The following is a 90,708-nucleotide window of genomic DNA, read 5'->3' as shown; positions in this document are numbered from 1 at the left end:
CGCCCCCCCCGAAGAAGGCGCCCCGCCCAGTGCCCCCGCCCGGGACGCGCCGCACCCCGTCGGCCCTGTTCACCGTCGCCCTCGCGCTCGTGCTGCTGGCCGGGCCCGCCTGCGTACCCGGTGTCGAATCCCCGCCCCCGCCCGTCCAAGCCGCCCCGGCGCAGGCGTCCGGCCCGCCCACGGCCTACGGCGCCTACGTCGGTTACGGCGCCGACGCCGTCCGCCGGGTGGCCGGGTTCGGGGCCTGGCTCGGTCGGCCCGAGCCCCGGGTGGGGCACGCGTATCTGCCCGGGGACAACTGGAGCGACATCGAGGGCGCCTCCAACGACCTTGCGCTGTGGGCCGACTGGCGTCGGGAGGAGCAGGACCGGCTGCTCGTCCTCAACGTGCCGATGCTGGACCGCAACGAGGCCCACCTCCCCGACAGCGTGGTCCGCACCGAGTTGCGGGACGGAGCGGACGGACGCTACGACGACCACTTCCGCGCCCTCGCCGACCGTCTCGTCCAACTCGGCGTCCCCGACACCGAGATCGTCCTCGGCTGGGAGATGAACGGCACCACCTACAGCCACCGCTGTTCGCCCGACCCCGACTCCTGGAAGCGCTACTGGACGCGCATCGTCACCGCGATGCGATCCGTCCCCGGGCAGCGCTTCCGGTTCGACTTCACCCCCAACCGCGGCCGCGACGCGATCCCCTGGACCGACTGCTACCCGGGCGACGACTACGTCGACGTCATCGGCATGGACGCGTACGACGCCCCCCGCGGGCTGGCCTTCTCCCAGCAACTGACCGAGCCCTACGGGCTGTTGGCGCAGGTCGACTTCGCCCGCGCGCATCACAAGCCCATCGCCTACCCCGAGTGGGGCTTGTACGAGAACGGCGACAACCCCACCTACATGCGCGGCATGCTCACCTGGATGGCCGGGCAGCGTCCGCTCTACCAGACCATCAGCGACTACTGCCCCCACGGCGTTTGGCGCTGCCGCGACAACCCCAAGTCCTCAGCCGTATACAGAACCCTGACAGATCATCAGCCCTGAGAACGACGAGAGCGGCACCGCCCGCAGAAGAGGGCGGTGCCGCTCATGGACGGCCAACTACCTTGCTACGGCGTCCACTTCACGTTCGGGTTCACCTGGCCGGTCCAGTTGAAGATCGCCATGTTGTCCCAACCGTCCCCGCTCCCCGAGATGTCGGCCGGGTCCCAGCCGTTGCCCGTGACCGCGTACCAGGTCGGCTCCCAGTAGAAGACGCCGATCGCACCAGCGCTCCGGGCCGTGTTCTGCACCGCCGTGAACTCAGCACCCTGGCCCGCCCAGGTGAGCGGATACCCCGAGCACCCCGAAGTCACCGAGTTCGCCGTACTGTCCGCGTCGGACGAGGTGAACGGGTAGGCCGTCTCGGCGATGATGACGTCCTTGCCGTAGCGCGACTTCATGTCCGAGACGACGCTGCCCATGTTCGCCAGCGTGCCGTGCCACATGCAGTAGTAACTCAGCCCGGTGATGTCCCAGTTGACGCCCTGCGCCTTGATGCCGTCGTAGAACCAGCGGGCGTTGGAGTCGCTGTCCGCGTCGGCCGTGTGGATGATCACCTGGGTGGAACTGTTGCACGCCTTGGTCGCGTTGTAGCCCGACTTCAGCAGCAGGCCGAGGTTGGTGAAGTTGTTGTTGACGACCTTGCCGTCGTCCCACAGCATGCCGACGTTGATCTCGTTGCCGATCTGCACGCTGTCCGGGGTGGTGCCCTGGGACTTGAGGCTGTTGCAGACGTCGTAGGTGTAGTTGTAGACGTCGGTCTGCAGCGCGCTGATGCCGTGGCTCGACCAGGCCGCCGGCTTGTACTGCTTGCCCGGGTCGGCCCAGGTGTCGGAGTAGTGGAAGTCGATCAGCAGCTTGAGGCCCTTGGCCTTGACCTGCTTCGCGTACGCCAGCACCTTCGCCTTGTTGTTGTAGCCGCTGGCCGGGTTGTTCCAGATCCGCAGGCGGACGTAGTTGACGCCGGCGCCCTTGAGGATGTCGAGCGGGTCCTTCGCGGTCCCGCTGGAGTCGTAGTACTTGGCGCCGAGGTCGATCGCGCGCTGCGCGGACGAGACATCGGCGCCGAGCATGGTGAGCGAGTTCGCCGCGGCGGCGTCCGTGGGGGTGATCATCGCTGCCGGCAGGGCGACTGCGGCCAGGAGCAAGGCGACTTTGACTATGCGGCCCGGGCTTCTCACGTGGATCCCGACCTCCTTGGGTCGACTGACATGCGCATGCGGGTTGGTTCTGAGAACGTTCACAGTAGGAGAGGTAACAGGCGCTGTAAATATGTGTGTCGGTTGTATTTCCCGCTGTTCGTGGGCGTGATGTGTGTGCGTAGAAGATGGGAACGTACACAACTCGACGCACGCAGTGGTACCGAGGTACTACGCCAGCGCCCTCAATGACCCCCCGGTACGACGGTTTCGGGACCCCCGCCCTCCTAGCGTTGCCGGTGGGAAGGCCCAGTGGGGGCGGCGGCACGTGAGCGTGAGGGAAACCGATGATCGAGGCACACCAACTGACCAAGCGGTACGGAGAGAAGACGGCCGTCGACCGGCTGGACTTCGTCGTCCGGCCCGGCACGGTCACCGGCTTCCTGGGCCCGAACGGCGCCGGGAAATCCACCACGATGCGCATGATCGTCGGCCTGGACGCGCCCACCAGCGGCACCGTCACGGTCAACGGCAAGCCCTACGCCGAGCACACCGCACCGCTCCAGGAGGTCGGCGCGCTCCTCGAGGCCAAGTCGATCCACCCGGGCCGTTCCGCGTTCGACCACCTGATGGCGCAGGCCCACACGCACGGCATCCCGCGCCGCCGGGTCGACGAGGTCATCGAGATGACCGGGCTGCAGTCCGTGGCGAAGAAGCGGGCCGGGGCCTTCTCCCTCGGAATGGGCCAACGGCTCGGCATCGCCGCCGCGTTGCTCGGCGACCCGGCGACCGTCATGCTCGACGAACCCGTCAACGGCCTTGATCCCGAAGGTGTGTTGTGGATCCGCAACCTGCTGACCGGGCTCGCGGCAGACGGTCGTACCGTCTTCGTCTCCTCGCACCTGATGAGTGAAATGGCCCTGGTCGCCGACCACTTGATCGTCGTAGGGCGCGGGCGGCTGCTGGCCGACACCACCGTGCAGGATCTGGTCCGGCACGCGGGAGGCGACACCGTCACCGTCGCCTCCGAACAGCCCGCCAAGCTCCGCGAGGTCCTCGCCGGACCCGGCGTCGAGATCAGCGGCGAGGTCGGCTCCGAGGAACTGCACGTCACCGGGCTGACCGCGCGGGCCATCGGCCTCAAGGCCGCCGAGCACGGCATCCCGCTCTTCGAACTCAGCGCGCGCACCGTCTCGTTGGAGCAGGCGTTCATGGACCTGACCCGGGACGCCGTCGAGTACCACGGCTCCACCACCGTCGAGACCCCCGGGAGGGCCGCGTGAGCACCATCACCGCGACCGACAGCGCCGCACCCGCACCGGTGAAGGCGGCCCGTCCGCCGTACAAGGTCACCGGGCGTCGCGTGCTGCGCTCCGAGTGGGCCAAGTTGTGGTCCCTGCGCTCCACTTGGATCACCCTGGGCCTCGGCCTGCTGTTCCTGATCGCGTTCGGCCTGATCGCCGCCGCGCACTACAAGTCTTCCTACGACGGCGGGCATCTGCGGCCCGACGACGCCAACTCCACCGCGCTCGACCTCTCCCTCTTCGGTACGAACTTCGCGCAGCTCGCGCTCGGTGTGCTGGGCGTCCTGGTCACCGCCGGCGAGTACTCGACCGGCATGATCCGCTCCACGCTCGCCGCCGTGCCGCGCCGCCTGCCCGTGCTGTGGTCGAAGGCGCTCGTGTTCGGCGTGGTCGCGCTCGGCGTCTCACTCGTCGGGGTGTTCGTCGCGTTCCCGATCGTGAGCGGCATTGTCTCCGGCACGCCCGCGGCCCTCTCGTTCTCCCACTCCGGAGTCGTACGGAGCCTGCTCGGCGCCGGTCTCTACCTCGGCCTGGTCGGCGTGATCGGCACCGCGCTGGGCGCGCTGCTGCGTTCGGTCGCCGGGGGCATCTCGGTGCTGGTGGCCTCGCTGATGCTGGTACCCGGACTGATCTCGCTGCTGCCCACCTCCTGGCAGGACAACATCAGCCCCTACCTGCCGAGCAACGCGGGTGAGGCGATGTTCGCCCTGACCCACGACTCGACCACCCTCTCGCCCGGCGCCGGACTGCTGGTCTTCCTCGGCTGGACGGCGCTCGCGCTGGCCGGAGCGGCATACCGGTTGGTACGTACTGACGCCTGAGGTCGATGTCTCTGGCGAGCCGCGCGGCATCCGGCCTGGTCACCGGCCGGATGCCGCGCCGCCGTTTGACCGCTGCGACCGCACAATGGAGAGGTGACACCGATGAGCCTCGACGACCCCGCCCCCGCGCCGTTCGCGGAGGCGGACCTCCCGTGGAGTCACCCCCTGGCCGGCGGGCTGTCCCGGTTCGGCCGGAGGGTGAAGCAGGGCGACCGGCAACACCCGTGGGTGCTGGACACGGCCCTGATCGTCGTTGTCGCGGTCATGTTCTGCCTGCCGGACCTGGTGCACGACGACGACGGCCGGCGGCGGGGCTTCGACAACAGCTTCATCCATCTGCCCTGGCCCGCGACCATCGCCCTGCAGGCCGGACTGGTGCTGCCGCTGCTGTGGCGGCGCAGGAGGCCGACACTGGCCTTCGCCGTGATCACCGCGGTGTTCTTCGTCCAGGCGGGGCTGGGCGTCTGGCTGCGCGCCGACGTCGCCCTGCTCATCTCCCTCTACAGCCTGGTCCTGCACGGACAGCTGCGGCGGCTGCCCGCCGCCTGCGCCGTGACCGTCGTCGCCCTGGGCGTGTTCGCCCTGCGGCTGCCGTCCCCGGTGCCGGTCCTCGACGCGCTGTTCGTCCTGTCCAGCACGATCACCGCGGCCGTCGCCCTCGGCTTCGTCGTCCGCATCCGGCGCGCCCAACTCGCCGTGCTGCGCGACCGCGCGGCCCGCCTGGAGATCGAACGCGACCAGCGCAGCAAGCTCGCCGCCGCCGCCGAACGCACCCGCGTGGCACGGGAGATGCACGACATCATCGGCCACAACCTCTCCGTCATCATCACCCTCGCCGACGGCGGCGCCTACGCCACCGACCTCGCCCCCGAGCGCGGAAAACAGGCGCTGCTCCTCATCGGCGACACCGGCCGCCAGGCGCTCGGTGAACTCCGGCGCATGCTGGGCGTGTTGCGCGTGCAGACCGCCACACCGGACGCCCCCGAACTGAGCCCGCAGCCGGGTGTCGCCGACCTCGACGCCCTGTGCGCCCGTATCCGCGCGGCCGGTCCGCAGGTCGTGTACCGCACCGGCGGCGAACCGGCCGCCCTGGATCGCGGGGTCCAGCTGACCGTGTACCGCATCGTGCAGGAAGCCCTCACCAACGCCCTCAAGCACGCGGGCCACGACACCCGCGTCGAACTCGCGGTCAACGTCGAGGAGTTGAGGGTGCACATCGACTGCCACGACACCGGCCCGGGCGGGACCGTCAGCGGACCCGAACCGAGCCATGACGAAGGACACGGACTCGCCGGCATGAGAGAACGCGCCGCCCTCTACCACGGCACCGTCACCGCGGGCCCCGCCCCCGGCGGCGGCTGGACGGTACGGGTCACCCTCGACCTCACCCCGCCCGACGCGATCGGGGGAGCGGCATGACGACCGTGCTCATCGTGGATGACCAGCCCCTCCAACGCCTGGGATTCCGCATGCTGTTGGAGGCCAACCCCGACACCGAGGTGGTCGGCGAGGCGGGCCACGGCGGCGAGGCGGTGCGGATGGCCGCCGAACTGCGCCCCGACGTGATCCTGATGGACGTACGGATGCCGGGTATGGACGGCATCGAGGCCACCCGCCGGGTCGTCGCGGCCGGCGACCGCTCCCGTGTCCTCATCCTGACCACCTTCGACCTCGACGAGTACGCCCACGAGGCACTGCGCGCGGGAGCCAGCGGCTTCCTCCTCAAGGACGCCCACCCCGAGGAACTCCTCGCCGGTATCCGGGCGGTGGCCTCCGGCGACGCCGTCATCGCGCCCGCGCTCACCCGCCGCCTGCTGGACGCCTACGCCCAGCACCTGCCGAAGAGTTCACCGGAAGGACCCGCTGTCGTGCCCGCGACGGACGACCCCCGCATCCGCTCCCTCACCGAACGCGAGCGCGAGATCCTCGTCGCCATCGGCCAGGGCTGGACCAACGGCGAGATCGCCGAACGCCTCTTCCTGTCCGAGTCCACGGTGAAGACCCACGTCGGCCGCGTCCTCGCGAAGGTCGGCGCCCGCGACCGCATCCAGGCGGTGATCCTGGCCTACGACTTGGGCCTGGCCCGCCCCAACTTCTCCGACCAGTAGGGCGAGTTGCCCCCGGCCATCACGCAACCTTAGGTTGCACCGCCCGCACGCACAGCTTCGTACACGATGTGGACGCTGCGGCACATCGGGACGACTGTTGCTTCCCATGGTCGAGATCAAAGGGGCTGTGTCCCGCAGAACGATGTTGGGCGCCATGGCGGCGACGGCGACCGCGGCAAGCATGCCGCTGACCGTCGCGGCACCGAGCGCCGAAGCCGCACCGCAGGTGAGACCCGATCTTCTCTACGTCGGCACCTGGAACGGCGGCCAGGTCTACGGGGTCCGCTTCGACCCCGTCCGAGGGACCCTGACCTCCAACGGGCCGGTGGCCCAGGTCAGTTCGGGCTGGGTGACGGCGCACCCCGACCGTCCGATCCTCTACGTCGGCAGCCAACTGGACGGCGGAATCGTCACCGTCTTCGACATCGACCGCACGACCGGCGCGCTGACGGAGACCGGCCAGGTGAGCACAGACGCCGGTGGAACGGCCGGCGGCGGCCTGTCGTACCTCGGCGTGGACCGCCCCTCCGGCACCCTGCTCGTCGCCAACTTCGAGGCAGGGCTTGCCATTTCGCTCCCGATCCGCAGAGACGGCGGCCTCGGCTCACCGGTCTCGGTCGTCGCCGACACCGGATCGGGGCCCGGCCCAAGGCAGTTGGGCCCGCACCCGCACGAGGTCGTCGTGGCCCCGGGCCGCCGCCACGCCCTGGTCCCGGACCTCGGCGCCGACCGCGTCTTCGTCTACGGCTTCGACGGTACGACGGGTGCGCTGTCGTCCGGCGAGAACGGACCCGGCGCCTACGCCACCGACGCCGGTGCGGGCCCGAGACGGATCGTCTTCCACCCCGACGGACGCAAGGCGTATCTGCTGACCGAGCTGACGGCGGAGCTCCAACTCCTCGGCTGGGACGGCAGATCGGGGGAGATGACCAAGCGTCAGAGTCTCGCCATCGACTCACCGGACTTCGCCGGCACCAAGAGCGCCGCCGAGTTGGCCATCAGCCGGGACGGCCGCTTCGTCTACGCATCAAGTCGCGGCGAGAACACGCTCGTTGTGTACGCGGTCGAGCGGCGGACGGGACTGCTCTCCCTCCTCCAGCGCATTCCCTGCGGGGGGTTGAAGCCCTGGAGCTTCACCGTGCACCCGAGCGGGCGCTGGCTGTTCGTCGCCAACGAGGCGAGCAGCACCCTCGACGTGTTCGCCGTCGACCGCCGTTCCGGTCTGCTGACCGGCACCGGGAACTCCCTCGCGATACCGAACCCCGACTGCGTCGCCGTCTGCGCACGCTGACGTCCAGTCGTACCCGGAGATCCAGCCGCACGTGATTGTCCAACAATCATGTGCGGCAAGGATCTTGAGCCTGAAGAGCTGTCACGTTCTTGCTGCACACTTCTTGCCGCCATGGGTCGTCGCTGTTACGTTCGCTGCATCGCTTGTCGGACAATCCGAAGCGAGCGCAGGTTCACCCTCCCCCCAACCCCTACGTGTAGGCCGGGCAAGGAGACCACGTTGTCGAACAATCAGCGCCCACCCCATTCCGAAGCCCTCCGCTTCGACCACGTCACCCTCCAGTTCCCGGGAAGCCGGCGGCCGGCCATCGAGGACGTGTCGTTCCAGGTCGAGCGAGGCAAGTTCGTCGCCGTCATCGGACCCAGCGGCTGCGGCAAGAGCACCATCCTCAACCTGGCCGCCGGACTGCTCGCCCCGACCCTGGGCCGCGTCCACTTCGACGGCGAGCCGGTGAACGCCGTCAACTCCGAGGCGGCGTACGTCACTCAGCAAGCCAACCTCCTGCCCTGGCTGAGTGTCCGGGCCAACATCGGACTCGCCCTGAAGTTCCGCAAGGTCCCCAAGGACGAGCGGGAGGAACGCATCGCCCACTGGGTGAAGGTCGTCGGCCTCACCGGCTTCGAGGATCACTACCCCCGCGAGCTGTCCGGCGGCATGCAGAAGCGCTGCGCGATCGCCCGCGCCCTGATCTACAACCCGTCCATCGTGCTGATGGACGAACCCTTCGGACCGCTGGACGCCATCACCCGGCTCAAGCTCCAGCAGGATCTGCTCAACCTCTGGGAGGGGGAGCGCGGCGGCACGCTCGTCTTCGTGACGCACGACCTCAACGAGGCGATCTACCTCGCCGACGAGGTGATCGTGATGTCCGACGGGCCCGGCACCATCCGCCGGGTGCTGCCTGTCCCCTTCGAACGGCCGCGCAGCATCGGCTCCCTCGTCGAGTCCCGTGAGTTCTCCGAGCTCTACAACGACCTGTGGAGCCTGTTCAAGTCCCAGTTGCAGACGTCGGACGCCGGCGCGTAGGTCCAACCGCGTTCGCTCTGCCGCGCTTTCGGAAGCGCGCCATCACCTGACGGTTAGTCAACCCGCCCTGCGAGGTGCCCAGCGTTGATATCGATCGCTGAAGAGATCGCCGTACCGAGCCCACCGCACCGCGTCTGGGAGATCGTCTCGAACCCCTCCGAGGTCGTCGCCTGCATCAACGGCGCCGAACTCGGCGAGGCCCACGACGACGGCTCCTTCGACGGCACCCTCGTCGTCAAGTTCGGGGCGATGAAGGTGAGTTTCGCCGCGAGAGTCGCTCTGGACCTCACCGAATCCGACCGGGAGGGCCGCCTCTCGGCCCGCGGCAAGGACGGCCAGGGCGGCACCCGCTTCATCGCCCGCGCCAAGTTCCGGGTGACCGAGGGGGAAGGGCCGGGGGACGCGCGTGTGAGCGTGCTGGGCGAGGTCCAACTCAACGGCAGGCTGGCCCCGTTGGTCGAGTCCGGCGCCGGTGCGATGGTCTCGCGGATGACCCGGGAGTTCTCGGCGGAGCTGATCCAGCGGTGCGCCGGAACTGAGGCGCAGGCACCGGCACACCCCGCCGGGCTGCTCGGCCGCCTGCGCGCCTGGTGGGCCCGGTTCCTGAGCCGACGTCAGAAAGCTTCAGCGGCAAGCGAATCGGCGGCAACGACAGCGACGGCTTCGGCGACCAAGGAGGCAGGCAATGACCCCGCCCAGGCTCAATAACGTGATCGGCGCACTGGAGTCGGGACGCCACGCCTTCGCCTCCTTCGCCGCCCCCGACCCCGCGTCCGCCGTCGAGTTCAGCACCACCGACTACGACGGCCTGGTCTTCGAGACCGAGCACAAACCCTGGGACGTCACCGCCCTGCGGGACAGCCTCCAGTACCTCCTGAACCGTCGTCAGATCCATGCCGCCGACAGCCTCGCGCCCGCCGTCACCCCGCTCGTGCGGATCCCGGCCAACGGCGGCGAGAAGGCGCAGTGGCACGCCAAACAGGTCCTCGATCTGGGCGCGTACGGGGTGGTCTGGCCGCACATCACCACCGTGGACGAGGCCCGCAACGCGGTCGCGGCCTGCCGCTACCCGAGCCTGCCCGGCGGCCCCCGTCACGAGCCCGCCGGCCTGCGCGGCGACAGTCCGGGCGCGGCGGCCCGCTACTGGGGCATCACGAACGCCGAGTACTACAGGAGAAGCGACGTCTGGCCGCTCGACCCGGACGGCGAGATCCTCGTCGCCCTCATGATCGAGGACCAACGCGGCATCGAGAACCTCCCCGACATCCTCGACCAGGTCCCCGGCATCGGCCTGATCCTGATCGGAGAGGGCGACCTGAGCCAGGAGTTGGGCGTACCACGCGAGTACGAACATCCGCGCGTCCTGGAGTGCAAGCGCCGCGTCCTCGACGTCTGCGGGGAGCGCGGAGTCGCCGTCGGCCATCCGCATGTCACCGCCGACAACGTCAAGCAAGTCCTCGACGACGGCTACCGGTTCCTGATGTCGGCGCCCGTGCGCTCGTACCCGGGCCTCGACCTGGGCCGCACCCTGACCGGCCGTACCCCCGGCTCCGGAAGGGAGGGCCTTCGGTGATCATCGACAGCCACGGCCACTTCACCACCGCCCCACCGGCGCTGGGCAGTTGGCGCGAACGGCAGATCCGCGCCTTCGAGGAATCCGGCGCCCGCGTGTCACGCGACGACCTCCACATCACCGACGACGAGATCAAGAACGCGGTGGAGCAAGGCCAGTTGAAGCTCCAGCTGGAACGCGGCACGGATCTCGGCCTGTTCTCCCCGGGCGCCGGCAAGATGGCTCACCACTACGGCGACGAACGCACCAGCCTCGACTGGTCCCGGGTCAGCAACGACGTGATCGCCCGGGTCTGCGGACTGTTCCCGGGCCGGTTCGTCGGCGTGTGCCAGCTGCCCCAGTCACCGGGCGACGCGCTGCCCGCCTCGGTGTGCAACTCCGTCACCGAACTGGAGCGCTGCGTCGAGGAGTTGGGCTTCGTCGGCTGCCTCCTCAACCCCGACCCCTCGGACGGCTACTGGCAGGCACCGCCCCTCACCGACCCGGTGTACTACCCGCTCTACGAGAAGCTCGTCGAACTCGACGTCCCCGCGATGGTCCATGTGGCGATGTCCAGGAACCCTGCCCTGCAAGGGACTTGTGCGCACTACCTCAACGGCGACACCGCGGTGTTCATGCAGCTGTGCATGTCCGACCTGTTCACCGACTTCCCGTCCCTGAAACTGATCCTGCCGCACGGCGGCGGCGCCGTCCCCTACCACTGGGGCCGCTACCGGGGCGTCATGCAGGACCAGGGTCGGCCCCCGCTGGAGGAAGCGGTCCTGCGCAACGTCTACTTCGACACCTGCGTGTACCACCGGCGCGGCATGCAGCTCCTCGTCGACGTGATCCCCGCCGAGAACATCCTCTTCGCCTCGGAGATGATCGGCGCCGTCCGCAGCGTGGACCCCGAGACCGGCCACCGCTTCGACGACACGAAATACCTCCTCGACTCCCTCGACACGCTGAGCGACACCGACCGGCGCGCGATCTACGGCGGCAACGCCCTGCGCGTGTTCGGCCGCCTGGAGGGCGTGCTCAAGAACCTCCCGTCAAGCACCCTGTCTGCCCCGCCAAGCACCCCGTCCGTCCCGTCCAACACCCTTAAGGAGGCCGGGAATTGAAGGCCTACGAAGCCCTCGCCGAGGCGTTCGTCAAGGAGGGCACCAGCGACGTCTTCGGCATGATGGGCGACGCCAACATGCACTGGATGAACGCGCTGGACCGGCGCGGCGTCCGCCTCTACGAGGTACGCCACGAAGGCTCCGGCCTCGGCATGGCCGACGGCTGGGCCCGAACCACCGGCCGCCCAGGGGTCGTTACGACGACCAGCGGTCCCGGCACCTCGCAGCTGGCCACGTCGATGATCGTCGCTAACCGCGCCCGCACCCCGCTGGTCGCCTTTTGCGGCGAGACGAGTTGGGGCGACCAGGGCGCCGTGCAGTACCTCGACCAGCGCCGTTTCGCCGCCGCGATCGAGTGCGGCTTCGTCCACCTCTCGCGCCCCGCCCAGGCACAGGAGGCCGTACAGCGCGCCTTCTACCAGGCCCGCACCGAGTCACGTCCGGTGATGCTGAGCGCCCCGATCGACGTCCAGCAGGGGGAGTTGGAGGACGCCGACGAGTACGTCCCCTCCCTCGCCCTCCTCGACAGTCCCCGTCTGCTGCCCGACCCGGCCCGGATCGCCGCGGCCTGCGACATCGTCCGGGCGAGCAAGCGCGTGGTGATCGTCGCCGGACGCGGGGCGCGCCGCGCGGGCGCCGGCGGTGAGGTGCTCGCCCTCCAGCAGCGGACCGGAGCCCTCCTCGCCACCACCCTCCAGGCGAAGAACTGGCTGTGCGACAGCACCCGTTACCACGTCGGCCTCGCCGGGCTGTTCGGCAGCAGGACGGCCACCGAACTCCTCCAGGAGGCCGACTGCGTGATCGCGGTGGGCGCCAGCCTCAACAGCTACACCATCGAACACGGCTACCTCTTCCCCGACGCCAAGTACATCCAGATCGACGTCTCCCCGCACATCGTGATGGGCAACGGCAGGGCCGCCGACTGCTACATCCAGGCCGACGCGGTCACCGCCGTGGGCGAGTTGAGCCGCGCCCTGGAAGAACGCTCGGTCCACCTCGACGGCTTCCACACCGACGACGTCCTGCGCCGCCTCGCCGAACCGCTCCAACCTCCGGCGTCGTACGTCACCGAACCGGGCCGCATCGACCCACGCCAGGCGATCCGCATCCTGGACGACGAACTCCCCGGCGAAATGGGCCTGGTGCTCGGCAGCGGGCACCAAGTCGACTTCGGCACCATGCTGTTCCAACGCTCCCGCGAAGTCCTCTCCAACTACGGCATGTTCGGCGCCATCGGCCAGGCCCCGCTCCTCGCGATCGGCCGACTGGTTGCCGAGGGACGGCGCCCCGGATTCGTGGTGGAGGGCGACGCCAGCTTCCTGATGCACCTCTCCGAGTTCGAGACAGCCTGCCGGTACGGTATCCCGCTCCTCGTCGTCGTCATGAACGACGAGGGACTCGGCGCCGAGTACCACAAGTCCCGCTCCAAGGGCCTCGATCCGAACCTCGCCCTCATCCCGACCCCTGAACTTGGACCGGTCGCGGTGGCCCTCGGCGGGGGAGGCGCCACAGTCCGCACCCCGGCCGAACTGACCGCCGCCGTCGCGGAGTTCGTGCGCGCGCCCCGCCCCACCGTGATCGACGTCCGCATCACCCGCGAGGTGCTGAGCGTTCCCTACCGCCGCCTCATGTACGGCGAGGACGTATGAGGCGGGCACCGATGACACCGCTGACCGTCCTGCTGGGCGACTACCCGCACACCCGGTGCCTGAGGGAGACCCCCGTCCTGGGCGGCGACTGCCGCTTCGTCGAGGCCGCCCCGCTGTATCCGGCCTTCGCCCGCATGGTCCGCCAACTGGAGTACGACGTCTGCGAGTTGGCCCTCGCCACTTACCTCCAGGCCCGCGAGGCCGGCGTCCCGATCACGCTGCTCCCGGTCGTGATGATCGGCGGCACCCACCACCGCTCCCTGACCCGCCTCCCGGACGGCCCCGACCTCACCCCCGGCCAACTCGTCGGCCGCCGGGTGGGCGTGCGCTCCTACAGCCAGACCACCGGCCTGTGGGTGCGGGGCCTGCTCCGCGAGGAGTACGGCGTCGAGGCCTCCGACGTCACCTGGGTCACGACCGAGGAACCCCACGTCGCCCAGTACCGCGAACCGGCCTACGTGGAACGGTCCAAGGCCGGGCGCGTAGCCGATCTGCTCCGCGCCGGGGAGGTCGAGGCGGCCGTGCTCGGCCCGCGCGCGATCGGCGGACAGGGCGAGGGCCTGGTCCCGCTGATCCCCGACGCGGAGGCGGCGGGCCTCGCCTGGATCGACCGGCACGGCACCGTCCCCGCCAACCACGTGGTGGTCGTCCGCGACGACGTCCTGCGGTCCCAGCCGGAGGCGGTACTCGCCCTGTACCGCTCCCTCCGGGACGCCATCGCCGCCACCGCGCGGGAGCGCGACGACTCAACGGCCGGCCGCGCGGTGGCCGCCGGTTGGACCGTTCCACTCGCCAACTGCCTTGAGATCGCCGGGCGCTACGCCCTGGAACAGGAACTCGTGCGCACCCTCGTGGACGTGGGCGCGATCGAGAAGGAAACCGCTTTCGTCCGAGGAAGCTGAGAGGAGGCACCGATGGCAGGACTACGGCACCGACCGAGCGCCCCCACCCGGCGTCCCGACCAGTGGACACCGGACCTCCTCGCGAAGGTCGACTGGCGCCGCCGCGCGGCGGCCGAACCCTTCCGCGGAGTGACCACACCGGAGGGTATACGCCCGGGCCTCTTCCCTCTGCGCGACACCGGTGTGGACGTCGGCCCGGTACGGCAGGCGGCGGAGGACTACCTCGCCGCACTCTCGCCGACGCAACTGGCCGCGGGCAGATTCCCCATCGACGATGTGACATGGCGTCACTGGGCCAACGGGGCACGGTACTTCCTCCGCCACGGCCTCTGCCTGGAGGACTTCGACGACGAGAAACGGCACCGCGTCCTGGACGTCGTCCGCGCCAGTCTCAGCGCCTACGGCTACACCCAGGTCGTCGAACTGATGCACCTCAACCTCACCATCGGCGAACTCCGCGGTGAGGAAGACCTGTTGAACGAGTGGCTGTACTGGTTCAGCGTCTACGGCGAGCCCGAGAACGGCCACCCCTGGGGCTGGCAGCTCGACGGCCACCACGTCAACGTCAACTGCGTCTTCGTCGGCGACCAGATGGTGCTGACGCCCACCTTCCTGGGCGCCGAACCGGTGACCGCCACTTCCGGGAAGTACGCCGGGACGACCGTCTTCCGGCGCGAAGAGGCCGTAGGGCAAGAGCTGTTCACCACTCTGACGCGCCGTCAGCGGGAGCGGGCGGTGATCGCGGACGAGCTGCCGCCCGACCTGTTCGTCGGAGCCTTCCGCGACAACTTCCAACTCGCCCACCAGGGACTGCCGTTGAGCGAACTGACCTTGGGCCAGCGTGCGATCGCGGCGGAACTCATGGGCCTCTACGTCAACCGGGCCGCCGACGGCCACGCCCGGGTCCGGATGGACGAGGTCACCGCCCACCTCGCGGACACCCGTTTCGCCTGGATCGGCGACGGCGTACCGGACAGCGCCTTCTACTACCGCCTCCACAGCCCGGTGATCCTCGTCGAGTTCGAGCACCAGGCCGGGGTCATGTTCGACAACGACGTGCCCTCGCGCAAACACATCCACACCGTGGTCCGCACCCCGAACGGCAACGACTACGGGACCGACCTGCTGCGCCGGCACCACGAGCGGTTCCATCGGAAGAGGAGCACGGGATGAAGATGGTTCTGGGCCGCGACGACCTCGCGGCCGCCGCGGAGACCGCCGTCCGCGCCACCGGGACGCACCTCGAACGAATCGACGTACGGCCCGTGCACAAGGCCTCGCGCGGCTTCGTCAACGACACGGACGTGGACCTCTGCGAGCTGGCGGTCGTCACGCTGCTCCAGGCCGTCGCCCACGGGAAGCCCGTCGTGCTGCTCCCGGTCACCACCCTCGGCCGCCACCAGCACCAAACCCTGGTCACCTGCGGCGACTTGACGCTCGCCGACATCGAGGGCAGCACGGTCGGCGTCCGCTCCTGGAGCCAGACCACCGGCGTATGGGTGCGCGGTTTCCTGAGCGAGCAGTACGGCGTCGACCTGCGCAACGTCGACTGGGTCGGCTACGAGGACGGCCACATCGACGAGCACGAGGACCCGGCCTGGGTGAAGCGCGCCCCCGAAGGCGCCCGGCTCCAGGCGGACTTCCTCGAAGGGCGCCTCGACTTCGGGATCATGGGCAACGAACTCCCGGCCGACGACCGCATCCGCACCGCGATTCCGGACGCGTCCGACGTCGCTCAACTGTGGGCGCTCACCAAGGGGTTCGCCCCCGTCAATCACATCATCGGGGTCACTGCGTCAGCCGCCCGCGCGCACTCCGCAGCCCTCTGCGCCGCCTACGACGCGATGCGCGCGGCGCTCCCGCCGACCAGCCCCGTGGACTTCCACCCCGTCGGCTTCGAGGCGCTGCGCGGACCGGTCGCGCAGGCCGCCCAATACGCCCTGGAGCAGGGCGTGTTGCCTCGTCCAGTCCCCTTCGACGAGCTGGTGGTGGGGAGTTGCGCGGCCCTCGGCGTGGAACCCGGGCGACTCGGCGGATAGGCCGGCGCGGACGGCCGTAGCCGGTACACCCAACGATCGGAAGGCAGGGAATGCAAAAGCTCTCGGTGGCCCTCGGGGAGTACCCGCACGGGAAGGCGCTCCTCGACGGCGAGGTCGAGCTGGACGGGTACAGGATCGAGCCGGTCGAGGTCCGGCCGGTCATCGGCGCCTACCGGCGGATGATCCGCGACCTGGAGTTCGACGTGTGCGAACTCGCCCCCGTCTCCTACCTGATGGCCAGACAGGAGGGCGTACCGCTCACCGCGATCCCGGTGTTCCTCAACCGCCGTTTCCACCACGGAGACGTGCAGTGCGCCGAGGACTCGGCCATCCGCGCGCCCCGCGACTTGGAGGGCCGCCGAGTCGGGGTCCGCGCGTACACGGTGACCACCGGGGTGTGGGTGCGCGGCATCCTCGCCGAGCAGTACGGCGTGGACATCGAGAAGATCACCTGGGTGGTGGACGACGACGACCACATCGAGGGTCGTACCCCGACGAACGTCGAACGGGTCGCGGACGGACGGTCGTTGGGCGAGCTGCTGCACGCCGGTGACCTCGACGCCGCGTTCACCGGCAACGCGGGCACCGGCCGGGCGGGCGCACCCCGGGCGGGCTGGGCGGCGGCGGACGAGGGGGTCGGCGACGGGCCGTACCCGCTCTTCCCGGACGCCGAAGTCCTCGCCGTGGACTGGTACTTGCGCACCGGCATCTACCCGCTGCACTCCCTCATCGCGCTCCGCTCCGACCTGGTCGAACGCGACCCAGCCCTCCCCGCCAAGCTCTACACGGCCTTCGTCGACAGCAAGCGCAGGCAACTCGCCGCCGATCCCGACTGGTTGACGCAACCCCGCTTCGCCCGTCAGGCGCGGCAGATCGGCGGCGACCCCGTCCCCTACGGCATCGACGCCAACGAGCCGAGCCTCGCCGCGCTCGTGCGGTTCTCCCGGGACCAGGGCCTCCTCGACCCCGGTTTCCCGACCGACCCGCACGCTCTGTTCGCCACCGGCGACCACCCCGATGCCTGACCGAAATGACGTACCGCACAAGGGAGTTGGACCATGGACGTGGTCGACGCGCACTGCCACATCATCTCGGAGGACCAGGCCCGGTATCCGCGGGCGCCGATCGGCGGCAAGCAGTCGGCGTGGGCCGAGTCCCGGCCGGTGACCGCCGCCGGGATGGTGACCCGGATGGAAGAGGCGGGCATCGGCCAGGCCGTCCTCGTCCAGGCGACCACGGCCTACGGCTACGACAACTCCTATGTCCTCGACAGTTGCCGCAGCCGCCCGGGACGTTTCGTCGCCGTCGGTACTTTCGATCCGCTGCGCCCGGCCGCCGCCGACATCCTGACGAACGAGGTCGGCGACGGAGGCCTCGCCGGGGTGCGGCTGTTCACGAGCGGCAGCACGGTGCCGACGCAGGGGGAGTGGTTCGCGGCTCCCGAGACGTATGAATTCTGGCGCCGGGCGGGGGAGTTGGGCATCACCGTCTGTCTGCAGATGCGGCTCGGGGCGGCTACCAAGCAACTCCGGCAGGTGCTGGAGCGGTTCCCGGACGTCAGGGTCCTCCTCGACCACATCGGCTACCCGGACATCGCCGCCTCGCCCGCCCGCGCCGGTGCCGATGTCGCCGAACTCGCCCAGCACCCGGGCCTGTTCCTGAAACTCACCCACCGCAATCTGGAGCGGCTGTACGACGCCGGGAAAGCCGCGGCCGACTTCCTCGAACCCGTCGTAGCCGCGTTCGGCGCCGACCGGATCGCGTGGGGCTCCAACTGCCCTGCCGCGGAACAGTCGTTGCCCGAACTGCTGCGCTTGGCCGAGGACGTCCTCGCCGTACTCCCGGACGACGCCCGGCAGGCGATCTTCGCCGGCACGGCACGACGGCTGTACCCCGGGCTGACCGAAGAAGGCGCCTGAACGGGACATACTCCCGGAACGGCCGACATCAGCGGCCGGCAACCCTTCCGAGAACACACAGGTGATCAAGGTGGACATCAGCGGTTACGACGACGTCGTGGATCCGGGCCGGACGTCGCCCACCCGGCACAGCCAGGCCTACGACGGGCTGCGCTCGCTGCTCCTGTCGGGCAGCGTCGAGCCGGGCACCCGGCTCACCGAGGCCGACCTGACCAGGATGTTCAACGTCTCGCGCAGCACCATGCGGGCGGTGCTGGTCCGGCTGACCCAGGAGGGCTACGTCACCAGCGAGGTCAACCGCGGTGTCCGCACCCGGAGTTTCTCCGTCGAGGAGGCCGCGGACATCCTGGAGGCCCGCGAGACGCTGGAGTCCGCCCTCGCCGGGAAGGCCGCCGAACGCGCCACCGACGAGGAGATCGCCCAACTCCGCTCCACCCTCCGGGAGATGGAGGACTGCAAGGCGCGCGGCGACCAGGCCGCCTACTCGCGCGGCAACCGCCACTTCCACCAGCAGGTCAAACAGGCCGCCCACCAGCAGACCCTCGCCAAGGCCTACGACACGCTGCTCTACCCGCTCGTCATGCGCCAGTACCGCAACCTCTCCGCCCCGCACCCGCGCGCCGGTTCGCTGGAGGAGCACCAGGCGATCCTCCTCGCCATCGTCACCCGCAACCCCGAGGCGGCCGTCGCCGCGATGCGCCACCACGTGGCCTCAGCCCGCCAGGCACTCCTGCTGCGCTCCGCCCGCGACAGCCCCGCCCACGCCACCGACTGACCGACCACTCGCCGCACACGAGAAAGGGTCTTCATGCGCCACCCAGTGGAAACCGAAGCAGGGCTGGTGGAGGGCATACCGGGCCGCGACCGCGCAGTCACGGTCTTCCGGGGCATCCCCTACGCGGCGCCCCCGGTGGGGGAGTTGCGCTGGCGCCCGCCCCAGCCCCCGCCGACCTGGCCCGGTGTACGCGCGGCCCGCACCTTCGGCCCGATGTGCCCGCAGGCCCCCAACAGCGAGATCGCCGGGATCGACCTCCCGATGAGCGAGGACTGCCTGAACCTCAACGTTTGGACCGGTGCAACCTCCACCGAGGAGCGCCGCCCGGTCCTGGTCTGGATCTACGGCGGCGGCTTCCGCGTCGGCACCGGCGCGAGCCCCCGCTACGACGGCGAGGCCCTCGCCCGCAAAGGGCTCGTCGTCGTCACCTTCAACTACCGCCTGGGCGCCTTCGGTTTCCTCGCCACCCCCGAACTCAGTGCCGAGTCCGGCCACCACGCCTCCGGCAACTACGGCCTCCTCGACTGCGTCGCCGTCCTGCGCTGGGTCCGCGACAACATCACCAACTTCGGCGGCGACCCCGGCCGCGTCACCATCGCCGGACAGTCCGCAGGGGCCGGAGCCGTCAACTTCCTGGCCATGTCCCCGCTCGCCCAGGGCCTCTTCCACCGCGCCGTCGCCCAGAGCCACGCCCGCCACGCGCGCGACCCAGAACTCCGTTACCTGGCAACGTCGTACCGCACCCTGCCCGACGCCGAGAGCGCGGGCGCACGGTACGCCGAGGAGCGCGGCGGCCCCTCGCTCGCGAGGCTGCGGTCGCTGCCCTGGCAGAAACTCGTCGACGGGGACGCGGCCGTCGACTCCCGTGTGGAGACCGGGAGTTCGGCGAAGCCGCCGCTGTTCCGGCCCGTCGTCGACGGCTGGGTACTCCCCGCCGGCTATGACGAGACGTACGCCAAAGGGCTCCAGAACAACGTCGGTTACCTCGCCGGCAACAACCGTGACGAGAGCGGAGCCGTCCCCGAGAGCACCTTCGCCGCCTACCGCACGGCCGGCAAGAAGGCCTGGCGCCCGGGCATGCCACCCGTCCACGTCACCCTCGACGACTACGAGGCCGCGGCCCGACGGAAGTTCGGCGAGATGGCCGACGAGTTCCTGCGGCTGTACCCGGCGGCCGACGACGACGCGGCGGGCCGGGCCCACAGCGCGTCCGTGCGCGACAACGCCCGTGTCTCCACGTTCCTTTGGGGCACGGACTGGGCCAGACACGCGGGCCGGCCGGTCTACACGTACTTCTGGACCCACCGCTCCCCGGCACGCGGGCAGAACCCGCGGCGCGCCTCGCACAGTTCCGAGATCGACTTCGTCCTCGACAACCTCGACCAGGACGACGCCGAGTGGACCGCCGAGGACCGGGCCGTCGCGGCGACCATGTCCGGCTACTGGGCCAACTTCGTCGCCACCGGCGACCCGAACGGACCCGGACTGCCCAACTGGCCGCCGTACAACCCCAGTTCGGCGACGGTCATGCAGGTCGGCGAGGGCTTTGGACCGGTCCCGGTCGCGGAGCCCGCCCGGCTCGACTTCTGGAAGCGCTTCTTCCGTACGCAGCAGGCATGGTGACAGGAGACCTCATGAGACTACGCACCGCGGACACCCGTACCGCCGTCGCGCTGGCGGCGACCATGGCGCTCGGCACGGCGCTGCTCACCGCGTGCGGCGGCGACTCCTCGGCGAGCGCCGACGGACTCACCACCGTGACGGTCGGCACCGGCGGCAACATCTTCGACCTGCCCCTCAAAGTGGCCGACGCCAACGGCTACTTCCGCAAGCAGGGGCTCAAGATCAAGTACGTGACGCTGACCGCCGCGACCGGACCCTCGGCCCTCCAGGCGGGCTCCGTGCAGTTCCTCCACGACAGCCCGACCGGGTTCGTGACCGCGCTGTCCAAGGGGCTCCCGGAGACCGCGCTCGCCGCCGACGGGCTGGGCAACCCGCTCGGGCTCGTCGTCAGCAAGAAGTTCGCCCAGGACCACGACCTGACCGCCTCCACCCCGGCCGCCGAGGTCGCGAAGGCGCTGGCCGACTCGACCGCGGGGGCCAGCTCGGCCAACACCAAGGCCGAGGCCGGGATCTTCCTCAAATCCCACGGCGTCGACCCCACCAAGCTGAAGTGGGTGTCGCTGCCCAGCCCGGTCGCGGACAAGGCCGCGCTCAACAACCACGAGATCGACTGGTTCGTCACCTCGGAACCGCTGCCCCTGCAGATCGCCGATTCCGGGGACGGCATCGTCGTAGCGACGCCTCTGACCGTGCCCGAATGGGACGCCACGCACTCGGGATACAGCCAGTTCGTGGTCGCCCAGAAGAGCTACGCCACCGGGCACGCCGACATCGCGAAGAAGTTCGTCACGGCCGTCCAGCAGGGCACCGCCTACATGCGGACGCACCTCGCCGACAAGCAGGACAAGACCGTGCTGGCCGTAGCGCAGAAGGCGCTGCCCGGCGTACCGGCCAAGGTCCTCGAAGGCAGCCTCGAACAGGTCGACTGGCCGGCCAAGTCCTCGATGGACGCCGCCACTTGGAACACCACGACGGCCTTCATCGACGCGATAGGCGCGCTCCCCGACGGAGCCAAGGTCACCACGAGCGACTGGACCAACACCTACCTGCCATGACACGGCCGGCGAGAAAGCGGAAGGAGCAGACGATGGCGACTGCCACCGACACGCCCGGGAGCACGACCGAGGTCGCGGTCGCGACCGAACGACGCCGCAGGAACAACGACCGCTGGCGGGACACGGCCATCGTGGTGGCCCTGCGTCTCGCGGTGATCGCGCTCTGCCTGGTCCTCTGGCAGGTGATGAGTGGACCGGTCCTACCGGAGTACGCGGTCAGCAAGCCGACCGACGTGTCGCACGCCCTGTGGAAGCTGCTCGGCTCCTCCTCCGGGTGGATCGACATCAGGGTGACGTCGATCGAGGTGGCCGCCGGATTCGCCATCGGCGTGGTCCTCGGCACGGTGATGGGCCTCCTCCTGGGCTCCTTCTCGCTCGCGGGCCGGGTCCTGGAACCCCTGGTCGCCGCCGTCAACGGCATCCCCAAGATCGCCCTCGCGCCGCTCTTCCTGCTGTTCTTCGGCATCGGCCCCTGGTCGAAGATCAACATCGCCGTCACGGGCGTGTCCTTCGTCGTCTTCTACAACGTCTACCTCGGCCTGCGTCTTCGCGAGCGCGAACTCGTCGAGATCGTCCAGGTGATGGGCGGCCGCCGCCACCACGTCCTCGGCTACGTCACGATCCCCACCCTCGCCGCCCCCTTCTTCGCCGCGCTCAAGACCGGCGGCCCGCTCGCGATCCTCGGCGTCATCGGCGGCGAGTTCATCGCCTCCTCCGAAGGCGTCGGCCACGAACTGTTCACCTCTGCCATGAACCTCGACGCCGCCACCGAGTTCGCCGGCCTGATCGTCCTGGTGGTGATGACCCTGATCCTCAACGGCGTGCTGAGTTGGCTGGACACATACGCGCTGAAGCGACTGGGGCTCGGTCCGCGGAGGCCGTCCGAGCGACGCGCCGGTTGACCGCCGGACCGTAAAACCCCTGATCAAACGGGGTTGCCCGGCCGCACCCCGGACGGGCAACGGGAAACCCGTCGACCCCCGGACTCCGCCGGGACAGGCTGATCCCCGTCAGCACGGAGCACGGCCTGCGACGACGCAGGAGACCCACTAGGGGGAAACATGCGCAAGATGTTGAGCACCGCCGCCGCGTTCGCGACCGCGACCATCGCCGTGGTGGCGATGAGCGGGGCGGCCCAGGCGAAGCCCGCGGGCAGTGTCCCCTGGGACGGATGCCCGTCCGGGGCGGTCTGCATCTACGGCGAGGGAGTGGTCCCGAAGGACAACCCGCACCCGACCGACGTGTACTACAGCTACGGCGCCCACAACCTCAGCAACCAGTTCGGCCAGCACTGGATCCTCAACAACCAGACCGGCGGCGCGTCCGTGACCCTGTGCAACGGGTCCAACGGCACGAACTGCACCGACACGATCGCCCAGGACAACGGCCTCCTCCGCAACTTCACGCCCATCAACTCCATCGTCCTCAACAGGCCGTAGCGGGATCTCCCCCCACGGGGCAGCACGGCCGGGACCGGTCCACACGGGTCCCGGCCGTTCCGTTTTCGCCACTCCGGGTGAAAGCCCTCTCTCGCTGTCCGGCCCCCGCAGTAACCTGGGCATCCGCCGTCCCACGATCCGGACAGGCCAGTGCCAGGGGGATGCCTTGGGGGATCAGCAGTACGAACAGGCGGGCGTGGACCGGTCCGACCAGCCGGGAAGCACCGCACAGGCCGCACCGTCCTTTCCCGCACAGCTGAGACGGCTGCGCCGGGAGCGCGGACTGTCGCTGGCCGATCTCGCACGTCAGACGCACTACAGCAAGGGCTATCTCAGCAAGATCGAGACCGGCGTCAAGCGGGCGACCGTCGACGTGGCCCGCCAGTGCGACCACATCCTGCGCGCCGACGGCGAGCTGCTCCGGCTGGTGCGCGAGACCGGCCCGGCGGAGCGCGGCGGTGGGGCGGCCGCCGACACCGGTACCCCCACTTGTCCGTATCGCGGACTGTCGGCGTTCACCCCGCAGGACGCGGCCTGGTTCTTCGGCCGGGAGCGGGCCACGGCCGCGCTCGTCGAGCGGGTCTTCCAACGCGTGGGCGGCGGACCGCTGTTGCTCGTCGCCCCGTCCGGCGCCGGCAAGTCCTCGCTCCTGAACGCCGGTCTCGTCCCCGCGTTACGCCGCCCCGGCGGCTTCCCGATGCCCGGCGCCGAGCGCTGGCCGGTGGTCGCGCTCACGCCCACCGCCCATCCGCTGGACGAACTCGTCGAACGGACGACGAAGGTCCTCGGCAGTGAACTCGACCTCACCGCACAGGAGTTGACCGACCGCCCCGAGGCGTTACTGGAGGCGGTCCGCGCCCGCTCGGAGAGTGCCCCGCCCGGCGCGGACGGCCGCCGCCCGCCACCGGTCCTGCCGGTGCTGCTGGTCGACCAGTTCGAGGAACTCTTCACCCTCTGCTCCGACGAGAGCGAGCGACGGGCCTTCGTACGGGTCCTGTGGGCGCTGTCCACCGGCCCGGACCCCGCCGTCGTCGTGCTCGGCGTCCGCGCCGACTTCACCGGCCGCTGCCTCGAACTCCCGGAACTGGCACCGGTGTTCACCGACGGCCTGTTCGTCCTGCTGCCCATGTCGGTTGCGGAACTGCGCGCGTCCATCACCCGCCCCGCCGAACTCGCCGGTATCACCCTCGAACCCGGCCTGGTCCCGCTCCTCCTGCGCGACGCGGGTCTGCGCGACGAACCGGGCACCGTGGACCGTTCCAACACCCCCGACGACACCCCGTCCGGCGCCCTGCCCCTCGTCTCGCACGCCCTCCTGGCCACCTGGCAGCAGCGCGAGGACACCACCCTCACCGTCGCCGGGTACGAGCGGACCGGCGGCATCCAGGGCGCCATCGCCCGCACCGCCGAGACCGTGTTCGCCCAGCTGTACCCGGCCGAGCAGAAGACCATCCGGCGCGTCCTGTCCCGGCTCGTCCACGTGTCCGACGAGGGCATCGTCGCGACCCGGCGCCGCGCGGGCCGCAGCGCCCTGATGGAGCAACTCGCCGACGCGGACGCCGCGTCGGCAGCCCTCGACGTCTTCGTCCGGGCCCGGCTGATCACCGTGGACCGTGACACCGTCGAGATCACCCACGAGGCCCTGCTGCACGCCTGGCCCCGGCTGCGCGACTGGATCGACGCCGATCGCGCCGGACTCCTCATCCACCAGCAACTCGCCCACGCCGCCGCCGAATGGGAGCGCGAGAACCGCGACCCGTCCGCCCTCTACCGCGGCACCCGCCTCGACACGGTCCGCGCCTGGGCCGACGAACTCGACGGCCGCGGCCGCCTAGGCCCCCGCGAAGAGGCCTTCCTCCAGGCCAGCCAGGCGGAGGAGGACGCCCGTCAGCATCTGGCGAGACGTCAGATCCGGTTCCGCCAGGCCCTGTTCGCGACCCTGGCCGTCCTGCTCGGCCTCGCGTTGACCGCCGGAGGTCTCGCCTACGAGCAGCGCGCGAGCGCCCTCGACCAGGAACGTGTGGCCCGTTCCCAGGCCCTCGCCGTGCAGTCCACCTCCCTGGCCGGCAGCCAGCCCGAGGCCTCGATGCTCCTCGCCGAGGAGGCCTACCGCGCCGACCACACCCCCGAGGCCCGCGGCGCCCTGCTCAGCACCCAGGCCCAGGCCTTCTCCTCCCGCCTCGTCGGCCGGCACGGCCCGGTCAACGCCGTCGCCTTCGCACCGAACGGCAGACTCCTCGCGACGGCCGGCGCGTACGGCACCGTACAACTGCGCCGCACCAGCGATCACCGTACGACCGCCACGCTCACCCTCCCCGGACGGGTCCGCTCGGTCGGCTTCAGCCCCGACGGGGCCACCCTCGCGGCGACGTCGAGCGATGGACCGGTCCGTATCTGGGGCACCGCCGACCACCGGGTGCGGGCCCTGCTGCCCGCGAGCACCACCGGCGCCCGCGCCCTCGCCTTCGACCCCCGAGGCCGTACCCTCGCGGTCGCCGGTGACGATGGAACGGTCCAACTCTGGGACATCGCCGGCGACAGGCCGACCGAGGTACGGCTCGTCGGGCACACCGGCCGGGTCAACTCGCTGGCCTACGCCCCGGACGGCAAGATGCTGGCCTCGGGCGGCTCCGACCGCACCGTACGGCTGTGGGACACGGACCGGGGACGGTCCCTCGCCGTACTCAGGGGGCACACCGACGAGGTGCTCGGCGTGGCGTTCGCGCCGGACGGGCGGAGCGTGGCCTCGGGGGGCGTCGACCGGACCGTACGCCTGTGGGACGTGGCCTTGCACCGGTCCACGGCGACGCTCACCGGACACAGTGACGACGTCAACGCCGTCGCCTACACGCCCGACGGCGGCACGGTCGTCAGCGCGGGCGGCGACGGTACGACGCGCTTGTGGGACGTGCGCACAGGCCGGCCGGCCGCGGTCCTCGCCGGGCACACCGATTACGTGATGTCCGTCGCCGTGAACTCCACCGGAACGACCCTCGCCACCGGCGGCTTCGACCAGTCGGTGGTGCTGTGGGACCTGCGTGGACCGGTCCTGACGGCCCGCCCGTTCACCGAGGTTTCGCAGGCCGCGTACAGCCCGGACGGGACACTCCTCGCGACGGCCGACGCGGACCACACCGTCCGGCTGTGGGACGTGGCCCGGCACCGGGTCGTGACGACGTTCACGGGCCACCGCGAGAGCGTGTTCTCGGTGGCCTTCTCCCCGGACGGGCGGACCCTCGCGTCGGCGGGCTCGGACGGCACGATCCGGCTGTGGGACGTCCGCTCGCACCGCGCGCTCGCGACCCTCACCGGCCACACCGGGGACGTCTTCTCGGTCGCGTTCGCGCCCGACGGCCGCACTCTCGCCTCAGCCGGCGCCGACCGCACGGTCCGCATCTGGGACGTCCGGAGCCACCGCCAACTCGCCGTTCTCAACGGCCACTTGGACTCTGCCAACGATGTCACGTTCAGCCCCGACGGCCGCACCCTCGCCAGCGCCGGCGACGACCTGACCGTCCGCCTCTGGGACACGGCGACCCACCGCCCGCTCGCCACCCTCACCGGCCACACCGGCGCCGTCCGGGGCGTCGCCTTCAGCCCCGACGGCCGGACCCTCGCGAGCAGCAGCAACGACGGCACCGTCCGCCTGTGGGACGTCCGCCACCGCCGCTTCGAGGCCTCCCTCACCGGCCACACCGGATCCGTACGCGGCCTCGCCTTCTCGCCGGACGGCCACCTCCTCGCGAGCAGCGGCAGCGACCGTACGGTGCGGCTCTGGGACGTGGCCGCGCGGCGGCCGTGGGCCACGCTCACCGGGCACACGAACGCGGTCTGGGGCGTCGCGTTCGCGCCCGACGGACAGACCCTGGCGAGCAGCAGCAACGACGGGACCGTACGCCTGTGGGACCTGGACCTCGGCGACCGGCTCAGCCGAATCTGCCGTCTGCGCAAGGCGATCGGCCCCGAGGAACGCAAGACACTGATGCCGGGACTGCCCGTGTCCTTCACCCCCGCGTGTGCCAAGCCCTGACCGTGGATGGCCAACTGCCCCTGGTGGGAGGGGGTTTCCCAAGGGTTTCCCGTTGCCCTTCGGGGTGGGGTGTCGCCGGGTCCTCGACCGGCCGGGCCGGGGTCGGCAGGCTGGTGCCCGACCACTTACGGACCACAGAAAACGGGGGTCCCGGCATGCTCCGGCGGACCGGAATCATCGGCACACTCATCGGACTGTTCGCCTTCCTCCTCTGGGCGCCCGCGGCCGTCGCCGCACCGGCGGCCGGCAGCTGCGGCGTCCTCGCACCCGGCGCCTCGGCCGCCGCGCAGAGCGCGATCGCCGCGGCCTGCGCCGAGGTCGACGCGGGCACCTGGTACACGTGGAGCGGCGGCCACGGCGACCAACCGGGCGCCACCTTGGGCCAGCCCGACGGCCACGACCCGGCCAGCGAACAGGACGGCGAGCGGGTCGGCTTCGACTGCTCGGGTCTCGTGCGCTACGCCTACGCGCAGGCCACCGGCTCCGACATCCTCAACGGCGACGCGAGCCAGCAGTACTACACGACCCGCGCCGCCGCCCGCTTCACGGCGGCCCAGGGCCTCGCCCCGCTGCTCCCCGGCGACCTGCTCGCCTACGGCACCTCGGACGACCTGCACCACATCGCGATCTACATCGGCGCGGGCAAGATGGTCGAGGCCAGGCAGTCCGGCACGCATCTGATGGTCAGTGATGTCCGCCTGGGCGGCGACTACTTCGGGGCCGTCCGCGTCAACACCGGTGCGGTGACCGGGCATGTCTTCCAGACCTGGGGCACCGGCGTCTGGACGAAGACCGCACCCTCCGTCAGCGCGACGCGCGTCTACGCCTTCCCCGACGCGACCAGCATCCGCGTCGAGTGCCAGAAGCACGCGGAGACCGTCACCTCGGACGGCTACACCAACGACGCCTGGGCCTATCTGCCCGACTACAAGGCCTGGATGACCAACATCTACATCCAGGGACCGGCCTGGCTGGACGGCGTTCCCACCTGCACCTGACCCGCACCATAAATCCCGTGCTCCGCGCCCCGGGCTTCCCTACACTCGCCACATCCGTTGACGAGTGAGGGGAGCCCGGCCGTGCGCTACAGCACCGCTGTCGTCGTTCCCCCCTCCCGGTACGAGGTGATCCTGGTGTCTCCGGCCGTCCGGTGCCCGCTGCGCGGCCGGCACCGGATGCCCGTGACGTGACAGCTTTTTGACGTTCCGTCAAGTCGACTCTCCCGCACGGGAATTGCGCTGCCCTGCATGGAATTCACTTTCGAAAGGCAACGGGCCGTGCGCACCGAACGCCCTCTCACCACTCCGCTCTCCGCCGTCCGCAACCTGGGCATCCTCGCCCACGTCGATGCCGGCAAGACCACCGTCACCGAGCGGTTCCTCTACCTCACCGGCACCACCCACAAGCGCGGTGAGGTCCACGACGGTACGACCGTCACCGACTTCGACCCCCAGGAGCGCGACCGTGGCATCACCATCTTCGCCGCGGCCGTCACCTGCGCCTGGGACGGTCACCGGATCAACCTGATCGACACCCCGGGCCACGTCGACTTCGCCGACGAGGTGGAACGGTCCCTGCGCGTCCTCGACGGCGCGATCGCCGTGTTCGACGCCGTCGCGGGCGTCGAGCCGCAGAGCGAGTCGGTGTGGCGCCAGGCCGACCGGTACGGCGTCCCGCGCATCGCCTTCGTCAACAAGCTGGACCGCGCGGGCGCCGACCTCGACACGGCCGTCGCCTCGATCCGGGAACGGCTCCATCCGGCGCCGTTGGTGGTGCAGTTGCCGATCGGCACGGAGGACGGCTTCACCGGCGTCGTCGATCTGCTCCGGATGCGTGCCCTGGTGTGGACCGACGGCAGCGACACGGCGGCGGAACTCCCGGTGCCGGAAGGCTTGTTGGAGGAAGCGCGACGACGCAGACGGCTGCTGGAGGAGGCGGTGGCCGAACTGCACGCGGGCGCGCTGGAGGAGTTCTACGACGGATCGGCCCTGTCCGCCGAGACGTTGAGCTCCGCCCTGCGCGACCTGACCCGCACCGGCGACGGCGTGGTCGTGCTGTGCGGCTCGGCCTACCGCAACCGCGGCATCGAGCCGCTGCTGGACGCCGTAGTGGCGTATCTGCCGTCGCCGTCGGACGTTCCGCCGGTACGGGGAACGGACGGCGACGGCGGCGAGCAGGAGCGGGCGGCGGATCCTCAAGTGCCGTTCTCCGCACTGGCGTTCAAGGTGAGCGCGACCGGGACCGGACGGCTGACCTACCTGCGCATCTATTCGGGCACGATCGAGAAGGGAGACACGGTGTGGGACCCGGGCGCGCGGCGCACCGAGCGGATCGGGCGCATCCTGCGGGTGCAGGCCGACCGGCACGAACGGTTGGACCGGGCCATCGCCGGGGACATCGTCGCCGTGGTCGGACTGAAGTCGGCCCGCGCCGGTTCGACGCTGTGCGCACCGGACGCCCCGCTCGTCCTCGAACCGCCCGCGGTCGCCGACCCGGTGGTCTCGGTGGCGGTCGAGGCGCGCAGGAGCACCGACACCGACCGTCTGGCGTCGGCGCTCGCCCGACTGGCCGAGGAGGACCCGTCGTTGGTCGTACGGACGGATGCCGAGACCGGCCAGACGGTCCTGTCCGGCATGGGCGAACTGCACCTGGAGGTCGCGGTGGAGAAGATCCGCCAGGCCACCGGTGTGGACGTCAACGTCGGCCGCCCGAGGGTCGCTTACCGCGAGACGGTCGTGCGCGGGGTGTCCGGACTGGTCTTCCGGCACGTCAAACAGGACGGCGGATCAGGGCAGTTCGCGCATGTCGTGCTCGACGTCGAACCGCTCGACGGCCTCGGCTTCGAGTTCCGCTCGGCGGTCGTCGGCGGGCGGGTGCCGCAGGAGTACGTCCGCTCGGTGGAGGCCGGGTGCCGTGACGCCCTCACCGAGGGGCCGATCGGCGGGTTCCCGGTGACCGGGCTGCGCGTGACGCTGACCGACGGGGCGACCCACGTGAAGGACTCCTCGGAGCAGGCGTTCCGCACGGCCGGCCGCCTCGGCCTGCGCGAAGCCCTGCGCGCCTGTACGACGGTCCTCCTCGAACCGGTCGTCGAGGTCACCGTCACCGTGCCCGAGGACGCGGTCGGCGGCGTGCTCGGCGACCTGGCCGCCCGGCGCGGCCGTGTCACCGGCTCGACGACCCGCACGGGTTCGGCGATCGTCACGGCGACCGTGCCGCTGGCCGAACTCTTCGGCTACGCAACGCGGTTGCGCAGCCGGACCCAGGGCCGGGGGACGTTCACCGCCCAGCCGACGGGGTACGCCCCGGCGCCGAACGCGGTGACCGTCCGGTGACGGTGGCGGGTGCGGACCGAAGGGGGAGCTTCGGCCCGCACCCGCCACGTACTCAGGGACTCCGGGGTCTCAAGGACTCCGACGTCTCAGGGACTCCGGGGTCTCAGGGATGCCCCGGAGTCTCAGGGGTACGAGACCACCGTGGACGGCACGGTCGACGTGCCCGAAGTCGGCGCGCCCGTCTCGTTGATGACGTGCTCGTACTGGCCCTGGCCGCCGAGCGAGACGACCAGCAGGTCGTGGAACTTCACGCCCGAACGGTTCGGCGCCGCGAAGCCGTTGTGCTGCACGATCGTCGGGGCGACGTTGTAGTAGCAGTAACTGCCCAGGCCCCAACCCTCGTGCACGGTCACGTTGTCGGCGACCTTGTACGCGGCGTAGCCCTTGATCGACCCGTTCTGGATCGCGGCCTGGTTCGGGGCGTCGTACGCCTTCTCGTTCTGGAAGAAGATCGTGCGGCCCCGCTCGCCGTTCCACTGCACGTCGTACTTATTGAAGTGCTCCACGAACAGGCCGGTGGCCAGCACGTCGGCGCCGTTGACGACGAGGCCGTAGTCGGCCCGGTTGATGTCCCAGCCGATGCCCGAGCCGTGGTCGGCGCGCCAGAGCCAGGTGTGGTCGACGATGGTGTGCCGGTTGTTGATGACCATGCTGGTGGTGGCCTTGCCCGCGCCCGCGCCGCCGATCCGGACGAACACGTCCTGCACGGTGGTCGGGTTGGCGGAGTGGTCCGTCGTCGTACCGGACGGGCCAACTTCCAGCAGGGTGCTCGAGTTGACCGTGCCCGCGTCGATCAGGAACCCGGCCAGCCGTACGCCGTCGACGTCGGCGGTCTTGAGGGCCGTAACTCCGTTGTCCGGGACGAGAGTTGCGTAACCCAGGCCCAGGACCACGGTGTTGGCCCGGTTCACCTGGATCGGCTGGTCCAGGTGGTAGATGCCCGGCGTCAGCAGGAGGTGAAGTCCCTGTGTGAGTGCCTGGTTGAGGGTGGCGGCCGTGACGCCCGGCTTCGCGACGTAGAACTGGGACAGGGACAGCGAGGTGCCGCGCGGGGTGCCGTTGCCCCAGGTCACGCCGCTCGCGTTGGTGCGCTTCTCGGGGAGGAAGACGCGGTACTCGGTGCCGTTCAGGTAGAGGAAGGGCTTCTCGCGGGAGACCGGGGTGGTGGCCAGCGTGGTGTACACCGGGTTCGGGAAACCCTGCGCCGGAGCGCCCTGCACGCCTGAAAAGACCATGTTCCAGACGCCGTTGAGCCAGCTGCCGATCGCGCTGTCCCGGGTGTACCACTGCTGCTGCGAGTACGGCTGGACCTGGCCGTCGATCCGGCTGTCGGCGATGTAGCCGCCGGAGGCCCAACCGTAGCCGTTCGGGGAGAGGTTGAGGCTGCCGCGTACGTGCATACGACGGAAGGGGGCCGCCTGAGCCACGGCCCACCTGTTCGTACCGCTGACGGGGACCAGCGCGAGGTTCTCCGCCGAACGCCAGAAGTTCTGGGTGGCGTTGCCGTTGAACCAGCCGGCGTCGACCGTGATGTCACCGTTGATCGTGGTGTCGTCGGGGGACAGGCCGAGCCCGGAGATCGAGGTGTAGAAGCCGAGTTGGGCGTTGAGCCCGCTGTACGTGCCCGGCTTGAACAGCAGTTGATAGCGGCCGGTGCCGAACTGGGCCGTCTCCTGCTGGGCGAAGATCTGGTCCAGCCTGGCCTGGATGCCGGCGGTGGACGGGTCGAAGACGATCACGTTGGGACCGAGATCGCCGCCGCCCGGCAGGGTGGCAAGTGGCTTGTTCGCGGCGGGAGTCGTGGGGGCGGCGGAGGCGGGGGCGGGCAGTGCTGCCAGCGCGGACACGGCTGCGGCCGCACCGAGAACGGTTCTGCGGGGAACTGAGGACATTTCGCGGCTCTCCTTGTTCATGAAATGAACGCCGGTGGGGTTGGGAGCGCTCTCTCGCGGGGGAATGCTTCAGGTCCGTGAACACGGTCGTCAAGAGGTACGACCGAGTTCGACGAGTGGCGTCCAAACTCTTGACGCCTCTGGCTTCCGAGGTTTAACTCACGTCCTAAATTAAGTCGTGAGTGCATTCCCTGAAGGGACACCCGGAGTATGCGCAGCATCCGAGCCGCGGCCGTAGGCGCCGTCACCATGTCACTCGCCCTTGCGGCCACGGCCTGCGGAGGCGGTTCGTCCACGGGTGGGGGATCCAACGACTCGCCCAAGACGCTCACCTACTGGGCCTCCAACCAGGGCGCCAGCATCGCGATCGACAAGAAGGTCCTCCAGCCCGAACTCGACAAGTTCAAGAAGCAGACCGGCATCACGGTGAAGCTGGAGGTCGTGCCCTGGTCCGACCTGCTCAACCGGATCCTCACGGCGACGACTTCAGGCCAGGGCCCCGACGTCCTGAACATCGGCAACACCTGGAGCGCCTCCCTCCAGGCCACCGGCGCCTTCCTGCCGTGGAACACGGCCAACTTCGCGAAGATCGGCGGCAAGGACCGCTTCGTCGACTCCGCGCTCGGCTCCACCGGCGCCACCGGCAAGGACCCGGCCGCCGTCCCGCTGTACTCGATGGCGTACGCGCTCTACTACAACAAGCAGATATTCGCCGACGCCGGCATCTCCCAACCGCCCGCCACCTGGACCGAGTTGGTGGCCGACGGCAAGAAGATCCAGGCGAAGGGCAAGCAGGTGCTCGGCGCCGAGGGCGCCAACGTCTCCGAGAACATCCACCACGCCTTCGTCTTCGCCAAGCAGCACGGCGCGGACTTCTTCACCGCCGACGGCAAGGCCGACTTCACCAACGCCGGTGTCGTGGCGGCCGTCAAGCAGTACGTCGACCTGATGGCCACGGACAAGGTCATCCCGGTCGGCAACGCCGAGTACGCGCAGAACCAGTCCGTCAGCGACTTCGCCAAGGGCAAGACGGCGATGCTGATGTGGCAGTCGGCGTCCGCCAACCTCAAGTCGCAGGGCATGAGCGACAGTTCGTACGGCATCGCCCCGATCCCCGTGCAGTCCGGCACCCCGGGCACCGGAGCGCAGACCAACTCGATGGTGGCCGGCATCAACCTCGCCGTCTTCAAGAACACGGACAACTTGGACGGTTCCACCAAGTTCGTGAAGTTCATGACGAGCGACGCCGAGCAGAAGATCCTCAACACGGCGTACAGCTCCATCCCGCCGGTGAAGACCGCGCAGGAGGACACCGCGTTCAACACCCCCGCGAACGCCGTCCTCAAGGACACCCTCGCGAAGAGCGCCGCCGCGCTCCCGCAGGTCGCCGACGAGTCCCAGTTCGAGACGGCGGTCGGCACGGCCGTCAAGGACCTGTTCGCCGACGCCGCCGCGGGTCGCGCGGTGACGACCGCGTCGGTCAAGGCGGAGCTCGAAAAGGCTCAGCAGCAGATGCCGGCGAAGTGAGTGCGACTGTGACGAGCACTGTCACCCCGGAGGCCGCCGAGCGGAAGGACTCTTCCGCCACGGCGGCCCCCGGGCCGCGCCGCCGCCGTACCGACCGGATCCGCCGGATCGGACTGCCGTATCTGCTGCTTCTGCCCGCCCTGATCCTCGAACTCCTGGTCCACCTGGTGCCGATGGTCATCGGCATCGTCATGAGCTTCAAGGAGCTCACCCAGTTCTACATCCGCGACTGGGGCACCGCTCCTTGGACCGGTTTCGGCAACTACAAGGTCTCGGTGGACTTCAGCGCCCCCGTCGGCAAGGCGCTGCTCCACTCCTTCTTCGTCACCGTCGTGTTCACCCTGCTGTCGGTCGCGTTCTGCTGGCTGCTCGGCACGGTCACCGCGATCTACATGCAGGACAACTTCCGCGGCCGGGGGCTTCTGAGAGCGCTCTTTCTCATCCCGTACGCGCTGCCGGTCTACGCGGCCGTCATCACCTGGGTCTTCATGTTCCAGCACGACAACGGCCTGGTGAACCACGTCCTGCACGACCAACTCCACATCACCAGCAAGCCGTCGTTCTGGCTGATCGGCGACAACAGCTTCTACGCGCTGCTGATCGTGCACGTGTGGAAGGGCTGGCCGTTCGCCTTCCTCATCGTCATGGCCGGCCTGCAGAACATCCCCAAGGAGCTGTACGAGGCCGCGTCGATCGACGGCGCCGGCCTGTTGCAGCAGATCCGCCGCATCACCCTGCCGTCGCTGCGCCCCGTCAACCAGGTGCTGGTCCTCGTCCTGTTCCTGTGGACGTTCAACGACTTCAACACGCCGTACGTCCTCTTCGGCAGGTCCGCCCCCGAGGCCGCGGACCTCATCTCGGTGCACATCTACCAAGCCTCGTTCGTCACTTGGAACTTCGGCACCGGCTCGGCGATGTCGGTCCTGCTGCTCCTGTTCCTGCTCGTCGTCACCGGCGTGTACCTGGTGATCACCTCACGCGGACGGAGGTCGGCCGATGTCTAGTTCCTCTCTCACCAGGTCGCCGATGGCACCGCCCCGCTCCTTCATCTGGTCGCGGCGGATCTTCCTCACCCTGCTCGCCGGCTTCGTCCTGGTGCCGGTGTACGTCATGCTCTCCAGCTCCCTGAAACCGCTCTCGGACGTCACGGGCAAGTTCCGCTGGCTGCCGAGCGGTCTCACGATCCGCCCGTACATCGACATCTGGTCGACGGTCCCGCTCGCGAAGTACTTCATGAACTCGCTGATCGTGTCCGTCGCCGCGACGATGTGCTCGGTGGTGATCGCGGTCTTCGCCGCGTACGCCGTCAGCCGCTACGAGTTCCGCGGCAAGCGCGTCTTCACGGTCACCGTCCTGTCGACGCAGATGTTCCCGGGCATCCTGTTCCTCCTCCCGCTGTTCCTCCTCTACGTCAACATCGGCAACGCCACGGGCATCGCCCTGTTCGGCTCGCGCGGCGGCCTGATCCTGACGTATCTCACCTTCTCGCTCCCGTTCTCCATCTGGATGCTGATCGGCTACTTCGACTCCGTGCCAAGGGACTTGGACGAAGCCGCGCTGGTCGACGGCTGCGGACCGCTCGGCGCACTGCTGCGCGTCGTCGTCCCCGCAGCGATCCCCGGCATCGTCGCGGTCGCCGTCTACGCCTTCATGACCGCGTGGGGAGAAGTCCTCTTCGCCTCCGTCATGACCAACGACTCGACCCGCACGCTCGCCGTCGGACTCCAGGGCTACTCCACGCTCAACGACGTGTACTGGAACCAGATCATGGCCGCCTCGCTGGTCGTCAGCGTGCCCGTGGTCGCCGGCTTCCTGCTGCTGCAGCGCTATCTCGTCGCCGGGCTGACGGCGGGCGCCGTCAAGTGACCGACCCGACCAACTCCGCTGACCGTAAAGGGACTTCAGTGACCATCGACTTCGCCGCACTCCCGCACGACTTCCTGTGGGGCACGGCCACCGCGGCGTACCAGATCGAGGGAGCCGTCGCCGAGGACGGGCGTTCGCCGTCGATCTGGGACACCTTCTCGCACACCCCCGGAAAGATCGCGAACGACGACAACGGCGACGTCGCCTGCGACCACTACCACCGCTGGCGCGAGGACATCGGCCTGATGGGCCAACTCGGCGCCAACGCCTACCGGTTGTCGATCGCCTGGCCCCGCGTCATCCCCGGCGGCGACGGCCCGACGAACCCCAAGGGCCTAGCCTTCTACGACGAGTTGGTGGACGGACTCCTGGAAGCGGGCATCACCCCCTCCGTCACCCTCTACCACTGGGACCTGCCCCAGGCCCTCCAGGACCGCGGCGGCTGGCCCGAGCGCGCCACCGCCGAGCACTTCGCCGCGTACGCCTCGGTCATGGCCGAACGCCTCGGCGACCGAGTCACCCACTGGACGACCCTCAACGAGCCCTCCTGCTCGGCCTGGATCGGCCACCTCGAAGGCAAGATGGCCCCGGGTTGGACCGATCTAACGGCCGCCGTCCGCGCCTCGTACCACCTGCTGCTGGGCCACGGCCTCGCCGCCCAGGCGATCCGCGCCGCCGCCCCGAACGCCCAGGTCGGCATCGTCAACAACCTCTCCACGGTGTACCCCGCCAGCGACCGCGACGAGGACGTCCAGGCCGCCCGCCGGCAGGACGGCCACGTCAACCGCTGGTGGCTCGACCCGACCCACGGCCGCGGCTTCCCGGCGGACATGGTCGAGACGTACGGCGTCGAACTCCCGGAACAGCCGGGCGACTTGGCGACCATCGCGGCCCCGCTCGACTGGCTCGGCCTGAACTACTACTTCCCGGCGACGGTCGCCGACGACCCCACCGGCCCCGCCCCCTACACCCGCGCCGTGCGCCGCCTCGGCGTCCCGCGCACCGGCATGGACTGGGAGATCGACGCGTCCGGCATCGAGACCCTGCTGCTGCGCCTCACCGAGGAGTACGACCCCCGCAGGATCTACGTCACCGAGAACGGTTCCTCGTTCCCCGACGTCGTCCGCCCCGACGGCACCGTCGACGACCCGGAGCGCCAGGACTACCTGGTCCAGCACCTCGCCGCCTGCGCCTCGGCGGCCCGCAAGGGCGCCCCGCTGGCCGGCTACTTCGCCTGGTCGCTGCTCGACAACTTCGAGTGGGCGTACGGCTACGAGAAGCGCTTTGGACTGGTCCACGTGGACTACGAGACCCAGGTCCGCACGATCAAGGGCTCCGGCCGCCGGTACGCGGACATCATCCGCGACCACCGCAGCCGGGCCCGGCGCGCGGCCTGACCAAGGCCGCCCCGGTGGGTGAGGGCGGGGGAGCCCGCACCCACCGGGGCATCACCATCCCTGCATATGTCATGCGCACGACAGGCAGCGGCACGTCAGCACGACCGCCCCCAGAAGGAGATCCGCCCCTCAAGGAGACCCGCATGCCCGCACGCACCCTGCTCACGGCGCTCACCGCGCTGGCCCTGCTCTCCGCCACCCCGGCCCTCGCGGCCCCCGCCCCGCAGGCCGCGGCCGCCACGACCTGGGACACCGACCGCGCGGCCGCCGCCTACGCCGCGAACCCGGCCGCCGTCACGGCCTCCGGCAGCGAGAACGCCGGCACCACCCCCGGCCTCGCCTTCGACGGCGACGGCGCGACCCGCTGGTCCAGCAACTTCGCCGACGACGCCTGGATCCGCCTCGACCTCGGCACCACCCTCCGCATCGACCGCGTCACCCTCGACTGGGAGGCGGCCTACGGCAAGAGATACGTCCTGGAGGTCTCCAGGAATGGCACCGACTGGACGCCCTTCTACACGGAGACGGCGGGCACCGGCGGCTCGGTCACCACGAGCACGTACCCCCAGGAGGTGACGGGCCGTTACATCCGCCTGCGCGGCTTGGAACGGTCCACGCCCTACGGTTACTCGCTCTACTCCTTCAAGGTCTACGGCGGCGAACCGGCCCCCGCGTCCACGACCCGCACCAACCTCGCCCTGAACCACCCGGCGTACTCCAACTACTACCAGCACAACGGCGTTTCACCGGCGTACGTCACCGACGGCGGCTGGCCCGCCAACCTCAAGGACGACGCGACCCGCTGGTCCAGCGACTGGAACGCCGACCGCTGGGTCTCCGTCGACCTGGGCGCCACCTCGACGATCGACTCGGTCGACCTCTACTGGGAATCGGCGTACGCCGTCGACTACTTGCTCCAGGTCTCGGACGACAACACCACCTGGCGCACGGTCTACGAACCGTCGGCCGCCGACATCGCGGCCCGCCGGGCCAACATCCAGGCCCCCGCCGACGCGACCGGCCGCCACGACACGGTGACCCTGCCCCAGCCGGTCACCGGCCGCTACGTCCGCATGCTCGGCAAGGAACGCCGTTCCTTCTACAACCCGGCGCCCTACACGGCCCAATTCGGCTACTCCCTCTACGAGTTCCAGGTCTGGGGCACCGGCGGCAGCGCGGCGGCGGCCTACCCCGCACTGCCCGCCGACCAGTCGGGCACGTACCAGACGACGTTCTTCGACGACTTCACGTCGGCGGCCCTGGACCGCTCCAAGTGGCGGGTGGTGAGGACCGGCACGGAAATGGGCTCGGTCAACGGCGAGTCCCAGGCGTACGTCGACTCGACGGACAACGTCCGTACGCAGAACGGTGAGTTGATCCTCGCGGCGAAGTACTGCAAGGGCTGCACGCAGGCAGGCGGCGGCACGTACGACTTCACGTCGGGCCGCATCGACACCAACACGAAGTTCGACTTCAGCTACGGCAAGGTGAGCGCCCGCATGAAGTTGCCGGTCGGCGACGGGTTCTGGCCCGCCTTCTGGCTGCTCGGCAGCAACGTCGACGACCCGTCGGTCTCCTGGCCGGCCTCCGGCGAGACCGACATCATGGAGAACATCGGCTACCCGACCTGGACGAGCACGGCCCTCCACGGCCCCGGCTACTCCGCCGACGGCAACATCGGCGCCCGCCAGACGTACCCGAACGGCGGCACCGCCGACCAGTGGCACACGTACGCCGTCGAATGGACACCGACCGGGATGCGCTTCTACGTCGACGACGCCCTCGTCCAGGAGACCACCCGCAACAAACTCGAATCGACCCGCGGGCAGTGGGTCTACAACCACAACCAGTACGTCATCCTCAACCTCGCCCTGGGCGGCGCCTACCCGGCCGGCTGGAACCAGGTCACCACGCCGTACTGGGGCCTGCCGCAGTCGAGCGTGGACAAGGTCGCGGCCGGGGGAGTGCAGGCGGAGGTGGACTGGGTGCGGGTCGAACAGAAGAAGTAACAGCTGGGCCGGTCCGGAGCGCGGCACCGGACCGGCCCGTTCCGCCGTCCGGCAATCCGGTTGCCGCCCGCACGGTGCCCTGACACGCTCACGCGCATGCCGACCTTCGCAGCACCCGACGGAACCCGCCTCGCGTATCACGCATCGGGCGACGGCCCGCCCCTGATCTGCCTCCCCGGCGGACCGATGCGCGACTCGGCCTACCTCGGCACGCTCGGCGGCCTGGCCGCGCACCGCCGGCTGATCCGGCTGGATCTGCGGGGCACGGGCGCGTCGGACGTGCCCGCGGACCCGGCGTCGTACCGCTGCGACCGTCTCGTGGGCGATGTCGAGGCGCTGCGCGAGGAGTTGGGGTTCGACCGGCTGGACCTGCTCGCCCACTCGGCCGGTGCGAACCTGGCCGCGCTGTACACGGCCCGCCACCCGGACCGCGTGTCCCGACTGACGCTGGTCACCCCTAGCGTCTACGCGGTCGGAGTCCAGATCACCGCCGAGGACCGCCTGGGGGTGGCACGACTGCGCGGGTCCGAACCGTGGTTCGGACCCGCGTTCGCCGCCCTGGAGAACATCACCGCCGGCCGCGCGACCCCCGACTCCTGGCAGGCCATCTCGCCCTTCGCGCACGCTCGTTGGGACGAGACGGCCCGTGCCTTCGACGAGGCCGACGCGAAGGAGACGAACGCGGAGGCCGCGGCCGCCTACGCCACCGAAGACGCCTTCGCCCCGACCGACACCCGCGCAGCCCTGGCCGTGTTCACATCCCCGGTGCTCGTCCTCGCCGGGGAGTTCGACATCTCAGCCCCGCCGCGCGCGATGGCGGAGTACGCGGGGCTGTTCCCGAACGGGGAGTTGGTGGTTCAGTCCGGCGCCGGACATATGCCGTGGCTGGACGACGCCGAGCGGTTCGGCGCGCTGGTGCTGCCCGTCAGCAGTCCCTGAACTCCGGTGACTGGTTCAGTACTTGGGACCGCGCCGACGTGAACTTCGCATACGTCCCGCCGTCCAGCGCCTCGGGCCGGAACGCCGCCACCCGATGGCAGTTCTGGAAGGCCAGGGCCACCCCGAAGTGGCGTTCCAGGCTGCCCCGGATCGCGTCGCTGGCCAGCGCCCGCAGCAGTTGGCCGCGTTCCTGTTCGGACGAGGGCGGGGTCTGGTTGTCGGTGAACTCGGCCGTGCCGTCGCGGAGTTCGGTGGCGAGGCCGGCGATGAGGTCGTAGGCGTACGGCAGGGACGTGCGGACTGTGTCCACGAAGTCCGCCTCGCGGATGTCACCGTGCTCGGCTTCGGCGAGGAGCTTCGGGGAGACGTCGAGAGACATGAAGAGGGGTGTCCTGTCTGGTAGTTGGGGATGGAGGGGCGGGCCGGTGTCAGGGCTGTGGCGTCGGGCCAGGTACGTACTCCGGGTCGACCTGGGCCGCGAGGTCCAGGCCCGTTGCCCTGTCCGCCCACGCGGTGGCGTTGCGGAGGTGGAAGTCGACGGCGTGGCGGTGCAGGGCCGACCAGTCCCTGGGGTGGGCGTCGACGGCCTCGCGGAGGACGATCAGGGCGTGGCGGTTGTGCGACTCCAGGGCGTTCAAGTCGCCCTGTCCGTGGCCCTGTTCGGCCGCGCGTACCCACGGTGAGTGGACCAGGTGGGTCAGGAGGTCGTCCCCCACCTCCTCCTTGAGGAAGAGCAGGTCGTCCTCGCCGGTGACCTTGTTGCCGATCACGGCGAGGCGGATGTCGAACTCCCGTGCGTGGTCGCGGTACTGGCGGTACACGGAGACGCCCTTGCGGGTGGGTTCGGCCACCAGGAACGTCAGGTCGAAGCGGGTGAACAGGCCGGAGGCGAAGGCGTCGGCGCCTGCTGTCATGTCGACGACGACGTATTCGCCGGGGCCGTCGACGAGATGGTTCAAGTACAGCTCCACCGCGCCGAGTTTGGAGTGGTAGCAGGCCACCCCGAGGTCGCTCTCCTCGAACTCGCCCGTCGCCATCAGCGGAACGTCACCCGCACGGACCACATGCCGGGCGTGCACCTCGTCGTCGCCCAGCAGGCGCAGAAGGCGTGAGCCGCGCCCCGGTGGGGTGGTCTTGATCATCGCCTCGGGGGAGGCGATGCGGGGGTTGGTGCCGCGCAGGTAGTTCTTGAGCTCGGTCAGGTGGGCGGCCAGGGGTGGGGCGGTGACCGGTTCGGTGCCGGGAGACGTGTCGGGGGACAGGGCCTCGGCCAGGTGCTGGTTGATGTCGCCGTCGATGGCGAGCACGGGGGCGCCGGCGCGGGCCAGGTGGCGGGCGAAGAGGGCCGACAGCGTGGTCTTTCCGCTGCCGCCCTTGCCGACGAACGCGACGCGCACTACCGGTCCGCCGCGATCGCGGTTTTGAAAATGAATGTCATGTGGCTAGGTTTTAGGGGGTGGCCGCGAGGCTGTCAAATCCAGTGGATCAAGGGCGATCCAGGAACGGTCCAAGGGTGATCAAGACCTAGGAGTCTTAATGCATATGATGTGCAAGTGCTTGACTACTGCATCAGGGCGGCAGGCCCGGACGATATCGACGGTGCGCGTGCCGTGATGCTCGACACCGTCTACCGCGACTTCCGTACCGGCTATGTGCCCCGCTGGCACGGCGACATCATCGACCCGGCGGCCGCCTATCTCGCCCCGGGCCGCCACACCCTCCTCGTGGCACTCGACCCCGCCGACGGCACGGTCGTGGCGACCGGCGCGCTCGACTCCCGTGGACCGGTCCACCCGCCGAACCCGCGCGAGCTCGCCGAGCGCTACCCCTCCGGCGGGACCGCGCAACTGCGCCGCGTCTACGTCCGCCCCGCGCACCGCCGCCGCGGCCTCGCCCGGCACCTCGTCGCCGACCTCCTCGCGTTCGCCGCGGCCGACGGCGGCTACCGCGCCGTGTATCTGCACACCGATCCCGCCGTACCCGGAGCCGAGGCCTTCTGGCGGTCGCTCGGGAAGGTCGTGCACGACGAGCGCGACGACCCGGGCGGCGGGCAGGGGATCGTGCACTTCGAACTGGCGATGGAGCGATAGACGCGATGCGATTCCGACGAACCAGTACAAGACGAACCAGTACAAGACGAACCAGTGCAAATGGCCGTACGCGTACGCGTATTGGACCGGTCCGACGGCCCCGGCTTCTTCTCGGCCTTGCCCTCGTGCCGCTGCTCACCGGCTGTTTCGCCTCCGCCGGTGAGGAGAGCGGGGACGCGACCGGGGAGTCCGGTTCCCGGCTGCGCGTCGCCCTCGCGTTCCCGCCCGCCGAGAACCTCTCCCCGTACGGCGCCGACGCCACCATCCTCAGCCGTCTCGGTGTCACCGAAGGGCTGACCTCTCTGGACGCCAACGGCTCCGCCGCCCCCGCGCTGGCCCGGTCCTGGCAGTGCGAGGGCGATCGCAGCTGGCTGTTCACGCTCCGCGAGGCGACCTTCCAGGACGGCACCGAGGTCACCCCGGCTCGCGTGGCCGCCGCCCTCGGCAATGCCGCCGAGGCGAAGCCCGCCCCCGCCGCGCTCTCCGGTGTCACCCTCACCGCCGAGTCGGCGGGCGGCGACCGCCTTCGCATCACCACCAACTCCCCTGATCCCGTACTGCCGTTGAGGCTGGCCGGTCCCGCGCTCGCCGTCCTCTCCCCGAAGGCGTACGAGGAGAGGGGCCGTGTCGACCCGGTCGGCACCGCCACCGGTCCCTTCGAGCTGACGAAGGTCACCGGCTCCACGGCGGCCACCCTCGACCGCTTCGACGACTACTGGGGCGGCCTCGCCCAAGTCTCCGGAATCGACGCACGGTTCATCGCGGACGGCGCCGCCCGCACCAACGCGCTGCGCACCGGGCAGGTCGACGTCGCCGAGGCGATACCCGTCGCCCAGGCCGCCACGCTCGACGCGGACACCCGCCGTGAGACCGCCACCACCCGCACCACGAGCCTCCAACTCAACACCAGGACAGGCCCGTTCAAGGACCCGAAGCTCCGCGCAGCCGCCCGCGAGGCCGTCGACACCTCCACACTCGCCAAGGGCGTCTACGAAGGTCACGCCGACGCGGGCACGGGCATCTACGGCCCCGCCGTCACCTGGGCCGCGGGCAAACGCGAGCAACCGGCCGGGCGGGCCGAACCCGTCTCACCCGGCGGGCGGACCATCACCCTCGCGACGTACGACAACCGGCCCGAACTCCCCGAAGTCGCCCAGGTGTTGAAGCAGCAGCTCGAAAAGGCCGGATTCAAGGTCGAGTTGGAGGTGCGCGAGTACTCGCGGATCGAGAGCGACGCGCTGGCGGGGAAGTTCGACGCGTTCGTCGTCGCCCGCAACACCCTGGTGGACACGGGCGATCCGGTCGCCGTGCTCGCCGGCGACTACACCTGCGACGGCGGCTACAACCTCGCCCTGCTGTGCGACAAGGACGTCGACCGGGCCGTCGCGAAGGCCGAGGGCACCGCCGACACCTCCGCACGGCAGAGCGCCGCGATGACGGCCGAGGCCGAGATCCTGGGCACCGACGCCGTCGTACCGCTCGTGCACCAACGGGTCGTCACCGGCGTGGGCACCTCGGTACGGGGCCTCCTCCTCGACCCGTACGAGCGCACCCTCGTCGGCCCCGGAACCCGGCGCTGAACCATGCCGCACCGCACGGCCACGCTCCTGTGGCGCGCCTTCCTCGCGGCTGCCCTGGTCTGCGCGGTGGGCCTGCTGCCCTGGCTCTCCCGCACCGACCCGGCCCTCACCGTCCTCAAGGCCCGCTCGGCGGAACGCGACCCCGACCCCCAGGTCCTCGCCGCCATCCGCACCCAACTCGGCCTCGATGACGGCCCGTTGCGGCTTCTCGGCCAGTGGCTCCAGGGCCTGCCGCGCGGAGACGCCGGCCGGTCATGGATCTCCGGCGCCGAGGTCATGCCCAGTGTCCTCCAAGCCCTGGGCGCTTCCCTGCTGTTGATGGGGGCGGCGGTCGTAGTGGCCGTTGTCACCGCCGGGTTGGTGTGCGCGCGGACCTTGCGGCGGGGCGGGCGTGCGGTGGAGGGCCCCGGTGGCACCGGCTCCGCCGCACTCGCCGCGCTGCCCGAGTTCCTCACCGCGTCCGTGCTCGCCACCGTCGTCGGGGTGCAGCTCGGGTGGTTGCCCGCGCTGGGGTGGTACGGGCCGCGGTGGGTGGTGCTGCCGGCGCTCGCGCTGGGGTTGCCCGCCGGGGCCGTGCTCGGACGGTTGGTCGATGACCTGTTGCCGGGGGCGTTCGGGGAGCCGTGGGTGCGGGCTGCGGCCGCGCGGGGGCTGTCCGGGCGGCGGATCGCCCGGCAGGCAGTGCGGCGGTGTCTGCCCGGGCTGTTGCCCAACATGGGTTTGTTCGTCGTCGGGTTGACCGGTGGGGCCGTCGCCGTCGAGCAGATCTTCGACATACCCGGGCTCGGGCGCACCACCCTCCAGGCCTCCCTCGCCCAGGACTTGCCCGTGCTGCAGGCCGGCACCCTCGCCCTGCTCCTGCTAGCCGCCGTCGCCGCCGGACTCACCCGCCTCGCGGCGCGCCTCCTCATCGGCCCCGCACTACGCGCCGACGCCCTCCCCTCCCTCCACGGGCCCAGCGCCTCAACTACCCGACGAACCCTGCCCGTTGTCTACGGCGCCCTCCTCCTCGGTGTCGTCGCGCTCGGTCTGCCCCGAAATCCCCTCGCCCTCGACACCGGGCTGCGTCTCCAACACCCCAGCTGGGCCCACCCGTTCGGCACCGACGCGCTCGGCCGGGATCTCCTTGCGCGGGTCGCCCACGGTGCCGTCGACACCCTGCTGCTCGCCCTCGGGATCAGTGCCGTCGCGCTCGGTATCGGCGTATTGCTCGGACTGTTGCCCCGGCTGTCCGGGCCGCTCGTCGACACGGTGAACGCCGTACCGCCGGTCCTGGCCGCGCTGTTGGTCACCGCCGTCGCGGGAAGTGGGGCGGCGACTCCCGCGCTCGCTGTGACCGCCCTCGCCTGGACGCCCCTCGCAGCGCACACCTCCGCACTGCTGCTCCAGGAACGCGCCACCCTGCACGTGACCGCCACCCGGGGCCTGGGTGCGGGCCGTTGGTACATCCTGCGCCACTCACTCCTGCCCGCCGTCCTGCCACCCGTCACCCGACATGCCCTGCTCCGCCTGCCCGGTGTCGCCCTCGCCCTCGCCTCGCTCGGCTTCCTCGGCCTCGGCGCGCAACCGCCCTCCCCGGAATGGGGGTTGCTCCTCGCCGAGAACCAGCCCTACGCCGAACGCGCCCCCTGGGCCGTCCTCGCCCCCGCCGCCGTACTCGCCCTGCTCGGCGCGTTGGCGGTCACGGCCGCCGGGAGTATGCGGGGAGCCACCGTACAAAGGGAGTTGGCCGCCCGGTGACCTCCGCGGCCCTCGTACGTACCCCGCTTTCCCCGCTGCTCCGGCTGCTGATCCTCACCCAACTCGCCTTCAACATCGGCTTCTTCGCCGTGCTGCCGTTCCTCGCCGAGCACCTGGCGGATGCGATCGGCATGGCCGGCTGGCTCGTTGGGCTCGTGCTGGGGCTGCGGACCTTCAGTCAGCAGGGGCTGTTCGTGGTCGGCGGTGCCCTCGCCGACCGGTACGGCGTGCGGCCCGTGGTGCTCGCGGGATGCGTGCTGCGGATCGCCGGGTTCGGCTGGCTCGGGTATGCGGAGGAGACCTGGAGCGTCGTTGGAGCCGTACTGCTCATCGGGCTCGCCGCCGCGTTGTTCTCTCCGGCGGTGGAGTCGGAGGTGGCTCGGCAGGCGGTCGAGTGGGAGGAATCGGGCGGGGGATCCCGGACGCGGGTGCTCGCGCTGTTCACCGTCGCCGGTCAAGTCGGCGCGTTTGTAGGGCCGTTGCTGGGTGCGCTGCTGCTCGCGGTGGATTTCCGGGTCGCGTGTCTGGCCGGGGCCGGGGTCTTTGTGTTCGTCCTCGCGGGGCATGCGTGGTTGCTGCCGCAGCACATTCCCGGGCGGGCGCGGGTGACGGAGAAGGGTGGCGTACGGGCCCTGGTGCGCAACAGGCCGTTCCTGGCGCTGTGTTGTGCCTACGGCGCCTATCTCCTCGCCTACAACCAGCTCTATCTCGCCCTCCCTGAAGAGGTGGAGCGCGCGGTGGGTTCGCAGGCACCGCTGGCTTGGCTGTTCGCGCTGTCCTCGCTGCTCGTGGTGACGGCGCAATTGCCCGTCACGAGGTGGGCGGGGGAGCGGCTCGATCCGCGGCGGTGCATGGCTGCGGGGCTGTCGCTGATCGCCGTAGGGTTCGCGGCCGTCGCCGTGGCCCGGCCCGCTGAACTGACAGGTACCGCAGGGTTGTTGCCGGCGGCCGGCTTCGTCGTCCTGCTCACCCTCGGCCAGATGCTTATCGCCCCCGTCGCCCGCGCCTGGGTTCCCGACCTCGCCGAACCCGGACGCCTCGGCCTCTATACCGGGGCACTCTCCTCCGTCTCCGGCCTGATCGTCCTCCTCGGCAGCGCGGGCACCGGCACCCTCCTCGACATGGGGTTGCCCGCGGCCATGCCGTGGCTGGTGCTGGCCGCCGTACCGGTCGCGGCGATCGCCTTGCTGCCACGCCGGTCACGTCCATCGCGCCGCAGATGAGCCGCAAGGCCCCGCACCTCTCTGGCCCCCGGAGCTTGGACCGTTCCCGCAGTGCTGGCGCCCAGAGTCCCCCGGCGCTTGGACCGTTCCCGCAGCCCTGGCGCCCACCAGTCCCCCCGCTTGGACCGTTCCCGTACCACCCGCGCCCAGGTTCCCGGCTCCTGGACCGTTCCCCGCAGCGCCGGCGCCCACGAGTCCCCCCACTTGGACCGCTCCCGTACCACCCGCCCCCAGAATCCCCACCCCTGGACCGTTCCAACAGCGCCGTATCCCGGTAAATCAACGCATGCCCGCAGGAGTCACCCCACCCGCGCTGAACGTCCCACCCGCCACCGCCGTACCAAGCCATGAACCAGATATGAGCTGTCCCCTAAACCGCCATCGACGGCAACGGCGGCAGCGGTGCGTGGGAGGATCCGTCACCATGAGCGCATCCCCGGCGGTACGGAGCCTGCGCGCCGCGGTGTTCGCCGCGGTGTGTGTGCTGCTGGCTGCCGCCGGGCACGGGCTCGCCACCGGTGCCACGCCTCCGTTGTGGGCGGACGGGGCCGGATTCCTCGTCGTGTTCGTCATGGGGTGGCTGCTCGGCGGGCGGGAACGGTCCCTGCCCGGCATCGGTGCCGCCATGCTCGCCACGCAGGCCGGGCTCCACCTCGGGTTCGATGTCGCGCGGCCGCGGACCGGTATGGCGATGGCCGGTATGGCGCACATGTCCGGGCACGCGATGGCCCCCATGCGGCAGACGCAGGCGATGACCCCGCACGCCGTGGCCGCCCACATCGTCGCCGCGCTCGTCGCGGCCTGGTGGCTGCGGCGCGGGGAGGCCGCGCTGTGGTCGTTGCTGCGCTGGGCCGTCGCCTTCGTACCCGGCCTCGTCGCCTGGTGGCGGGACGCCCCCGCACCCCAGCCCGCCCGCACCTCCCGCCGCCCCGGACGTACCGCCGCCGACGCGGCCCCCCTGCGCCAACTCCTCCTGCGGCACGCGGTCAGCCGTAGAGGACCACCGGACCCGATCCCGTACCCGGTCTGACACCCCAACTTCCTTTTCCCGTACGGAGATCACCTCACCATGTCCGCACACCGCACCACCCTGCGCCGCGCAGGCACCGTCGCCGCGCTCGCCACCGCCGGAGTCCTGGCCGCCGCCGGGGTCGCCTCCGCGCACGTCACCGTCCACCCGGAGAGTTACGCCAAGGGAGCCACGGACGGCGTCCTCACCTTCCGCGTCCCCAACGAGGAGGACAAGGCGAGCACGACGAAGGTCCAGGTGTATCTGCCCACCGACCACCCCGTCCTCGGCGTCCTGGTCACCCCGCAGAACGGCTGGACCGCGAAGGTCACCACCAGCAAGCTCAAGACGCCGGTGAAGACCGACGACGGCACCATCACCGACGCCGTCTCCCAGATCACCTGGACCGGCGGGAAGATCGCGGCCGGACAGTACGAGGACTTCAACGTCGCCTTCGGTCAACTGCCCGACGACACCGACCAGTTGGCGTTCAAGACGCTCCAGACCTACTCGGACGGCGATGTCGTCCGCTGGATCGAGGAGGCCGCGGCGGGCGACGACGAGCCGGAGAACCCGGCGCCCGTCCTCAAGCTCACCGCCAAGGAGAGCGAGGACGGCGACGAGACCCCGGCCGCCTCGACCACGGCGGCGGCCACCTCCACGAAGTCCACCACCGCCTCCTCGTCGAGCAGCGACTCCACCGCCCGCGGGCTCGGCATCGCCGGGCTGATCGTCGGCGTACTCGGCCTCGCGGCGGGCGCCTTCGCGATCGTGCGCAGCCGGACCCCGCGGTCGTAGAACAGAAGTCGTAGAAAGAACAGAGGTCGTAGTACCCGCGTAGTACGTAGTACGCCGAAGGGCCCGGATCATCAGTGATCCGGGCCCTTCGGCGCAACCGTCCCTACTGCGAGACCAGTTCCAGCAGCTTCTCCTCCACCGGAACCTCCTCGACGAGGGAGGTGCGCGAGGTGCGCCAGAGCCACAGGATGTCGCGGCCGAAGGACCACACGAGCGTGCCGAGCGCGAGGGCCACCACGCCCATGTTGGCCGCGTACGGCAGCAGGTTCGCGCCCGCGAGGAGCAGCAGGATGCCCTGGGTGGCGGCGACCGTCTTGCGGGCGGTGCTCGGCGGCAGCGGGGCGTTGAGCCACAGCCAGACGCGGGCCGCGGCGACGAAGCCGTAGCGCATGGCGCCGATCAGCAGGACCCACGGGCCGAGTTGGGTGGAGACGTAGACGCTGAGGACCAGGATGAGGAACGCGTCGACCTCCATGTCGAAGCGCGCCCCCAGCGCGGTGGAGGTGCCCGTGCGCCGGGCGACCTTGCCGTCGACGCCGTCCAGGATCAGGGCCACCGCCGTCAGGCCGACGAACAGCGTGACCGGCGGCGAGCTCTCGAAGGAGTCCGCGACCAGCGCGGTCACCCCGCCGACCAGGATGGCCCGGCCGAGGGTGACCCGGTTGGCCGGGCCGAAGGAACGCGTCCGGGTCCGGTGCAGCGCCTTGGAGAGCACGGCCCAGGTGGCGATCGCGAATGCCAGGCCGGTCAGCCAGCCGGCCGGCCCCATTCCGATCGCCGTGCCGAGCAACGCCAGCAACAGGATCTGAACGCCCGCTCCCACAGCGGTCTCCTGCTGGACCAGCCTTGCTTCGTATGTGTTGTTCAGGGCCACCGCACACCCTCCGGCCGTATGACAGAGTCGATCAACGCCGCGTACTGTGCGCGGCCTGTGGTTACCCGTACGTGAACAGCTTCCCGATCGTTCAGGAGGATTCCGATGAAGCGCACCGCGAGGGCGTTTTGGATCGGTCCACCGGGTCACGGCGAGATACGTGACGTCGTTCTGCCGGACCCCGCCGAGGACGAGGTGGTGGTCCGCTCCCTGTGGTCGGGCGTGAGCCGCGGCACCGAGACCCTGGTCTTCCGCGGGGGCGTCCCCGAGAACCAGCACGCGACCATGCGTGCACCGTTCCAAGAGGGCGACTTCCCAGGTCCGGTCAAGTACGGCTACCTCAACGTGGGGGTCGTGGAGGAGGGCCCGGCGGCGCTGCTCGGCCGTACCGTCTTCTGTCTCTATCCGCATCAGACGCGCTACGTCGTCCCCGCGAGCGCCGTCACACCCGTGCCGGAGTCCGTGCCCGCCGGGCGGGCCGTGCTCGCCGGGACCGTGGAGACCGCCGTCAACGCGCTGTGGGACGCGGCGCCGCTGGTCGGCGACCGGATCGCGGTGGTCGGCGGCGGGATGGTCGGCTGTTCGGTGGCCGCGCTGCTGGGCCGTTTCCCGGGCGTGCGCGTGCAGTTGGTGGACGCCGACCCGGCGCGCGCGAAGATCGCCGAGGCGCTGGGAGTCGGCTTCGCGCTGCCTGCGGACGCGCTCGGCGACTGCGATCTCGTCGTCCACGCCAGCGCCACCGAACAGGGGCTCACCCGCGCGCTGGAACTCCTCACGCCCGAGGGCACCGTCCTCGAACTGAGCTGGTACGGCGACCGGAAAGTGAGCCTCCCGCTGGGTGAGGCGTTCCACTCCCGGCGCCTGGTCATCCGTAGCAGCCAGGTCGGTACGGTCTCGCCGGCCCGTTCCAATCGCAGCTACGGCGACCGGCTCGCCCTCGCCCTCGACCTGCTCGCCGACCCCGCGCTCGACGCCTTGGTCACCGGGGAGAGCGACTTCGAGGAGTTGCCGGAGCTGCTGCCCAGGCTCGCCTCGGGGGAGATCCCGGCGCTGTGTCACCGGGTGCGTTACACCGACATCGGCTGAGAACTGTTCAATTCCGTACGAGCAAGAGCGTCTGACCTGAGAAAAGAGTGAGAGTCGGCTGAACAGGGGGAGGCGTGGAGCCGTACTACACGGCATCCCCCGGCAGGGATCAGCCGGGGGACCAGACGCGCCGCACCTGGAGGGTCGTCCGTTGTTCAGCATCACCGTTCGCGATCACATCATGATCGCCCACAGCTTCCACGGCGAAGTGTTCGGGCCCGCCCAGCGGTTGCACGGAGCCACGTTCCTGGTGGACGCCACCTTCCGGCGCGAGCAGCTGGACGACGACAACATCGTCGTCGACATCGGACTGGCCACCCAGGAACTGGGCGCCGTCGTGAGCGAGTTGAACTACAGAAACCTCGACAACGAGCCCGACTTCGCCGGGGTCAACACCTCGACGGAGTTCCTCGCGAAGGTCATCGCCGACCGGCTCGCCGAGCGGATCCAGAAGGGCGCGCTCGGCGAGGGCGCCCGCGGCCTCACCGGACTCCAGGTCACCCTGCACGAGTCGCACGTCGCCTGGGCGAGTTACGAGCGTGCCCTGTGAGCGACGTGACCATCGACCGCGCCCCCTCGCTGGGATTCCTGCCCGCACAGCGCGCGGCCTCCCGGAATGCCGAGATCATCCCCATGTCCCTGCGCACCGTGCACTTCGTGATGCCGGGCGGTGTCGACGACCCGGCCACGCCGAGCGGCGGCAACGCCTACGACCGCCGCGTCAGCCTGGACCTGCCCGGCTTCGGCTGGCAGGTCCACAAGCACGCGGTGGACGGCGAGTGGCCCCGGCCCGGCGCGGACGCCCGTGCCGAACTCGCCCGGGTACTGCGCGAGTTGCCGGACGGCGCCGCCGTCCTCATGGACGGGATCGTGGCCTGCGGAGTCCCCGAGATCGTCGTCCCGGAGGCCGACCGGCTGAGCCTGGCCGTCCTGGTCCACCTCCCGCTCGGCGACGAGACCGGCCTGGAGGCCGCGGTCGCCGCGGACCTGGACGCCAAGGAGCGCACGGTCCTGCGGGCGGTGTCCGCGGTGATCGGCACCAGCGACTGGGCGGTCCGCCGTCTCGTCTCGCACCACGGCCTGGCCCCCGACCGGGTCCATGTCGCCACCCCCGGCGCCGACATCGCCCCCCTCGCCTCCGGCACCGACGGCGTCTCCCGCCTGCTGTGCGTGGCCACGCTGACCCCGCGCAAGGGCCAGCACCGGCTGATCGAGGCGCTCGCCGCCGCGGCCGACCTGCCGTGGACCTGCGTCTGCGTCGGCGGCTTCGGCAACGATCCGGAGTACGTCGACCATCTGCGCGACCTCATCGAGCGCCACGGCCTCCAGGACCGGCTGCACCTCGCCGGCCCGCGGGCCGGCGCCGAACTCGACGCCACCTACGCCTCCGCCGACCTCATGGTCCTCATGTCGTACGCCGAGACGTACGGCATGGCCGTCACCGAGGCGCTCGCGCGCGGAATTCCCGTGCTGGCCACGGATGTCGGCGGTCTCCCCGAGGCCGTCGGCCGCGCCCCCGACGGCGGGGTGCCCGGCATCCTCGTCCCGCCGGAGGACCCCGCCGCCCTCGCCGCCGAACTGCGCGGCTGGTTCGGCGAGGCCGACGTGCGACGGCGGCTCAAGGCGGCGGCCCGGGGCCGGCGCGCTGCCCTCGACGGGTGGGCCACCACGGCTCGCAGCCTGGCCGGCGTCCTCACCCGGCTCCCCAGCGAACCCCGGAGGGCGGCATGAGGAAGACGGCCACCACGACACAGGCTGGACGGATCCCGGCGCAGCCGGGGCCCAGGGGCGTACCGCTGGGCATGCTGGTCGCCCCGGTGCAGCCCGAGGCGAACGACGCGACGGCTGACCAGCCGGGGCCGGAGGACGTGATGGCTGGGACCGTTCCAATGGACGCCGAGGAGCAGACGGGGCCCGGTTCCGTGATCCCCGGCGCCGGACCCGCCGGCCGCCCCGGAGAGCGGGCCACCGTACGGCTGCGGGACGTCGGACCCGACGACCCGCCGCGCTACGCGCCCGAGTGGCTGGAGCTGCGGGAGGGGGCCGACGCCGTGGCGCGGGCGCCCGAACTGCTCGACCCGCTGCGCATCCGGCTCGCCAACCTGCCCGGCCGCTCCGGGGTCGTCATCCACGACCTGGGCTGCGGCACCGGCTCGATGGGACGGTGGCTCGCGCCCCGCCTCGACGGCGCCCAGCACTGGATCCTGCACGACCGTGATCCCTATCTTCTGCACTTCGCCGCCGTGGCTTCCCCTCGCGCCGCCGCCGACGGCAGCCGCGTCACGGTGGAGACCCGGCGCGGTGACGTGGCCCGGCTGACCCCGGACGCGCTGGTCGGCGCCTCGCTGGTGACGGCCTCCGCGCTGCTGGACGTGCTCACCCGCGAGGAGGTCGACGCCCTCGTCGCCGCCTGTGTCGGCGCCGGCTGCCCGGCGCTGCTCACGCTGACGGTGGCGGGCAAGGTCGAACTCACCCCGGCCGACCCGATGGACGCGGAGATCGCGGACGCGTTCAACGCCCACCAGCGGCGCGACGGACTCCTCGGCCCGGACGCCGTCACCGTCACCTGCGAGGCCTTCGCCGCGCACGGCGCCACGGTCCGCGTCCACCCGAGCGCCTGGCGGCTGGGCCCCGACGAGGCCGCGCTCACCGCCGAGTGGCTGCGCGGCTGGATCGGTGCGGCCGTCGAGGAACGCCCCGAGCTGAAGGAGCGGGCCGACCAGTATCTGGAACGGCGCCTCGCGGCTTGCGCGGCAGGGGAGTTGAGCGTGCTCGTCCACCACAGCGACCTGCTGGCACTGGCCCGGCCGACGGGGGGCACGTCATGAGCGTCGAGACGATGCGCACGGTCGCGCCGAGGCCGAGCACCAGGACGCGCCGGGTGCGTGTGGACCGGTCCACGCCGGTCGCCCTCGCGGTGCGTACCGAGGCCGCCGTGGAAGCCGTAGAAGAGGTTCGCCGGCCCAAGCACACGCCGCCGCTGCACAGTTCGGCCGTCTCCGGTGACCGGATCGGGGTGATCGTCGCCGCGCCGCGCGCCGGCGCCGACCGCGCCTCCGGTGCCCGCCGCGTCCTGCGCGCGATCCTGACCCGGGTGAACTCCCGCGCGGTACGCACCCACTTCGGCACGGTCGCCGGTGTCACCATCCTCGGCGTCCTGCTCTGGCGCCTCGGCACCGGCGTCTTCCTGGACGGCCTGCGCCGCATCGACGCGCCGACCCTGCTCATCGGCCTCGCCATCGGCGTGGTCACCACGGTGTTCAGTGCCTGGCGCTGGGCCCTGGTGGCGCGCGGCCTGCGCATCAAGCTGCCGCTCGGCCCCGCCGTCGCCGACTACTACCGCGCCCTGTTCCTCAACGCGGCCCTGCCCGGCGGCATCCTCGGCGACGTGCACCGCGCGGTCCGCCACGGACAGAGCGCCGGTGACATGGGCCGCGCCGTCCGCGCCGTCGTCCTGGAACGCGTCGCGGGCCAGATCGCGCTGGCCGTCGTAGGCGTGACGGTCCTGCTGGGCCTCGACTCCCCGGTGATGGCCGACGCCCGCAGCGTCGCCCCGGTCGTGCTGCTGGCCGCCGTCGGAGCACTCGCCGTCGTGGCCGCCGTACGCATGAACCGTCCGGCCACCGCCACCCGCCGGGGCCGCGCCCTGCGCACCACCCTCGACGAGGCCCGCGCCGGACTGTTCTCCCGCGCCAACTGGCCCGGCGTCACCTTCTCCTCGCTGATCATCCTGGCCGGCCACCTCGCGATGTTCGTGGTCGCCGCCCGGGCCGCCGGATCCGCCGCCACCGTCGCCCAGTTGATGCCGATCGCGGTCCTCGCGCTCGTCGCCATGGGCCTGCCGCTGAACGTCGGCGGCTGGGGGCCCCGCGAGGGCGTCACCGCCTGGGCGTTCGGCGCCGCGGGCCTCGGCGCGACCAGCGGACTGTCCGTCTCGGTGATCTACGGCGTGCTCAGCTTCGTCGCCGCCCTGCCCGGCCTGGCCGTGCTCGTCGTCCGCTGGGGCGCGGGACTGCGCACCGCCGGGTCCGGCAGCGCCGTACCGGACCCGGTGCCCGCTCAGGCCTCCGCGGTCAGCAGCGAGAAATACGCGCCGAAGGAATCGGCGAGGCTCGCCAGCAGTGCCTTCCCCTTTTCCGCCGAGCCGAGGGACGGGCGCCCGATGACGCCCGACTCGGTATAGCCGGACATACCGAGCGTCAGGAGATGGCGACGGTCGTCGGCGACGAAATCGGAGGTCTCATATCCGGGACGGATCAATTCGGGATGAGCGTGCAGAAGAATGGAGGTCTCGATTTCCCCCGCGTGCATATCGGTGAGCAGCGAGGTCAGTACTCCGGCCCGCTCGAGCGCCGTCTCCCAGTCCTCCGCGGCCGGGAACAGTGCCATCCGCTCACCGCGGGCAGAAGACTCCTGAACGACGTTGCCCAGGACGTAGTTTCCGCCGTGACCGTTGACCACCACCAGGGTCTCGACCCCCGAGCGGCGGAGCGAGTCCGCGATGTCCCGCACCACCGCATGAAGGGTCACGGAAGAGATGCTGACGGTCCCCGGCCAGGCCGCGTGCTCGTGCGAGCAGGCCATCGTCACCGGAGGGAGGAGATGCACCGGGTACGCCGCGGCGATCTCCCGGGCCACGGCACAGGCGACCAACGTGTCGGTCGCCAGCGGAAGATACGGGCCGTGCTGCTCGAAACTGCCGACCGGAAGGACGGCGACCTGTGTTGATACTTCTGCCCCCCTAGACCGCACGTCCTCCGTGGTGTCCGCCGGCACCAGTCCGTATGCCGCCGTCCGTGAGTCCGAACCATTCATTTTTTCACGGCCTTTCGTCTCTGCTTAGGAACCAGATCATGACAGAAAACATTGGCGTACTCGGCAAGCAGAAGTCCGCGCAGCCCAGGGGCGCGGAACGCGTCGTGAATGCTCCCTTGCCCACCGTGTACGGCAAATTCCAGGCGATCGGCTACCTGGACCACGACCGCGGTGACGAGCAAGTGGCCCTGGTCTACGGCGAGATCGGCACGGACGACGTACTCACCCGGCTCCACTCGGAGTGCCTGACGGGCGATGCCTTCGGCTCCCAGCACTGCGAGTGCGGCGACCAGTTGGACGCCGCGATGCGGGCCGTCGTCGCCGAAGGCCGGGGCATCGTCGTCTACTTGAGAGGGCACGAGGGCCGAGGCATAGGCCTGCTCGCCAAGTTGCGCGCGATGGCCCTGCAGGCGGAGGGACTCGACACCGTCGAGGCGAACCTCGCTCTCGGCCTCCCGGTCGACGCCCGCGACTACGGCGTCGCCGCCGAGATCCTGCACGACCTGGGCGTGGCCAGCGTCCGCCTGCTCTCCAACAACCCGCGCAAACGCGAGGCGTTGCTGGAACACGGCATCAAAGTCTCCGAAGAGGTACCGCTGTTGATCCCGCCGTGCGAGAACAACATCACCTACCTCCGCACCAAGCGGGAGCGTCTCGACCACCACCTGCCCCATTTGGACGCGGTGGCGCACTGGTCCTGATTCGGGTGAGCGCGGTCCGGACAGGAAGAGGGAATGACCGACGACGTCCTCTTCCTCTCCGGCGACCGGGTCACGGACCTGCTCGACACCGACGCGGCCATCGCCTCGCAGCGCGCGGCCTTCACCGCGCTCGGTGACGGCGCCGCCGACCTGCCCGGCAAGATCATGCACCCGAGCCGTTTCGACGACAGTGTCGTCTTCGCCTACGTCTCCCGGCTGTCGGCGGACACCGGGGCGGTGGCGAAGTTCGGTAGCGTCAACCCGGCCAACGCCCGCGCCGGACTGCCCACGGTCCACGCGGTGATCAGCGCCTTGGACCGGTCCACCGGACAGCTGGTCGCGGTCATGGACGGCACGGCGGTGACGACCCTGCGCACGGCCGCGGGCAGCGCCGTCGCCGTGGACGCCCTGGCCGTCCCCGACGCCGACCGTCTCGGCGTCCTCGGCTCGGGCACCCAGGCCCTCGCCCATGTCCGCGCGATCGCCCGGGTCCGGGACCTGAAGTCTGTACGCCTGTGGAGCCCGAACCCCGAGCGGCGCGCACGGGCCGCGGAGACGCTGACGGCCCAACTCCCCTTCCCCGTCGAGGCGGTGGCCACCGCGAAGGAAGCCGTGACCGACGCGTCCGTGGTCGCCGCCTGCACGCTCAGCACCACCCCCGTGGTGCACGGCGCCTGGCTCGCACCCGGCTGCACGGTCGTCAGCGTGGGCTCCTTCGAACCCACCCGCAGCGAGGTCGACCTGGATGTCCTACGGCGGTCCGCGGCCGTCGTGGTCGACGACCCGGAGACGGCCGCCGAGCACGCAGGACCGATCGTCGGCGCCCTGCGCGAGGGCCTGTTGACCCCCGACGACCTGATCCCGCTCGGCGCCGTCCTCACCGGCCGCCGCACCGCCCGCACCCGACCCGACGACATCGTCCACTACAACAGCGTCGGACTCGGCATCCAGGACGCGGCCGCGGCCTGGGCCGTCATCGACGCGGCCAAGAAGGAGCGCCCGTGAAGCGTCAGGCAGAGGTCGTCGTCATCGGCGGCGGGGTCATCGGCACCAGCATCGCCTACCACCTGGCCCGCGCCGGCGTCCGGGACGTCGTCCTCGTCGAACGGGACGAACTCGCCGCCGGGTCCACCTCCAAGGCGGCCGGCGGAGTACGCGCGCAGTTCTCCGACGGGCTCAACGTGCAGTTGGGCGCCCGCAGCCTGGAGGCCTTCGAACGCTTCGAGGAGGACACCGGCTACGACATCGGGTTACATCGCGTCGGCTACCTGTTCCTGCTCTCCACACCCGAGGACGTCGCGAACTTCGAGGCAGGTGTCCGCCTCCAGAACTCCCTCGACGTGCCCAGCCGCATCATCGACCCCGCCGAGGCCCGCTGCCTCTCCCCGCTGATCAGCACAGAGGGACTCCTCGCCGCCGCCTACTCGCCCGACGACGGCCACTGCACCCCTGAGGCCGTCGTCCACGGCTACGCGGCCGCCGCGCGCAGCCACGGCGCGACGATCCTGCGCCACACCGACGTCACCGGCATCGAGACACACGGCGACACCATCACGGCGGTCGTGACGACCCTGGGCCGCATCGACACCAACACGGTGATCTGCGCGGCCGGCGCCTGGTCCAAGGGGATCGGCGCGATGGCGGGCGTGGACCTCCCCGTGCAGCCGCTGCGCCGCCAGATCGCGGTCACGGAACCGGTGACGGGACTGCCGCCCGACCTCCCCATGACGATCGACTTCACCACCAGCCTCTACTTCCACACCGAGGGCCCCGGCCTCCTCGTCGGCATGTCCGACCCCGACGAGCGTCCCGGCTTCGCCACCGACACCCACGACCGCTGGATCCCCCGCCTTGCCGACGCCATGCGCCGCCGCGCCCCCGACCTCCTGGAACTGCGCCGCACGGGCGGCTGGGCGGGGCTGTACGAGAACACGCCGGACCACAACGCCCTGATCGGCGAGGCGAGTTCGGTCTCCCGCTTCCTCTACGCCACCGGCTTCTCCGGCCACGGTTTCCTCCAGGGACCGGCCGTCGGCGAGGTCGTCCGCGACCTGTACCTCGGCCACGTACCCTTCGTGGACGTCAGCCCCCTGAGCGCCGGCCGGTTCGCGGCCGACGCCCCGCGCCCGGAGGTCAACCTGGTATGACCGAGCTCCATCTGTGGCTGCGCCACGAGCCCCGCACGACCGAACGCCGCACCCCGGTCGTCCCCTCCGACGCCCGCCACCTCGTCGAGAACGGCGTGCCCCTCACGGTCGAGGAGTCCCCGCAACGGATCTTCCCCATCGAGGAGTACGAGGCGATCGGCGCCCGCGTGGCGCCCGCGGGCTCGTGGGTGTCGGCGCCGGAGAACACGGTGATCCTCGGCCTGAAGGAACTTCCGGACGAACCGAAGGAGTTGACCCACCGTCACATCTTCTTCGGCCACGCCTACAAGGGCCAGCCGGGAGCGAGTGACCTGTTGAGCCGGTTCGCGGCCGGGGGAGGAGCGTTGCTCGACCTCGAATACCTGGTGGACGACAACGGCCGCCGCCTCGCCGCGTTCGGCTTCTGGGCGGGCTACTTGGGCGCGGCCCTGGCCGTCCTCCAGCACCGGGGCCGACTGGTCGCGCCGCTGATGCCCACGTCGAAGGAGGAGTTGGACGAGCTGCTTCAACCTGCCTCAGGGGACACGGAGTTCAGCGCGCTGGTGATCGGCGCGCTCGGTCGCAGCGGGCGAGGAGCGCGGGTCGCGTTCTCGACGGCCGGGATCGATCCGACCTGTTGGGACATGGCCGAGACCCAAGACCTCGACCGCCCGGCGCTGTTGGCCCACGACGTGCTGGTCAACTGCGTTCTGGCCACGACCCCGGTCCCGCCCTTCCTCCGCGAGCCGGACCTGGACGACCCGACCCGCCGCCTCCGCACCGTCTCCGACGTCACCTGCGACGTGGGTTCGCCCCTCAACGTCCTGCCGGTCTACGACCGCACGACCGAATGGGACGACCCGGTACGGCAGTTGCGCGAGCGTACCCCGCTCGACCTCATCGCGATCGACAACCTGCCGTCCCTCCTCCCGAGGGAGTCCAGCACCGACTTCTCGGCCGCGCTGCTGCCCCAACTCCTGGACTTCTGGACCGGTGAGGCGTGGCGGCGCGACCTGGACCTGTTCCGTACTAAGTCGCGTGAACTCGGAATCGCCGTAGAGGATGGGGAGTTGGGCCATGTCTGACGTGGTGCGCGCGAGCGGTACCGTCCACTGGATCGGCGCGGGACTGTCCACGGGCAGCGGGCTCGCCCAACTCTGCGACACCGCCGCGCGGGTACGGCTGTGGCACCGCACCGAGGAGCGGGCGGCGCGGGCCCTCGCCCACCTGGGCCTGACGGGACGCGCCGAACCGCGTGCGTTCGAACTCGCCGCACTCACGGCCGAGTTGGCGCCCGGAGATGTTGTCGTCTCCATGCTGCCCGCGCCCGAACACGCGGCGCTGCTGGCGGTCTGCGTACGACGGCAGGCGCACTTCGCCTGCTCCAGCTATGTGTCGGACGCGGTGCTCGAACAAGTACCGGCGGCCGAGAAGGCGGGGATCGTCGTCCTCACCGAGGCCGGTCTCGACCCCGGCATCGACCATCTCTTCGCGCACAGCCTGGTCGCCCGCGCCCGGCAGGCGATCGGCGACGATGCCTCGTACAGCCTTACCTCGTACTGCGGCGGGGTGCCCGCCGTGCCCAACGACTTCCGGTACCGGTTCAGTTGGGCGCCGGCCGGAGTGCTGGGGGCGCTGCGCTCACCGGCGCGGTACCTGGAGGACGGCGAGGAGACCACGGCCGAGCGGCCCTGGGAGGTGACCCGGCCGCATGTCATCGACGGCGAGACCTTCGAGGTCTATCCGAACCGGGACAGCGTGCCGTTCATCGAGCAGTACGGGCTGCCGGCGTCCTGGACGCCCCGGACGTTCGTGCGCGGCACGCTACGGCTCGAGGGCTGGCTGCGGGCCTGGGGTGCGGTGTTCGAGGAGCTGAAGGCGGGCGACGACACCCGGATCGCCGAGCTCGCAAGGGAGTTGGCGGCGACCTACCCCACCACGGACGCCGACCACGACCGGGTCGTCCTCGCGGTGTCCCTGGACGTCCTGGGCGACACGGGCAGGACCTGGTCCGGCAGCTACCTCCTCGACCTGGTCGGCGACGAGGAGGAGAGCGCGATGGCCCGCTGTGTCTCGCGCCCGCTCTCCCTCGCCGTCCGCCACATCCTCTCCGACGACCTGCCGTCCGGCCTGAACCGGGCGGCGGAGACGGCGGAACGGTCACGGGAGTGGCTGAGTGAACTGGCGGGGGAGGGGCTGGAGTTCACGCTGCGGGTTGATCAGTAGCAGTTCCCGGGGGAGCGGCTGAGCCTCAGTCCGTGACGGCCTCGTGCACCAGTTGCTTCAGCTCCGGGATGATCTTCAGGGAGTGCTTGGGCCGGAGCTGGGTCATGAACTGCACGGTGAGATCGCGGCCCGGGTCCACCCAGAACGTCGTCGTCGCCGCGCCGCTCCACCCGAACGCGCCCAGTCCCATGGGGGATTGGGTGCGCTCGGGGTCGATGACCACGGAGACGCTGAGACCGAAGCCCATGCCGTCGTTGCCGGGTTCCTGGTGCGCGGGGCTGCCGAAGGCGCGCATGTCGGCGCCGTCGGGCAGGTGGTTGCTGGCCATGAGGTCGACCGTCTCGGGCGCGAGCAGCCGGGTGCCGTCGAGTTCGCCCCGGCGGCGCAGGAACTCCGCGAACCGGTGCACGTCGTACGGGCTCGCCGCCATCCCGCCGCTCCCCGACAGGAACCGCGGTCGGCCGCCCCGCAGCGGCAGCCCGGCGATCGGCTCGATCCCGCCGCCGTCGGCGTCGCCGTACAACTCGGAGAGCCGGTCCGCCTTTTCGTCCGGTACGGAGAAGCCGGCGTCGGGCATCCCCAGCGGGCGGAAGATCCGCTCGGCGAAGAACTCGTCGAGCCGCTGTCCGGAGACCACCTCGACGACGCGGCCGAGCACGTTCGAGGCGACGGAGTAGTTCCACTGCGTGCCGGGCTCGAACTGGAGCGGCAGGCTGGCGTAGATGTCGATCGCCTCGGCGAGGTTCGCGCCGGGCGGCACGGACGACTCCAGGTGCGCGTCCCGGTACAGGGCGTCGACCGGGTGCGAGTGGTAGAACGCGAAGGTCATACCCGAGGTGTGGGTCATCAGATGGCGGATCAGCATCGGCTGCTCCACCGGCCGCGTCTTCACGTCGGCGCCGGAGCCGCTGTCGTAGACCCGCATGTCCGCGAAGGCCGGCAGGTGGTCGCCGACCGGGTCGTCCAGGGAGAGCTTGCCCTCCTCCATCAGGATCAGCGCGGCGACCGCGGTGACCGGCTTGGTCATGGAGTAGATCCGGTACAACGTGTCCGACGTGACCGGGAGTTGGGCCGCCACATCGCGGTGCCCGTGGGCGGTGAGGTGGGCGACGCGACCGCCGCGGGCCACGGACACCAGGAAGCCCGGCAGGCGCTCCACGTCGACGTAGTGGGCGAAGTGCTGGTCCAGGCGGTCCAGCGCCTTGTGATCCAGTCCGACCTCGTCCGGGTCGACCTCTTGTCGCAGCTGTGCCATGGCTCTCCTCCGAATTGCGTTCACGAGGTGGGGTCCCGCATACCCGGCCCCGGACACCTCGGAACTCATCGTCGCGCAGGAACACCTGCGCGGTCTCCTGTAACGGGGGGATGTGTGAGCGACGCGACTGTCCGCCCGGGCAGCGCGAGACAGGCGAGAGCGCCGGTCAGAGCCACCGCGGCGAGGATTTCGAGGGCCGGTTCCCGGCCACTTCCGGCCATCAGCGCACTTCCCGCGGCGACCCCGAGCGTCGGCCCCACGTTCACCGCGGTCTGCTTGAGCCCGCCCGCCACCCCGGCCGACTCAACGGCAGCCTCCCGTACGACGACTTGGGTCGCGGCCACCATCACCGTCCCGAACCCGGCGCCCAACAGGGCGAATCCACCGCATACCTGGACCGTTCCAGAGGCCCGGGACAGCACGAGAACAGCCAGGGCTACGGCCACCATCGCCGCGCCGCCCGTGGAACGGGCTCCGACCCGGCGCAGCACCACGGCGGTCGCGGGTGCCGCGAGGACCATCGCGGCGGCCAAGGGCAGCCCCCGGAGGGCGCTTTGGAACGGGCCAAGTCCCATCGTGTCCTGCAGGAAATAGGTGACGACGAACAGCGTCCCGGAGAACGCGGCCGACGCGGCGAGCAGCATCCCGAGCGCCCCGCGGATCGCCGTCGAGCCGACGACGTCCGGCGGGAGGAGCGGATGTGCGGTACGACGCTCATGCCGTACGAAGGCGAGGGCAGCGAGCGCGGCCACCGCGAGCCCGGCCGCCGAATCGGGGAGATCCACCAGCGCCTGGATGAGGCAGGCGAGGGAGAGTGCGAGCAGCAGGGCGCCGGGCAGATCGAACCGGATGCCGTTCAGTTGCCGTGGTCGTGGGTCCCGAACGGTGAGGGCGAGCGCGCCGAACACGAGCGAGGGCACGACGTTGAGGAAGAACACGGCCCGCCAGCCCACCGCGCCCACCAGCGCCCCGCCCACCAACGGCCCGGCGGCGGCCGCGATTCCGATCACGCTCGTCCGTACGGCGATGGGCATGCCGAGCCGGTCGGGCGGAAACGCGGCGCGCAGCATGCCGAGCGTGGCCGGCTGCAGTAGTGCCCCGAACACCCCCTGGACGACCCGGAGTCCGATCACCCAGCCGACCCCGGGCGCCAGTCCGATCCCGGCCGAGGCGACACCGAACCCGAGCATCCCGAGCCTGAACACGCGCTGATGCCCGTACCGGTCCCCGATCCGCCCGGCCGACACCAACAGGCTTGCCACGGCGACGAGATACGCGGTGCTCGTCCACTGGACCTGCGCGAGCGAGGCCCCCAACTCCCGTTGCAGGGTGGGCTGCACGACCGTGAGTACGGTCCCGTCCAGCGCGACGATCGCGGCCCCCGCCGCACTGCTCGCCAGCACGAGCCGCCGGTGAACCGTCATCGGGTGGCCTCCGGACCCAGGTGAGAGTCGAGGGCCGACCGCAGCAGGGCGGTGAAGTCGTCGGCACCGGTGGCGAGTTGGAGGCTGCCCCAGCGCCAGAGCTGGGCGAGGCCGTGCAGGTTCGCCCACAGCGCGCCCGCGACCAGGCGGGCGTCCACGTCGGGACGCGCCCGGCCGACCAGGTCCACCAGGACGCCGAACAGGGGAAGGCTGGTGTCCCGCAGCCCCAAGTGCCGGCTCTCCAGCAGATCGTGACGGAACATCAACTCGTACATGCCGGGGTTGTCGAGGGCGAACTCCAGGTAGACGTGGCCCAGCGCCGTCACTTGCGCGCGCGGGTTCGCTTCGGCCTTCCCGAGGGCTGCCGTCGCCCGCTCGCCCAGGTCGGCGAAGCCGCGCCGTGCGATGGCGGACAGGAGTTCCAGGTGGGTGGGGAAGTAGCGGCGGGGCGCCCCGTGGGAGACACCGGCCCGGCGGGCGATCTCGCGCAGGGTGAGGGCCTGCGCGCCTTCCTGGGCCACCAGTTCCACACCCACGTCGACCAGGCGGCCGCGTAGTCCTGCTTCCGGTTCGCTCACGCTCATAGACACTGTCTACCAACATTCCGTAGACAGTGTCTACTCGCTGGCTCCCGGCTCGGGGAATGAGTGACCCGCCTCACACGGTTGACGTACGTATGACTCACGACGCGACGCAGGACGCACTGCTCCAGTTGCTCTCCGAGGGCCACGGCGGGGTGCTGGTCACGCTCAAGAAGGACGGCCGGCCCCAGCTGTCGAACGTCAGCCACGCCTACTACCCCGACGAGCGGATCATTCGCGTGTCGATCACCGACGGCCGCGCCAAGACCCGAAACCTGCGCCGGGACCCCCGCGCCTCGTACCACGTGACCAGTGCCGACCGCTGGGCCTTCACGGTCGCCGAGGGCACGGCCGATCTCACCCCGGTCGCCGCCGACCCGCACGACGACACGGTCGAGGAACTCATCCGGCTCTACCGCGATGTCCTCGGCGAGCATCCGGACTGGGACGACTACCGGGAGGCGATGGTGCGGGACCGGCGGCTGGTGCTGCGGTTGCGGGTGGAGCGGGCGTATGGGATTCCGGCGGCGGACAAACGGAGTTGAGCCCTCGCGCCCGCCGATGATCCATCCCGGGCGGGGGTGACCCATCGTCACCAACCTTCACCGGCGCTAAGGTTGATCCGCTGTGCGGTGAGCGGACGACGGGGGAGTGCTCGAGGTGATGGATCTGCTGTCCACGAACGCCATCAGTGCGGTGTTCGGGGCCGTCGGCGCCGGAATGGCCGGTGAGGCGGGCAAGTTGGCCTGGGAATCGGCCGGCGGAATGGTCCGTCGCCTCGCCGGACGCGAGGTGACGGCACCCGCAACCCCCGACGAAGTGAACGCGATCGCGCACATGGTCCACGACCGCGTCCACGGTGACGCCGAACTCGCCCTCGCCTGGACCCGGTTCGCGCGAGGCGTGCGCATCCCGGAGCCCGTCACCGGGCCGGGACGCCACTGCTTGCCGTCGGCACCCCGTTCCTTCACGGACCGTCAGGACGCCCTGAAACTCCTGGACAAGGAGGCGACCCGCGCCTTCGACGGCCGCCCACGACTCGCGCTCCTCCACGGTCCCGAGGGCATCGGCACCAGCACCCTCGCCTTCCACTGGGGCGCACGGCAGACGGCGCGCTTCCCCGACGGGCAGCTCTACGCCGACCTGCGCGCGCTCGGCCCCGAACCGGTCCTGGCCACGCTGCTGCGCCAACTCGGCCTGCCCGACGAGGACATACCGCCCGCGACCGCCGACCGGGCCGCCCTGTTCCGGCGCTCCCTGGCCGACCGCCGCGCTCTCGTGGTGCTCGATCACGCGCGCTCGGCCGCCCAGGTGCAGCCGCTGCTGGCACCGGCTCCGGACGTGGTCACCCTCGTCGTGGCGCGGAATCCGCTCATCGGCCTCGACGCCCTGCGGATCCCGGTCGGCCCGCTCGGTCGCCGGGACGCGAAACGGCTGCTCACCGAGCTGGTCGGCAAACCCGCGGTCAGCGCCGCCCGCGCCACGCTGCCCGCCGTACTGGACCGCTGCGCCGGTTCGCCCTACGCGCTGCGCGCCGCCGCACCCCGGCTGACCGCACCACCCGTACCGCCGGAGGCGCCCGCCGGTCCCGGGAGCGACCCGGTGAGTTCCGCCGTCGAGGACTCGTACCGCCTGCTGGCCCCGGACGCCGCCCGCCTCTACCGCCTGACCGGCCTGTACGACTGGCCCGCCCTCGACGCTGCCGCGGCCGCCCGCGCCGCCGACACCGACGAGGCCCAAGCCGCCCGGCTCCTCGACGAGTTGGCCGGCGCCCTGCTCATCGAGCCTACGGACGACGGGCGTTACCGCTACCGCCCCGCCGTCCGCGCGCACGCCGCCCGCACGGCCGCCGCCGTGGACGGCATCGCCGCGTGCTCCGCCGCCGTGTCCCGCACGGTCGAGGGCTATCTGCACCTCGCCCTCGCCGCGGCACAGGCCGCGCTGCCCGAGAGCTGGCGCGTCCCGTCCGCGCCCACACCGCTGTCGTACGAGAACCGCGGCGCGGGCGTCGCCGCACTCGCCGCCGAGGCCCCCAACCTGGTCCAAGCGGTGCACGCCGCCGAGGAGTTCGGCGACTGGGACACCGTCGTCCTGCTGGGCCAGGCTCTCTGGCCGCTCCAACTCAAGGCCGGCCACCACGACATCCTGCTGCCCGCCCTGCAGGCCGGTGTCCGTACGGCGGACTCCCACTTCCCCGGCACCCGCACCGCCGGTGCCCTGCACGCCCAACTCGCCCACAGCCTCATGGAGTTGCGCCGCTGGGACGAGGCGGAACCCGAAGCGCTCGCGGCGGCCCGGGACGAACAGGCAGGAGGACACGTGCGCGGCCACGCCTCCGCCGTCGAGTTCCTCGGCCTGCTCCGGCTGCGCCAGTGGCGCTTCGACGAGGCGTACACGGCCTTCGACGAGGCGTACCGCATCCTCGACGGCATCGGACCCGCCGACGAGGGCGCCGCCGATCTGCCGCGCGCCCGCGCCCTGTTGGAACGCCACCGCGGCCGGGCCCTGCGCGGACTCGGCCGTCAGCCTGAGGCTGTCGAGCGTCTGGACCGCGCCCTGGCCTTCTTCCGCGGCAGCGGTGAGGCCTACAACACGGCACGGACTCTCACCGACCTCGCCGAAACCCGCCTGAACAGCGGTGAGTTCACGGTCGCCCGCGCCCTGATCGACGAAGCGACCGCCGCGCTCCGCGACGAGAAGGCCGAACAGCACCTGGAGTATCTGCGCGGCCTGCGCGAACGCTGCGAGGGCTAGCCGCGAACGACCCGAACCCGGTGCACGGCCCCTCCCATGTGCACGGTCAGCCCCTGTGCGACGACCTCGTGCAGTGACTTGCCGGACGCGAGCCAGGCGTGCAGGGCCGAGGCGTAGGCCGCCGGATCGGCGTCCGCGCCCGGCTCGGCACGGAGGTGCAGCAGGGTGTCGTCCGAGGTGCGGACCGTGCAGGTGCCGGGGCCGGTGATGTACGCGGCGAGGGCACACTGCGGGTGCCGGGCGAGGGTCTCCGTCGTCCAGAGCGCGGGGGACCCGAAGCGGGGATCGTCGGCCGCGCCCTGGCGGAACACCACGTCGGCCAGGGAGAGTTGGGACTGCTCGCGGGTGTCCTCGTGCACCGCCATGTGCGTCTCGCCCGTGCTGTCGGGCGCCGGGTGCGGGCCCGCGTACCGGACGACCGAGACCTCGCCCGAGCCCAGCAACCCGGTCAGCACCTGGAGCGGGACCGTGTGCGTCGCCGGCTCGAACGGCGGGAGCGGGAGCGGTTCGAGCAGCGCGGGCGCGTCCGGTTCGGGGATGCCGATGATGTCGTAGAAGAGGCGTCGGAGGCGGGTCGCCGACTCGCCCGGTACGGAGCTGGTGAAGGCCGCGGGCTCGGGCAACGGGCTGTGCGTGTCGATCAGTTGGGCCAGTTGGGGGCGCAGCGGGAGCGCGGGGTCCAGGCGGGGTGCCGTACGGACGAAGGCGTGCACCGGGGCGTCCGGGGCGAGGCCCGCGAGGGGTGCGGCGCCGAGGAGGACAGGGGTGCCGAGTGCGGCGGCGTAGTAGGTGACCGAGCCGTGGTCGCCGATGACGGCGTCGGCGGCGAGCAGTGCCTGGCGCCAGCCGTGCAGGGGATCGACGAGGGTGAGGCCGGAGCGGCGGGCGCGGTCGAGCCAGGCGCGGATCTGGCCGGGGCCGTGGCCGTGCCAGATGTTGGGGTGCAGGACGGCCGCGAGACGGTATTCGTCGGCGGGGAGTTCGGAGGTCAGCCGGGGGAGCAGGGAGGGCAGTATGTCGTCGCCGAACAGGGAATCCGGGTTCCAGGTGGAGTTGAGCACCACCAGTCGTTGCGTATGTCCGACACCGAGCGCCCGGCGGTAGCGATCCCGGTACGGGCGGGCCGCGAGCATACGGTCCCAGCAGGGGTCACCGGCCAGTACACCCGTGGACGCGGCCTCGGGGCAGACGGCCCGCAACCGGTCCAACTGCTCGGGGTGCGACAGCGCCAGCGCGTTCGCGACGGGCCGCCCGCTTTCGTCGAGCAACCACTCCGGCGACAACCCGAAAACCGGAGCCGCCGCATCCGCCGCCTCGCTGCCGGGTGTCGGGTGTCGGGTGTCGGGTGTCGGGTGTCGGGTGTCGGGTGTCGGGTGTCGGGTGTCGGGTGTCGGGTGTCGGGTGTCCCTAGCCTCTTAGTATATCCGACACCGTGTGACAAGACGGCCAATACACCGGAAAATGCCCGGAGTTGACCGCCGAAGCTCGCCGACACCGCCAAGTCGACCGGAGTCTGAACGGCCTGGTCCCAGGGCACCACAGGCACCCCCGTTTCCGCCAGCAACTCCGCGACCCCGGCCCGAAACGCCGACGACCCCGTGCACGTCACCAGCAACTGCACCCGGAAGTCGTCGTGGAACAGCGGCAGTACATCGAGCAGCCGGGTCGCGGACGTCACGTTGTGGACGACGAACAGCACCTTGCGGCTGCGCCCCCGCGTCGCCCACCGCCCGGCGTCGTCGCCGACCGGCACCCGTATCCACTCCTCGGCCCCTGCCACGCCCCTCGACCACCTTTCGCACGTGTGATCGGGCAACGGTAGTCGGCCCCGGGTCCGCGTGCACCGGCCGCCCCTGAAATCGGCCGGGGCACGCGGAGACCCCTCCCTCGGCGGTAGTGGCGCTGTTCTTTTCTGCTCGTTCCGGCCGATGTTCTTGCGCGAAACGTCATCTGTCAACGGGGTGCCCACGCTCGGGAACGTTCCAAGTAGGGCTCGCGCCTCCATTTCGTTTGACAATCAAGGCATCTCCCTGCAGGCTGGAAGTGGCTTGATAGTCAAGATGTCTGGTCGTCAAGGAAAGTGGTCCTCGTGCACGTTCTGATCATCGGCGGCGGTACCGGCGGGATGTGCCTGGCGCACGGACTGAGGAAGGCCGGTGTCTCGGTCGCCGTGTACGAACGCTACGGCTCGCGCCGGGACGGGCTCTACGGGTACCGCGTCGGCATAGACCCCACCGGCAACCGGGCCCTCAAGGAGTGCCTGCCGCCCGACCTCTTCGACACCTTCGTCGCCACCTGCGCCCGGGACCCGCGCCACTTCAACGTGCTCACCCAGTCCCTGCGCACCACCGCCACCTTCGAACTCCCCGAAGGGCGCGACGAGATCAACAGCGAACGCTCCGTCTCCCGCTCGACCCTGCGGCAGGTGCTGTTCACCGGCATGGACGAAGTCGTGCACCACGGCAAGGAGTTCACCCACTACGAGCAGCACCCGGACGGCACGGTCACCGCCCACTTCGCCGACGGCACCACCGCCACCGGCGATGTCCTGGTCGCCGCGGACGGCACGCGCTCGGCCGTGCGGCGCCAGTACCTGCCGCACGCGGAGATCAAGGACGCCGGCATCACGGCCATCGCCACCAAGACCGCCCTCACCCCCGAGACCCGCGCCCTGCTCTCGGACGAGGTCCTCAACGGTCTGTCCCTCATCTTCGGCACCAAGGGCATGATCGGCATGCTCCACGTCATGGAGTTCAAGTGGGACGACCAGGGGAGGCCCAAGAACCCTGCCGACACAGCCCTGTTGGACAGCTGGTCAGGGCTGCGGTTCGACAACACACGCGACTACATCAACCTGTCGATCTGGAGCGCCCACGACCACTTCCCCGAGGGCACCCATCACCGGCGCGGCAAGCAACTCGTCGACATCGCACTGGAGTCGACCCGCGGCTGGCATCCCGACCTGCGCCGGATCTTCGAACTCTCCGACCCCGAGGCCGCGTTCCCGCTGCGGATCGCCACCTCGGTCCCCGTCGACCCCTGGCCGACCACCACCGTCACCCTGCTCGGCGACGCCATCCACACGATGACGCCGGGCCAGGGCGTCGGCGCCAACACCGCACTGCGCGACGCGGCCCTCCTCTGCCGCGAACTGACCGCCGTGGCAAGGGAGTCCAAGCCGTTGCTGACCGCGATCGGCGACTACGAATCCGAGATGATCCCCTACGGCTTCACGCGCGTCGCCGAGTCCCTCGACAACAACGGCACCAGCGGCGACGACCCCCTCTACCGCCCCGTCACCGGCCGCCTCGCGCTCTTCGCCGCCCGCAGCTACTTCAGCGTGAGCAGCAAAGTCCCCGCGCTGCGCCGGAAGTTCCTCGCCGACATGTACGCCTATCGAGGCTCCGAGACGGTCTGAGCGCCTCCTCGGCAGCCGAGACCCCCGGGCAACGGGGCCCGGGGGTGCGGTAGTTGGGGAGCGGAGGTCAGGCCGTCACCGTCTCCGGGTGCGACGCCGCCCGGGGCGACCGCGAGCCGAGCAGTTCCGTCGGGACCGTGTGCGTCTCGCGGGCCGTGAGCGCCGCGATGACCGGCGGGACGCACAGCGCCGCCGTGAACAGCGCCACCGACGACCAGTCCGTGCCGTCGGGACCCGCGATCTGCGCGGCGAACGTGACCGCGAACCCGGCCACCGCGAAGCCGATCTGGGTGCCGATGGCCATGCCGGACAGCCGGACCCGGGTCGAGAACATCTCGCCGTAGAAGGAGGGCCACACGCCGTTCGCGGCGCTGTAGACGACGCCGAAGGCGACCACGCCGAGGATCAGGGTGAGGGCGTAGGAGCCGGTCGAGATCGCCCAGAGGTAGAGGAACATCGTGATCGCGCTGCCGATCGCGCCGATCAGATAGACGGGACGTCGGCCGATGCGGTCGGAGAGCGTGGCCCACAGGGGGATCGCGGCCAGGGCGACGAGGTTGGCCAGCGCGCCCACCCACAGCATCGACGAGCGGGACATGCCGACGGAGTCGCTGGTCGCGTAGGCCAGCGCCCACACCGTGAAGATCGTCGAGACGGAGGCGATGAGCGCGCCCGCGATCACCCGCAGGACGTCCGCCCAGTGTTCGCGCAGCAGGACTACGAGGGGCAGTTTGACGACGCCCTCGGTCGCCGCCTGCTCGGCGAAGGCCGGGGTCTCCTGGAGGTTGCGGCGGATGAAGTACCCCGCGACCGCGACCAGCACGCTCGCCCAGAAGGGAACGCGCCAACCCCACGACAGCAGCTGCTTGTCCGGGAGTTGGGCCACGGCGAGGAACACGAGGGTGGCGATCAGCTGGCCGCCCTGGGTGCCGCCCAGCGTGAAACTGGTGAAGAAGCCGCGCCGGTCGGCCGGCGCGTGCTCCAGCGTCATGGAACTGGCGCTGGCCTGTTCGCCCGCCGCCGAGATGCCCTGGAGGACCCGGCACAGCACGAGCAACACCGGCGCGAGCGTGCCGACTTGGCCGCGCGTGGGCAGGCAGCCGATGAGGAACGTCGACAGGCCCATCAGCAGCAGCGTGAAGATCATGATCTTCTTGCGGCCGACCCGGTCGCCGAAGTGCCCGAGGAACAGCGCGCCGACCGGGCGGGCCGCGTAGGCGACACCGAAGGTCGCGAGGGAGAGCAGGGTGGCCGTCGCCGGGTCCGAGTCGTCGAAGAAGACCTTCGGGAAGATCAGCGCGGCGGCACTGCCGTAGATGAAGAAGTCGTAGTACTCCAGGGCGCTGCCGATCCAGGCGGCGGTGGCGGCCTTTTTCGGTTGCCCGACGGCTTTGGCGGGGACGGACACGGCTTGCTCCTTCGGGGGGACTCCACCGTAGGCGGAGTGAGCGGCGGGGGAGAGGTGCCGGATCCCTGGGGTGACGGGACGGCGGGATGACGGGACGGCTGTGCCGGAGGCCGCGGTGCTGCCCGGCTAATTAACCCACTGGATAGTTAGTAGCGGTTGGCTACGGATGTTGCGCTCACGTTTCCCGGGTGTCAAGAGGCCGTACCGAAGGATCTCGCGGCTCAGTCCGTCGCCCGCTCCGCCGTCAGATAGGCGATCACCATGTCGCCCAGCATGGTCCGGTAGTGCTCGCGCTGGGCCGGTGCCACCAGGTCGCGGCCGAACAGGGCGCCGAAGGTGTGCCGGTTGGCGACCCGGAAGAAGCAGAAGGAACTGATCATCGCGTGCAGGTCGACGGCGTCCACGTCGGCCGTGAACAGGCCGGACTTCTGGCCCGCCTCCAGGATGCGGCGGATCACGTCGAGGGCGGGCGAACCGATCTTCCCGAGCTTCTCGGAGGCGGCGATGTGCTCGGCGCCGTGGATGTTCTCGATGGACACCAGGCGGATGAAGTCCGGGTGCTGCTCGTGGTGGTCGAAGGTCAGCTCCGCGAGCCGGCGGATGGCCGCGACCGGGTCCAGGTGCTCGACGTCCAGGCCGCGTTCGGCCTCGCGGATCACGCCGTAGGACCGTTCCAGAACGGCGGTGAAGAGCTGTTCCTTGCCGCCGAAGTAGTAGTAGATCATCCGCTTGGTGGTGCGGGTGCGGGCGGCGATCTCGTCGACGCGGGCGCCGTCGTAGCCGGCCCGGGCGAACTCGTGCGTGGCCACGTCGAGGATCTCGGCCTTGGTGCGGGCCGCGTCACGGATGCGCCCGTTCGGTCGTGCCGGTTCTTCGACGCTGGTCATCGGGTTCCTTGGCTTCCTTCGGGCGTGCGCGCGGTGTGCGGCCGATTGTAGAAGGAGGGACCGGCGGGGAGCGGTCGAGTTCCCGGTCGGGGCCTTCCCGTGGGTCCGCGATCCTGATATAGCTAACGTACTAGTTCGTACATTAGTGAGCCGCTCAGGAGGGCCACCGTGGCCGACGTCTTCAAGGAACCGTCTCTCGTCGACTCGTACCTGGTCGGGCTGATCGGTTCCGGCATCGGGCCGTCCCTCAGCCCGGCCCTGCACGAACGCGAGGCCGACCGGCAGGGGCTGCGCTATCTGTACCGGCTCATCGACATCGACGTGCTCGGCGTCGGCCCCGAGGCGGTCGGCGAACTGGTGCGCGCCGCCCGCGACTTGGGCTTCCAGGGGCTCAACATCACCCACCCGTGCAAGCAGCTCGTCATCGAGCACCTCGACGGGCTCGCCCCACAGGCCGAGGCGCTGGGCGCGGTCAACACCGTCGTCTTCGACGCGGACGGCCGCGCGATCGGCCACAACACGGACGTCACCGGCTTCGCCGCCTCCTTCGCGCGCGGACTGCCCGACGCGCCCATGGAACGCGTCGTCCAGCTCGGCGCGGGCGGCGCGGGCGCGGCCGTGGCGCACGCCACGCTCACCCTCGGCGCCGAGCGCGTCACCGTCGTCGACGCGCTTCCGGAACGGTCCAACGCCCTCGCCGACTCCCTGAACCGCCACTTCGGCCCGGGCCGCGCGGCCGGCGCCACCCCCGACCGGCTGCCCGAGCTGCTCGCCGCCGCCGACGGCATCGTCCACGCCACCCCCACCGGGATGGCCGCCCACCCCGGACTGCCCTTCCCTGCCCGCCTGTTGGACTCCTCGCTCTGGGTCGCCGAGGTCGTCTACCGCCCCCTGGAGACGCAACTACTCAGCCTGGCCCGTGCGTTGGGCTGCGCCACCCTCGACGGCGGCGGCATGGCGGTCTTCCAGGCGGCGGACGCGTTCCGCCTGTTCACCGGCCGGGAGCCCGACAGCGCCCGCATGCTCGCGGACATCGCCGAGTTGGCCGGTGCCGTGCCCGCGCCGAAATAGCCGTGCCCGCAGCGAAACCGAGAGGTACCCCGATGCGCACGTCCATCGCCACCGTCTCCCTCAGCGGATCCCTCACCGAGAAACTCACCGCCGCCTCCCGGGCCGGCTTCGACGGCGTCGAGATCTTCGAGAACGACCTGCTCGCCAGCCCGCTCGCGCCCGAGGAGATCCGCGCCCGGTGCGCCGACCTCGGCCTGACCATCGACCTCTACCAGCCGATGCGGGACATCGAGGCGGTGCCCGAGGCCGAGTTCGCCCGTAACCTGCGCCGCGCCCGGCACAAGTTCGAGCTGATGCGCAGGCTCGGCACCGACACCCTCCTCGTCTGCTCCAGCGTCTCCCCGCTCGCCGAGGACGACGACGCCCTCGCCGCCGCCCAGCTCGGCCAACTGGCCGACCTCGCCCAGGAGTTCGGCGTCCGCGTCGCGTACGAGGCGCTCGCCTGGGGGCGGCACGTCAGCACGTACGACCACGCCTGGCGCATCGTCGAGGCGGCCGACCACCCGGCCCTCGGCACTTGCCTCGACAGCTTCCACATCCTGTCCCGCGGCTCCGACCCCAAGGGCATCGAGGACATCCCCGGCGAGAAGATCTTCTTCCTCCAGCTCGCCGACGCCCCGCTGCTCGCGATGGACGTCCTGCAGTGGAGCCGCCACTACCGCTGCTTCCCCGGCCAGGGCGGCTTCGACGTCGCCGGACTCGTACGGCACGTCCTGACCGCCGGCTACGACGGCCCCCTCTCGCTGGAGGTCTTCAACGACGTGTTCCGGCAGGCGGAAGCGGGCCCGACGGCGGTCGACGCCCAACGCTCGCTGCTGGTCCTCCAGGAGACGGTAGGCGTACTGGAGCCCCCAACTCCCGTAGTCCCCACGGGCATCGCCTTCGCCGAACTCGTCACCCCCGACGCGGAACCCGTCTCGGCCCTGCTCGGCGCCCTCGGCTTCACCCGCACCGCCCGCCACCACGGCAAACCGGTGGACCTGTGGCAGCAGGGCGAGGCCCGCATCCTGGTCAACACCGGCCCCGCCCTACGACGGGACGGCACCGCCCTCGCCGCGATCGGCCTGGAGTCACCCGACCCGGAGGGCGCCGCCCGCCGCGCCGAGGCCCTTCTCGCCCCGGTCCTGCCCCGCCGTCGCGCACCCGGTGACGCCCAACTCGACGCCGTGGCCGCCCCGGACGGCACGGAACTCTTCTTCTGCGCCAGTGCCACCCCCGAACTCCCGGGCTGGCGAGCCGACTTCACCGACACCGCAGACGAACTGCCCACAGGTACAGGCATCCAGCGCATCGACCACCTCGCCCTCACCCAGCCCTGGCACCACTTCGACGAGGCAACTCTCTTCCACCGCAGCGTCCTTGGCCTGCAGGCCCAGGAGAGCGTCGACGTCGCCGACCCCTACGGTCTGCTGCGCAGCCGCGCCGTCACCACCCCCGACGGCAGCGTCCGTATCGCGCTGAGCGTCGGCGCGGCCCCGAGCGAGGACGGTGCCCACGCCCAACACATCGCCCTCGCGACGGAGGACGTGGTCGCCGCGGCCCGCCGCTTCCGCGAGTCCGGCGGTCAACTGCTCCGCATGCCCGCGAACTACTACGACGACCTCGCGGCCCGATTCGACTTCGCCGAGGGCGAGTTGGAGACCTACCAGGACCTCGGGATCCTCTACGACCGGGACGCGGGCGGCGAGTTCCGGCACTGCTACACCCGGACGGTCGGGCGGGTCTTCTTCGAACTGGTCCAGCGCGAGCAGGGCTACCGCGGTTACGGCGCCCAGAACGCGCCGGTGCGGCTGGCCGCCCAGCACGCGGCGAAGCGGCTCACTGGCGGCTGACGGTCCTGGTGACGCCGGTGACGACCGTCGTGGCCAGGATCCAGCCGGTGATGATCAGGCCGTAGGCGAGGTACTGGTACCAGCCGTCCGGCGCGAACGCCTCCTCCTGGCCGAAGGAGATCACCGGGAGCAGCAGGTCGAGCGTGTAGAACACCGGGTTGAAGTGCGGGGCCTCGGACGCCTTGAGGGCGTGCGGGTGGTGCAGGCCGTAGGCGAGGGAACCGATCGCCAGTAGCGACAGCAGCCAGGCGCAGGCACGCAGCGGGCGGAAGCCGTAGCCGACGGTGGCGTCCTGGACGTAGCCCCAGATACGGCCGTACCAGGGGCGGGTGGCGCGCAGGCGGCGCTGCTTGGCGAGTTGCACGAGGCGGGCGGCCGCGTCGTCGCCGATCCGGAGATAGGCAGCGGTCAACTGTTCGTAGGCGTAGGGGACATAGCCGTCACGGTCCCGTTCGAGCAGCGGCAGCCGGCGCTCGGCCGGTTCGTGCGGGGACAGCGTCGTATAGGTGAGGCCGTCCAGCCGCACCTCGGCGGGCCAGGTCTCCTGGGCCACGTGCAGGGTCTCGATCTGGGACCGGCGCAGATTGACCCGGCCCACGATGGGTGCCGCCTCCCGCAGCCACAGTTCCCCGATCACCGCGCTGCTCGCCCGCAGCGCGACGTCGCCGGGGTTCTGCAGATCGGCGTAGGTCAGGCCGAGTTGGCCGGGGATGCGGGCGCCGCGCAGGTCGAGACGGCCTCGTACGACGACGCGCATGGCGTGGAGGTCGATGCCGACGGTCAGCGTCTCCGCCTGGAGGGCGGTGTGCCCGGGATGGTCCAGCACGGCGTCGTTCAGGTTGATGGAACCGGCGACGGTGGCACCGTCGAGACGCACCTGGCCCTGGACCCGCAGCCCGGGCACCCACATGTCGTCGCCGATGGCAGCCTGGTTGAGCTGGAGCACCGGCTCCGCCGCGTCCGGCGCCGTGAGCTGTGCCCGTTCCATGAACAGCGCACCCGATATCTGGGCCCCGCCCAGCCGCACGGGTCCCCGCAACCGGCAGTCCGTCAGGCGCAGTACGCCGTCGAGCCGCAGTGTGGCCGCGGTCAGTCCCGGCAGCACCGAATCACTCAGGTTGAGTTGCCGGAACCGGGCGCCGTACAGGTTGGGGACCTCGTCGAAATGGCAGTGGTTCAGCCGGACGGAGCGGTCCGTCGTCCCGTACTGGAAGTCCAGTACACCGGTGATACGGGCGCCCGCCAGTTTGAGGGCGGCGATCTCGCCCTCCTCCTGCGGCCCGTTGAGCAGCAGTGCCCTCAACACCGCGGCGCGGACGCTCCGTTCGGGCCCCCAGTCGTCGCCGAGGGCCACGTCCGTGTCCTCCGCCGTGCGGAAGTCCACGGACTCGCCCAACGGGAAGGCCCGCCACACCTGTTCCTCGGCCGGTGTCAGATCGTTGATCTCCATCAAGCGGGACTCTATCCGCGCGGACCTCGCGGGCACAGGGGACGACAACGGCCCGGACCGCACGTCAACATACGGTCCGGGCCGGGGAGTTGTGGCGTCGCTACGGCCTGGTGTTCCACTCCGCGATCACCGGGCGGTCGTGCTCGGTGGAGAGGCGGCTGACCGTGCCGGTGGCCAGCTGGAACAGGCGGCCGTCCGCCGCCGTCAGGCCCAGTCGGCGGGCCGTGAGGACGCGCAGGAAGTGGGCGTGGGCCACGAGGATCACGTCACCGTCCACGAGCGCGGAGTCCACCCGCTTCAGGACCCGGTCGGCCCGGTCGCTGATCTCGTCCGGGGACTCGCCGGGGTGTCCGGCCGGGCCCGGCGGCACGCCGTCGGTCCACAAGTACCAGTCGGGGCGGGTGCGATGGATGTCGACGGTGGTGACGCCCTCGTAGGCGCCGTAGTCCCACTCGTGCAGGTCGGGGTCGGGTACGGCCCCGGTGATGCCCGCGAGTTCGGCGGTGCGTATCGCGCGGCCGAGCGGGCTGGTCAGGGCGAGCGCGAAGGTCCGGTCCGAGAGGAGCGGAGCGAGGGACTTGGCCTGTTCCTCGCCGTGCTGGGTGAGGGGCAGGTCGGTCCAGCTGGTGTGCTGGCCCGACACGCTCCACTCCGTCTCGCCGTGGCGGACCAGCAGAAGATCCCCCACGGCAGGCCTACTTGGACTCGACGGCGTGACCGCCGAACTGGTTGCGCAGCGCCGCGATCATCTTCATCTGCGGCGAGTCGTCCTGGCGCGAGGCGAACCGCGCGAACAGGGAGGCCGTGATCGCGGGCAGCGGCACGGCGTTGTCGATGGCCGCCTCGACGGTCCAGCGGCCCTCGCCGGAGTCCTCCGCGAAACCGCGCAGCTTGTCCAAGTGCTCGTCGCCGTCAAGGGCGTTGACCGCCAGGTCCAGCAGCCACGAGCGGATGACGGTGCCCTCCTGCCAGGAGCGGAACACCTCGCGCACGTCGGTGACGGAGTGGACCTTCTCCAGCAGCTCCCAACCCTCGGCGTACGCCTGCATCATGGCGTACTCGATGCCGTTGTGGACCATCTTGGAGAAGTGCCCGGCGCCGACCTTGCCGGCGTGGACGAAGCCGAACTCGCCCTCGGGCTTCAGCGCGTCGAAGATCGGCTGCACCTTCGCGATGTTCTCGGCGTCGCCGCCGACCATCAGCGCGTAGCCGTTCTGCAGACCCCACACACCGCCGGAGACGCCCGCGTCGACGAAGCCGATGCCCTTGGCGCCCAGCTCCTCGGCGTGCTTCTCGTCGTCCGTCCAGCGGGAGTTGCCGCCGTCGACGATGACGTCGCCGGGCTGGAGCAGCTCGCCCAGCTCGTCGACGACCGACTGGGTCGGGGCACCGGCCGGGACCATCACCCATACCGTGCGCGGCGCTTCGAGCTTGCCGACCAGTTCGGCCAGGTCGCTCACGTCGGAGACCTCGGGGTTGCGGTCGTAGCCGATGACGGTGTGGCCCGCGCGGCGGATGCGCTCGCGCATGTTGCCGCCCATCTTGCCGAGGCCGATCAGTCCGAGCTGCATGTCAGTTCACTTCCTGGGAATTACGGAGCGTCCGGTAGGTGGCCACGAGAGCGGCGGTGGAGGAGTCGAGACCGGGCACGTCCGCGCCCTCGGTCAGGGCGGGTTCGACGCGCTTGGCGAGGACCTTGCCCAGCTCGACGCCCCACTGGTCGAAGGAGTCGATGTTCCAGACCGCGCCCTGCACGAACACCTTGTGCTCGTAGAGCGCGATCAACTGCCCGAGCACGGACGGGGTCAGCTCGCGGGCCAGGATCGTGGTCGTGGGGTGGTTGCCCTTGAACGTCTTGTGCGGCACCAGCTCCTCGGGCACACCCTCCGCGCGCACCTCGTCCGGCGTCTTCCCGAAGGCCAACGCCTGGGTCTGGGCGAAGAAGTTGGCCATCAGCAGGTCGTGCTGCGCCTTGAGGCCTTCGCTCAGCTCGCCGATCGGGTTGACGAAACCGATGAAGTCCGCCGGGATCAACTTCGTGCCCTGGTGGATGAGTTGGTAGTAGGCGTGCTGGCCGTTCGTGCCGGGCGTGCCCCACACCACCGGGCCGGTCTGCCACTCCACCGGATTCCCGTCCCGGTCCACGGACTTGCCGTTGGACTCCATGTCCAGCTGCTGCAAGTAGGCGGTGAACTTGGAGAGATAGTGCGAGTACGGCAGCACGGCGTGCGACTGCGCGTCGAAGAAGTTGCCGTACCAGACACCCAACAGGCCGAGCAGCAAAGGCGCGTTGGACTCGGCGGGTGCGGTGCGGAAGTGCTCGTCGACGAGGTGGAAACCGTCGAGCATCTCGCGGAAACGGTCCGGGCCGATGGCGATCATCAGAGACAAGCCGATGGCCGAGTCGTAGGAGTAGCGTCCGCCGACCCAGTCCCAGAACTCGAACATGTTGTCCGTGTCGATGCCGAAGTCCGACACCTTCCCGGCGTTGGTCGACAGCGCCACGAAGTGCTTCGCGACGGCCTTGTCGTCACCGCCGAGACCCTCAAGGAGCCATGTCCGGGCGGACGTCGCGTTGGTGATCGTCTCGATCGTGGTGAAGGTCTTGGACGCGACGATGAACAGCGTCTCGGCCGGGTCGAGGTCGCGGGTCGCCTCGTGCAGGTCGGCGCCGTCCACGTTCGATACGAACCGGACCGTCAACGAGCGGTCGGTGAAGGCGCGGAGAGCCTCGTACGCCATCGCCGGACCGAGATCCGAGCCGCCGATGCCGATGTTGACGACATTGCGGATACGGCGGCCCGTGTGCCCGGTCCACTCGCCGGAGCGGACCCGGTTCGCGAAGCCGGCCATCTTGTCGAGCACGGCGTGGACTTGGGGCACCACGTTCTCGCCGTCGACCTCGATCACCGCGTCACGCGGGGCACGCAGCGCGGTGTGCAGGACCGCGCGGTCCTCGGTGACGTTGATCTTCTCGCCGCGGAACATGGCGTCGCGGAGGCCGAACACGCCGGTGGCGGTGGCCAGTTCCTGGAGGAGGGCGAGGGTCTCGTCCGTGATCAGGTGCTTGGAGTAGTCGATGCGCAGATCGCCGACGGTGACCACGTACCGCTCCGCGCGCCCCGGGTCCGCGGCGAACAACTCACGCAGCTGCGGGCTCAGTTCGGCCGCGCGGTGGTCCTCCAGAGCGGTCCACTCGGGCCGCCGCACGAGCTTGGGGGAGTCAGACATGACGGGGGGTCTCCTTGGTGCCCTCGGCCCGCAGGGCGATGGCGTACATCTCGTCGGCGTCGAGGCGCCGCAGCTCCTCGGCGATGAGTTCGGAGGTCGTGCGGACCTTCAGCGCGAGGGTGCGGGACGGCTGTCCGGGCAGGGACAGCGTGGCCAGCGGGCCCTCGGGACGGTCGATGACCACCTCGCCGGCGCCGGTGCCGAGGCGAACGGCCGTGATGACCGGCCCGTCGGTGACCACGCGGTCGATCTTCACCTTGAGGCGGGCCTCCAGCCAGCGGGCCAGCAGCTCGGCGGCCGGGTTGTCGGCCTCGCTCTCCACGGCACCCGAGGTGATCTTCGACTTGGACTGGTCCAGAGCCGCCGCCAGCATCGAACGCCACGGCGTCAACCGGGTCCAGGCGAGGTCGGTGTCGCCGGGCGCGTAGGCACGGGCGCGGGCGTCCAGCGCCTCCAGCGGGTTCGTCGCCGAGTACAGGTCGGTGATCCGGCGCTGCGCGAGGGCGCCCAGCGGGTCCTTCGCCGGGATCTCGGGGGCGTCCCCGGGCCACCAGACGACGACCGGCGCGTCCGGCAGCAGCAGCGGCAGCACCACGGAGTCGGCGTGGTCGGACACCTCGCCGTAGGTCCGCAGCACGACCGTCTCGCCGGTGCCGGCGTCGGCGCCCACCCGGACCTCGGCGTCGAGGTGCGAGTTGGTCCGGTCCCGCGGGGTGCGGGCGTGCCGTTTGATGACGACCAGGGTGCGCGAGGGGTGCTCGTGCGAGGCCTCCTCGGCCGCCTTGATCGAGTCGTAGGCGTTCTCCTCGTCCGTGACGATGACCATCGTCAGGACCATGCCCACGGCAGGGGTGCCGATGTCGCGGCGACCCTGCACCAGCGCCTTGTTGATCTTGCTTGCCGTGGTGTCGCTCAGGTCGATCTTCATGGCCTGCGCCAGCTCCGTCCGTCTCGTGCGAGCATCTCGTCCGCCTCCTCGGGACCCCAGCTGCCCGAGGAGTACTGCGCGGGCTTGCCGTTCTGTGCCCAGTACTCCTCGATCGGGTCGAGGATCTTCCAGGACTCTTCCACTTCCTGGTGGCGCGGGAACAGGTTGGCGTCGCCGAGCAGCACATCCAGGATGAGCCGCTCGTACGCCTCCGGGCTCGACTCCGTGAACGACTCGCCGTAGGCGAAGTCCATGGACACGTCCCGGATCTCCATCGAGGTGCCCGGCACCTTCGAGCCGAACCGGACCGTCATGCCCTCGTCGGGCTGGACCCGGATGACGATCGCGTTCTGGCCCAGCTCCTCGGTGGCGCTGGAGTCGAAGGGGGAGTGCGGGGCGCGCTTGAAGACGACCGCGATCTCCGTCACGCGCCGCCCGAGCCGCTTGCCGGTGCGCAGGTAGAAGGGGATGCCCGCCCAGCGGCGGTTGTCCACCTCCAGCTTGACGGCCGCGTAGGTGTCGGTCTTCGACTGCGGGTCGATGCCGTCCTCCTGGAGGTAGCCGACGACCTTCTCGCCGCCCTGCCAGCCCTCCGCGTACTGCCCGAACACCGTGTGCTCGCCCAGCTTCTCGGGCAGCCGCACCGACTTCAGCACCTTGAGCTTCTCGGTGAGCAGCGCCTCCTCGTCGAAGGCGATCGGCTCCTCCATGGCGGTGAGCGCCATCAGCTGCAGGAGGTGGTTCTGGATGACGTCACGGGCCGAACCGATGCCGTCGTAGTAGCCGGCGCGCCCGCCGATGCCGATGTCCTCGGCCATCGTGATCTGGATGTGGTCGACGTAGGACCGGTTCCAGATGGGCTCGTACATCTGGTTGGCGAAGCGCAGCGCCAGGATGTTCTGGACCGTCTCCTTGCCGAGGTAGTGGTCGATGCGGAACACCTGGTCCGGGTCGAACACCTCGTGCACGATCTTGTTCAGCTCACGCGCGCTCTTCAGGTCGCGGCCGAACGGCTTCTCGATGACCGCGCGGCGCCAGGAACCCTCGGCGGCCGTCGCGAGGCCGTGCTTCTTCAGCTGCTGGACGACCTTCGGGAAGAACTTCGGCGGTACGGAGAGGTAGAACGCGTAGTTGCCGCTGGTGCCCCGGGAGGTGTCCAACTCGTCGACAGCGGCGCGCAGTTGCTTGAACGCCGTGTCGTCGTCGAAGTCGCCCGGGATGAACCGCATGCCCTCGGCGAGCTGCTGCCAGACCTCCTCGCGGAACTCGGTCCGGGAGTGCTCGCGCACCGAGTCGTGCACCACCTGCGCGAAGTCCTGGTCCTCCCAGTCCCGCCGGGCGAACCCGACGAGCGAGAAGCCCGGCGGCAGCATGCCGCGGTTGGCCAGGTCGTACACGGCCGGCATCAGCTTCTTGCGGGACAGGTCACCGGTGACCCCGAAGATGACCAGCCCGGACGGACCCGCGATCCGGGGGAGCCGGCGATCGCGGGGGTCACGCAGCGGGTTGTCCCAGCCGGCGGCCAGGGCGTCCGTGAGTTCCTCGACGGTCAGCTCCTGCACGGCGGCTTCGGCTGCCGCGGCCGGTTTCGTTCCGGGAAGTTCGTCGCTCATTCCCCGTCGACCCCCTTGCTGCTCAGCGACTTCGCGACGGCGTCCAGCAGGTCCTGCCAGGCCACCTCGAACTTGGCGACGCCCTCGTCCTCCAGCTGCTTGACGACCACGTCGTACGAGATCCCCAGCCGCTCTACGGCGTCCAGGTCGGCGCGGGCCTGCGCGTAGCCGCCGGTCACCGTGTCGCCGTGGATGTCGCCGTGGTCGGCGGTGGCGTTCAGCGTCGCCTCGGGCATGGTGTTGACGGTGCCGGGTGCGACCAGTTCGTCGACGTACAGGGTGTCCTTGTACGACGGGTCCTTCACACCGGTCGAGGCCCACAGGGGGCGCTGCTTATTGGCCTTGGCGCCTGTTAGACCGGTCCAACGGTCCCCGGAGAAGACCTCTTCGTAGGCCTCGTAGGCGAGCCGCGCGTTGGCGAGAGCCGCCTTGCCCCTGAGAGCGAGAGCCTCGTCCGTGCCGATCGCGGTCAGGCGCTTGTCGATCTCGGAGTCGACGCGGGAGACGAAGAAGGAGGCCACGGAGTGGATGGTCGCCAGGTCGATGCCCGCGGCCTTCGCCTTCTCCAGGCCGGCCAGGTAGGCGTCCATGACCTCGCGGTAGCGCTCCAGGGAGAAGATCAGCGTGACGTTGACGCTGATGCCCTCGCCGATGACCTCGGTGATGGCCGGGAGACCGGCCTTGGTCGCCGGGATCTTGATCATCACGTTGGAACGGTCCACCAGCCAGGCCAGCTGCTTGGCCTCGGCGATGGTCGCCTCGGTGTTGTGGGCGAGCCGGGGGTCGACCTCGATGGAGACCCGGCCGTCCCGGCCGCCGGTCGCGTCGTAGACCGGGCGCAGGATGTCGGCGGCGGCGCGGACGTCGGCGGTGGTCATCATCCGTACGGCCTCTTCGACCGTCACCTTGCGCACGGCCAGGTCGGCGAGCTGCTGCTCGTAGCCCTCGCCGGAGCCGATGGCGGCCTGGAAGATCGAGGGGTTGGTGGTGACACCGACGACGTTCCTGGTGTCGACGAGTTCGGCGAGGTTGCCGGACTCGATCCGCTTGCGCGACAGGTCGTCCAGCCAGATGGAGACGCCCTCGTCGGACAGGCGCTTGAGAGCTCCCGCGGTGGCGGTCACTTCGGTCACTGTGATCATCTTCTTTCTGGCGATCGGATCAACCGCGCGCGGCGGCAAGGGATTCCCGGGCAGTCGCGGCGACGTTCTCGGCCGTGAAACCGAACTCGGCGAACAGGGTCTTGGCATCGGCGGAGGCGCCGAAGTGTTCGAGGGAGACGATGCGTCCTGCGTCACCCACGAACCGGTACCACGTGAGACCGATCCCGGCCTCGACCGCAACGCGGGCCTTCACGGACGGCGGAAGGACGCTGTCGCGGTACTCGCGCGACTGCTCCTCGAACCACTCCACGGACGGCATCGACACCACCCGGGTACCCACGCCCTCGGCCTCCAGCCGCTCCCGCGCCTCGACGGCGAGGTGCACCTCGGAACCGGTCGCGATGAGCACGACGTCGGGGGTCTCGGTGGAGGAGTCCTTGAGGACGTAACCGCCGCGCGCCGCATCGGAGTTGGGGGCGTAGGTGGGCACACCCTGGCGGGTCAGCGCGAGGCCGTGCGGGGCGGGCTTCGTGGCGTGCCGCTTGAGGATCTCGGCCCAGGCGATCGCGGTCTCGTTGGCGTCGGCCGGGCGCACGATGTTCAGGCCCGGGATGGCGCGCAGCGAGGCGAGGTGCTCGACCGGCTGGTGGGTGGGGCCGTCCTCGCCGAGACCGATCGAGTCGTGGGTCCAGACGTACGTCACCGGGAGCTGCATCAGCGCGGAGAGGCGCACCGCATTGCGCATGTAGTCGGAGAACACCAGGAAGGTGCCGCCGTAGACACGGGTGTTGCCGTGCAGGGCGATCCCGTTCATCTCGGCCGCCATCGAGTGCTCGCGAATACCGAAGTGGATCGTACGGCCGTACGGGTCGGCCTCCGGCAGCGGGTTGCCCTTCGGGAGGAAGGACGAGGTCTTGTCGATGGTGGTGTTGTTCGAACCGGCGAGGTCGGCGGAGCCGCCCCACAGCTCGGGCAGGACCGTTCCAAGTGCCTGGAGGACCTTGCCGGAGGCGGCGCGGGTGGCGACGGAGGAGCCCTCCTCGAAGACCGGCAGGGACTGCTCCCAGCCCTCGGGGAGCTGGCCGGCGACGATCCGGTCGAAGAGCTTCGCGCGCTCGGGCCGGGCGCCGCGCCAGGTGTCGAGCTGCTTGTCCCAGGTCGAGTGCGCCTCGGCGCCCCGGTCCAGGGCCTTGCGGCTGTGGGCGATGACCTCGTCGGCGACCTCGAAGGACTTCTCGGGGTCGAAGCCGAGGACGCGCTTGGTGGCGGCGATCTCGTCGGCGCCGAGCGCGGAGCCGTGGGCGGCCTCGGTGTTCTGCGCGTTTGGAGCGGGCCAGGCGATGATCGTGCGCATCGCGATGATCGAGGGGCGCTCGGTCTCGGCCTGCGCCGTCTTCAGCGCCGTGTACAGCGCGTGGGGGTCGATGTCGCCCTCGGCGGCGGGCTCGATGCGCTGGGTGTGCCAGCCGTAGGCCTCGTAGCGCTTGAGGACGTCCTCGGAGAAGGCGGTCGCGGTGTCGCCCTCGATGGAGATGTGGTTGTCGTCGTAGACGAAGACGAGGTTGCCGAGCTTCTGGTGGCCGGCGAGCGAGGACGCCTCGGCGGAGATGCCCTCCTCCAGGTCGCCGTCGGAGACGATCGCCCAGATCGTGTGGTCGAAGGGCGACTCGGCCTCGGGGGCCTCGGGGTCGAACAGGCCGCGCTCGTAGCGGGCGGCCATGGCCATGCCCACCGCGTTGGCGACACCCTGTCCGAGCGGTCCTGTCGTGGTCTCCACACCGGCCGTGTGCCCGTACTCGGGGTGACCAGGCGTCTTCGAGCCGTGCGTCCGGAACGCCTTCAGGTCGTCCAGCTCCAGCTCGTACCCGGCGAGGTACAGCTGTGTGTACAGCGTCAGCGAGGTGTGGCCGGGGGAGAGGACGAAGCGGTCACGGCCGGTCCACTCGGGATCCGCGGGGTCGTGACGCATCACCTTCTGAAAGATCGTGTACGCGGCGGGAGCCAGGGCCATCGCGGTGCCCGGGTGGCCGTTGCCGACCTTTTGGACCGCGTCAGCGGCCAGGACACGGGCGGTGTCGACGGCTCGACGGTCGAGATCGGTCCACTCGAAACTGTCAGGTGTGTGCGCGTTCATCTTCAAGAAGTCCTCGGTAAGAGCGGCAGAACTGCTCGGACGCCTTCAAATCTAAAAGTCTGACTTTTACGAGGGAAGGTGCCGGTGTGCCAGCCTGTGGTGAAAGTGGGACACCGGGATGAGCGTCGAGGCGGCACGAGAAGGACATGACGGACAGAACTATCCAAGACGTCGGCGGTGACGGCGACGTGATCAGAACGTTTCCCTTCCCTGTCGATCTGAGTGTCTGCGGCGTCGGCATGCAGGTCGGGCCGATGGGCACCGACCGCACCTGGCACGCCGACGCGCCCCTGCACCGCGTACACCGCATCGACTTCCATGTGGTGATGCTCTTCTCCGGCGGCCCGGTCCGCCACATGATCGACTTCGCCGAGTACGAGGTGAGCGCCGGCGACGTCCTGTGGATCCGCCCCGGCCAGGTCCACCGCTTCTCCTCGACCAGCGAGTACCGCGGCACGGTCCTGACCATGCAGCCCGGCTTCCTCCCGCGCGCCACGGTCGAGGCGACCGGCCTCTACCGCTACGACCTCCCGCCCGTCCTGCACCCCGACGAGCCCCGCCTCGCCGCCCTGCGCGCCTCCCTGGGCCAGCTCCAACGCGAGTACGAGGACTCGACCACCCTCCCGCTCAGCCTCCACACCTCTGTCCTACGACACTCCCTGACGGCCTTCCTGCTCCGGCTCGCGCATCTCGCGGCCAGCTCGGCGGAGGACGCGGCCCGGCAAGCCGACACGACGTTCACCCTCTTCCGGAACGCCGTCGAGAAGGGCTTCGCCACCAACCACAGCGTCAGCGCCTACGCCGACGCCCTCGGCTACTCCCGCCGCACCCTGGTCCGCGCGGTCCGCGCCGCGACCGGCGAGACACCGAAGGGCTTCATCGACAAGCGCGTCGTCCTGGAGGCGAAACGGCTGTTGGCCCACACGGACCTGCCGATCGGCCGTGTGGGGGCGGCAGTTGGCTTCCCCGACGCGGCGAACTTCTCCAAGTTCTTCCAGCAGCACACGGATGTGACGCCGGCGGGGTTCCGGGCCGAGCTGAGGTGAGGTGACGCGGACGGGCCGCGGGGAAACGGAGGAGCCCCACCCCGGTCGCTTCGGGATGGGGCTCGGGCCCCGGGGCCGGTCAGTCGCAACTCGGCTGTTCCCGGGCGGAGTTCGCGCGCCTCTCCGCGCGGCGACGCGACGATGTCACGGTGTGGCCCGTGCTTCGATGACGGCGAACGCCCCGGCGGGAGTCACCGTGACGCGGTGCAGGCCGGCCGCGGTGAACAGGGCGTCGAATTCGGCGAGTTGGCGTTCCCTGCCGCCCGTCATGGCCAACATGTTCATATCCATCAGGGGAGCGAGCCCGGGCCGCCCGGCATCGTCGACGAGGTGGTCGACGACGGCGATGCGGCCGCCCTTCGCCAGCTGTGCCCGGCAGTTCTGGAGGATGCGGACACAACTCGCGTCGTCCCAGTCGTGCAGGATGTATTTGAGTACGTAGAGGTCGGCCGGCGGAACCGAGTCGAAGAAGTCCCCGCCCACGGTGGTGAATCGTTCGTCGAGCCCCTCGGCCTTGGCCGCTTCGGTCGCGGCGGGAGCGATGTGGGGTAGGTCGAACACCCCGCCGTGGAGTGCGGGGTTGGCGCGCATCATGGCCCGGACGACGTCGCCACCGGCTCCGCCGATGTCCAGGGCGAGGGTGACGCCCTGGGTGTCCAGGACGGCGGCGATGTCGAGGGCGGCGGCCTGTGACAGGTTGCTCATCGACTCGGTGAAGGAGGCCGCTTCGTCGAGGTGCTTGGCGAAGTAGTCGAAGATGTTCGCCTCGCCGTGCGCCGCCGTGACCTGGTGCGAGCCCGTCCGGACGGCCTCGGGAAACATGCCCCACGACAGCCAATGGCCCGGTGCGGACTGGGAGATGGCGAAGTGCCGTAGCGAATGGGGGTCGTCCTGCCGCAGTGTGCTCAGCAGGGGTGTGCCGGTGTAGTGATGTCCGTCGGCGGAGGTCGTCAGGCCCAGGGAGACGCAGGTGCGCAGCAGGCGGCGGGTCGCGTCCGGGTCGATGGACTCGGTGTCGGCGATCGCGTCGGCGGTGTCGGTGCCGGCCGTGAGGTGGTCCGCGAGGTTGTACAGGGCGGCGGCGCGAACCGTCTGGGTGACCCAGAAGCCCGTCACCATGCCCATCATGCGCTCGTGGTCGTGGGAGGCCGCCGACGGTCGTACGGTGGTCAAGTCGCTCTCCTTCAGGGGGAATCGCTTCGTGTACGGGGCGGGTCGCTACTCCACGACGAGTTCGACCGGGATGTTGCCGCGGGTGGCCTTGGAGTACGGGCAGCCCGCGTGCGCCTGCTCGACCAGCTTGCGACCGGTCTCGTTGCGCAGCGCCTCGGGCAGCTTCACGCGCAGCACCGCGGTGAGTGCGAAGCCGCCGTCCGCGGCGTCCTTGGCGAGGCCGATCTCCGCGGTCACCGAGATCTCACCGGTGGCGACCTTCGCCGCCCGGCCCGCGACACCGAGCGTGCTGGTGAAGCAGGCGGCGTAACCGGCTGCGAAGAGCTGCTCGGGATTGGTGCCCCGGCCGTCACCACCGAGCGCCGGCGGGAACGCCAGGCGGACATCGAGCAGTCCGTCGTCGCTGGCGGCGCGGCCGTCCCGGCCGTTGGCGGTGACGACCGCGGTGTAGACAGCGTCCATGATTCCGACCTCTTCCTTCGACTTCGTTCGACTGATTCGTTCGACTGATGAATTGCTGTTCCGGGACGGAGGGACGGTTGTCAATGAGCCCGGCGCAGGAAGTCGACGACCAGGTCCGTCGTCGCCTGCGGCTGCTCCTCCGTGATCCAGTGCCCGCAGTCCGGGATGACCGCGTCCTCGACGTCGTCGGCGACGCACCGCAGTACCTCGCCGATTCCCGGGCCGAACGTGGCTTCGCCGCCGAAGGCCAGAACCGGCATCGGGAGCTTGCCCTCCGCGAGGAACTTCCTGTTGTCGGCCGCGTCCTGGGCGAACGCCAGGAACTGGGCGAAGCTCGCGCGCATGGTGCCGGGCTGTGCGTACAGCGCCGCGTAGTGCTGGCGCTTCGCCTCGTCGAACCGCTCGGGGACCACGGAGAGTTCGTTCCAGAAGCGGTCGAGGTAGATGCGCTCCCGGCCGTCGACCAGGCGCTCCATGTCGTGACCGCCGAAGCCGAAGTGCCACATGGCCGGGTCCTGTGTGATCAGGTCCCACGGGCCGATGCCGGGCAGCGGCGCGTCGATCGCCACCCATCGGCTGACGCGCTCGGGGTGGGTGGCGGCGACCGCGTAGCCGACCATGATGCCGATGTCGTGCGTCACCAGTTCGATGGAACGGATGCCCAGGGCGTCCAGGACGCCCCACACGTCCGCCGCCTGGGTCTTCTTGTCGTAGCCGCCGTCGGGTTTCGACGAGAGGCCCAGCCCGCGCAGGTCGGGCGCGATGACCGTGTGGTCCTCGATGAGCGCGTGGGCCAGGTGCCCCCACATGTCGCCCGTCGTGCCGAAGCCGTGCAGCAGCACGACCGCCGGCCCCTGCCCGCCGACGCGCACATGGATCGTGGCGCCGTTGGTCTCGATCTCGCGCGACTCCATACCGGCGGGAAAGGGGTGAATGCCGTCCTGACGACCGTGGTTGTTCATGGCTCTGCTCCGGGTGTGAGAGGAAAGGGGCTTCGACGCCCGATCCGCGTCGCACCACCGAAGCTAGCCGACCGGTCTACTACGGTCCATCGCGCGCCGGACGCCGGTCGTGGAGGCGCGCGCCGCTGACCTGCGATGGAAGGCAGGGGCTAGCAGCAGAGAGGAAGTCGGTCGTGATCTTGCCCCGGACGGAGCGCGGACGTCCGCTCCCCCGAGGTGCCTCACTTGGACCGTTCCACCGGACCGGAAGGAGCAGGGGCCCCACGCATGCACGCGTGAAGCCCCTTTGCCCCGTGGGGAGTTGGGATCAGTGGCCGAAGTCGAACCAGTTCACGTTCACGAAGTCCGCCGGCTGGCCGCTGGTGAAGGTGAGGTAGACGTCATGGGTGCCGGTGACCGAGCTGATGTTCGCGGGCACCGTCTTCCATGACTGCCAGCCCCCGGTGTTGGCCAGCGCGAAGCTGCCGACCGGGGTCGCGGTGGGGCTGTCGAGGCGTACCTGGACCAGACCGCTGACCCCGCTCGCCGCACCGCTCGCGACCCGGGCGTAGAACTGGGTGGCCGCCGTGGAGCCGAAGTTGACGCCCTTGTAGAGGGCCCAGTCGCCGTTGGCGATGGAGCCGATGTCCTGGCCGCCGCCGGTGTCCGTGGTGGTCTCGGCGATGGTGCCGGACTGGCTGTCGTAGGACTCGGCCTGGATCGCGCTGTAGGCGTCACGGTTGCCGGTCGGCGGGGGCGTGGTACCGCTCCCACTACCCGTGGACGAGAGCACCTGGACGTAGTCCACCGTCATCGGGTGGTTCGGGTCGGTGGCGCTGGTGGGGCCGCCGCCGAACGCGTCCGGGAAGCCGCCGCCCATCGCCACGTTCAGGATGATGAAGAAGCCGTGGTTCGTCGCGTTGGCCCAGGTCGTCGCGTCGACCTGACTGGAGTTCACCGTCTCGAAGTTGACGCCGTCGAGGTAGTAGCGGATCTGCTCGAGGCTCGTGGACCGGTCCCATTCCATCGCGTAGGTGTGGAAGCCCGCCTGGCAGGTCGTGCCCGTGCACGCGGTCGAACCGCCGATGCCGGTCGTCTCGTTGCACGGACCGCCCGGGCTGGTGCCGCAATGGACCGTGGACCAGTCGGTGTTGAGACCCTGGACGTTCTCCATGATGTCCAACTCGCCCACGCTGGGCCAGTTTTGATAGTTGCCTCGGTAGGGCGCGCCCAGCATCCAGAACGCGGGCCAGTACCCGAGCGCCGACGAGCCGGTGACGTTGGGGAGTTGGATACGGGCCTCGACGCGGAGCTTCCCGCCGGCCGGCGGCTGGAAGTCGGTGCGGTTGGTTTCGATCCGGCCCGAGGTCCAGTTGCCGGAGGCGTCCCGGCGCGGGGTGATCAGCAGGTTGCCGTTGCCGTCGAGCGCCACGTTGTTGGTGGAGGAGGTCATCGTCTCGACCTCGCCGGTGCCCCAGTTGGCGGCTCCGCCCGGGTATGAAGTCCCGGTGTCGTACTGCCAGTTGGCGGTGGAGACGCCGGTGCCCGCGGCGCCGTTGAAGTCGTCCAGGAAGACCTGCGTCCAGCCCGACGGGGGTGTGGGCGCGGACGCGTTCGCGGGCAGGGTGAAGGCCGTGGCGGTGGCGGCCGCCAGGCCGAGGGTGCTGAGGACGGCGATCAGGGTGCGCCGGAAGGGGTGGGGTCTGCGCGGCGTGCCGGAGGGTTCACTCATCGGTGCCTCTCGGATACGGGGTGGGGGTGCGGGTGCCGTGCCTGCCTGAGAGCGCTCTCATGCAGTGGGGTGCGCGGTCAATGTGCTCTCAGCCACTCCGGCCGTCAAGAGGTGAAGCCGCGAAAGTCCTTTCGGTGGGCGGGGGTTCAGGGGGTGAATGCGGTGAAAGAGGGGGTTTCCGAGAGGTGTCTTCGGT

76 protein-coding genes and 1 pseudogene are annotated in these 90,708 nt (G+C 70.5%); 53 read left to right on the top strand and 24 right to left on the bottom strand.

The window, feature by feature from the left end:
- On the top strand, window positions 1-1,043 hold a 1,043-nt coding region (locus tag OO69_RS39950; protein ID WP_420707950.1), incomplete at its 5' end, for a glycoside hydrolase family 26 protein.
- Between the two features lie 65 nt (window positions 1,044-1,108).
- On the opposite strand, the gene OO69_RS39945 is transcribed toward OO69_RS39950, so the two are convergent.
- Window positions 1,109-2,155, bottom strand: coding sequence for a glycosyl hydrolase 53 family protein (locus OO69_RS39945; RefSeq protein WP_051801564.1), 1,047 nt, complete (start codon window positions 2,153-2,155; stop codon window positions 1,109-1,111).
- Between the two features lie 371 nt (window positions 2,156-2,526).
- Between OO69_RS39945 and OO69_RS39940 the strand changes: the two genes are divergently transcribed.
- From OO69_RS39940 to fusA, 23 genes are all read left to right on the top strand, one after another.
- Window positions 2,527-3,462, top strand: a complete 936-nt coding sequence (locus OO69_RS39940) for an ABC transporter ATP-binding protein (protein ID WP_033285844.1) — start codon at window positions 2,527-2,529, stop codon at window positions 3,460-3,462.
- Complete coding sequence (locus OO69_RS39935; RefSeq protein ID WP_033285843.1) at window positions 3,459-4,304, top strand: ABC transporter permease; 846 nt, start codon at window positions 3,459-3,461, stop codon at window positions 4,302-4,304. The genes OO69_RS39940 and OO69_RS39935 overlap by 4 nt, the downstream gene beginning before the upstream one ends.
- Before the next feature lie 102 nt (window positions 4,305-4,406).
- Window positions 4,407-5,723, top strand: coding sequence for a sensor histidine kinase (locus OO69_RS39930; protein WP_033285842.1), 1,317 nt, complete (start codon window positions 4,407-4,409; stop codon window positions 5,721-5,723).
- Complete coding sequence (locus tag OO69_RS39925; protein ID WP_033285841.1) at window positions 5,720-6,412, top strand: response regulator; 693 nt, start codon at window positions 5,720-5,722, stop codon at window positions 6,410-6,412. The genes OO69_RS39930 and OO69_RS39925 overlap by 4 nt, the downstream gene beginning before the upstream one ends.
- Window positions 6,413-6,539: 127 nt before the next feature.
- The gene (locus tag OO69_RS39920) at window positions 6,540-7,703 is read left to right on the top strand and encodes a lactonase family protein (protein WP_234444654.1); all 1,164 of its coding nucleotides are present in this window, start codon (window positions 6,540-6,542) and stop codon (window positions 7,701-7,703) included.
- Between the two features lie 219 nt (window positions 7,704-7,922).
- Window positions 7,923-8,729, top strand: coding sequence for an ABC transporter ATP-binding protein (locus tag OO69_RS39915; protein ID WP_033285840.1), 807 nt, complete (start codon window positions 7,923-7,925; stop codon window positions 8,727-8,729).
- An 84-nt stretch (window positions 8,730-8,813) separates the two neighbouring features.
- Window positions 8,814-9,437, top strand: coding sequence for an SRPBCC domain-containing protein (locus OO69_RS39910; protein WP_033285839.1), 624 nt, complete (start codon window positions 8,814-8,816; stop codon window positions 9,435-9,437).
- A complete protein-coding gene (locus OO69_RS39905; RefSeq protein ID WP_033285838.1) occupies window positions 9,415-10,302 on the top strand; it encodes an HpcH/HpaI aldolase family protein in 888 nt (295 codons plus the stop codon). Before OO69_RS39910 ends, OO69_RS39905 begins: the two co-directional genes overlap by 23 nt.
- On the top strand, window positions 10,299-11,405 hold the full coding sequence (locus OO69_RS39900) for an amidohydrolase family protein (protein WP_051801554.1): 1,107 nt from the start codon (window positions 10,299-10,301) through the stop codon (window positions 11,403-11,405). Before OO69_RS39905 ends, OO69_RS39900 begins: the two co-directional genes overlap by 4 nt.
- Window positions 11,402-13,054 (top strand): thiamine pyrophosphate-binding protein, encoded by a 1,653-nt coding sequence (locus OO69_RS39895; RefSeq protein WP_033285837.1) that lies wholly within the window; start codon window positions 11,402-11,404, stop codon window positions 13,052-13,054. Before OO69_RS39900 ends, OO69_RS39895 begins: the two co-directional genes overlap by 4 nt.
- Before the next feature lie 11 nt (window positions 13,055-13,065).
- Entirely contained in the window at window positions 13,066-13,956 is an 891-nt protein-coding gene (locus tag OO69_RS39890; protein WP_051801553.1) for a hypothetical protein, read from the top strand.
- Window positions 13,957-13,968: 12 nt separating this feature from the next.
- Window positions 13,969-15,129 carry a DUF3500 domain-containing protein gene (locus OO69_RS39885; RefSeq protein ID WP_051801551.1) on the top strand — a complete coding sequence of 387 codons (1,161 nt, stop codon included), beginning with the start codon at window positions 13,969-13,971 and terminating at the stop codon, window positions 15,127-15,129.
- Window positions 15,126-15,995, top strand: a complete 870-nt coding sequence (locus OO69_RS39880; RefSeq protein ID WP_033285836.1) for a hypothetical protein — start codon at window positions 15,126-15,128, stop codon at window positions 15,993-15,995. The genes OO69_RS39885 and OO69_RS39880 overlap by 4 nt, the downstream gene beginning before the upstream one ends.
- A 50-nt stretch (window positions 15,996-16,045) precedes the next feature.
- Entirely contained in the window at window positions 16,046-17,020 is a 975-nt protein-coding gene (locus OO69_RS39875) for a PhnD/SsuA/transferrin family substrate-binding protein (protein WP_033285835.1), read from the top strand.
- 33 nt (window positions 17,021-17,053) lie between these two features.
- The gene (locus tag OO69_RS39870) at window positions 17,054-17,914 is read left to right on the top strand and encodes an amidohydrolase family protein (protein WP_033285834.1); all 861 of its coding nucleotides are present in this window, start codon (window positions 17,054-17,056) and stop codon (window positions 17,912-17,914) included.
- A 61-nt stretch (window positions 17,915-17,975) separates the two neighbouring features.
- Window positions 17,976-18,689, top strand: coding sequence for a GntR family transcriptional regulator (locus OO69_RS39865; RefSeq protein ID WP_234444653.1), 714 nt, complete (start codon window positions 17,976-17,978; stop codon window positions 18,687-18,689).
- Window positions 18,690-18,734: 45 nt separating this feature from the next.
- Window positions 18,735-20,312 carry a carboxylesterase/lipase family protein gene (locus OO69_RS39860; RefSeq protein ID WP_234444652.1) on the top strand — a complete coding sequence of 526 codons (1,578 nt, stop codon included), beginning with the start codon at window positions 18,735-18,737 and terminating at the stop codon, window positions 20,310-20,312.
- A gap of 11 nt (window positions 20,313-20,323) precedes the next feature.
- Window positions 20,324-21,367 (top strand): ABC transporter substrate-binding protein, encoded by a 1,044-nt coding sequence (locus OO69_RS39855; protein WP_033285832.1) that lies wholly within the window; start codon window positions 20,324-20,326, stop codon window positions 21,365-21,367.
- 32 nt (window positions 21,368-21,399) lie between these two features.
- Entirely contained in the window at window positions 21,400-22,269 is an 870-nt protein-coding gene (locus tag OO69_RS39850; RefSeq protein ID WP_033285831.1) for an ABC transporter permease, read from the top strand.
- 159 nt (window positions 22,270-22,428) lie between these two features.
- Entirely contained in the window at window positions 22,429-22,806 is a 378-nt protein-coding gene (locus tag OO69_RS39845; RefSeq protein WP_033285830.1) for a hypothetical protein, read from the top strand.
- A gap of 166 nt (window positions 22,807-22,972) precedes the next feature.
- Window positions 22,973-26,836, top strand: coding sequence for a helix-turn-helix domain-containing protein (locus tag OO69_RS39840; RefSeq protein ID WP_420707949.1), 3,864 nt, complete (start codon window positions 22,973-22,975; stop codon window positions 26,834-26,836).
- A 155-nt stretch (window positions 26,837-26,991) separates the two neighbouring features.
- The gene (locus tag OO69_RS39835; RefSeq protein WP_033285829.1) at window positions 26,992-27,834 is read left to right on the top strand and encodes a C40 family peptidase; all 843 of its coding nucleotides are present in this window, start codon (window positions 26,992-26,994) and stop codon (window positions 27,832-27,834) included.
- 249 nt (window positions 27,835-28,083) lie between these two features.
- The gene (fusA, locus tag OO69_RS39830; protein ID WP_051801549.1) at window positions 28,084-30,171 is read left to right on the top strand and encodes an elongation factor G; all 2,088 of its coding nucleotides are present in this window, start codon (window positions 28,084-28,086) and stop codon (window positions 30,169-30,171) included.
- A 122-nt stretch (window positions 30,172-30,293) separates the two neighbouring features.
- Here fusA and OO69_RS39825 read toward each other — a convergent pair whose 3' ends face one another.
- Window positions 30,294-32,063, bottom strand: coding sequence for a hypothetical protein (locus OO69_RS39825; RefSeq protein WP_033285827.1), 1,770 nt, complete (start codon window positions 32,061-32,063; stop codon window positions 30,294-30,296).
- Between the two features lie 210 nt (window positions 32,064-32,273).
- On the opposite strand from OO69_RS39825, the gene OO69_RS39820 reads away from it, so the two are divergent.
- The 6 genes from OO69_RS39820 (at window position 32,274) to OO69_RS39795 (ending at window position 39,801) form a co-directional block, all read left to right on the top strand.
- A complete protein-coding gene (locus OO69_RS39820; RefSeq protein ID WP_033285826.1) occupies window positions 32,274-33,590 on the top strand; it encodes an ABC transporter substrate-binding protein in 1,317 nt (438 codons plus the stop codon).
- A gap of 8 nt (window positions 33,591-33,598) precedes the next feature.
- Window positions 33,599-34,594, top strand: coding sequence for a carbohydrate ABC transporter permease (locus OO69_RS39815; protein ID WP_033285825.1), 996 nt, complete (start codon window positions 33,599-33,601; stop codon window positions 34,592-34,594).
- The gene (locus OO69_RS39810; RefSeq protein WP_078652779.1) at window positions 34,587-35,456 is read left to right on the top strand and encodes a carbohydrate ABC transporter permease; all 870 of its coding nucleotides are present in this window, start codon (window positions 34,587-34,589) and stop codon (window positions 35,454-35,456) included. Before OO69_RS39815 ends, OO69_RS39810 begins: the two co-directional genes overlap by 8 nt.
- A 38-nt stretch (window positions 35,457-35,494) precedes the next feature.
- Window positions 35,495-36,853 carry a GH1 family beta-glucosidase gene (locus tag OO69_RS39805; RefSeq protein WP_033285823.1) on the top strand — a complete coding sequence of 453 codons (1,359 nt, stop codon included), beginning with the start codon at window positions 35,495-35,497 and terminating at the stop codon, window positions 36,851-36,853.
- Between the two features lie 143 nt (window positions 36,854-36,996).
- Complete coding sequence (locus tag OO69_RS39800; protein ID WP_033285822.1) at window positions 36,997-38,862, top strand: discoidin domain-containing protein; 1,866 nt, start codon at window positions 36,997-36,999, stop codon at window positions 38,860-38,862.
- A 96-nt stretch (window positions 38,863-38,958) separates the two neighbouring features.
- On the top strand, window positions 38,959-39,801 hold the full coding sequence (locus OO69_RS39795; protein WP_033285821.1) for an alpha/beta fold hydrolase: 843 nt from the start codon (window positions 38,959-38,961) through the stop codon (window positions 39,799-39,801).
- Here the strand turns inward: OO69_RS39795 and OO69_RS39790 are convergent.
- Together OO69_RS39790 and OO69_RS39785 are read right to left on the bottom strand one after the other, a co-directional pair.
- Window positions 39,788-40,180: an SCO5389 family protein gene (locus OO69_RS39790; RefSeq protein WP_033285820.1), complete on the bottom strand. Its 393-nt coding sequence runs from the start codon at window positions 40,178-40,180 to the stop codon at window positions 39,788-39,790. The two genes, OO69_RS39795 and OO69_RS39790, sit on opposite strands and share 14 nt — an antisense overlap.
- Before the next feature lie 49 nt (window positions 40,181-40,229).
- Complete coding sequence (locus OO69_RS39785; RefSeq protein WP_033285819.1) at window positions 40,230-41,198, bottom strand: ATP-binding protein; 969 nt, start codon at window positions 41,196-41,198, stop codon at window positions 40,230-40,232.
- Between the two features lie 156 nt (window positions 41,199-41,354).
- On the opposite strand from OO69_RS39785, the gene OO69_RS39780 reads away from it, so the two are divergent.
- The 6 genes from OO69_RS39780 to OO69_RS39755 all read left to right on the top strand — a co-directional run bounded on the left by OO69_RS39780 (window position 41,355) and on the right by OO69_RS39755 (window position 48,241).
- Window positions 41,355-41,891 (top strand): GNAT family N-acetyltransferase, encoded by a 537-nt coding sequence (locus OO69_RS39780; RefSeq protein ID WP_078652778.1) that lies wholly within the window; start codon window positions 41,355-41,357, stop codon window positions 41,889-41,891.
- A gap of 5 nt (window positions 41,892-41,896) precedes the next feature.
- Complete coding sequence (locus tag OO69_RS39775) at window positions 41,897-43,471, top strand: ABC transporter substrate-binding protein (RefSeq protein WP_420707948.1); 1,575 nt, start codon at window positions 41,897-41,899, stop codon at window positions 43,469-43,471.
- 3 nt (window positions 43,472-43,474) lie between these two features.
- Window positions 43,475-45,211, top strand: a complete 1,737-nt coding sequence (locus OO69_RS39770; protein ID WP_033285817.1) for an ABC transporter permease subunit — start codon at window positions 43,475-43,477, stop codon at window positions 45,209-45,211.
- Window positions 45,208-46,434 carry an MDR family MFS transporter gene (locus tag OO69_RS39765; RefSeq protein ID WP_033285816.1) on the top strand — a complete coding sequence of 409 codons (1,227 nt, stop codon included), beginning with the start codon at window positions 45,208-45,210 and terminating at the stop codon, window positions 46,432-46,434. Before OO69_RS39770 ends, OO69_RS39765 begins: the two co-directional genes overlap by 4 nt.
- A gap of 424 nt (window positions 46,435-46,858) precedes the next feature.
- Window positions 46,859-47,464: a hypothetical protein gene (locus OO69_RS39760; RefSeq protein ID WP_033285815.1), complete on the top strand. Its 606-nt coding sequence runs from the start codon at window positions 46,859-46,861 to the stop codon at window positions 47,462-47,464.
- Between the two features lie 39 nt (window positions 47,465-47,503).
- Complete coding sequence (locus OO69_RS39755) at window positions 47,504-48,241, top strand: YcnI family protein (protein ID WP_033285814.1); 738 nt, start codon at window positions 47,504-47,506, stop codon at window positions 48,239-48,241.
- Window positions 48,242-48,344: 103 nt separating this feature from the next.
- Here OO69_RS39755 and OO69_RS39750 read toward each other — a convergent pair whose 3' ends face one another.
- Window positions 48,345-49,115 carry a CDP-alcohol phosphatidyltransferase family protein gene (locus OO69_RS39750; protein WP_033285813.1) on the bottom strand — a complete coding sequence of 257 codons (771 nt, stop codon included), beginning with the start codon at window positions 49,113-49,115 and terminating at the stop codon, window positions 48,345-48,347.
- 105 nt (window positions 49,116-49,220) lie between these two features.
- On the opposite strand from OO69_RS39750, the gene OO69_RS39745 reads away from it, so the two are divergent.
- From OO69_RS39745 to OO69_RS53250, 5 genes and pseudogenes are all read left to right on the top strand, one after another.
- Window positions 49,221-50,201 (top strand): zinc-dependent alcohol dehydrogenase, encoded by a 981-nt coding sequence (locus tag OO69_RS39745; protein ID WP_033285812.1) that lies wholly within the window; start codon window positions 49,221-49,223, stop codon window positions 50,199-50,201.
- Between the two features lie 151 nt (window positions 50,202-50,352).
- Complete coding sequence (locus OO69_RS39740; protein WP_033285811.1) at window positions 50,353-50,751, top strand: 6-pyruvoyl trahydropterin synthase family protein; 399 nt, start codon at window positions 50,353-50,355, stop codon at window positions 50,749-50,751.
- Window positions 50,748-51,932, top strand: coding sequence for a glycosyltransferase family 4 protein (locus OO69_RS39735; protein WP_033285810.1), 1,185 nt, complete (start codon window positions 50,748-50,750; stop codon window positions 51,930-51,932). The genes OO69_RS39740 and OO69_RS39735 overlap by 4 nt, the downstream gene beginning before the upstream one ends.
- Complete coding sequence (locus OO69_RS39730; protein ID WP_033285809.1) at window positions 51,929-53,029, top strand: hypothetical protein; 1,101 nt, start codon at window positions 51,929-51,931, stop codon at window positions 53,027-53,029. The genes OO69_RS39735 and OO69_RS39730 overlap by 4 nt, the downstream gene beginning before the upstream one ends.
- A pseudogene (locus OO69_RS53250) lies at window positions 53,026-54,168 on the top strand (lysylphosphatidylglycerol synthase transmembrane domain-containing protein); the annotation flags it as partial. The gene OO69_RS39730 and the pseudogene OO69_RS53250, both read left to right, overlap by 4 nt.
- A 92-nt stretch (window positions 54,169-54,260) precedes the next feature.
- Here the strand turns inward: OO69_RS53250 and OO69_RS50845 are convergent.
- The gene (locus OO69_RS50845; RefSeq protein ID WP_078652777.1) at window positions 54,261-55,016 is read right to left on the bottom strand and encodes a creatininase family protein; all 756 of its coding nucleotides are present in this window, start codon (window positions 55,014-55,016) and stop codon (window positions 54,261-54,263) included.
- A 38-nt stretch (window positions 55,017-55,054) separates the two neighbouring features.
- Between OO69_RS50845 and ribA the strand changes: the two genes are divergently transcribed.
- From ribA to OO69_RS39700, 5 genes are read left to right on the top strand one after another with little or no spacing between them, the layout of a single operon-like run.
- Complete coding sequence (gene ribA / locus OO69_RS39720; RefSeq protein ID WP_033285807.1) at window positions 55,055-55,717, top strand: GTP cyclohydrolase II; 663 nt, start codon at window positions 55,055-55,057, stop codon at window positions 55,715-55,717.
- 33 nt (window positions 55,718-55,750) lie between these two features.
- On the top strand, window positions 55,751-56,722 hold the full coding sequence (locus OO69_RS39715; protein ID WP_033285806.1) for an ornithine cyclodeaminase family protein: 972 nt from the start codon (window positions 55,751-55,753) through the stop codon (window positions 56,720-56,722).
- The gene (locus OO69_RS39710; RefSeq protein WP_033285805.1) at window positions 56,719-57,864 is read left to right on the top strand and encodes an NAD(P)/FAD-dependent oxidoreductase; all 1,146 of its coding nucleotides are present in this window, start codon (window positions 56,719-56,721) and stop codon (window positions 57,862-57,864) included. Before OO69_RS39715 ends, OO69_RS39710 begins: the two co-directional genes overlap by 4 nt.
- A complete protein-coding gene (locus OO69_RS39705) occupies window positions 57,861-58,928 on the top strand; it encodes a saccharopine dehydrogenase (RefSeq protein ID WP_033285804.1) in 1,068 nt (355 codons plus the stop codon). Before OO69_RS39710 ends, OO69_RS39705 begins: the two co-directional genes overlap by 4 nt.
- The gene (locus OO69_RS39700) at window positions 58,921-60,069 is read left to right on the top strand and encodes a saccharopine dehydrogenase family protein (RefSeq protein ID WP_033285803.1); all 1,149 of its coding nucleotides are present in this window, start codon (window positions 58,921-58,923) and stop codon (window positions 60,067-60,069) included. Before OO69_RS39705 ends, OO69_RS39700 begins: the two co-directional genes overlap by 8 nt.
- A 25-nt stretch (window positions 60,070-60,094) precedes the next feature.
- Here the strand turns inward: OO69_RS39700 and OO69_RS39695 are convergent, their stop codons facing one another.
- The 3 genes from OO69_RS39695 to OO69_RS39685 all read right to left on the bottom strand — a co-directional run bounded on the left by OO69_RS39695 (window position 60,095) and on the right by OO69_RS39685 (window position 63,332).
- Window positions 60,095-61,324, bottom strand: a complete 1,230-nt coding sequence (locus OO69_RS39695) for a serine hydrolase domain-containing protein (RefSeq protein ID WP_033285802.1) — start codon at window positions 61,322-61,324, stop codon at window positions 60,095-60,097.
- Window positions 61,325-61,389: 65 nt separating this feature from the next.
- Complete coding sequence (locus tag OO69_RS39690) at window positions 61,390-62,748, bottom strand: MFS transporter (protein WP_033285801.1); 1,359 nt, start codon at window positions 62,746-62,748, stop codon at window positions 61,390-61,392.
- The gene (locus tag OO69_RS39685) at window positions 62,745-63,332 is read right to left on the bottom strand and encodes a TetR/AcrR family transcriptional regulator (RefSeq protein WP_033285800.1); all 588 of its coding nucleotides are present in this window, start codon (window positions 63,330-63,332) and stop codon (window positions 62,745-62,747) included. The genes OO69_RS39690 and OO69_RS39685 overlap by 4 nt, the downstream gene beginning before the upstream one ends.
- Window positions 63,333-63,424: 92 nt before the next feature.
- Here OO69_RS39685 and OO69_RS39680 point away from each other — a divergent pair, with 92 nt between their 5' ends.
- A complete protein-coding gene (locus tag OO69_RS39680) occupies window positions 63,425-63,874 on the top strand; it encodes a PPOX class F420-dependent oxidoreductase (protein WP_033285799.1) in 450 nt (149 codons plus the stop codon).
- 118 nt (window positions 63,875-63,992) lie between these two features.
- The gene (locus OO69_RS39675) at window positions 63,993-66,083 is read left to right on the top strand and encodes a tetratricopeptide repeat protein (RefSeq protein ID WP_199811122.1); all 2,091 of its coding nucleotides are present in this window, start codon (window positions 63,993-63,995) and stop codon (window positions 66,081-66,083) included.
- Here the strand turns inward: OO69_RS39675 and OO69_RS39670 are convergent.
- Window positions 66,080-67,351, bottom strand: coding sequence for a hypothetical protein (locus OO69_RS39670; RefSeq protein ID WP_324604580.1), 1,272 nt, complete (start codon window positions 67,349-67,351; stop codon window positions 66,080-66,082). The two genes, OO69_RS39675 and OO69_RS39670, sit on opposite strands and share 4 nt — an antisense overlap.
- A gap of 330 nt (window positions 67,352-67,681) precedes the next feature.
- Here OO69_RS39670 and OO69_RS52195 point away from each other — a divergent pair, with 330 nt between their 5' ends.
- The gene (locus OO69_RS52195; protein ID WP_158713477.1) at window positions 67,682-67,891 is read left to right on the top strand and encodes a hypothetical protein; all 210 of its coding nucleotides are present in this window, start codon (window positions 67,682-67,684) and stop codon (window positions 67,889-67,891) included.
- Window positions 67,892-68,172: 281 nt separating this feature from the next.
- The gene (locus OO69_RS39665; RefSeq protein WP_234444651.1) at window positions 68,173-69,501 is read left to right on the top strand and encodes an FAD-dependent oxidoreductase; all 1,329 of its coding nucleotides are present in this window, start codon (window positions 68,173-68,175) and stop codon (window positions 69,499-69,501) included.
- A gap of 67 nt (window positions 69,502-69,568) precedes the next feature.
- Here OO69_RS39665 and OO69_RS39660 read toward each other — a convergent pair whose 3' ends face one another.
- A complete protein-coding gene (locus tag OO69_RS39660) occupies window positions 69,569-70,909 on the bottom strand; it encodes an MFS transporter (protein ID WP_033285797.1) in 1,341 nt (446 codons plus the stop codon).
- Window positions 70,910-71,130: 221 nt separating this feature from the next.
- Window positions 71,131-71,796 (bottom strand): TetR/AcrR family transcriptional regulator, encoded by a 666-nt coding sequence (locus OO69_RS39655; protein ID WP_033285796.1) that lies wholly within the window; start codon window positions 71,794-71,796, stop codon window positions 71,131-71,133.
- A gap of 168 nt (window positions 71,797-71,964) precedes the next feature.
- Between OO69_RS39655 and OO69_RS39650 the strand changes: the two genes are divergently transcribed.
- Window positions 71,965-72,867, top strand: a complete 903-nt coding sequence (locus tag OO69_RS39650; protein WP_033285795.1) for a shikimate dehydrogenase — start codon at window positions 71,965-71,967, stop codon at window positions 72,865-72,867.
- A 32-nt stretch (window positions 72,868-72,899) separates the two neighbouring features.
- Window positions 72,900-74,699 (top strand): bifunctional sugar phosphate isomerase/epimerase/4-hydroxyphenylpyruvate dioxygenase family protein, encoded by a 1,800-nt coding sequence (locus tag OO69_RS39645; protein ID WP_033285794.1) that lies wholly within the window; start codon window positions 72,900-72,902, stop codon window positions 74,697-74,699.
- Here OO69_RS39645 and OO69_RS39640 read toward each other — a convergent pair.
- The 8 genes from OO69_RS39640 to tkt all read right to left on the bottom strand — a co-directional run bounded on the left by OO69_RS39640 (window position 74,686) and on the right by tkt (window position 85,158).
- The gene (locus OO69_RS39640; RefSeq protein WP_033285793.1) at window positions 74,686-76,149 is read right to left on the bottom strand and encodes a hypothetical protein; all 1,464 of its coding nucleotides are present in this window, start codon (window positions 76,147-76,149) and stop codon (window positions 74,686-74,688) included. The genes OO69_RS39645 and OO69_RS39640 overlap by 14 nt on opposite strands.
- Before the next feature lie 100 nt (window positions 76,150-76,249).
- Entirely contained in the window at window positions 76,250-76,837 is a 588-nt protein-coding gene (locus OO69_RS39635) for a histidine phosphatase family protein (RefSeq protein ID WP_033285792.1), read from the bottom strand.
- A 7-nt stretch (window positions 76,838-76,844) separates the two neighbouring features.
- Window positions 76,845-77,720: a phosphogluconate dehydrogenase (NAD(+)-dependent, decarboxylating) gene (gene gnd, locus OO69_RS39630; RefSeq protein ID WP_033285791.1), complete on the bottom strand. Its 876-nt coding sequence runs from the start codon at window positions 77,718-77,720 to the stop codon at window positions 76,845-76,847.
- Window position 77,721: 1 nt separating this feature from the next.
- Window positions 77,722-79,380, bottom strand: coding sequence for a glucose-6-phosphate isomerase (gene pgi / locus OO69_RS39625; protein ID WP_033285790.1), 1,659 nt, complete (start codon window positions 79,378-79,380; stop codon window positions 77,722-77,724).
- Window positions 79,373-80,308, bottom strand: coding sequence for a glucose-6-phosphate dehydrogenase assembly protein OpcA (gene opcA, locus OO69_RS39620; RefSeq protein ID WP_033285789.1), 936 nt, complete (start codon window positions 80,306-80,308; stop codon window positions 79,373-79,375). Before opcA ends, pgi begins: the two co-directional genes overlap by 8 nt.
- Entirely contained in the window at window positions 80,305-81,921 is a 1,617-nt protein-coding gene (zwf, locus tag OO69_RS39615; RefSeq protein ID WP_033285788.1) for a glucose-6-phosphate dehydrogenase, read from the bottom strand. Before zwf ends, opcA begins: the two co-directional genes overlap by 4 nt.
- Entirely contained in the window at window positions 81,918-83,063 is a 1,146-nt protein-coding gene (gene tal, locus OO69_RS39610) for a transaldolase (RefSeq protein WP_033285846.1), read from the bottom strand. Before tal ends, zwf begins: the two co-directional genes overlap by 4 nt.
- Before the next feature lie 19 nt (window positions 83,064-83,082).
- The gene (tkt, locus tag OO69_RS39605) at window positions 83,083-85,158 is read right to left on the bottom strand and encodes a transketolase (RefSeq protein WP_033285787.1); all 2,076 of its coding nucleotides are present in this window, start codon (window positions 85,156-85,158) and stop codon (window positions 83,083-83,085) included.
- Between the two features lie 146 nt (window positions 85,159-85,304).
- Here tkt and OO69_RS39600 point away from each other — a divergent pair, with 146 nt between their 5' ends.
- Window positions 85,305-86,204 (top strand): helix-turn-helix domain-containing protein, encoded by a 900-nt coding sequence (locus OO69_RS39600; RefSeq protein WP_033285786.1) that lies wholly within the window; start codon window positions 85,305-85,307, stop codon window positions 86,202-86,204.
- A 144-nt stretch (window positions 86,205-86,348) separates the two neighbouring features.
- Here the strand turns inward: OO69_RS39600 and OO69_RS39595 are convergent, their stop codons facing one another.
- The 4 genes from OO69_RS39595 to OO69_RS39580 all read right to left on the bottom strand — a co-directional run bounded on the left by OO69_RS39595 (window position 86,349) and on the right by OO69_RS39580 (window position 90,512).
- Window positions 86,349-87,377: a methyltransferase gene (locus tag OO69_RS39595; protein WP_033285785.1), complete on the bottom strand. Its 1,029-nt coding sequence runs from the start codon at window positions 87,375-87,377 to the stop codon at window positions 86,349-86,351.
- 45 nt (window positions 87,378-87,422) lie between these two features.
- Window positions 87,423-87,839 carry an organic hydroperoxide resistance protein gene (locus OO69_RS39590; protein ID WP_033285784.1) on the bottom strand — a complete coding sequence of 139 codons (417 nt, stop codon included), beginning with the start codon at window positions 87,837-87,839 and terminating at the stop codon, window positions 87,423-87,425.
- Window positions 87,840-87,919: 80 nt separating this feature from the next.
- Complete coding sequence (locus OO69_RS39585) at window positions 87,920-88,801, bottom strand: alpha/beta fold hydrolase (RefSeq protein WP_033285783.1); 882 nt, start codon at window positions 88,799-88,801, stop codon at window positions 87,920-87,922.
- Between the two features lie 307 nt (window positions 88,802-89,108).
- Window positions 89,109-90,512 (bottom strand): glycoside hydrolase family 16 protein, encoded by a 1,404-nt coding sequence (locus tag OO69_RS39580; RefSeq protein WP_033285782.1) that lies wholly within the window; start codon window positions 90,510-90,512, stop codon window positions 89,109-89,111.
- Between the last annotated feature and the right edge of the window lie 196 nt (window positions 90,513-90,708).

This window comes from Streptomyces sp. NRRL F-525 (assembly GCF_000716605.1).
Taxonomy (GTDB): domain Bacteria; phylum Actinomycetota; class Actinomycetes; order Streptomycetales; family Streptomycetaceae; genus Streptomyces.
This window is presented reverse-complemented; position numbering and strand designations above follow the sequence as displayed.

Coding starts and splice junctions, on each gene's coding strand:
- OO69_RS39855 (WP_033285832.1), top strand. CDS start 20,324: ATGAGACTACGCACCGCGGACACCCGTACCGCCGTCGCGCTGGCGGCG.
- opcA (WP_033285789.1), bottom strand. CDS start 80,308: ATGAAGATCGACCTGAGCGACACCACGGCAAGCAAGATCAACAAGGCG.
- OO69_RS39850 (WP_033285831.1), top strand. CDS start 21,400: ATGGCGACTGCCACCGACACGCCCGGGAGCACGACCGAGGTCGCGGTC.
- OO69_RS39640 (WP_033285793.1), bottom strand. CDS start 76,149: ATGGAGATCAACGATCTGACACCGGCCGAGGAACAGGTGTGGCGGGCC.
- OO69_RS39930 (WP_033285842.1), top strand. CDS start 4,407: ATGAGCCTCGACGACCCCGCCCCCGCGCCGTTCGCGGAGGCGGACCTC.
- OO69_RS39690 (WP_033285801.1), bottom strand. CDS start 62,748: ATGACGGTTCACCGGCGGCTCGTGCTGGCGAGCAGTGCGGCGGGGGCC.
- OO69_RS39680 (WP_033285799.1), top strand. CDS start 63,425: ATGACTCACGACGCGACGCAGGACGCACTGCTCCAGTTGCTCTCCGAG.
- OO69_RS39880 (WP_033285836.1), top strand. CDS start 15,126: ATGAAGATGGTTCTGGGCCGCGACGACCTCGCGGCCGCCGCGGAGACC.
- OO69_RS39845 (WP_033285830.1), top strand. CDS start 22,429: ATGCGCAAGATGTTGAGCACCGCCGCCGCGTTCGCGACCGCGACCATC.
- OO69_RS39945 (WP_051801564.1), bottom strand. CDS start 2,155: ATGATCACCCCCACGGACGCCGCCGCGGCGAACTCGCTCACCATGCTC.
- OO69_RS50845 (WP_078652777.1), bottom strand. CDS start 55,016: ATGAATGGTTCGGACTCACGGACGGCGGCATACGGACTGGTGCCGGCG.
- OO69_RS39695 (WP_033285802.1), bottom strand. CDS start 61,324: ATGGCACAGCTGCGACAAGAGGTCGACCCGGACGAGGTCGGACTGGAT.
- OO69_RS39705 (WP_033285804.1), top strand. CDS start 57,861: ATGACCGAGCTCCATCTGTGGCTGCGCCACGAGCCCCGCACGACCGAA.
- OO69_RS39655 (WP_033285796.1), bottom strand. CDS start 71,796: ATGACCAGCGTCGAAGAACCGGCACGACCGAACGGGCGCATCCGTGAC.
- OO69_RS39875 (WP_033285835.1), top strand. CDS start 16,046: ATGCAAAAGCTCTCGGTGGCCCTCGGGGAGTACCCGCACGGGAAGGCG.
- OO69_RS39685 (WP_033285800.1), bottom strand. CDS start 63,332: ATGAGCGTGAGCGAACCGGAAGCAGGACTACGCGGCCGCCTGGTCGAC.
- tal (WP_033285846.1), bottom strand. CDS start 83,063: ATGATCACAGTGACCGAAGTGACCGCCACCGCGGGAGCTCTCAAGCGC.
- OO69_RS39885 (WP_051801551.1), top strand. CDS start 13,969: ATGGCAGGACTACGGCACCGACCGAGCGCCCCCACCCGGCGTCCCGAC.
- OO69_RS39890 (WP_051801553.1), top strand. CDS start 13,066: ATGACACCGCTGACCGTCCTGCTGGGCGACTACCCGCACACCCGGTGC.
- OO69_RS39795 (WP_033285821.1), top strand. CDS start 38,959: ATGCCGACCTTCGCAGCACCCGACGGAACCCGCCTCGCGTATCACGCA.
- OO69_RS39645 (WP_033285794.1), top strand. CDS start 72,900: ATGCGCACGTCCATCGCCACCGTCTCCCTCAGCGGATCCCTCACCGAG.
- OO69_RS39820 (WP_033285826.1), top strand. CDS start 32,274: ATGCGCAGCATCCGAGCCGCGGCCGTAGGCGCCGTCACCATGTCACTC.
- pgi (WP_033285790.1), bottom strand. CDS start 79,380: ATGTCTGACTCCCCCAAGCTCGTGCGGCGGCCCGAGTGGACCGCTCTG.
- OO69_RS39600 (WP_033285786.1), top strand. CDS start 85,305: ATGACGGACAGAACTATCCAAGACGTCGGCGGTGACGGCGACGTGATC.
- OO69_RS39755 (WP_033285814.1), top strand. CDS start 47,504: ATGTCCGCACACCGCACCACCCTGCGCCGCGCAGGCACCGTCGCCGCG.
- OO69_RS39760 (WP_033285815.1), top strand. CDS start 46,859: ATGAGCGCATCCCCGGCGGTACGGAGCCTGCGCGCCGCGGTGTTCGCC.
- OO69_RS39770 (WP_033285817.1), top strand. CDS start 43,475: ATGCCGCACCGCACGGCCACGCTCCTGTGGCGCGCCTTCCTCGCGGCT.
- OO69_RS39775 (WP_420707948.1), top strand. CDS start 41,897: ATGCGATTCCGACGAACCAGTACAAGACGAACCAGTACAAGACGAACC.
- OO69_RS39700 (WP_033285803.1), top strand. CDS start 58,921: ATGTCTGACGTGGTGCGCGCGAGCGGTACCGTCCACTGGATCGGCGCG.
- OO69_RS39940 (WP_033285844.1), top strand. CDS start 2,527: ATGATCGAGGCACACCAACTGACCAAGCGGTACGGAGAGAAGACGGCC.
- OO69_RS39790 (WP_033285820.1), bottom strand. CDS start 40,180: ATGTCTCTCGACGTCTCCCCGAAGCTCCTCGCCGAAGCCGAGCACGGT.
- OO69_RS39905 (WP_033285838.1), top strand. CDS start 9,415: ATGACCCCGCCCAGGCTCAATAACGTGATCGGCGCACTGGAGTCGGGA.
- OO69_RS39925 (WP_033285841.1), top strand. CDS start 5,720: ATGACGACCGTGCTCATCGTGGATGACCAGCCCCTCCAACGCCTGGGA.
- OO69_RS39580 (WP_033285782.1), bottom strand. CDS start 90,512: ATGAGTGAACCCTCCGGCACGCCGCGCAGACCCCACCCCTTCCGGCGC.
- gnd (WP_033285791.1), bottom strand. CDS start 77,720: ATGCAGCTCGGACTGATCGGCCTCGGCAAGATGGGCGGCAACATGCGC.
- tkt (WP_033285787.1), bottom strand. CDS start 85,158: ATGAACGCGCACACACCTGACAGTTTCGAGTGGACCGATCTCGACCGT.
- OO69_RS39730 (WP_033285809.1), top strand. CDS start 51,929: ATGAGGAAGACGGCCACCACGACACAGGCTGGACGGATCCCGGCGCAG.
- OO69_RS39745 (WP_033285812.1), top strand. CDS start 49,221: ATGAAGCGCACCGCGAGGGCGTTTTGGATCGGTCCACCGGGTCACGGC.
- OO69_RS39715 (WP_033285806.1), top strand. CDS start 55,751: ATGACCGACGACGTCCTCTTCCTCTCCGGCGACCGGGTCACGGACCTG.
- OO69_RS39810 (WP_078652779.1), top strand. CDS start 34,587: ATGTCTAGTTCCTCTCTCACCAGGTCGCCGATGGCACCGCCCCGCTCC.
- OO69_RS39675 (WP_199811122.1), top strand. CDS start 63,993: ATGGATCTGCTGTCCACGAACGCCATCAGTGCGGTGTTCGGGGCCGTC.
- OO69_RS39825 (WP_033285827.1), bottom strand. CDS start 32,063: ATGTCCTCAGTTCCCCGCAGAACCGTTCTCGGTGCGGCCGCAGCCGTG.
- OO69_RS39870 (WP_033285834.1), top strand. CDS start 17,054: ATGGACGTGGTCGACGCGCACTGCCACATCATCTCGGAGGACCAGGCC.
- OO69_RS39835 (WP_033285829.1), top strand. CDS start 26,992: ATGCTCCGGCGGACCGGAATCATCGGCACACTCATCGGACTGTTCGCC.
- ribA (WP_033285807.1), top strand. CDS start 55,055: ATGACAGAAAACATTGGCGTACTCGGCAAGCAGAAGTCCGCGCAGCCC.
- OO69_RS39800 (WP_033285822.1), top strand. CDS start 36,997: ATGCCCGCACGCACCCTGCTCACGGCGCTCACCGCGCTGGCCCTGCTC.
- zwf (WP_033285788.1), bottom strand. CDS start 81,921: ATGAGCGACGAACTTCCCGGAACGAAACCGGCCGCGGCAGCCGAAGCC.
- OO69_RS39590 (WP_033285784.1), bottom strand. CDS start 87,839: ATGGACGCTGTCTACACCGCGGTCGTCACCGCCAACGGCCGGGACGGC.
- OO69_RS39585 (WP_033285783.1), bottom strand. CDS start 88,801: ATGAACAACCACGGTCGTCAGGACGGCATTCACCCCTTTCCCGCCGGT.
- fusA (WP_051801549.1), top strand. CDS start 28,084: ATGGAATTCACTTTCGAAAGGCAACGGGCCGTGCGCACCGAACGCCCT.